The sequence below is a fragment of the Candidatus Thermodiscus eudorianus genome (genome assembly GCA_015521085.1).
Lineage (GTDB): Archaea > Thermoproteota > Thermoprotei_A > Sulfolobales > Acidilobaceae > Thermodiscus > Thermodiscus eudorianus.
The window spans coordinates 1-115,343 of record WAOW01000004.1 but is presented as its reverse complement, the minus strand read 5'-3'; the positions used below and the strand labels follow the sequence as shown (position 1 = coordinate 115,343).

Here is a 115,343-nt window from a genome sequence, read left to right as displayed (position 1 = left end):
GTGCGATGAGGTGTGCCCCGTGGAGATACCCTTGTCGAGGATAATACACTGGCTCAGGAGGAACTACGTCGCTGGCCTCCTAGCCGAGGCCCCTCCGGGGTAGCCCTAGGTTGCGTGCTATTTCACCGGTCCTCTCCAGGTCTACGATGCTATCCGTTAGGTTCCTCAGGTCTATGACCGTTACGCTCACGTAGTCGTTCATCACGGCCCAAACGTCGGTCCCCTCGGCCAGATCCCAGTACCTCTCCCTGAACCCGTGCGCCTCGGGGGCCACGAATCCGTCTACCCTCTTCAGCCTGACCCGGTAATTGTTCCACGCTAGGCGTGTCGCCATGACGCCCCGGGGGTTCTCGGGCACGTTGAGGTTCACGAACTCGCCCGGGTCGAGTACTGCTAGCATTGGGACCAGCCTGGCTGCGAGGTTCGAGGCTAGATCGTATTCACCCGGGTCTACTCCCTTGTCCGTGGCAAGGCTCACCGCAACGCCGGGCAGCCCGTTGAGCGCCGCCTCCATGACCGCTCCTATGGTGCCGCTCGTTAGTAGGTCTTCCAGCCCTATGTTCGGCCCCCTGTTGACCCCGGAGACAACGGCGTCTATCTCCTCGTCGACGAGTAGGTTTATGGCTAGGTAGACCGCCGTCGCGGGGGTTGACTCGACCCACCAGGCTCTCCGTGCGCCCTCGTACCTGGCCTCCCCATACCTGGCCCTGACCTTCAACGCCTTGCCCATACCACTGGCGGGGTCCTTTGGGGCCGCCACGTATACAGTGTGGCCTGCGTTGTTCAACGCCTTGACTAGGCTGTAGATGCCTGGAGCCTCTATGCCGTCGTCGTTGGTGACTAGTACCTTCAACGCCGTGCTCCCATGGAAGACGCCTCGCTCCAGGTTATAAGTCCCCTTGGTTGCTTGGAGGAGTCGGGTCTACCGCGCTGGGACCGTCTCTACGGCGTCTACCGGAGGAGGATGCCTTTGGCGAAAGCGGCTGTAGTCGGCGGGGGCATTGCGGGGCTCTCTGCAGCGTACTTCCTGGCCCGAGAGGGGTTTAGCGTCGACCTATACGAGATGGAGTACCCCGGCTATAGTGCCTCTGGCAAGAGCGCTGGCATATTGGTGACTATATTCGAGGAGGACCTATTGAGGCATGTCATCGAGACCTATGAGTTCTATAGGGGGCTGCCTGGATCCGAGGGGAGGATCGTCGAGAAACCCGCGCTATGGGTCGTCAAGAACAGGGAGTGCGCTGAGAGGATCATGGAGATACATGGGAAGCTAGGCCTATCACCGCCCAGAACCGGTATAGAAGATCTCGGGATTGACTTCGACCTCGGAGGAGACTATTACGCGGTTATAAAGACGTTCATAGTAGATACTGGCTGGGTCATAAACAGCCTCTACTCCACTCTAACCAGTATGGGCGTGAGGATACACGAGTCCAGGGCGGTTAGACGCGGCCCGTGGCTCTACGCCGGGGAGGAGAGGCTGGAGGGGCCGGTTATCGTAGCCGCTGGGCCCTGGACGCCCCAGCTGTTGCCCGAGGTATCCGGGGCGACAGTAATCTACCGTTGCCAATTAGCCAGTGTAGAGGGACCCACCCCGGGGATGGTTATCGAGGACGACTCCCTGGGCTACTACCTGGTCCCAGTTAGCCGGAGCCGGTTCAACATAGGCGACGGGTCCAATGCCGTGATAGATGATCCGTTCGAGGGGTTCAAGCCCGACCCAGAGGATACATACAGGGTGCTAGAACAGTATGCGAGCCGGGTCCCCGAGGCCTGGGAGTCCAGGATCGTTCAGATATGGTCGGCCCCCTGTATAACGACTGGGGATTCGCTCCCCTTGGCGGCGGAGATCCGGGACTCGGTGTATGCCTTGACCGGGTTTAATGGAGCGGGGATCAGCCTTGCCCCCTCAATAGCCAGGCTATTGGTTGAGAATATCGTTGCCGGCAAACCCCTGCCCAGCAAGTATAGTGGCTTGGATAGGGTTGCTGAGGGGGTCGTTGAACCATATAGTATAGAGTGCTAGCTCCTACACGCCTTTATCCTGGTTCCTGTACAGTTTCCTAGAGGGGTCCAGGATGGACAAGAAGATACTCGTCACCAACGACGACGGCGTATATAGCCTCGGGCTCAAGCTACTCTACGATGCCGTGAGGCCTCTGGGCAGGACCATAGTATTCGCGCCGGAGACCCCTAAGAGCTCCAGCGGACTCGGGATAACCCTGCACAAGCCGCTTAGAGTATACAGGGTGCGGTACTGGGACGTGGATATCTACCTGACTAACGGGACCCCCAGCGACATAATCTATCTGGCGCTGAACGAGGCCGTTCCACAGCTCGACCTAGTAGTCTCCGGGGTCAACATAGGAGACAACACCAGTGTTCAAGTAGTGTTGTCCAGCGGCACCGTTGGGGCGGCTGCCCAGGCGGCTCTCCTCGGCATCCCAGCGATAGCCTTCTCAGCCGCCGTGGAGGACTCGAATAGCTTCGCCGACCCGGACTACTACCAGCGGATACTGAGGATCTCAAGGAGCATATCCGAGTACGTCCTCGACCACGGCATGCCCCGCGACGTGCAGGTGCTAAACGTCAACTTCCCCCGCAGGATAAGGGATACAACGCAGGTCAAGATAGCCAGGATGGCCTCCATAAAGTTCCTACAGAGGATAAACGTGAGCTTCGATCCACGCGGAAACAAGTACTATTGGATGTACGGTACGATGGCCGAGCCAGAGCCCGGGACCGACGTGCACGTCGTGCACGTGGAGGAGAATGTGGCTATAACGCCGATAAGCTTCCAGCTACTAACGACGGACTCGATAATAGAGAGGAACGAGGGTTACTTCAACGACCTCATAGCCAGGCTTGAACGCTAGGGGAGGGGAGGCTTGGCCAGGAGGCTGAGGGATCGAGTCTACGCCCTAGCGTATGCCGAGAAATGGCTCATACTCGGGACTATAATAGGGGTCATAGCCGGCGGCGTGGTCATAGTATTCTTCAACCTCCTAACCAGAGCCGTAGCCTACAGCGCCCACTTCCTGGGAGTCAACCTCGCGACGCAGACCACCGACCTATCCATAGTATTCGCCCAGGCCAGTGACAAGGCCAAGATAGCCCTACTCGTCATAGCAGGGGTCGCCTTGAGCTCCCCCATCGTGTACAGGATAGCTCCAGAGGCCGAGGGGGGCGGGACCGAAGCCGCGATATTCGCCTATCACAAGCGGGCAGCGCTGATACCGTTAAGGGTGCCCATTGTGAAGCTGGTCGCAAGCGTGCTAACCATAGGGACGGGTACTAGCGCGGGGGTGGAGGGGCCCAGCGTCCACATGGGAGCAGGCTTCGGCTCGTGGATCGCGAGGATACTCGGATTGTCGAGGAGGGACAGGAGTATCGCGTTCACAGCGGGGATAGCGGCGGCCCTGTCAGCGGCCTTCAGGGCCCCCCTGGGCAGCACATTCTTCGCGACAGAAGTGCTCTACAAGAGGGACCTTGAGGCCCAGGCTTTCATGCCGTCCTTCGTGGCAGCCCTCGTGTCGTACGCGGTGACAGCCCCCTACTTCAGGTTCGTCGAACCCCTGCCCAGAATCATAGTCGAGCCATCACTGATCTACAGTGTAGGCGGGCTCCTAACGCTCCTAGGCCTGGGATTCTTCGTAGCCCCATTCGTCTACATATTCATAAAGATGGTCACCTCCACAGACCGGGTCTTCAAGAGGCTGGTTAGGAGGCTGGGCCTGCCTATCGAGGCTAAACCGGTGATGGGTAGCCTGATAGCCATCCCATTGATACTGGCGTTTCCAATCATAGCTGGCTCCGGCAAGAAGGCTATCGTGATAGCACTGACCGGGGATATACAACACTACCTGCCCTACAGGGAGGTCCTACCACTAGCACTCCTCCTAGTCGTAGTGGCGCTCTCCAAGATGACTGCCACCTCGCTCATGGTGGGCTCTGGTGCGAGCGGAGGGGTCTTCGCCCCCTCGCTACTCTCGGGAGCACTACTCGGGTGGGCATACTATGTACTCCTCGGGAGCCACGCCACGTTACCAGGCCATGTTTACGCGTACGTGGGGATGGCTGCTTTCTTCGGGGCCGCGGGGAAGGTCCCCTTGGCGGTGTCAATTATAATCGGGGAGATGGGTAGGAACTACTACCTGATAGCCCCCACGCTCGCTGCAGCCTATATAGCTAGGGAGATAACTGGGGAGGCCAGCGTGTACCCGCCGCAGCTTGAGACGAGGCCAGTCATCTAAACCCGGCTAGCATACTCTTTGACTATATCCAGGTGTTGCTCTAGGAGGCCAAGCACCTCCCTAGCCTCGTCCTCGGTCAACCTATGCCTAGCTAGGAGCGCCCTCCATCCCCCACCCCTCCACCGGGGGATGACGTGCACGTGGAAGTGGAAGATCTCCTGGCCAGCGTGGCGCCCCGAGTTCGTCAGTATGTTTACTCCTGGGGCCCCTAGCCTGACCCTGTAGATCCTGGCGAAGGCTGTTGCCACCGCGAATACCTTGGCCGCCGTCTCCGGTGGGGCCTCCTCCGCGGACTCATAGTGGGTGTTGGAGACTACTAGTAGGTGGCCCTTGTCGACCGGGTAGATGTCGAGGAAAACGGTGACGTCGTCGTCCTTGTATACAGTGTAGGCTGGGATCTCGCCCCTGACGATCCTGCAGAACACGCAGTGCTCCACGCCAACCCCACCGTAACGCTGGGCCAGTTACACGGGCTAGTATATAATTTAGGGTCCAGGCGTCAACACCTACCCCGATGTAGAGCGTTGGGTAGAAGGAGGAGTAGAATAAAACAAGAGATCAACAAGCTACTATACAGCGAGGGAGGTGATAACTACACCATCATGTACATAGACCGTACACCCGAGACGGGTGCACGGCTCAAAAGCCTCCCCCTAAACCGGGTGGAGAGAGTGACGGAATGGGCTGTCTACCTCGACGACGAGGAGACCGTGATCCCCCTGCATAGGATAGTGGAGATACGCGACTCCGAGGGTGTAGTCGTTTGGAGGAGATACAGGGGCCGGGATACAGGATAATCGTCGACGACAAGGCAGTCATACCCCAGTGGAACGAAGAGACGAGAACCCTATCCACGCCTAGACTCTACCTTGAGCTCGACGCCAAGTTCAGCCTGGCCGGCGAGAGGATAGCCGGGCTCCTGCTCCCACCGCTTAAAGCATACAGCGATAGCTTGGAGGAGGTAATCAACACCTATAGGAAGAGGGTTGTAGCGGAGCAGGCGGCTGACCTGGTCTCGCGCCTAGGCCCCTTAACCGCCGAGGCCCGCGTCGAGGCATCATTCTTCCCGGCCAGTAGAGCCTACATGCTTTGGAGCACCTTGGGGTGCCTGATAGGCGACGCAATCAATAGCGATGAGACTGTTAGTGCATACCTGGAGCATGCCAGTGTTGCGGGAGTCGTTGAAGGAGGCCTAGTCAAGGTCAAGCCTAGGAGGTATAGGGAATACATTGTATCCAACATTAGGAAGCTACAGCTCAAGACGCTCGGCATGGCTGGCAACGTGGCCAGGTACATGGGTAGGATCGGTAGGATGACGCTCAACTACTGTATCTCGACTCCGGAGGCCCCGGATCCTTCGAGGCACGTGAGGCTTCCAGAGGGCCGGTTCCACTACGAGTGCCCGGGGCCCAGGGAGCTAGCGCGATACTACCTCGGCGTCGTGGAGTCATGTAAGAGGTCCCAGTGGACCTCCTCGACAGTCATATGCAGGGGCGAGAAGGGCGATAGGGTGGCGGTGAAAGAGTATCTTAGGATGATTGTCAAATGGCTCCCCGCGTCGATTGCAAGCTCGCCAGCTCTAAACTACTTGATAACCCCGAAGTCCAGGCTCGCCAACGAGTATAGACACCTAAGGGTGCTCAGAAGCGTTATACCAACGCCCAGGATACTAGGCGTGTGCGGAGACCCGACCAAGGCGGTAATGGTTAGGGAGTTCGCCGAGGGCGAGCCCGTACTCGACAGTGATAAGCCCCTCTACTGGAGGATGTCGGGGGAGGCATTAGCCACTATACACGGCCATGGATACGTCCTGGGCGATCCCAACCCGGGCAACTTCGTCATAGATGGGGACACTGTGGGGCTTGTGGACGCCGAGCAGGCTAGGGGGTTCACGGCCAGGAGGGGGGCCTGGGATCTGATAGTCTATGTCTACTACTCGGTGCTTCTCGGGAAGAGGGGGGATCTCATCGTTGAGGGTCTGAGGGGGTACTTGGACGGGATCGGTGCCCTTAGAGACGAGGTGGTAAGGGAGCTAGGGGATAAGAGGCTCTGGAACTGGCTCAGGATCCTGCCGGTCCAGTATAGGAGGGCTAGGGAGGTCTTCAGCGGGGTCGGGATAGAGCTCACCTGAACGTGTTTATATATGCCAGGTGGCCGTAGCGGGCGTATGTCCTGGCTTTAACCGCTTCTGAGAGTTCTATCCCAGCTGGCTGGCCTCCTTGCGCCATAGCGTCTACTACCCCCATGGCCGATAACTCCTCTAGTATGGGGGTGGGTCCATACACCTCGGGCGGGTTTCTCCTGGCTATCCTCGCTAGCCTAGTTAGTGCCTTCTTCATACCGATCACCCCACTCGTCTATTGCAACCCGTGGTTATATACTAGACTACGACTTTCACGGAGTTACTTAAGTGGGTTGCTACACGGTGGGACCGTGTCACACGAGAGTGTAACCGGCCATCACCAGCGGTTTCAAGGCTAGATAACGTAATTACCGCGGGGAACGCCCCATAGCTAGAATGATATCACGCCATGGGTGAGGCCAGTGGACAAGAACGTGGCTGCATCAATAGCAATAATACTGCTGGTGATAGCAGTCGCCGCTGTAATGTACGCCAACGAGGCCGTTCCAGCAAATACTAGAGCCACAACCACCCCCTCTACAACCACGGGAGCCGCTAATACCCCCAAGGAAACCACTACAAGTACGACAGTAGAGAGGACTACTAGCACAACGGAGACAGGAGGCAATATGGGAGCATCCAGTGGGAACTCCACCGGTAACGCCGTCACCCTCACCGTGTACAAGTTCAGCATAACAATATACCACGACGATGGAAACCTGACATTGCAAATAGAGTTGCCGAACCCCTGCTACAAGGCCAACCTGACATACCAGGAGAAGGAGGAGACGCTTATACTGGACATAAACTCCCCGCCGCCAGGGACCGTATGCGTACAGGTCCTCCATGAGGAGACCCTAACAGTGAACCTGGGAGAACAAGTCCCAGACCAGGTATTATTGGTGGTGAGGCTAGACGGGAGAGTAGTGGGCAAGGCCACAGTCGAACTGGGCTAGACCCTACACAACCCCCTAAATTTATGCCGGAAGAGTGCAACGTTGGATACTAACCGGTGGATCACAGGATGCCCTACCTGGAGACCCTGGCGCCAGACAGGACTCTCCTGGAAGACCTAATCCTCCTACCCGGCGCTCCAGGCTACGAGGACAGGGTCCGGGACTACCTAAGGGAGATTGCCTCGAAGTACGGGAAGGTCGAGGAGGACAAGATAGGCAACCTACTCCTACACCTCGGAGGGCGCGGCCCGAGGATAGTCATAGCAGCCCACATGGATGAGATAGGATTAGTGGTTACCGGCATAGAGGATAACGGGCTCCTATCCTTCAGGAAGCTAGGGGGCATAGACGACGCGATACTACCGGCTAGGCACGTCCTGGTGCATGGAGAGAAGGGCGCTATACCAGGCGTCATAGGAGCAGAGCCTCCGCATCTACGCTTCGCTTCCCGAACCACCCGGCAGGAGAGCCAGGTGAAGCCGTGGTATGAGTTGAGGATCGATGTGGGAGCCGAGTCGGGCGATGAAGCCAGGGAACTGGGGGTCAATGTACTGGACCAGGTGACCTTCAAGAAGCATATCTCGTATCTAGCCGGTGGTAGATACGTGGCCTCCAGGGCCCTCGACGATAGGGCTGGATGCGCGGCGCTAGTGGAGCTGGCCAGGCTCATTGGCAGCGGCGTTGTAAATCCAAAGGCCGAGGTGATCCTGGCCTGGACTGTGCAGGAGGAGGTCGGCCTCATGGGCGCCAGAGCCCTCAACAGGAGGCTTGAGCCAGACCTCTTCATAGCCGTTGACACCGTCACCTGTTGCCATCCCTCGGTTACGGGTGGATTGAAGCTCGGAGGAGGGCCGGTCCTGAGGGCCATAGATAACGCCTATGTGTCCCCTGCCAGGCTTGTGAAGAGGATCCACGCTACGATAAGTGATAAAGGTATACCCGTACAGGTCTCCTCGGCTGGAGGAGGCACCGACGCGGCGGCGTTCCACGTGGCTGGCGTCCCCTCGATCGCTATTTCATCGCCTCTAAAGTATACGCATAGCCTTGTCGAGAAGATGAGCTTATCCGACTATGCCAACTGGGTTAGAAGCCTGGCTGCAATCGTCGAAGAGGGTCTAGAGCCTTGACGAGGATCCTCTTCTACACTTACTTCCTCTTGGCCATTGCGGTGTTCGAGGCGATAATCGGGTTATCCCTGCAGAGCCTCGGGGCGCTCATAGCCTATAATCTACTCTTGCTGGCGGCATCTATCGCGGCGGGCCTCGTCTATTCTACAAGGTATTCCGGGAGGGCTCGTGTGGCCGGCCTTCTATTGCTAGCCGTTTCGGCTGTCAAGGCCGCTTCCCTCGTATACGATCTACCTGTGGTGGCCGACGCTGTGGTTGACATGGTCTTGGTTATAGTGTTGGTCTCCTCGGTAGCCCTCCTGCGGGGTGGCAGGGTAGCCTTGTTGGCCGTGGTCTTCGCGGTAACGGGCTCTGTCCTGGTGTTTTTGAAGCTGGATCCCTATACCCTCGTGGGAGGCCTTATACTCGAAGCCGGAGCCGCGTTTCTGGCTGCGGGCCATCTTCGACCGGTTAACAGTGGTTGACGCTTGGGGGGACCCTCCGGGAGTGGGCAGTGAACGCGGCATCCCTTCTTTGCCTTTAAATAGTTTCATTGTATTAAGATTTAAATATGGGCTCGACGATACCACTGATAATGCTGGGCAGCCTTGGGAAACTCGTCCCTGTCCTGGAATGGGGGTGTATGGCCCATGGAGTCCCTGGGAAGCGTGTTGAGGGATATACTTTCTAGGAGGGACCCCCATGGATACTACGTCATACCCATCGACATTGAAAAGCTCGACGCCGTCCTGGACAGGAGCAGGGTAGAGGGCTTGAAGATAGTCTACTTGAATGAGCTTGCCCTTGTAAAGACTAGGAGCAGGGGGCTCGCTGAGAGGATCGCTAGGACTGCGGCCCGGCTAGGAGCCCTGGTCGTGGAATAGGCTTCTACCAGGATAGCCCCTGTCTCCTACGACTCCAAGCCTCCCCGGTATTTCCACGCCTATATAATTGAGGGCGAGGTATGTGCCCAGGTACACTAGCGGGGTGTCGCCCAGCGCTATAAGCCACTTCACTATATACTGGCCCACTATTATACTCTCCACCGCGCTCCAGGGGAGCGGGTTTCCACCCATTAGCCTCGGTAGTATGTTGAAGGCTAGCGTGATGAATATCGCCGTGTCTATTAGCTGGCTTACCATCGTCGAGGCGTTGTTCCTGAGCCAGAGCATCCTCCCCCTTGTCTTGGCCTTCCAGAAGTGGAAGGCCCACACGTCGTGGGTCTGGCTTATGAGGTATGCCGTTAGGCTGGCTATGATTATGGTAGCGCTACTGCCTACTACGGCCTCGTAGGCCTCCTTGCCGACGGGGCTGAAGGGGGCGTAGGGGAGTTCTATGGCGAAGTAGTTGTAGAGGAGTACTATTATCTGGGTCGCGAATCCTATTAGGACGGCGGTGCCCGCTGCCTTTCTACCATAGACCTCGCTGATTATATCGGTGAATAGGAAGGTCATGGCGTAGGCTAGTACAGCTGCTGGGGCCGCTACGGTGTATCCTAGTATGTTTGCTGAGAACAGTTTCGACGCCAGGTAGTTGGATGAGACCAGGCTTCCGGTGAACAGTGCGACTAGTACCGCGTAGAGGGTTGAGGCCCTGTCTAGCCGTATCTCGTTCATCGTCTCGATCCACCCTAGCGCTATATCCTGGCCCTAGACGGGATATATTTGTTAACTCGACAACCAATAATATACGCTGGCAATACTATAACGCATGCTCTAATTGTTAAGCAGGGTGATCGTACGAAAGTAATATTCGACCAACCACTCAACTAGTATATGGGGTGCGTGGCGGTGCCGATAGTGTCTTTTAAAGTGGTCCCCATAACAGGCGAGAGGAGCGTGTCCAAGTACGTGGCCGAGGCGGTCAAGGTATTGGTGGAGGAGGGATTCGACCCCATAGTCACCCCCGACACGACGGTCATATCCCTGGACGACCTCACCAGGGTGGGCGAGATACTGGGTAAGATACACGATAGGCTCACTGGCCTGGGAGTGAACCGTGTGGTCACTATAGTGATGGTCGACGATAGGAGGGATAAACCCGGCAGGCACCCGCTCGATCTAGTAAAGAGTGTCGAATCCATGATCAGGGAGGGGAGCCATTGAACATAGAAGTCGTGAATTCTGCCCTCACACTAGCCGTCTTCACGATAGCCGGGATAATGGATTACATCTACAGGGAGGTGGACCCAGAGCTATGGCTCATACCGGCTCCGATCCTAGGCGTGCTGGGGCTCGCCTCGATAATGAATAAGCCCCAGGGCCCGTGGAGCTACCTCTACCTCTATGCAATGAACGGGCTTATGGTATTGTTCGTGGGGTTGATGTACAAGATCGACCTGATAGGCGGGGCTGATCTAGCGGCTGTCTCCTTCCTCGCCATAGCACTACCGGCCGTCCCCAACAGTATCTTCCCATCAGTCCTCCTATCTATTACCTATTCTATTCCATTCGTCGTCGCCTACCTAGCAATCCAGCTATACCGGGCGTGTGGCGTGAGATGCCTTGCCAGGGGCCGGGTGAGGGTTAAGGGGTCGTACCTCGTGGAACACCTTCACTGGTGGATTCCATCGGGTTCCCGCATAGAGGGGGACCCCCACGAGATAATCGCGCGTCTCAATGCTTGGGATAAGGAAATCGAGGCTACGCCACTACTCCCACTAGTAACGCTCCTATGGCTGGGTCTATCGGCTGCCCTCTTGTTTGGAGACGGGCCGGTAGCCAGTTTGCTTGGTGGGTGAAGGGCGTGTCCCTTGACCCATTGAAGGGCTTAGAGGAGCTTGGCGTCGGGGATGTGGTGAAGCTGACACTACCCTTGAAGTCGCGCTATCCAAACCGGATGCTTAGGAGGATAAGATTCGCTAAGGGTAGTATCGGGTACTGGATCGTGTTGTGCAAGGGACTCTCCTGCAGGGCCTGTGGGTTCCCGGAGGAGCCAACCGTTACCATCGAGCACGTGGTTGAACGCGATGTCTTGAGCGACCTGAGGCATAGGGTTCCCGTGGTTACCCTGCGGTGTTGCGGCGAGGTCGTGGGTAGGGGTGCGTGGGATGGTAGCCGTATTGTCTTGGAGGATATAGCTTGTTGGGTCGAGTTGGGTGCCAGGGGCGTGGTTTGCCGGGGTAGAGTTTGTAGTGACGGGTTGGTTGAGTGTGTTAGGGGGTGTCTCGGGTCTAAGCCGGGCCACTCCGCTATTCGACGTCCCTGATGCCCCACTCTGTTATGGCGAAGACCGCCTCTCCCTCGGGGAGGTGAGGGGCGTCTACCACCCTTGCTATCCTCTTGTTGCCCCTGCTCTTCTTCAATTGCACACGTACGCCCGGCGCATGGTATAGCACGTGGCCTCCCACGGCCGTGGTCGGGTCTCCATAGAATACGTCTGGCCTGGCCATTACCTGGTTTGTTATGACGACCGCCACGTTGTATATCTCAGCTAGCCTGGCCAGCTGGTGGAGGTGCTTATTCAGGAGCTGTTGCCTCATCGCCAGGTTTTCACGTCCTGGGTATTCGGCTCGGAAGTGCCCGGTCACAGAGTCGACTATTACCAGCTTTATCGGCTCCCTCTTTAGTAGATCGAATAGTTGTTCTACTATGGCCATCTGGTGGTGGCTGTTTATTGCTCTTATCCAGTATATCTTCTCCATGACTTCGTCTGGGTCTAGGCCCACTCCTCTGGCCATCTGCTCGATCCTCTCCCACCTGAAAGTGCCCTCTGTATCTATGTAGACTGCCTTGGCGTCCAGGCCTCCCTGGTCCTCCGGCAGCTGTACATTGACGGCGAGTTGATGGCAGAGTTGGGTGTTATGTAGTATCAAGCCGTTTGGAGCTATGAAGTTGTGTATACCCGGCACGACTAGATCGTATACCCAGTCATTGTACCCCTCTATCTCGGCGGAGGCCACTCTATATACTTCGACTAGCCCGGATAAGTCGAAGCTCTCTGGGCTCTGAACCTTTACCGTGGGCTTTAGAAGCCTCCGCTTCTCTCCCGCGTCTCCAAGCCCTGTATTCGAGCGGTCGACTGGGATCTCCCTTAGGGCCACGACCCTATCGCCAGGCTTTACCTCGCGGGCAGGCCTCCATTGCGGCTTTCCTTCCCCGCCGAGGACTAGCACTGGGTGGTTTAGGGTGGTCTTTACTTCCACGCCGTTGTCGAATGTTATCTTGACTATGTTCCTAACTTTCTCCCTGTAGATGAACTTCGCCTTGGTCTTCACTAGCCTCATACTGGAGGTGTCAACGGAGTAAACCCAGAGGTTGTGGACTGGTACAGCGTATCCCTCGTCTACGCGTACCTCTCCATTATCCTTGAGGTATTTTTTATAGGCCTCTTCTATGCTCATTACATGCAGCTCGCCGTCATTCTCGAAGTAGACGGTTGTATCCTTTGAGAAGCACTTACCGCTCCCGAATTCTCCGAAGAACTCGGTGATCGTCCTAGTCTCCACGCCACCGCCTAATAGCTCGTCGAGGGCCTTGCTCCCAGTCGTTATCTTTCTGACGTTCAGCCTCTCCATCTTAAGCTCCTTAGCGGTCTTGAAACGTATATCCAGGGCCTCTCTGGCGGCCTGTATTATCTTCTGGGCCGTCGGTAACGGTATACCTGTCACCTGGCTGAGCTCGTGTGGTGTTGCGACTGCGATCGCCTCGATGCTGGTGTAGCCGTGTTCTATCAGCTTCTGGGCGGCATTGGGTCCTACACCCGGGAGATCGGTTATATCTTTTATTTCCTTTTGCTTCTTAGCCATATCTTTCCAGTCCCCCTCAACTCCTCTCCCTATGCGCCAAGGGTAATATGGTTACGGTGCACCAGGGTTCCTAGTCCCCCAGTGCACCGGACATATTCCACGTGCGCCGGGCCTGGAAACCCAAACAATTAACCATATAGCGTACAACCCAGGTAAAAGATAGATAGCCCGACGTGGGAGGTCCCCAAATACAGGATAACTCGTTCACGCGCTTTTTAGACGGGCAAAGAATCGTAAGTAAACGGTGGGGCCACTGCCTTGAGGATACTCTTGATCCACGCCGAGGAAATATGGTACAAGACCCACAAACCCGCGATCAAAAACCCACCCGATCCCCCATCAGAATACGCGAGCAGAAACGCCACCGTAGCATACCTAAGTGTTGAAAGGGGCGATTCCGAAGAGGCCGCCGCAGAGGCCGCTAGAGAGATCCTGAAATATGCCCGCGACACTGTGAAGTCCTCCTCTATAGTGCTATACCCCTACGCGCATCTAAGCAGCAACCTAGAACGGCCGGCCAAGGCGCACCGTATACTAGTGATGATAGAGAGGGAGCTCCGTGGCGCGTGGGAGGGAGAACTACATAGAGCCCCCTTCGGATGGTATAAGGAGTTCAAGCTCCACGCAAAAGGCCATCCACTAGCAGAACTCTCACGCACAATAACCCCCACGGAGGCTAGGGTATGGTATAGGTATGAAGGCAAGCGCATAGACCTGGATAAGGCCATCAACATGAAGCTAGTACCAGAATGCCTCTCCCCGGGGACGTTACGCTTCAGCGGGTTAACAAAGGAGAAAATTGAGTTATTCGGCCTGACCAGGTTCGAATCATGGATTAGCACCAACCTAGTTGCCAGGCTGAAACAGAGGATAGAGGCGCTGCAGAGACCAGTAGACCACTACAGGAACACTCCCTACGTGGATCCAAGCGACATGCATATGGTAGACAAGGTAAAACACCTCTACATTGAAGGCTCTACCGCCCCCCTGAACTCGGTTACAGGCACGCCACTAGCCTCAGCTGTAGTGAAGACCGAGGCCAGTATTAGCGAAATCTTAGAAGAGATTGACCCAGGCATGGTGAAACAGCTACATAGGATCAAGCTGTGCGGCGATGCAGACTGCCTAGATCTGGGCGTGGAGGGAAACCTAGTCCTCTACCAGGGTAAAGCGTGTCTCCCCCTAGGCGTAGAGACGGAGGGCTATACCCTGGTAGGCCCCCTAGGTAATCTAGCCAGGGCGGCGGTGGACTATGAGGCGACAGCTGCAGAGGCCACAGACCACACGCCCACGCTACCAGTATGGCTCCACCCCATAACGGTATACGTGATCCCAGTGGGGGAAACCGTAGCCGACTATACCAGGACTATTGTAAGGGAGCTAGCCAGCATAGGGGCCAGTGTTGTAGTCGATGAGACCACCAAGGGGGTTGGAGCCAGGGTTAGAAGGGCTGGCAGGCTATGGGCACCCTACATAGCGACTATAGGCGAGAGGGAGATGGAGTCTGGGACTGTAACCGTTAGGAGGCGTGCCAGGCCAGGGACCCAGGAGGTCTTACCCTTCAGCGAGCTCGTCTCCGAGGTAAAGGGCCTCCTCAGCCTCTACGGTGTCAGCGGCACCATCCGATACCTTACCTAGAACTATGTGGAAGGTGTTCCTCTTACAGTAGGGGCAGAAATGGTATATCCGGCCCATCTTATCGAGCCTGAAGCTGACTGGCAACTCCCAGGTTCGGCCGCACTCCGTGCAAGCAAGCTTCCACCGAGTCATTGCATGAAACACCCAACATAGCCTCCCAGCCGGGAGGCCTTATACTTTACCTGTCCAAGGACATGCGAGATGTCAAGTACATCTTCTCGATTACCGGCCTCAGTCTTGGCATGAACATGTTCCTCATCAGGTAAAGAGCCTTGAGGGGGACGATAATTCTCTCTCCAGACACCCTATACCCGCAGACAGGGCACTCGAATGAAACCGATATGACTACATCGTTACTGGACTCGCCCGGCCACTTCAGCTTATACTTATAGTCTCCGGGCGCCCCGCATGCCGGACAAGGCCCTACTTCGACAATCTCATGCTCCAATAGAGGGTACACCTCCAAGACATGGCCGAGACCCCACAGGCGGGCCAGTACCCTGTGACTAGTATACCCGGGCGTCTACTATAAAGCGATAGACGCCCGCCTCTACCCCAGGACACCGAGTTCCTTCAGCCTATGCAGGGCCCTTCTTAGAACCCTCCTGACATTCTTCCTCCTATGCACGCCGCCATACAACCTAGTAGCCGTCAGCCTGATGCTATTGGTCCTAGTTAGGTCAAGGAGGATCCTCCTCTCCTCGTCGTCAAGCTCGTCCTTTAGGTACCTGAGCGCTATACGAGCCAAGTCGCCTGGGGATAGCCCTCTATAGGGGTCCTCGGAGGCCTGCTCGTCTAGCCTCCTGATCGAGTCGAATGTAATGACCGACACGTAGTCGTCTAAGCTGATGTCTCTATACATCTTCTTGAGTTCCCTGAATAGCTCCTCTTTGCTTTTGAAACCGTCGAGCCTTGCGTCATCATCCGTTAGGTCTTTCACCTGTTTTACAATTATCTCCCTTATCCTGGCCTTTGCCACGGGCCTGCCTCCCGCGTGTATTATGACCTCTGGGTGCCTTACCCTGACGATGCCGAGCCTCACAGTGGCTCTCTTCTCGCCCGAGAACAGTTTCCCAGCATACTCCCCCTTGAGCATTATATGCCTTCCGAGGAAGACGACCTTCCGTTTTTTACCCTTGCCAGCCACTCCTATTACCCCGTGGCCCCGCCAGCCAGGGTCCCCGGTGATCGATGGTCCACCTCAGACGTTACCAGGAGAGGTGGACCGGGCTGAAATATATGGTGATGTGGGGCCAAAGCGGTGAGGTCGTTCCCTTGGCTGGCGGGGCTCTGCTACCGGGCTTACTTGTTATTTAACTAGCGTGCCTGGTTGTAGGCTCTTGCAGGTGATCTCGTCTGGCGTCGTATAGGGGGCGAAGACTGTTCCGAGGACTATTTTCTTGGGCTTGCCCTCAACCAGGCCCTTCATCCACTCGGGGATCCCGGCTAGTTCCCCGTCACGGGCCACAGTATAGGGTGGGAGCCTACTGTTCTCGCCGACTATGCTTGACGCTAGCACCGAGCCCGCGCCTATCCTGCTCTCCTCTAGGATGACGCTTCTCCTGACTATGGATAGGGGCCCTATTACCGAGCCCTCCTCTATCACTGTTCCAGGGCCTATCACGGAGTTAGCCTCGATCCTAGCCCTGCTGCCTATGAAGGCGGGGCCTTTGACGACAACGTTCTCCTCTATTACCGCGTTGGACTCTATGACGACGCCGTTACCGATCCTAGCCGAGGGGTCGATCTCCGCCCTGCCCCTTATAGTAGTAGAGTACTTGTCTAGCACCAGCCTATACGCCTCTAGGAGATCCCATGGATAGGCTATCTCCAGCCAGTCGCCCTCCCATATATACGCTCCCACGAGCCCCCTCCTGGCCAGAACGTTCATCCCATCCATGAACCCCTTCTCGTACAATATCCTTAGGACCGTCGACTTGCCGATCAAGACGCCTGCAAAGACGTAGCCTCTCCCGGCCCTCCACTCTTCAAGGGTCTCGGTTATCCTCTCCACATTACCCTTCAAGCCCACGCTCACGAAGCCAAAAGTCTCCAGGCCACTAGCTATAGGAGCCAACGCCATGACAACGGGGTACTGGCTCTCGCTATAGGAGTCCAGCAGCCTAGCAGCTATGTTGTTCGGCCTAGCAAGGTATCCTGTGAATGAAAGCAACACCTCTCTCTCAGGGACGTCTTCCAGGGCATGACTTATCGCGTTGTTAAGGCCGGGTTCCTTTTGTGCTACGACCTCGAAGCCCGGTGGAGCCCCCTCTAACGGTATCATTGATGGGTTAACTATAATCCTCCCACCTTCGGGTCTAACCTGTAGGACCTGGCCTATGGTATAGTCGAGTATCCTCTTGCCTCCTAGGCGGATAAGGGGTTTGGGCCTCTTACTAGTCAGTGGGCCCAGCCTCTTACCCCATCCTCCAGCTAGTATAGCCGTCCACACGACGAACACACCCCCGTCTCACTCGACGGTAACCGTCTTGGCTAGGTTACGTGGCTTGTCGGGATCATATCCCCTGCGGACTGCCATGTGGTATGCTAGTAGCTGGAAGAATGGTATTATGCTGAAGGGCTCTAGGAGTATGTGGCTTGTCGGCGGGGAGTCCTGGACCATGATATCCCTGGGCAGGTCCAACTCTAGATTCGCTGGCTTGACTACCCTGACCCACGCACCCCTAGCCCTCATCTCTATGGCGTTACCGGATACCTCTGGGGAGTCGCTGGTGCCTAGCACGAAGACGGGAAAGCCCTTGTCGACGAGGGCTATGGGCCCGTGCTTGCTCTCCCCCGCGGGGTACGCCTCCGCATGGACGTAGGCTATCTCCTTCACCTTCAATGCGGCCTCCTTAGCCAGGTACGCGCCGAGCCCGCGGCCTAGTATGTACATGCTGCTTCTCTGGATGACCCTGGAGAGTTCTCGGGCCTCGGGATCTCCGACTTCTATAGCGTCTTTAACCACAACTGGGGCGTCTCCGATCATGTTCCTTAGGAGTCTGGCCTCGTCCTCGTCTATAACGTTGTTCTCCCTAGAGGCGGCGACGGCGAGTAGTTCGAGGAGCAGTATCTGTGTCAGGTATGTCTTGGTGGCGGCGACTCCTATCTCGGGCCCGGCCCGAGTGTAGAGGCTGAGGTCTGCGTATCTTGAGAGGGCGCTGCCGATCACGTTTGTAACGCCAACCACTTTTGCTCCCCTCTCCATGTAGTGCCTCACGGCTTCCAGGGTGTCGAAGGTCTCCCCGCTCTGGCTGACCGCGACTACGAGGGTATCCTTGTCCACGACCGGGAGCAGGACCTCGTACTCCGATGCTATCAAGGGGCTCGAAATCCTCTTGGCGAGCCTGGATAGGAAGTAGTGTAGGACTAGGCCGGCGTGGTAGCTCGTGCCAGCGGCTACTATGATGACCTTATCAGACTCTACGAGTAGCCTGGCGGCCTCCCTCACAGCCGGATCCTCGATGGACCCATTGTATGTGTCGTAGAGGGCCTGGGGCTGCTCATATATCTCCTTTATCATAAAGTGTGGATACCCGGATTTCGACGCGGCTTCAGGGGTCCATTCGATGGTCTTCGTCCTAGACGCTAGCTCCCCGGCCGGGACCCTGGCTACTCCCTCCTCGTTGAGCCTGTATATCTTCACCTCCCTGGGCGTTATGTATCCGAACTCGCCGTCTTCCAGGGGCAGTATCCTCCTGGTCACGGTTAGGAGGGCTGGGATGTCGCTGGCAACAGCGTTTTCTCCCTCTCCTAGGCCTAGGAGTAGTGGGCTCCTCATCCTGGCGAAGTAGACCCTGTCGGGCTCCCGCCTGTGGACTATGGCTAGGGCATAGGTCCCCTGTAACCTCGATAGCGCCTTGGCAAACGCCACTATGAACTCATCGCCTCTTGCAAGGTATTCCTCTATTAGATGCGCTATGAGCTCGGTGTCGGTCTCGCTCTTCAGTCTATGGTTCCTCGCCGCGAGCTCCTCTCTTAGAGAGGCGAAGTTCCTTATGACGCCATTATGGACGACTGCTATCTCGTCCCTACAATCGGTGTGGGGATGGGCGTTGTAGTCGGTTGGGCTCCCATGCGTCGCCCATCTCGTATGCCCTATCCCGGCCTTGCCCTTCAGGCTGGCGAAGTCTATCTTCTTGGCGAAGTCGTCTATCTTGCCAGCGGCCTTACGTATGACTAGGCCGTTAGACCCCACAAGGGCTATGCCGACGCTGTCATACCCCCGGTACTCCAGCCTCCTCAGGCCCTCGACGAGCAGCTCGGCGATATTGCCACGTTTCTCCGTGGTTAACCCGATGATACCGCACACCAGTCACACACCACGGCTCCTCCAATCTCTGGGATGCTGTACTTTCTAAATTCAGATTAACACGGAGACAACCCTCTCTAATTAATATACATGATGCTATACATAGAATAATCCTATGGGTGGAGTAGCATGCCCTCCATGATGCACCTGCTTAGAAACGGGTTGACCGCGCCCTTCAAGGCAGTAGTATCGCCCGGCAGGGTCTTCGCGGAGATACGACGTTATACCAGGCAGTATGGAATCTACTTCACTGCATCCTTCTATATAGGGGCCTGGCTCGGCATATCCATGGCCACTTTCGTGCTCGTAATGCTCGCCGTGGCATTTCACAGCCTAATAGGCCTCAAGCTGCTGGAGTTCGCCATCGCCCCCCTGGAGGCCCTAGTATATAGCTTCCTGTTCCCGCTCGTCGCCGCGGGCATCGACTCGATCCTGATAATGATCCCCGTACTGCTAGACAGGAACCGGCCGCCCATCCACGCGGTCCTAGCGGTGAGGGCTTCCAGCATGCTACCATACAGCCTGAGGATAGTGTACCTTGCTATAACCGGTGATCTCCACTTCAAGAGCCTAGTCTCGGCCTCCACATCCCCCATAGGCCTGGCACTCCTGGTAGTGGGTTTCCTGCTAACAGCCTATGGACTCGTGAAAGTTGGAGTGGGGAAAGGCTACGCGGCCGTGGGAGCGGTGCTCCCGCTCCTCTACAAGCTGGTAGTGTAGATAGGCTAACTATCGACCGGGGGCATAGAGGTGCTGGAGGGTCCCTCCTTGGAGGGGGCCTCGGGTTAAACACGGCTCCTCACAGCCTGTGCTGAGGTCACGGCCGTTACCTCATAGGCCCCCTGGGAAGTGTTTTATCTAGTGGGCGTCTTATTGTTTAGAGGGGGTCTAGGGCTTGACCGTGGAGATCCTAAGGGTAAACCTGTCTAAGTCGACTGTGCGGGTTGAGGAGCTGGACGAGGAGACGGTCACCCTGTTCCTGGGCGGAAAATCACTGGGGACCCTGTTAGTCTACCGGGAGGTTCCACCGGCCACGGACCCCCTGTCGCCCTCCAACAAGATCGTGTTCGCCGCCGGCTTCTTCAACGCACTCGTGCCCGGTGCCAGCAAGGTAAGCGTCGTGTCCAGGAGCCCGCTCACGGGCCTAATCCACGACAGCTCTGCTGGAGACTTCTTCGGCCCCCTGCTTAGGAAGGCCGGGTTCAACGGGATAGTGGTCGAGGGGGCTTCAAAGGACCCGGTCTACCTCTGGGTGAACGACGGCGAGGCCGAGATCCGGGGCGCTGAGAAGCTGTGGAGCTTGAGGGTCCCTCAGGCCACCCGCAGGATTAGGGATGAGACCAGTGCCAAGGCTAGTGTAGCAGTCATAGGGCCGGGAGGCGAGAACCTGGTTAGATTCGCCCATATAGCCTTCGACGAGGAGAGGGCCGCTGGCCGCGGGGGCCTGGGGGCTGTCATGGGCTCCAAGAAGCTGAAGGGGATCGCCGTATATGGCTCCAAGAAGCCTAGCGTCGCCGACGAAGAATCCCTTTCCAGGCTAGGTAGGAAGTGGTATGACTACTTCGCGTCTAGCGGGAGGTACGCTGACATGCGCACGTACGGCACGACTAACGCCCTCCTATACTCCGCCCAGATGGGTATGAGCCCCAGCTACAACTTCCGGAAGCCGTGGATCCCGGTTGAGCTGGCAGAGAAGCTCGGAGGGGGCGAGGTAAAGAAGAGGGAGGCAGAGCCCCCATGGTATATACACGGGGCTAGCTGCCCGATCAAGTGCGCCCGCTATGCGAAGTCCAGGTTCAAGGGGTTCGAGTTCCTGGTCAAGCCCGAATACGAGAACCTCGCAATGCTCGGAGCCTCAACTGGCGTGTTCGACCTGGACGCCGTGCTCTACTTTAACAGGCTCGTCGACGACCTGGGAATTGACTCTATCAGCACCGGGAACGTGATAGCCTGGTTCCTCGAATTAGTCGAAGAGGGACTACTAGACCCGGCAAGCTATGGAATCACCGCCGAGGGCTTCGGCGACGCGGAGGCCGTCGAGAGGCTGATCAACGACATCGCATACAGGCGGGGAATCGGCGCCGTACTAGCCGAGGGGGTCGCCGAGGCCTCAAGGATACTTGGTGTCGGAGGCGAGCGGGCGGTGCACGTGAAGAAGCTGGAGGCACCGGCCTGGGACCCGCGTGGCAGGAGAGGACTCGCCGTCAGCTATGCCACGGCCGATGTAGGCGCCAGCCACCTAAGGGGATGGCCTAGAACCAGGGATCCCCCGAGCAGTGGGCCTGCTAGGGATGTAGTCAAGAGCATGGCTGACGCCAGGGACTTGGACGCGCTATTCGACACCCTTGGGATCTGCAGGTTCGTCCCCTACCCGAGAGAGGCTATAGTAGAGTTCTACAAGTACGTTACCGGCGAGGAGAGGAGTATAGAGGACCTGCTACTAGTGCCTAGAAGGGCCGAGGCGCTGGCCAGGATACACGCGGTGCTCAGCGGGCTCTACCCGCCCCTGCACGACGACATACCCAGGAGGTGGATGGAGCCCGAGCCCGAGGGGCCCTTAAGGGGTGAGAAGGCGTTCATCGACGAGCAGGATAAGGTGGAAGCCATAAGGGAGTACTATAGGATAAGGGGCTGGCACCCGGAGCTCGGGGTTCCACTGCCGGAGACTGTTGAGAGGCTCGGGTTAGAGTGGGCTCGGGGCGATGCCCTTAAGGCTCTTGAGAGCGCTATGAAGAGGTCCCTGGCCTAAGGGATATACTTAGGATTCTATTATTACCCTCATCTATATATCGGCCTCCAATAACCTTCCTCCCCCGGACTCGGTGCCGGGTACATGGATGGCCAGCTGAAACGCTTGATCATCGCCGGGCTAGCCTGGGGGCTCTCGTGGGGGCTGCTATGGTCGGTCCTAGCCCCGTACCTACGGGGCCTGGGCTATACTGGCAGCCAATACGGTCTAGTGGGGAGCACGGCTGTCCTTTCAAGCGCTGTATTCACTCTGCTTGGAGGGTCCCTCAGCGATAGATACGGGTCTAGGAGCGTGTTGGTGGCGAGTTCGGCGATAGGCACCCTCGCCCTGCTACTAGTATCGACCGGCAGGACCTACCTTGTAGCTGGCGGCTTCTTCCTCAACGGGATGGCTAGTGGCCTGGGCTTCGTCGCCCAGCAGGCCCTGCTGGCCCGTACCGGTAGGGACGAGGAGCTCCACTACACCTACAGCTATGTCTCGGCGGCGAGCACGCTTGGCGGTGGTATGGGTAGCTTCCTGGGATGGCTACCAGTGCTCGCACACCGGTATCACGGTGTGCCATTGCTTGAGGCATACAGGTATAGTATCGTGGCCTCGTCGCTCATACTATTGTTGACGATCCCGGTTGTACTGGGCTTGAGGGAGCGTATCACTGTAGAGGGGAAACGTGGGTATAGCTTGTTGGGGGCCGCTAGGAGGTTCACCAGGAGCTTCTACTTGATAGCGGTCATCAACATGGTTATAGGCTTTGGAGCGGCGATGAGCATCCACAACATAGACTATTACTTCACGGCGAAATACGGGGTGACTAGCGCCGAGCTGGGCAGCGTCTTCGGCCTCCAGGAGCTTGCAATGGCTTCTCTCATGATTGCAATGCCTAGGATCGCTGATAGGGCGGGCGGGGTATTGAGGGTATACCTGGCGGTCAGTTATGCTAGCATACCACTGCTCATAGCGATGACTCTAGTGGATAGCTTCCCGGTAGCTGCGGCGATCTATCTGGTTAGGAGTGTGCTTATGAATGTCGCGAACCCGCTCTTCACGGCCTTCGTTATGAGGCTTGTTCCAATGGAGCTACGGGGCACAGCCTCGGCCTTCCTAAGCCTCTCGTGGACCATACCGGCCGGTGGTGGAAGGGCTGTTGGAGGGTGGCTACTCGACATTGACCTGGAGCTCCCCCTTAGGTTGACCGCCGTGCTATATACTGTAGCGCTGACTATACTCGCCGTCGTCTTCCGGAGAGAAGTCGGGTCTGGGGGTGGGGAGTCTAGAGCTATGGTGGCTCCAGGTTCAGCCTAGACTGGTATCTCTTGTTGGGGCTCCCTTATCCTGTCGGGGATCCTCTTAACCCGGAAGAATCCTATCCTCCATAGCTCCTCCGAGAAAGGGTCCTCGGGCTCTACTATCTCTAGCAGCTCCACCTCGGCGCCCAGGTCCTCTAGGACGTATTTGAAGTCTTCCACCCAGTCGTTTATACCGCATGTGAGGCAGAAGCTCCCATCAAACCTGACGACGACCACGTCACCCTCAATCCTTTCGAGCCTCGCGACGCTCTCAGGCGCCCTATACCTGTTGTAGAGCTCTATAGCCTTGTCGACCAGCCTCTTCAGCTTCAAGCTTACAACCGTCATTCCACTCCCCCGGTGCCCCCTCTCGGCGTGGCGAGTCGAGGGGATTTATTGTACACGTATAGCCTCGCGCCTTCTAAGCCTCTTCCAAGGCCTATAGCATATAGCCTGGAAGACCCTCTCCACGGCGTCGTCGTCTAGATCCGCTATTAATCCTAGACCCGTATCGCCCGGCTTTACAGCCACCATGCTATCCTCATACCCGCACGATGCCCTGGCGATCTTCCTCGCTATGGCATGGCCGTGGGATTCCTCTATGGAGTCGTAGGTGTAGATGCGGTAGCCGATGCTCTCGAACATCCTCCTGCTGGCGATGTTGCCCTCTCCAATAGTGGCCAGGTAGGCCTTGGACCCTGCAATCTCTTCTACGCTCAATACTAGTATCCTACCTATATCATGGCCCCTTGCCCGGGGCGACACCACGACATAGTAGATTATGGTTAGATCGCCGCCTCTCTTGAAGGGGATAGAGTAGTACACTATACCGCCCCTGGGCGCCCCGTCGATATAGGCTAGAAGGTATTCTGCTATCCCGCCTCTGACCGCTTCGACTGCATAGTAGGAGTGCCATTCGCCCATCGACTCGGTGAGCAGCTCCTCTAGGACTCGGAGACTACCCCTTTCTACTACTATCTCCATGCTCTCATTCCTTCCCCGGGATCGTAGGCTACTTGTAACCGGAGGTGATATTAACTTAGCCGTCTAGCTAGGTCTAACATTAATATATAGACTGTCGACACATATAAGTGAAGTGCCGACGGTGGGATCCATGGAGAGCGACTCCTACACAATAGTCAGCATGAGCCCTCTACCCGAATCCTTCTTCAGGGCATTATTCGCGCCCTATACCAGGGAGCTGGACAAGCCACTCGACATCATAGTCCTGGAAGACCCCGGCAACCGCGAGGCGGTGAAGGAGGCCCTAGAGAAGGCCGATGTCGTCATCGGAGACTATAGCTTCAGGTTCCGCATCACGAGAGAGATATGCAGTATGATGAAGAAGGTCAAGCTAATAGCACAGCCTAGCACCGGCTACGATCACATAGACGTAAAGGCCTGCGCCGAGAAGGGGATACCCGTGGCCAACATCGGGGCCGCGAACGCCGTGTCGGTCGCAGAATACACTATAATGACGGCCCTAGCACTCCTCCGCAGGCTCATGAAGGCCCACAACGACCTCTCCAACGGCCTGTGGAGCCAGTGGGAGCTCATGGAGCTAGGCACCTATGATCTCTTCGGGAAGACCTGGGGCGTGATTGGCCTGGGGCGTATAGGCAGGGAGGTCGTCAAGAGGCTTAGGGGGTTCGATGTCAGGATACTCTACTACGATAAGTACAGGCTTTCCCGTAGCGAGGAGGAGGAACTGGGTGTGGAGTATGCGCCGTTCCCCAAGCTACTCAAGCTGAGCGACGTCATATCCATACATGTTCCACTCACCGAGGAGACTAGGCGTATGATTGGCGAGAGGGAGCTGCGGCTCATGAAGCCTACCGCCATACTGATCAACCCGTCCCGGGGCGAGATAGTGGATGAAGAGGCGCTGGCCAGAGCCTTGAAGGAGGGCTGGATTATGGGCGCCGCCGTGGATGTCTACACTGTAGAGCCGCCGGGCCCGGATCATCCCTTGATAAAGGTTAAGGGTGTTAATATAATCACGACGCCCCACATAGCCGGGGCTACAAGCGATGCGAGGACTCGTATAATACAGGTCACCGTGGAGAACGTTGTTCGCGTGTTGAAGGGAGAGAAGCCGCTGAACGTGGTGAACATGTAGCAGTTACCTCAAGGGTGGTTGGATGGCTGGGATAAACCGTGTGGCGGACTATATAGCGGAGTACCTCAAGGCGCTCGGTGTAAAGAGGATATATGGGATTATAGGGACTAGCGTGGTCGACTTCGTAGACGCGCTCTATGACAGGAGAAGCGATCTCAGATACGTCTCGGTGAGGCACGAGCAGGTAGCAGTCGCCATGGCCGACGCCGAGTACAGGTCAAGCGGGCAGCTGAGCGCGGCACTGGTACACGCGGGGCCGGGATTCCTCAACTCCCTTATAAGCCTCGGTGTAGCGTACAAGGACAAGGTCCCCCTCATACTGTTGTCTGGAGGGGTCAAGCGCCGTCTATATGGAACCGACTCATGGCTGGAGGTAGACCAGCAATCCATAGCGAAGAGCCTCACACGGGCTACGGTGAGGATAGATGATCCGGAGGACCTAGAACGCAGCCTCGGGTACCTCGTGAGGACGGCCTTCACGCCCCCCAGGGGACCCGTCCTACTTGAGGTTCCAGAGGACCTCTGGAGCAAGCCAGTTCCAGCCAGCCGCCTCCCAGGAGGCCTCTCAGACCTCATCCCAGAACCTGCGAAGCCGCCAGTCGATATAGTGAAGGAGGTGCTCGGCGACCTAGTGCGGGCTAGCAAGCCCCTGATCTACGCTACTGGCGAGTGCGTTGGAGACGGTGTGAACTCTGTGATAGACGAGCTCGCTGAGAGGCTCGGGGCATACGTCGTTACGAGCGGTAACGGGCGTGGTGCGTGCAGCGAGGTCCACCCGAGGTGTCTTGGCAGGGTCGGGTTTGGCGGAGGGTCCCTCCCAGCGGATAAGGCCTTTGAGAGCGCAGACTATATACTAGTTCTAGGCGATGAGCTAGACGATATAGCTACCTACGCCTACACAGTGTATCCCGAGGGCGATATAGACATCGTATCAGAGAACCCGGTCGTCGAGAAGAGACCAATATACTATACCCGCTTGGTTAAGGCCTCGCCGTACCACTTCGCGCTGATGCTATTGGAGGAGGCCAGGAAGAGTGGTGTAAAGGAGGACAAGAAAGAGTGGGACGGCGAGATAGCAGGATACAAGTCCGCCTGGGAGGGCATGCTGGAAGAAGCCGTTGAGAGGAGATACGAGGGCTTCGCCAACCCCTCACTATTCTTCAAGAAGCTAAACGACCGGATAGACGAGGACACAATAATAACCGGGGGACAGGGAACCCACATAGTCTACACCTACGACTTCCTAAGGATAACGAAGCCCGGCAGGTTTCTAGCGGCTACAAACCTGGGAGCGATGGGATACGCCTTCCCCGCCGCGCTGGGGGCGAAGCTCGCGAACCCAGAGAGCGAGGTCATAGCCGTGGTTGGCGATGGAGAGTTCATGATGACGCTCCAAGACCTGGAAACCGCTGTCCGGGAGGGTATCCCCGTTAAGGTGATCGTAGTCAACGACAACTCCTATAGAGTCCTCCTGCTGAGGCAGAAGATGCAGAAGAGCGGCAGGGTGTATGGAACCATCCACACCAACCCCAGCTTCGAAGCCCTAGCACGGGCCTTCGGCGCCGAAGGAACTACTGTAGGGAGCGATGAAGAAATCGACTCTGCCATAAGGGATCTCCTAGAGGCGGATAAGCCTTTCGTCCTGGACCTGCTCATCAGTCCAGAGGACCTGCCGCCGTTGAACCTTGAAGGCAGCCTTAGGATGGCAGGCGGTTAGAAGCAGGAGACAGCCTCGATCCCGAGGCCCACGGGAATTCCACTATCTTCTCCTGGAAGCGCGTATAACCCTCCAGCACTCCCATAACTTTCATACAGGGTGCAAAATAATTGGCTAGACGGGCCGGGATAGGGGCTATAATGATCCTACTCGTTCTCGCAGCAACGCTCCCCCAGCCGGTTGCGCACCCAGCCAGCGCCGGGGAATACACTAGTATACGGGAGTGCAGGGCCTACATTGTAGCCGTGGCCTCAAATGGCAAGGGCGTGGCCGGCAACCTGACCGTTAGGATAGCATACCCGGGGAGCGGTAAGGTCTACATATCCACGAGCCCTGCATCCATGGTTGACACGCAGGGGAGTGCAAGGATAGCAGCTTACGCGGCCTCCCTGCTAGCGGGGGTCGATATGACGAGGTACGACTTCTTCTATGATATCGAGTCGAACTCTATAATCGTCGGCGGTCCAAGCGCTGGCTTCGCCATGGCACTGGCGACGCTACTAGCTCTAGAGAACCAGACCTGCACTGCCTCCTACGCCGTGACCGGCATGATCCAGCCCGATACTAGTATCGGTCCAGTCGGCGGCTTGAAGGAGAAGCTGGAGGCGGCTGCTAGCGTTGGGGCGAAGCTGTTCATGATACCGGCTGGCCAGGAGGTCTACACGTACTACCAGACAAAGTATGTCCGAGTTGGCCCCTTCGTGTACGCTGAGAGAAAGCCGGTCAAGGTAGACCTCGTTAAGATGGGCGAGGAGCTCGGAGTAAGGGTGGTGTCTATATCCACGTTGAACGAGGCATTTACCCTGTTGACTAACAAGACCCTTGTCAGCCCCACTCTAAAGGCGCCCGTCCCTGGAAGTGGCGCCTCCGACATGCTAGTCGAATTCGTATACACAGCGAATGGAACCGTAGAGGACGTACTAGACAGCATACAGCATAGCGATGTAAGATTCATACAGGGGTTAGAGGCCAACGCGTCCGCCAGGATGAGGGAGGCGCTAGACCTGTTGAACCGTGGAGTCTACTATCCGGCGGCGCTCGACGCCGTCGACGCCCTCTCCTACGCCTACCAGGCAATGTACGCTGACATAGCAGTCTCCAGCAACCTAAACGTGACTTCAGCCGTCGCCGACGTGAACACCTCTATCTCCAGGGCATACGATACCCTGACAGAATACAGCCAGAGATCCGCCTTAAACCCCCAGGCGGTCGAGAGCCTAGCGAAGGCATGGGCCAAGCTAGGCATCGCCACATACTACTACCAAAAGGCGGTCGACTCTCTCGAAAAAGACAATGGCTTCTATTATCTGCCACGGACGTTCTTCGGAGGCGTGATAACATCGCCGCTGGAACTCCTCGGTAACGCTAAGTCTATGGCCGTCTGGGCCATGTTCTGGGCAAACCTATCCACGAGACTGGTAGGAGCGAGCAACTATACTGTGAGCAAACAGAGCCTAGAGGAGGTCGCACGCCTCTTGGAGGCCGAGGCTAGGAGTACAACAGCATACCTGCAGACGCTGCTAGAAGAGGCAGGAGCCGGGGCAAGTCAAGCGGAGTTGCCAGCGTTCCTCGTCGAGCTAGCATCCACTACTAATAACCAGATAGCGATAATCGGCTACTCTATAGAATCCATATCTCTCACTACCGGGGTTATACACGAGACGTTCACTCTCGACCCAGCCAGGACCTCGCAGGGGCTAGAACAACTAGCGGCGACACTCTACAACAGGACAGGTAATGCCTCGCTACAGATCCCTCTCCTGCTGGAGCTCGCTAACGCTAGCAATGACGCCAAGACCAAGGTCATGGCTAGTAGCCATGCGATACTCTACGGGTGGCTAACATGGATGCTATCAAATGAAACCAGCAAGATAACACATCCGAGGCCAGAACAGGTGCAGCAAACGATGACGACAACGACTACACAAGCCGGGAGCACTCATGGAGGAGAACAAACGAGGACCAGCGAATCAAGCGGTGGCGCACAGAGTGGTACTGGTAGAGAGGCTAGCCCAGTGTATGGCTTGGTCTTGGCTGTAACGGCGATATTCAGCGTGATGATAGGAGTGGCTATCGGTAGCATGTCTAGGCGTTCATAAAAACAATGTAAGCCCCCGGCTCTCGCTCGAAGACCCGCCCGAAGGGTCTCTATCCCCCTGGGGACGGGTCCCCCCGGCCTTCTGGCCTATTTGGATGTTAGGTACTCGTGTATCTTCTTTGCGGCGTCCATGCCGCTCTTCAGGGCCGGTCCTATTAGGCTTGGCCCGTGTCTTACGTCTCCAGCTGCGAAGACGCCTTCCCTGGTTGTCATGAAGTTGTCGTCTGTCACTATGGTTCCGTGGGGGTCTACCTTGATCCCGCAGCAGCCGTCTTTGATGGGGGGCGTCGGCAACACGCCCACAGCCTTCAATACATAGTCGAACTCCTCCTCGAACTCGCTTCCCTCGATCGGGACTGGCTTCGGCCTCGCCTCAGCACTCACCTTGACCAGCCTCATTCTAACGAACTTCACTATCTTCTTCCCATTCTCCTCCTTGAACTCCACGGGCTGCGTCAGCTCCCAGTACTTAGCCCCGGCTGCTATGAGGTTGTCTATCTCCCTCTTACCCATGGGAGCGTACTCGGCCGACCTTCTATAGCTCAGGACTACCTCGCGGACCTTGCCCTTGAACTCCTCGTAGGTCAGCGGCATTAACACTGCGTCTGCCGCGGTGAGTCCACCGCCTATAACCAGCACCCTGCCCTCTAGCTTCGGCACGCTGTCCCACGGCTTGTAGCCGTACTTGGCCATATGGACCGCTACTATCCACTCCACGGCCGGGTAGACCCATGGGAGGTCTTCTCCTGCAACGCCCATGGCCCTGGTCTTCCAGGTCCCGGTGGCTATTAGGACGGCGTCGTACTCGTTTATCAAGTCCTCTAGGTGGACTCTCTCCCCTGGAGCCACTATTTCGTCCATCAAGCCGAGGTCTCCTGTCATGTCGACTTTGGTGCGTAGTACGAACTTCACGCCAGCATCTATGAGCTCCTGGATGCCCTTCCTAACTGGTCCCTTTGGTATCCTGGTCATCGGTATCCCGAATAGGATTAGGCCTCCGGGCTCTGGGTTCTGGTCGTAGACCACGACCTCGTGGCCCCGGCATCTTAGTATGCCAGCCGCGCCTAGGCCGGCAGGGCCTGCCCCGACTATGGCTATCTTCTTGCCTGTTGGCGGGGGGACTTCCTTGCATCTGAGGAACTTCACATCCACCACCTCTAATTTGTTGTCCGTGGAGAACACTATGTTGCATAGAATTAAAACGGATCAAGATGGCCTAGTCCATACAAGGAGTCCCGGGGGCCTCACCCGGGGGCTTGTACGCGGTGGGAGCGCGCTAGCCGGGGGCTATGATCTCGTCGATAACACTACGCCATAGTCTAGCCAGCGTGTCGGGTTCGTAGTCTATTATGCCCTTTTCTGTTACTGCCTTGGAGATGAGGCTTGGCTCTGTCTTGTCGAATAGTGGGTAGCGGATGGGCCCGTAGCCCGGTGACATGTAGCTTCTCTCCTCTATGGGATGGGTGTCGCAGGTCGTCTCCGGGTGTATCTTGAGTAGGTCGAAGACTGCTAGTACTGGCTTCTTGTAGAGGCCTGCCAGCAGGGCTATCTGGCGTGTGCCAACCTTGTTCACTAGGCACGCGTCTCTCGTAACAGCGTCGGCGCCAACGACTACCACGTCCGTCTCTTCTACGGCCCTATACATCATCGAGTCCGGTAAGAGCTTGACCCTGAGGCCAGCGTCCCTAAGGGTCGATGCCAGCACCGCCCCCTCGCCTCCAGGCCTACTCTCAAGGACCGTCACATGTGGCTTCCTATCGGCTGACGCTAGAAGGACTGCCTCGACCGAAGAACTGTAGCTGATCGTGGCTATCTTAGCATCTACTGGCAGCTGGTGTCCGAACTCCCTGATCAGCTCTATGCTCCTCTGCTGGTGCTGCATGACTCTTCTAACCACTTGCAGCAGGCTAGCTCCTCTAGAGCAGGCCTCTTCCAACACATAGGCCAGGTTCGCTAGTGGGGCCATACTTCTATTGGCTGAGAGCACTAGAGCCGATACCTCGCCTATGTTGCTGCAGCTTATATTTCCCTTCTCAAGCTCTTCTATGACAGCCCTCGCTATGGTGTAGAGGCTCCACCTGGCACCTCTTATCCGCTCCCTCCTAACACTCTCTACAGCCTCTGATAACGATGCTAGAGTCATCTTCACGTGTCCCCGGGCATCCGCCCTCCTAGTGTCTTCGACCGTCTAATATACAACTTATCCCTGCCCAGCCCCCCAGGGCCCCGGTTATCGCCGTGCCCTCATCCTCCCCAGAAGAGTTTCACGATCAGGTCGACTAGCTTGGCCAAGTTCCTGTAGTAGCTTGTGCTCGGCTCATTGATCTTGCCTGCTAGGGGGTCTTGCAGGCTGGAGGGCTTCCCAGTTATCGCCTCTACTATCAGGTCCTTTGGAGCCTGCAGGACTAGGAACAATGGTATTATAATTATCAGCGATAGTATGATTATCGATGCCAGCTTTCTACCCGGCTTCTCCGAAAGCAACTGGCTACTAGGCACGGTCCTTGTCAGGGTCGAAGCTATCAGTTTGAGTGGAATCCACGATATTATCGTAGACGCGATGGCCGCTGCTACGGGCATCCAGGTCCCAGCGTGCACACCTAGCCTATCGACTATCCCCTGGATAAACGCTGTGACCAGGGAGTAGACAAGCGGGGCTGCTAGCATCGTCATTAGCAGGCTCAAGCCCCATTCGAGCGCAGGATACTGGGGGCCCTCGAACCGTGCTAGCTGTTTCTCCATCCCCGCGTATTCTATGTTGAGGAGGGCCTTGGCCGCTTCTCCCCGGGCCTTCATGGCTACTATAAGGTCCGTGGCGCTGCGAGCGATCCTGTAGAGTAGCGCCGCTAGTATGGTTACAATCATTACCCTGTATAATAGTGTCGATTTTAATAGTGTAGCGATAGCGTATGCATCCCACTTGAAGGGAGGAGTCCAGCTCATGGCTTCCCTCAGCAACCTCCCGGCCCCATAACCCGTCAATACGAAGGAGCCGTAGAGGACGACCAGTGCAAGAAGCCCTATGAAAAGCCTGGAGAGGCTAACTACCCTAGTCTCCCCTAGAAACGCGTAGAGGCTTCCCGAGAAGTAGACTAGTAACAACGCCGATACTAGATGCAGAGGGTCATAGGGAGATAATGCTAGTGCCGCTAGTATTAGAACGCCGATAAGCCAACGATCTCTAGGCCTGATGAACGCCCATAGGGCTATGGCGTAGGATAGATACCTGGCTTCTAGGGGAATCACCCCTACATAGGGGATCCTAGACGACGATAAAGCTGTCCCGGCTAGATAGGCGGCTATAGCCAGTGAGAGGAGGTAGAGCGCTCCTGATAGCACTCTGGCTATGCGCCTCGCGTCCAGGACACCTTCACCTCCCCGCCCTCTAAGCCCACACCAATAAACTTCAAATTCATCTCTTTAATTAATGGCGAGAGCTTGGAGGCGACCTCCTCTAGGTAGCTCCCCGGAGAAACCACTATTATGAGGGGCCGCTCCCTAACATACTTCTCCATGTACTCGCGCAGAATCAACGCTACATTGCCCGGCAGAGGAGACTCTGGGGGCGTATTAGATATTCCATCGACCACGCCAGCGAACCCACGCGGCCCCGCCAGAGGGGGGACCACCACGGGTTCCTCCACCAAGCCGATAAACCCGATCTGCCTGTTAAGCCGCGACAACGACTCCGCAAGGCCAGCAACGATCCTGGCTAGCCTTTCAAAGGGCGTCCTACCGGGTTCTCCCCTGTCGCCTAGCGGAGAGGGGGTGAATAGTATGATGGCGGGGCTTGAGGCCTCCTGCCGCATCTCCTTGACAACGAGGGTGGATAGCCTAGCAGTAGCCTTCCAGTCGATCAACCTCGGGTCATCGCCTTCCTGATACTCCCTCACCATGTAGAACTCGGTGCCCCTATGCCTTGCCGTCAGCCTCACGATGGCTGGCAAATCGCCTACAGCCTCCTTGCCGAGATCAGCGTACTCTATCCTGGGCGTCGCCCTCAAGTACGAGTCGCCGAGGGGCGTGAACTCTATCGCCACCCTATAGAGTCCTAGGAGATCCGTGATCCTGGCAGTGGCGCGGCCGAACCTTCTGAGCCCCGTCCTCGCCACGACCTTGTAATTGACGTAGAACCTCGTCCCCGGGAGAACTATCGCCTTGACACTGGTCGACCCGACAACCTCTACATTAGGCGGCGCCTCGTCCCTCAACTCGACTGTCAACGGGAGTACAGTGATACTGTCCATGTCGCCTTGGAACTCCACTAGGGCCAGTCTACCCTCGACCGGCACGCCTGCGACTATCCTCTGGGTCCTCCCAGTCACCTGGGAGAGGCCTGCCTCGACAATTAACAACCCCGCCAGTGGAACCATGGATATCGCCAGGCCGAGGCCGAGCAGGTATTCCGAGGAAGAGTATATGCCCCAGGCTAGCAGCACCAGGCCTACCAGGATGAGTGTATGACCCTCCCTTGTGAGCCCCCTCTCTATTATCCTAGCCACGGCTAGTCACTCCAGGGAGGGCTTGGCGTCGGCTCGCTCCCGAGGACTTGTTGAACGATCCTGGCCTGGACTCCGGGATCACTGGCGGCGCCGGGTTTGGGGAGGATTCTATGGGATAGGACTGGTATGGCTACCTCCTTTACATCGTCGGGTGTCACGTAGCTCCTCGCGGCCATCGCTGCCCAGGCCTGGGCAGTCCTCATGAGGTATATTGAGGCTCTCGGGCTGGCGCCTAGCCTGGCTAGCGGGTGTTCTCGCGTGGCTCTAACGATCCTCACGATATAGTCTATTACCGGGTCCGAGACCCTCACCCTCCTTATCGTCCTCTGGGCCTCTAGTATATCGTCTCCTGAGGCGACGGGGTTTATGTTGAACTCCTCTATAACGTCCACCCGCTTTAGTATCTCCTTCTCCTCCTCGTAGCCTGGATACCCTATGTCAATCTTCATTAGGAACCTGTCGACCTGGGCCTCGGGCAAGGGGTAGACGCCCTCGAACTCTATCGGGTTCATGGTTGCTATGACTATGAAGGGCCTCGGCAGCTTGTGGGTGACGCCCTCTATGGTCACCTGGCCCTCCTGCATGGCTTCTATGAAGGCGCTCTGGGTCCTAGGGCTGGCCCTGTTGATTTCATCCGCCAACACTATGTTCGCGAATATGGGTCCCTTCCTGAACCTGAAGTCGCCTGTAGCCTGGTTGTATACCATTGTCCCGAGTATATCGGCTGGAAGTAAATCCGGCGTGAACTGTATCCTCTTGAAGTCCAGGTTCAAGCTCATCGCAAGCGACTTGGCCAGGCTCGTCTTCGAGACGCCGGGCACGCCGACGAGGAGAACATGGCCTCCTGCGAGGAGCGATGCGAGCAGTAGCCTTAACTCGTGTTCCTTGCCCACTATAATCTTTGATACCTCGGAGATGATCCTTGAGGCTACCCTCTCAACTCTGCTAACCTCGACCACTACCTCCACCCTTTACCACGCGTTGCGCCTCCTCATAGTCATAGATTCCTGCAAGCGAGAGATACACGACTAGACTAGACTCAAGCCTCCTCTTAACAAGCCCCCATACCGGGAGGAACCTCGAAAACACCCTCATCCTCTCAACCCTACTACACTCCCTGACTATAGAGTCCTTCAACCGGTTTAGCTCGCGCTCTACATTATGGCTTACCCCGCTGACCGGTAGCTCCAGGTACCTCGAAGCTATAGAGCATAAGGGCACGACACTGTCGAGTGGGGCGAACAGGGTCTTCAAAGAAGAGAGGATGGCGCCGAACCCCGCTATTCTACTACCACGTCTTCCCTCTTTCCCGGTTCTCGGCGGGAGCGATGAGTAGAGGGCCGCTGACGCTAGTATAGAGGCTATACCGGCGATGAGTAACGGGGTCAAGCCCTTCTTCGCCATAAGAGACGTGGCCACGGACTCGGCCTTCCCGTAGAGCCGCGAGGCCGCCAGTAACAGGATCGATGGGTGCAGGCTGAGGATCAGCTGCACGTTCTCGTTGCCAGGAGCCACATAGAGTTCCTCGTCCGAAACCACCAGGGTTGTCTCCGGCGATGCTACGCGATCAGCTATGAGGTTGACTATATAGTCTAGGGATTTATTGTAGGTCCCGGTTACCAGATTGACGGCGATAGTGCTATCGGCAATGAGCACCACGCTGCCCCGTGCAGACCTGCACTCCACCCCAACAATATACCATTTACCCTGGTACGGCTCAGCCGGGTAGGGCCATGCGGCCGCTATGGCCGTGAAGGAGTTTAGCTCCTGTGGTAGCAGGGGCTTCACTGGGTATACGATGGGGTCTCCGGTGAAGGTTATGTAGCCCGTGAACCCGGTCGGGATATCATAACCCTCACCCTGTACCAGCCCGTAGAACGTTGATATTGTCGAGTTGAGTATGCCGCGTATCTGGGGAGGGATACTGCCGCAGATGAGGAGGGAGGCCTGCCTAGTCAAGTCCCTTACCGGGGGCGTCGGGGCCTCATCCAGTAACACATAGTGGATCCTGAGGCCCCGGGCTCTGGCCTTCTCAAGCAGGCTATACGCCTCTTTCAGCCCTGTCCCTTCCCGTGTCACGCCGCCGACAGCGAGGTATACTAGGTCCTTGTAACCGGCGAGATCCGGCATACCGCTCAGCCCGTAGACTATCTTGGTTTTGAACCCCCTCTTCTCCAGCGCCCTCCAGAGGATGCTCGTACCGGAGGGTCCCTCATTCAGGGGGTAGGAGGCGTCCTGGGGTATAGCGACCCTCACCAGCAGGTCTCTTGGGAGGTATTCTAGACTAGCTATAACCGCTATTAGCACGAGGAGGAATCCCAGCCACTTCCTAGACTCCATGTATCACCACCCTCCTAGCCCCAGCTATACAGGCTCCGGGGTCAACGCTGACCTCCTCCAGGCCGTACACGGCGTCCTCGTATGCAGTAGTCAGTGATTCGAGTAGGGCTGCGACATCATGTGAAACCCTCCCACGGATCCTCTCAAAGTACTCCCGCGGAGTCTCCCAGGGCTCTTTCTTCAGCCCCCTCATGGCTAGCGCCGTCACGAAGAGGCGGTAGCATGTGGATGGGCTCGGCCGCGAGGGCGGCTTGCCCAGGAGTATCCTGGCCACGTCTAGGCCCGGTCTTAGCCTGTCCCTCTCGGCGGCTAGTGCGATGGCTAGTAGCCCTATGCCCGCTATTACCACTATCGTGGGGCTAGGCTGTGATAGGTGCCACCCCCTGGCTTCCCGGCTTGGCTGTTTCTTGCTTACTTGCACCGAGGCTCTGGCTTTCTCGGCGCCTTTGACTACGTCTTCGAGTCCTGTTAGGAATGATGAGATGTTGACTTCGACCTGGTTCTTGCCCCTGTTTTCCTGGCTGGTCAAGGGGGCTATTGTCCCGAACCTGTCCCTGTAGATTTTAAGGGCTTCGAGGTACGTGTCCTCGTCTATGAGGCCCTGTTTCGCGTAGTAGTTCAGCGTTCTCAGGGCATTCAATGCCTCGGCCTCGGAGCCATTCTTTACTATACCGAGTAGTTCCTCGATGAGGGTTTCATTAACCTCAAGCCTGGACTTGGAGAGGATCTCGGCCACCTTCCAGCCCAGCCTGCCCTGGAGTATCGAGTCCACGACTTCCGGGTACGCGGTGTCCCTGGGGACGTGGACAGTGACGATTAGGTACATGCCATCTATCTTCACGGATGAATTAAACGCGAGTAAGGCTAGTATCGAGTCCAGCGCGGTTTCCAGCCTGACCTCGTCTCTAGGAACACGGCAGTCCTGTAGCTCCAGGGGCATGTACGGGTTCGATACCCTATACACTACTATGGGCTTTCCATCGATTTCGAGCTCCGACCTACAAGCTGGTATCACCACGGGCGTATCCATAGCCAGGTCTCTCAGGTCGCCAGCGGCCAGCTGGCCCATGTAGCCGCGCAGGGTTGCAAGCTTCTCTTCAACGCTTCCAGCGCCCTCGAAGACCTGTGGAGTAGACGAGTTGGCCCTAGCGGCGGCTAGGAACAATCGCGAGATATCGTCGAGCAGGTTTACTAGAGGGGCCAGGGTGGTGAACTTCTTCCCCGTGAGATTAGCCACGACGCCAGCCTGATAGCTCGCAGTGCTCGCCAGGTAGGCCAGGTCGCCAGGGTCGACCAGTAGGGCAGCCCTGGGCTCTATAGCCTTCTTGGGGACGAGTGGCGGGTGCCGAGGCAGTTCCTGTGCACTAGCCTCCAGCGGGGCTAGTAGGGTTAGTATTATCACCAGCAGGCCGATTACCGGCTTCACAGCTACATCATCCTTGCCGACTCTACTTCGGAGCCTATCCCCCTACATACACCTGTTTCCTCGGCGGTCTTAAGCACGAGCCTAGCCGCATACCTCGGGACAGCCTTCCTCCAGAGCCTGCCGAATAACCTGACTAGCAGGGGTATGTCGAGCCGGGCGCCCGCGGCCCGGGGGTGCCCGCCCCCGCCGAGAGAGAGGGCTACTATCTGCACGTTAACCCCTCTGCTTCTCAGTGAGAGGCCCCCGTTACCTCTTATGATAACCGCTATGTCTGCATTGTACCTGGAGAGTAGGCTCGCCCCGATGAAGCTATTGGCTGGGGGTCCCCTCTCTTTGAAGGCCGCCGCTACCCTGCACTCGCCTTCCGCGACTACGGTGGTGGAGATTATCTTGTTGAAGTTCTCTAGCTCCCTGTTGAGGTACTCCTGGAGTTTCTCATCTAGCTCCTCGTCCCATAGAACGCCCTGGGAGAACTTTGCTATCAGCTTCCTGCGCCATTCGTTGGAGCCCTCGTTATAGCGTGTATCCGCCACCCGGAAGAGCTTAGGCGCGAGCGGGTGATCCCACCTCCACAGGTCGGCGGCGCATACCGTGGATTCGAGCTCCTTCAGGTACTCGGTATACTCTGTTTCATTGTACTTCGTGGCGTATCTCGCTACGACGCCCGTGGCGCATGTTGAGGTGTCTATGGTCAGCCTGACACCCGCCCTACGCATTGCCTCCCGCCATTCATCGGGCCATATGTGATGGTCGTACCAGTCGACTGCTACACCCTGGCCTGTGAACTCCCCCACCAGCCTTAGGACGTTGTCTATGGAATCCCTATTGGGGCCTAGGTCTGATACAACTATTCTATCGCCGCTGTCCAGGTTACCGGATAGGCTCGACAACACCTCGTCCAGGTTGTAGGGCTCCGCGAATAGGATGGTCGACTCGTCTATCCCCCTGCCATAGGCTATTAGGGCGGCGGCGGCAGAACCGGCTCCGTCGAGGTCTGTGTGCGTTACTATGAAGAGGTGTCCCATTCCACTCCTTCCTCCTCTAGCACCTCCCTTACCTTCCCGGGGAGTATGCTTTTGAGCTTCTCGTATGTAGCCTCTAGCTCCTCCGGGACCACCTTGGTCGCCGAGAACATTACCGTGAAGTTCGTATCCCCGCACCACCTCGGTAGAACGTGTATGTGGACGTGGCCAGCAATACCGGCGCCGGCGGCTTCCCCGATGTTGACTCCTATGTTGAATCCATGGGGCTTGTAGGCCTCGCGGAGGGCTTTCAGGGTTGCCTTGACCAGGAGCGACATCTCGGCCAGCTCCGGTAGCGTGAGGTCCTCGATGCTGGAGACGTGCCTGTAGGGTACTATCATTACGTGGCCCGAGTTGTAGGGGTACTTGTTTAGTATGACGTAGGACAGCCTCCCCCTATACACTATCAGCGCCGACTTGTCGTCTAGCTCCGGGGCCTTACAGAAGACGCATCCCTCGTGCCTCTCGGAGCCCGTTATGTATTTCATGCGCCAGGGCGCGTAGAGTATCTTGTACCATGGCTTCGATTGATCCTCCAAATCCGGCACCCGAGTGGAACGACACATACCTCTACTATTTAGACTCCATCGATATATCGGTACCTGGAGTGATAGATATGGCTTGTTGGAGGGGGGAGAGGCCCGACTGCAGGGCTAGGTGGATAGTGTGTAGCTCTGACTTCACAGAGGAGGCCGGTGACTTCCTAGATGTGTATGAGACCGTCTCCGTCGGCAACATCAATGTCCGGATGATCAGAGACAATGAGCTCGTCAGGTACTTGTATGTAAACGGGGAAAACAAGGGGTTCGCCCTGGAAATAGACCCCGGGATAATGGACCCGGAGTGCCTGGGCTCCATAAAGTCTGAGCTACTCGACATGCTGACCCAAGCCCTGTACGGAGACCCGAGATGGCAGCTCATATACCATATAATTGAGAGGCAGATGCTGCCAACGCCATAGACGGGTGGTCTGATGAGACAGGTATCCTCATAGCCGTACTCCGGCTCGGGCCCGTGGAGTCTTCATCCCACTCGATACCCTTGGTGGCTAGAGGGCAGGTTATAGCTTCTCCAGGCTTCCACGGCATAAGTCTCTGGTTAGCTGGGCGTGTCAGCACTCAAGACCCTCTTCATCCCCCGGGGTAGCGGTCCGTTACGCCGAGCGCATCATCCACTTGATACCACTGTCCAGGGAAGGGTTTATTGTGTACCAGTCACCTTGTCTATTACGTATCTCACGTGCTCGGTTAGGCTGTCTATAACTGGCTTGTTGATCGAGACCCGGCCTATTAGTAGCGAGAGCTCCGTGCAGCCATAGAGGATTGCTTCGGCGCCTTTGCCGACTAGCTCTGAGACTATCGTGGCCATTGTCAGCTTCTCCGAGCTGGGTATGACTCCGGTGGTTAACTTTTCTATCAGCGTGTCTAGGCGCTCCTGTGATAGCCTGCTTGGTGTTATAACCTCTATCCCGTGGCCTTCCAGATAGTCGTGGTAGAGTCTCTTCTCCACCGTGGCCTTGGTGGCGAGGAGGCCTATCCTCTTCACTCCCAGTGACTTGATCTTGGAGAGTACGGCCTCCCTTATGTCAATGAACTCCCTACCGCCGATCGACTCTCTTATCGTTTCGTCGTCTAGGAACACGTGGGGCGTATTGGCCGCCAGTATTATGGGGTCGGCGCCGAGGCTGGATAGAGCTCTTAGGGCATCGCTCAGAAGCCTTCTAGCACCTTCTACATTGTCTGACTTGACATAGCTACACATCTCTTGGACCGGCACGCTGTAGAGGAGTATGCGGGGGTCCCTCCCCCTCTTCTCCCTGTAGGCCTCGACTAGGAACTTGTAGTATAGGATTGTCGAGTAGGGGCTTAGCCCTCCCACCACGCCGATTATCCTATCATCCATTCTACCTCTAGCACCGCCTGGAAAATATCGGGTGGGGGTGTTTTTATGTGGAGGGTAGGATTCTACTCCTCGACGGGCCCTATTACCTGCCGGCCAACCAGCTTGTTGATCCTCTCCACCTCGCTGTCGACCCACTTCTGTATGTCCTCGATTTCCTTGTCGGTGAGGTGCCTGAACCTGCCCTGCATCTTGAGGTAGTGGCGGACGTGCTTTCTCCTGGGCACTGGTACGGTGACGTCGAACTCCCCGTGGTCGAGCTCCCAGTTTATCCACATTCCCGTCTCGGTGGCGAGCCTGGCTATCTTTATGCCGTAGCGTGGGTCGAACCTCCACCCGGTGGGGCAGGGTTGTAGTACGTGTATGAAGGAGGGTCCCTCTACTTCTAGGCCCCTCTTGAACTTGTTCAGCATGTCTAGCGGGTAAGCCGGGTTCGCTGTCGCGACGTATGGTACCCTGTGGGCAGCTACTATGTCCGCTATAGGCTTCTTCGGCCTCCTCTCACCCTTCCACACTCTACCGGCCGGAGTCGTGGTCGTCCACGCGTATAGCGGTGTGGAACCGCTTCTCTGGATACCGGTGTTCATGTAGGCCTCGTTATCGTAGAGCACGTACATTACATTATGGCCTCTCTCCAGCATGCCGGATAGGGCCTGGAAGCCTATATCGTAGGTCCCGCCATCGCCTCCCAGGACCACTACATTGATCTTCTCGTCGGGGTCTATGACGCCCTTCCTCTGCAACACTTTTATAGCAGCCTCGACTCCGCTGGCCGCCGCTGAGGCGTTCTCGAAGGCGAGGTGGAGCCAGGGTATCCTCCAGCTAGTGTAGGGATATGGCGTGGTTGATACCTCGACGCAGCCAGTAGCGTTTACTAGTATCGTGTTCCTCCCGGCGACCTTCAGTAGATGCCGTACTATAGTGCCAGCAGTGCACCCGGCGCATAGACCGTGGCCCGGCGCTAGCAGCTCCTCCTTTGGTATCTGGGTTAGTAGCTTGAAGGGCCTCTTCTTGCGTGCAACCTGGCTACTCATAGCTTACACCCCTCACTCCCCAATACAGGGATTCGCCTGGGGCTCTGCCCCGTTCAAGGACCTTGAAAGAATAATCAATTATCTCCTTGATAGTGTGCTCTGTTATCCGCCTCTGCCCTATTCCGGCTATTACACTCATTATCATGGGCTTCTCCTCGTCGTGGTAGTAGCTCGACATTATCTCAAGGGCTACGGGCCCGGCTATGCGGGCTCCATAGGATATCGCCTTGTCTATAACTGTGACTAGCTTCGCATTGGATAAGGCCCTCTTCACGTCCTCCACGGGGAAGGGCCTCCACAGCCTGATCCTCGCAGCGCCGACCTTTACGCCCTTCTCGCGTAGGATGTCTATCGTCTCGGTCACCGTACCGTGTAACCCGCCGTAGGAGACTATGACCACGTCGGCGTCGTCAACCATATAGGTCTCTATGAGCCCATAGCCCCTCCCGAACATCGCCTTGAATTCCTCGTCGGCCTCCCTGGCCTTGTCGAGGGCCTTCTTCATGGCAGCAACCTGCTGGTATTTGATCTCATAATACCACTCGGGGCCCGCTAGCGTGCCCATGGTCACGGGCCGCTCCGGGTCCAGCTTTATCCTGTTGTAGTTCTTGGGCGCGTACTCTAGGATGGGCTTGTTGTCGGAGGGTACTAGTACTGGCTCGTAGGTGTGGCTCATCAGGTACCCGTCGTACCCAACCATTACCGGGAGCATCACCTCTGGATCCTCGGCTATCCTGAAGGCCTGCACGACGCTATCATACACCTCTTGCGCGGTTGAAGCCAGGATCGTCACCCAGCTAGTATCGCGTGCATTCATTATATCGCTGTAGTCGTTCCATATGCTTATGGGGGCTGATAACGCTCGCGTCGCTATGCTCATGACGACGGGTAGCCTTAGCCCGCTGGCTATATGCAGTATCTCGTGCATCAACTCCAGCCCTTGGCTTGCTGTAGCTGTGAAGGCCCTCGCGCCCGCCGCAGACGCGGCTATTGTAGCGCTTAGCGCGGAGTGCTCGCTCTCGACGTGGATCATCTCGGCGTCGAGCTCACCGTTTGCTATGAACTCTGAGATCTTCTCGACCACAGTAGTCTGGGGCGTTATAGGATACGCCGCTACCACGTCGACGTCGAGATCCTTCACGGCGTACGCCACGGCGTAGTTACTTGAGAGGGGTAGACGCTTCCACTCAACCCTAGCCCGCTGGAGCGTAACCGCCACGGCTACTTCACCTCCTCCACGAAGTCTATAGCGTCAACCGGGCACTCCTCTACGCATATACCGCATCCCTTGCAATGGTAGTAGTCTATCTTCAGGCTGAAGGTATACTTCCTGCCCTTACTGGTGGTGTAAGGCTCCTCTACGATCTCGAAGGCGGAGTCCGGGCAGTAGACCCAGCAGAGCAGACACCTAATGCACTTGTCCTGGTCTAGTACAGGCCTGAAGACACGCCAGTCACCGGTATACCTCTCGGCAGAGTTACCCGGCTCGATAACTATACCGCCGGAAGGAATCTCGTTCCATGCAGGCAACTCCTTGGACTCCATCCCCCTCACCTCGCAATCGCGCTCTCGAAAACGGACTCATAGGCGGCCCTAATGGCCGCCACGTTCCTCTCACCAATCCTTCCAGGGAAGGTGTCGAGGATCGCCCTCTCGACGCTCTCCAGGGATACTATTGGGAGTACCTTGACCAGGGCACCGACCATGGCGGTGTTGACTATCGGGAGGCCCAGCACCTCCAGGGCAATCCTCGTCGCGTCGACCGTATACACCCTATACTTGCCCCCTATCCCCATTGACTCCTCGAACTCCTCCGGCGACTTCTTAGTGTTGACTAGGAGCACTCCACCCTCCTTCAAACCCTCCAGGTAGAGCTCCTTCGGCAGGCTAGGGTCAAGCACGACTACCACGTCTGGGGTGAGGATCGGCGACCTAGTCCTTATGGGGGCATCGGCAACCCTCGTATAGGCCCTTACAGGGGCGCCCCTACGCTCTGCACCGAACTCTGGGAACGCCTGCGCATACTTCCCCTCGTAGATAGCTGCGTTGGCCAGAACCATGGCCGCGGTGACGGCTCCCTGACCGCCGCGTCCATGCCAACGTATCTCGAACCTCAATCTCCGTCACTCCCGTTAAATGGCTTCTAGATATAACATGTATAGCCTGGTTGCTATAATAATCTTCAGTGGATCATGGACGCTGCGAGAAATCTCGACGGGGAAGGGTGCTGCCACGTGCATAGTCCTGGAGGCTTGAGGGAGCGTTTGAGAGGACTGGTCTCCGTTGTCGTAGATGCCAGTAATCTCCACCTGTTGACTAGCCGTGCCCTAAGGGTTAACAAGCCCGATGCAAGCATCCTCATCGCCTTCGGAAAGGCTAGCGTGCCTATGGCCCGCGCCGCGGTCGAGCTACTGGGCGATAGGATTGAGGGGGGAGTTGTAGTTATACCCAAGTGGAGGAAAGCAGAGAAGATCGACGGGCTTGAGGTGATCCGGGCTAGCCACCCCGTACCCGACGAGGACAGCCTGAGGGCTGGCGAGGCTGTCGTAGAGTGGGCTAAGTCCTCGGCTGGCAAGGGGCTTATCGTCCTCGTATCAGGCGGTGGCAGTGCCCTGGTGGAGAAGCCGCAGCCAGGGTTAACGATAGATGATATCGTGGAGGCGACAAGGCAGCTCCTATACTCTGGGGCGAATATACACGAGATAAACACTGTCAGGAAGCATTTGAGCTTAGTTAAGGGTGGATGGCTCGCTAAACACGCTTCCCCAGGTCCCGTCTATGGCTTCTATGCGAGCGACGTACCTGGGGACAGGCTCGAATCAATTGCGTCTGGGCCCACGGTACCTGACCCCACGACTTATGGTGATGCACTTAGGGTAGTGGACAAGTACGGTCTGCGGGACAAGATGCCGGAGCGTGTAATTGAAGTCTTGGAGGAGGGTTTGAGGGGTCTCCGACCAGAGACCCCTAAGCCGGGCGACGCTGTGTTTAGTAACGTCTCTAACAGGCTTGTCGCATCTAATCTAGATGTGTTGAGGAGGCTGGCATCATTCCTGGAAGGACAGGGATACAATACCATTATACTCACGAGCCGGCTTGACGGCGAGAGCAGGGAGGCTGGCAGGGTCCTAGCCTCAATAGCGTTAGAGGCGTACGAGAGGGGCATACCCGTGGAGACGCCGGCGGCGTTAATCCTTGGAGGGGAGACTACCGTGACCGTGAGGAACCCCGGGGGCAAGGGAGGTAGGAACCAGGAGCTGGCTCTAGCCTGGCTGGCCTCCGTGGACTACTGGCTCGGTGGCGACGGAGTTATGGGTTTACTGGCCATGGATACGGACGGGATAGACGGTAATAGTGATGCGGCTGGCGCGATCGTCGTTTCTGGAGACTCTAATGAGTTGAGGCTTAGGAGGCTGGATCCCGGCGAGTATCTAAACTCGAATAACTCCTATGAAGCCCTGAAGGCTATAGACGGGTTGATTGTCACGGGCCCCCTTGACTCCAACCTTAACAGTGTGGTTGTCGTGCTAGTCGAGAAGGGCTCCGGAGACGGATCGCGAGGGTTTAGGGATTGAGTTAGTTGCCTCGTGTAACCCGGTGTTCTTCATAACCCTCCCTGGGAGCTCCTAGCCCCAGGCGGGTTCTGCGTCAGCTAGGTCTTCATCGGCTTCTTTCCCTTTTCTCCTTGTTGGTATACGGCGTATATCTTGGTGATTATGCCTTCCTCCTCGTTGCAGTTCGTCCTGGCTCCCACGTAGTCTCCCTCCCTGTACTCCCTGGTATATTCTTTTTCACCGCATTGCAACAGCGTGTATACCTTCTTTTGCCCGGCGACCTGTATCTTCTTCAGCTCCTTCGCCTGTTGCAGCGCCAGTGCTATGGCGATGCCTAGGAATAGGAGGAGTAGGAGTGACTGCATCCAGTCCGGGAATAGCGGGTTAGCCACTCCACCATACACCCCCGGCTACTTGACGCCTATAGTGTTACCAACCCCTATCACTACCACGGTCTCGCCTTCACTAGTCTCCGACTTTATGATCTCCTTCACTCTATCCACGGCGTCTTCCACAGCGTTCGCTATCTCCTTCTTCATGGCCTGGATCGCCTCCTCAAGGCCCATTTTGATGACCACAGCCCTCAAGGGTATATCGTACTTGGCGGCTATCCTCTCGAAGCTAATCTTCTCGGGGCCTGGATCGCCGATCGCAGCGCCCACCCCGTCAGCTATGGACCCCGTCTCCTCTCCCTCTAGTTTTAGGGCTGCGTCGACCGTCACGATGAGCGAGGGCTTCTCGCCTCTACTCACAAGCTCTTCTATTAGTTTAGCCGTTGCCACCCCCGGCTTCCCCACGCTTGACCCTGGCCCTTTTGCCTTGACGATATACGTCTTCCGGCCCTCGATGTCGGCCACGCTGTATACTGTTTCCTCGTCGATTTCCTTCCAGGCGGCGTCGTAGCCTGCCAGGTTTAACGCTACCATCGGCCCGGCAGAGTCTCCTATAGGGACGCCTTTGAGGAAGTCGTCCAACGCGTCCCTATACATCCTGGCTATCCTCAGTATCTGTGGCATTATGAGTTGCAGCTGCATGATGAGTATCCAGTTCTTTGTCTTCTCGCCGGTTATGAGCAGGTGCCGCACGTACTTGTAGATGAAGTTTAGGGCGGAGGCGATCTCGGAGGCGGTCTCGGCCCTGCTCCTAGTGTACTCGTCGGCCTCTGGCATCGCCTCTTTGAAGACGTCCTTGAACCTTCTCCTCCTCACGTCTAGGAGGTGTTGGAGTCTCCGTATTATGTCGGTGGGCTCCAAGTCGACGGGGCTTATGACGAAGAAGTCGCTGAGCCTGTCTAATAGCTTCTTCGGGTTCTTGGCCTTGTTGGCGTTCATGAAGTCGAGGGTCTTCCTCCTAGCCTCTTCGGCCATGGAGTTGATTATTACTAGCTTGGCCTTTATGTCCCTGCTCCATACGTATACCTGGAACCTCTGGTTGACGCCTAGGAATAGTAGTATGAATATGAGTAGGAATAGTAGTTGGCTTATGGCGCTTATCCAGTCCGCTAGGCTTGCAGCCTCCACCAACGCGTCAGCAACCCTTTCTATCCTGGGCTCGGATACGAGGGTTAAATCTTAGTATAATTAGTTTGGGGTTTACTGCGTGTTGCACTCCGGGCAGGTAGTCACTATGACTCTGTCCTTTAGTATCAGGAATGTGTGCTCGAACTGTGACACCATCCCCTTGCTGGCCTCTACCAGGATCGGGTAATTGTATAGTATGCCCTTTGCGACGAGGCTCTTTATAGCCGGCTTTATCTCCTCCGGCTTGAACTTCTGGAGGAGCCATCTCGGGGTGAAGGGTAGCGTGCGGTAGTTATCTATTATGTACTGGAGTATCTCCTCCTCTATATTAGATAGCTTGTACTTCCCCCTTCTACCAGTATAGGAGTAGATATTAGTGATTCCACCCTCCCTCACGAACCCCCTCCCGTTAGTTGCGAAGGGTTCAACAGCCACGAGGGTCCCAGGCTTGAGCCTCCTGTGGAACGTTGTCCTATCGGGGTAGTTGGGTATCTGGGTCCCGGCATGTATCCTCCACCTGTCTATGGTGTGGCCCGTCAAGTTCCTTATCGGCTTGAACCCGTAGCTCCGTATGGTCGACTCCACAGTCCTACCTATATCATATATCCTGACATTGGGCTTCATTATCGCTACAACCCTCTCCAGGGCGGCTTTGGAGGCTTCGAGGAGCCTCTCGTAGAGGCCGGATAAGTCGACTGTCACCGCCGTATCGGCAATGTACCCGTCGACCGCGACTCCTATATCTACCTTGACCACCTCCATGCCGACCAGCTTCACGTCATCATCTATACCCGGGGTGTAGTGGGCCGCCACCTCGTTTACACTGAAATTACAAGGGAAAGCTGGCACAGCACCCATATCCCTGATCAATCCCTCGACCTTCTCGCAGACCTCCCTGGCCGAGGCACCGGGTCTAACGAGCCCAGCACTACTATCCCGGACCTTGGCCGCTATCTCGCCAGCCCTAACCAGCTTCTCAACGGCCTCATCGGAGAAGCTTGACATCCCCCTTCAAGCCCTCCACACTAATCCCCTAGTTATGGAGAATCGTTTAACTTTAAGAGCTTGGAGTCCTACTGTTATCCTGGAAGTAGTCGGGGTGAAGGATAATGGCGTATCTGAAATACTATGGACACTCCGCGTTCGAGCTATACGTAGATGGTAAGAAGATACTCATAGACCCCTACCTCTCCAACCCACTATCTCCCGTGAAGGCAAGCGAGATACGGGACGTCGACCTAGTCATACTAACCCATGGACATGGAGACCACCTGGGAGACGCCGAGGTAATCCTGAGGAACAATCCCAAGGCAAAGGTTGTAGCCATATTCGAGCTGGCCAACCACGTGGGCGAGAGGATAGGCGATCCCTCAAGGGCTATCGGGGGCAACATAGGCGGCCCCATGCTGGTCGACGGGCTAAAGATAGCGCTCGTCCCAGCAACCCACAGCAGCCCGATAGGAGCCCCCACAGGAGTCGTGGTAACCTCAAGCGAGGGAACAGTATACCACGCAGGGGACACCGGGGTCACCATGGATATGGCCCTTGTAGGAGAGATATACAAGCCCGACATCGCGCTACTCCCGATCGGAGGCCATTTCACCATGGACCCCGTCGAAGCCGCTAAAGCCGTGGAGCTGATAAAGCCGAAGGTAGCGATCCCCATGCACTACAAGACATTCCCCGTCCTCTACGGCACACCCGAGGAGTTCGAGAAGCTGGTCAAGGACAAGAGCCCCGATACTAAGGTCGTTGTTCTAAAGCCAGGCGAGAAGTACGAGTTCAAATTCTAGGGGAGAGACACGAGCCTGGGAACCCCTGCCTTTTTACCTCCTCCACCTCCCATTTCTAGTCCAGTTCTAGAGGGCATACTCATCAGACATGGGGTACGATTTAACCCTCCGTACCACATGAGAGAGCCACTCGGGGAAAGGTGACAAATGACCGGTAAGATAAGGCTAGCGGTAATAGACTATGACACGTGCAAGCCCAGGAAGTGTAGCTATGAGTGCATCAACGTGTGCCCGGTCAATAAGAGCGGGAAGGGGATAGCGATACAGGCTGACAAGGAGAAGAAAGGCAAGCCCGTGATATTCGAAGATGTCTGCATAGGATGCGGCCTGTGCGTCAAGGCCTGCCCCTTCGACGCGATATACATCGTGAACCTGCCGAGCGAGCTCGAAGAAGAAGCCATACACCGGTATAGCGTGAACGGGTTCAAACTCTACAAGCTCCCCATACCCAAGGAAGGCAAAGTAGTTGGACTGATCGGGAAGAATGGGACTGGTAAGACGACGGCGGTTAGGATACTGGGCGGTGAGTTGAAGCCGAACCTGGGCGTCCCGGGCTCGGACCCCGACTGGGACGAGATCGTGAGGAGGTTCCGTGGGAGCGAGCTGCAGACGTACATGCAGAGGCTAGCCAATGGCGAGCTAAGGGTCGCCCACAAGATACAGTACGTCGACCTGGTGCCCCGGTACTTGAAGGGCTCCATAGGCGAGCTGCTTGAGAGGGCCGATGAGAGGGGGATCGCGAGGGATCTCGCGGCCGAGGTGGGTCTTGACAGGATATGGGATAGGGATGTTAGGAAGGTGAGCGGCGGCGAGCTCCAGAAGATGCTCATAGTAGCCACCCTGTCTAAGGACGCGGACGTCTACATATTCGACGAGCCCAGTAGCTATCTCGACGTGAAGGAGAGGATGAGGCTGGCCAGCCTGATCACGAGGGAGGTGAAGCCCAACAGGTATTACCTGGTTATCGAGCACGACCTGGCAGTACTCGACTATGTGACAGAGGTCACCCACATACTCTACGGAGAGCCCGGGGCCTACGGCATAGTATCCTCGCCCTACGGGACCAGGGTCGGGATCAACAACTTCCTCGAAGGCTACCTGCCGGCGGAGAACATCAGGCTTAGGAAGGAGGCCATCAGGTTCAGGAAGCTGGCGGAGGCCACGGCCGAGGAGGTAACCGGAGGGGGGAGGAAGTGGAAGTACCTCGAATGGCTGGACCTCAAGGTCAAGCGCGGGGACTTCATCCTGGAAGCTGAAGCGGGGGAGATATGGAGTGGTGAGGTCATAGGTATTGTCGGCCCTAATGGTATCGGGAAGACGACGTTCATAATGACACTCGCAGGCAAGATAGAGCCTGTTGAGGGCGTCGTAGTGCTCGGAGGAGACTATCAGGTGAGCTACAAGCCCCAGTACGTGAGCCCAGAACTGTTCCCGGAGGATGCGACTGTGGGAGAACTATTGAGGGAGGCGAACCCGGAGGCGGCGGTGCCAGGCTCCTGGCTGTACATGGAGCTGGTCCAGAAGCTCAGGCTAAACAAGCTGTGGGATAGGGAGGCCAGGAAGCTGAGTGGCGGGGAGATGCAGAAGCTCGCCGTGGCACTGAGCCTGGCCAAGGAGGCCGACATCTACCTGCTCGACGAGCCGAGTGCGTACCTGGACGTCGAGGAGAGACTAGCGGTCGCTAGAGCGATCAGGAGGGTTACAGAGACTAGGGGTGCCGCAGCCTTCGTCGTAGAGCACGACATACTGATCATCGACTTCATAAGCGATAAGCTGATACCGGTGCTGGGCGAGCCCGGGTATAGGGGCCACGTCTACAAGCCCATGAACCTCCACAAGGGGATGAACCTCTTCCTGAAGGATCTAGGGGTGACTTTCAGGAGGGACCCAACAAGCGGGAGGCCCAGGGCCAACAAGCCCGGTAGCTTCCTCGACAGAATGCAGAAGTCCAAGGGAGAATACTACTATGGGGGCGCGTAGGTAAACTATACTAATCTTTAAACCTTTACCGGCAACCAGGATACATAGGTGAAACTACTTGGCCGGAGAAAAGGTTACTGTAAGCGTTATAAAAGCCGATATAGGGAGCCTAGCCGGACACCACAAGGTACACCCCGACACCATGCTCGCCGCCTCAAGGGTCCTAGCAGAGGCTAGGAAGAAGGGCGTGATAAAGAGCTTCTACGTAACCCACGTCGGAGACGATCTACAGCTGATAATGACCCACTACAAGGGAGTCGATAGCCCAGAGATCCACGAGCTCGCCTGGAACGCCTTCAAAGAGGCCACAAAGGTCGCCAAGGAGCTAGGCCTATATGCTGCCGGGCAGGATCTCCTCAGCGACGCGTTCAGCGGCAACGTGAGGGGGCTCGGGCCGGGAGTAGCCGAGATGGAGTTCGTGGAGAGGCCCGCCGAGCCAATAGTCGTGTTCATGGCCGACAAGACCGAGCCGGGGGCCTTCAACCTCCCGCTCTTCAGGATGTTCGCGGACCCATTCTCGACTGCAGGGCTAGTGATAGACCCCAGGATGCATGACGGCTTCATATTCGAGGTCCTAGACGTATTCGAGGGCAGGGTTGTCCAGTTGAAGGCTCCCGAGGAAATGTACGATATACTAGCCCTCATCGGGACCCCTGGGAGGTACGTTATAAAGAGGATCTATAGGAAGAGCGATGGAGAGATAGCCGCAGTAGTGAGCAGCGAGAGGCTGAACCTGATAGCAGGCAAGTACGTTGGAAAGGACGACCCGGTGGCGATAGTACGTGCACAGAGCGGGTTCCCGGCCGTTGGAGAAGTGCTAGAGCCCTTCAGCTTCCCACACCTGGTAGCCGGCTGGATGAGGGGTAGCCACCACGGCCCCCTCATGCCCGTTGGCTTGAAGGACGCCAAGATGACTAGGTTCGACGGCCCGCCTAGGGTCGCGGCCCTAGGCTTCCAGGTCCATAACGGCGAGTTAATCGGGCCTGCCGACCTCTTCGACGACCCGGCCTTCGACGAGACTAGGAGGCTAGCGCAGAGAATCGCCGACTACCTGAGGAGGCATGGACCCTTCATGCCCCACAGGCTTGGCCCCGAGGAGATGGAGTACACGACACTGCCGCAGATACTGAAGAGGCTACATGACAGGTTCAAGCCCGTGGAGATGGGTTACAAGCCCATGGTCAAGCATAGCGAGGAGCTTACCGGCGAGGAGATACACGACTAGCCTCCATAAGAACCCCCAATTCCTCATTATTTATTCTGGAGGCTGTACGACGTTGGAGAGAGTAGTGATCATAAACTACAAGGCCTATCCCCAAGCCTTCGGCGAGCCGGGGCTGGAGATAGCCAGGGCCGCGAGGCTGTTGGCTGGCAGGTTATCGAATACTAGAATTATACTCTCTGTGCCATCACCGCTCGTGTATAAGATCGTTGAAGTCTATGACGACGTCTACCTACAGCATCTGGACCCCGTGGATTATGGGTCGAAGACGGGGTTCGTTCCGGCCGTGTCGCTGGAGAAGCTTCCCGTGAGGGGGACCCTCGTGAATCATAGCGAGCATAAACTAGTCTACCGTGATGTAGCCCGTGTCATAGATGCGGTCAAGGGCGTCGGTAAGGAGGTGGTTGCGTGCGCTGATACCCCTGGCGAGGCCTCCGGGCTTGCCTATCTCAGGCCTAGCGCTATAGCAGTGGAGCCGCCGGAGCTCATAGGGACCGGTATACCGGTTAGCAAGGCTAGGCCCGAGGTCGTTACGATGAGTGTGGAGGCGGTGCATAGTGTGGACCCGAGTATACCGGTTCTTGCCGGTGCTGGAATCACTTCGGGAGACGATGTTAGGCGGGCGTATGAGCTGGGGGCTCGGGGGGTGCTGGTGGCTAGTGCTGTCATGAAGGCTGAGGACCCTGCTGGTAGGCTGGAGGAGTTGGCCGTATCACTCGATACGGCATAAAATCAAAAATATTATTAATTAAAATAATAAAATAGTTATATTTTGGTTAGGGGCTGGAGCTGCTCTATACACTGGCTGGCAAGCCTGGAGATACCGTCCTTCGAAAGCTTCGCCAGCTTCCTGGCTCTCCCGCGGCCTTTGACCACCTTGACTCTATCGGTCTCCACGACGCCTAGCGACTCTAGCTCGCTGACGATCCTCAGCGCCATCGCGTAGCTGACGTTTAGCCTCTCCTTGATGTCGCTGACCGTTAGCCCCTGCGGGTTATCCATCAAGAGCATTACTATTCTAGCCGAGACCTCTGGGTTTGCAGCTTTGAAGCAGTGGAGTAGGTGCCTCAGGGCCCTCTCAAGTTCTGCCTTATCTAACCCGACTTGTTTTGCCATTATTCATAACACCCCACTCATCCTCTAACACGTTCGCTTTACGCTTTCCACGTCATATTATGAGAATTCAAAGATTTTATTTGTTATTGAGTCATTATACATACATACTTCAATTACCTATCTACAATACAAACTTTACACATACTAATTGATAATGATTCATGGAATCATTTTTAAGATAAAAACCCTTCAAGCCCAAACAACCACTACCGGGAGGGATGAAGAGCCAACACCTAGCTGAAAACCACCGCACGTAGAGATGATGAATTCTCTGCGGCTCGACCCCCATAATACCCCATGGGGAGCCACCACGGGGGAGGGTGAGGGCCGCGTGATCAAAGGACTGGTCGAGAGGGAATGCCACGGATCCAGGTACCCAAAAGAATTCTACGCTAGGAGGCCCGATATAGTGGCCCGAGACCTGCTGGGGAGCCTCATAGTGGCTGGCTCTAGGACCTGTATAATAATCGAGACGGAAGCCTACTTTGGCGACTGCGACCCCGGTTCCCGTGCCAGCAAGTACAAGGGCGGAAGGATCAGGGAGAGGTTCTACGGGGAGCCCGGCAGGTTCCTGATATACGGGATGCACGGGTGGCTACTAACCAACATCGTATCACACGAGCCTGGTCGGGGAGGAGCAGTGTTGCTTCGATCGTGCTACTCGCCAGTTGATGGAGTAGTTGAGGGGCCTGGAAAACTGTCTCGGTACCTGGGTGTAGCTATGGAATACGATGGAGCTATAGTCGGAGGAAATAGCAGTCCGGGCGTGAGGTGTGGCTATAGGGCTAGGAGCCCGGTTAGGCTGTATCGCGTCAATGTCAGGGTGGATTTCGACGAGCCGTTTAGGTATGCTGATGGGGGGTTCTTTAGGCCCAGGCGTTATAGGCCGGAGAAGACTGTTGGGTTCACTTATTGTTGAAGAACCATCCATACTTGACTCCGACGAGAAGTATGACCTCTATGTAGAGTAAGATTGATGCCAGGCGGGCTCTCAGGGGGATACTATGGGTGAGGGAAGCCAATCCTATCAGTAGGTAGGGGACGGCCGCCACCGATACCACGATGACGCCACATATCCTGGAGGCCCCGTAGAGGGATGAGGCAAAGGCTATAATGGGGAGGTAGCGTGTCACAGCCCTCGACAGCGCCTCTGTATATCTCCCACCCAAGCATAGTCACCCCCTTACCACTACTACCACTGCCATGACCGCCAGGAATATTGAGAACGCGACTGTAATTGCTCTACCAGACAAGCGCACGCCAGTCGAGCTGCCAGCAAGGCCTCCTACCAGGGACCCCGCCAGGAGGGATAACGCTAGGCACGAGTTCATGTAGCCACTGGCGTAGTATCCGAGGGCGCTAGCCGCGCCCGTTATCCCGACCATAAGCTTGCTAGTCGCCACAGCCTCCTTGACGTCTATACCCAGTAGCCTATTCAAGACGGGGACCTTCAATATACCGCCGCCTATACCGGCTAGCGCGGACACTAGGCCGGCGGCGTACATGGCTGTAAACCCTATCACAGGCCTCCTCTTAGCCCTGCTCGAAGAGGCAGCGGCTTGTTTCAGAACCGCTGTCCTAGCCATGGACATGCTTATAACTACCAGAACCGCCGCCAGCGTGAGCCTCATTATCCTCTCGAACCCGGCGGTGGCTATCATCACCCCAGTAATACTCCCAGGTATCGTGACTGCCTCGGCGTAGATAGCGAACTCATAGTTGATCAGATTCCTCTCCTCGTAAACGTAGAGGCCGCCGATGCTGGTCCCGACTATTGCGAGTAAGCTCGCTGGTACGGCCGTCAATATATCATAGCCGGCCAACAGTAGTAGTGGAGTCATTAGGGAGCCACCGCCAACGCCTAGTACAGAGCCTAGGAAGCCCCCCAGGAAGCCGAAGGACAGGAAGATCACAGCGTCGAATAGGGTAGTCAACCGGGTACACCCACATTACCCTACCCGTTACCCTCCTCTTCCATAGCGAGGCCTGGAGGCATTGTCAGGGTATCCTCGTCGACCATCTTAGCATCGCTGCTCGGGATCTTGTAGCCCTTAAGCTCTAGGTACCTCCGTATAACGCTTTCCCTGCTCCTGCGTCCAGCCCTCCTCCAAGCGGTCGGCTCGCCCAGCGCCAGGGCCGAGTATATCCTCTCCACTGTCACATCGGCTAGGGGACAGTTGTCTAGGCAGAGCTTGCAGTGAATGCATGTTGCTTCATCGACTATAGGCCTGTACCCGTCTCCCTCCCTAACCACCTTTATAGCCCCCGTGGGACAGCTCGCCTCGCACGCTTTACAGCCTGCGCACGCATACCAGCGGAACGCCAGCTTTAGGGTGTCGAGAGCCAGCTCCCTGGCCAGGACCCCCTTAGCCCCCTCGACCTCTATCCTGTCTCCGGTGAAGACTACCTTGACCCGGGAGGGTCCCTTGAGGACTATCTCATCCTCTCTACGGGACTCTACCTTGAAGGATCCCAGCACAGTGTACTGGTCCTCTATACTCTCTACCGGGAGGGGCTCGTCTAGCTCGGCCCTGGCGCCCTCGCCGTAGGCGAAGTATTTGAGGGAGGGCCTCAGCCACTTCTTATAGTAGGACTTCCAGTCGCCTATGTTGAGGCCGATCCTCCGAGCCAGCCTCCCTTTTTGGGGCGCTGGGGTGAGCCACCTCCACAGGCCCTTCCGGACCCATAGCGTCGCAGAGGGACCCTCTAGCCCTATCCTCTCAGCCCATCTCCAAAGCACGCCCTCCCACTTCCTCCAGAGGTCCGGGTGTGTCTCCTCGACGTGCCTGTACTCTGCCGTGAAGGCTGCGGGACACATGAAGCATCCTATCCTGTCGAAGCCCCTCTCGTATAGCGGGTTGTAGGGGAGCCTCCTGGACCATATGTAGAGCCAGACCAGTAGCTGCGTCCAGTACTGTATCGGCGATATGTTTAGTATCTGGGGCAGCCACCTGTTCCTCCAGACGCGTGGACTCCTGGCCCTGTCGAGGCTTTCATAGGCTCTCTGGCCGACTATGTTGAGGGCCCCGTCTGGGAACCTCTCCTGGAGTAGCCTGGAGAGTGGTGCTAGCTTTGTAACCTTGCAACACCACCTATAGTCTTTGCCAGGCGGGCCGATGGCTTCTACGGCCCTCCAGAACGCGTCCCCCGCGTCGGCTACCAGTAGTTCGAGGCCCTTCTCCTCGACTATCCTGGCAACGGATTCCCTGGTCTCCGGTAGCTCTATTCCGGTGTCGTTGAATAGGACGTAGGGCTTTATCCCGGCCTCTAGCGTCAGGTTTAGCGCCGCTAGGCTATCCTTGCCCCCACTGTAGGATACAATGACTGGTTTATTCACCTTCTCGTTCATAACATGTATGAATTTGACCGCCCTGGCCGAGTGATAGTAGAGGTAGTAGTCGTTGGCTTTGATAACGTCGCTCCACGTAGACCTCCTCTTAGAGGCGTACGGCTCAGGGCGCCTCCAGAATATGGTATGGACCTTGACCTTACCACTCTCCGGGTGGACGTAGCCGATGCCTAGAGGCTCGCCTTCAACGTCTTCGAATGCAACCTGTGCCCCAGGGGGCAGGCCCAGGGTGTTCTCATAGATCCACTTCCTCTTCAGGGTCTTCGCGGAGCCGTTTACCTTGATCCTGGGTAGCGGTTCGAGGTGCCATACGCGGGCTATGCCTGGATAGGAGAAGCGGAACCTCCAATGCTCTACTTGAGGGTCCCAGTAGAGCCTTCCTATTATCCTGCCGTCGGCCACTACCTCGTACATTAGGTCCATGAAGGGCACCTTGTTGAAGACCACTACGCTGTATCCCCTGAGCATGTCGAAGCCGTTGAGGGATCCCGTCTCGAACCTGTACCCGTCTTCAAGCCGCTTCAAGTCGTAGCTGAAAGCAGGCCTCACGTCTCCTGGATCCGTCACGTTTACAAACTGGCCTCTACCGCCATCGGGGCACTCCCGGCCTACCATGGGTATGTTCAGCTCTTGGCACCAGTAGGTCTCTCCTCTCACCGGCCACGCGTCGGGCCCTCGGCTCCTCGCCACATACCTGCACCCTTGCCAGAGTCTGTTATCAAGGGTTATTACCTGGAATCTTAAACGCGGATTCCCGACTGGAGGCTTGGGTGGATAATCTGATGGAGACGATAGTTATCAGGGCGGAGTACGGTAAAGTCGTTGAATCCAGCGTCGTCGAGGGAGACCTCTACAAGGTAGTCAAGGAGGAGGCCCGACAGGCGCTGGAGGAGTGGCAGCCCGCGGCCAGTGACTTCGTCATCGCCAGGGACTTCAGGGAGGTCGAGATCAAGCTGCCTATAAACCCGGATCTCTACGATAGGCTCAGAGACATGGGAGTCCCCCTCTCTAGGTCTGGCGGCAAGGCTTACGCGACCATACCAATAGTCCTCATCAGCTTCGACAGCGAGATGATTAGCGAGGAGGAGTACCAGGAGAAGAAGATCTATATAATAGCTCCATACATCGATGAGGGCTTCAAGCTAGAGCTTGAGAAGGAGGCGGCTACACTAACGTCGCCCCGGGAGGCTCCGGAGGGGATCAGCGAGCTCTGAAGTGGATTGTCTCTTCGTCCCAGAGGACTCCACGGGCTAGGAGAGCCCTTATCCTGCCCGGAATAATGGGCTTGCCATCCTCGCTGCATGGATAGGAGAAGGGTAGTGTTATGGTCATCTGGTAGAGGGGCGTCTCTAGGGTGAACTCTCCCTTCTCGCAGAGGTTGAGGCGGTCCACGCCTACTCCATTCCTAACCTGGAGGGCCGCCCACACCGCGGTGTGTATACTCATCTGACTGGCTCCTAGCCTCCTCTTGGCCGCCCAGTCGAACATCGTCGAGAGGAGGATTCCCCGCATACGGGGCGGGTAGTCCCCCATTATCCCTCCTACTATGAAGGCTTCCGCAGCGGCTGCCTCCCAGGGCTGCAGGTCTCTCCCGGCCCATAGGTCTAGAACGATACTCTTAGGGTTATCGTACAGCTCCCAGCTGTGCTCCCATCTCCACCTGATGCCCTCCGCGTCCAGTAGCGCTTGCACTACCGGGTCTCTTACCCCTGTCACGACCAGGTCCAGCCCGGCTTCAACGGCCTCGTCCCTGGCTACGGCATACTCGGCTATCAGCCACCTGGTCGGGTGTTCCTCCATGTGTTCTATTACTACCAGGGCCATGGTTTCATCCCTGCATTGGTCTCTGGCGCCGGAGTTACATTTTTATATGAGGCTTTTCTTCACCTTGAAACAGCCCACAGAATACTAGGGCAGAAGGACAAAGAGGTGGACACAGATGGTATGTGAGGGAGCACCTGAGGTAAGGATCGGTAGGAAGCCCGTAATGAACTACGTACTGGCCATCCTGACGACCCTCATGGAGCAGGGCGTCGACAAGGTGGTAGTCAAGGCAAGGGGCCGCAACATCAACAAGGCCGTAGACGCCGTCGAGATAGTGAGGAACAGGTTCGCCAAGAACGTCAAAGTAGAGGCCTGCGAGATCGGCAGCCACGAGATAACAGTGACCGACCCCAACACCGGCCAGCAGAGGACCAGGAGAGTCAGCAGCATCGACATCTGCATCGCCAAGGAAGCCTAACGCCCCTAAATCCCTATCCAGGAAAGACACTAGGGGAGGCAACAAAACGCGATTTTTCTAGGAAATCACTAGCCACCCCATACTAGTCCTCTCAACACGGTTACAAGCCAACAGTCCATGGTCTCACCGGTAAACGCTAAACTAGGAGTATCTAGGCCGGGAGAGGCCCGGTCACGGCAATCCCCGCGAGAAGCCACGGGGCCTCCCGGGCCCACCCATAGAGAACTGTTCTCATGGCACGGTTATATAGTGTTAACCCTGGGGGCCCTCATCGACATCCATATGGAGTCTGATATAAACAAGTCTAGGCACGGTGTGTGCGATAGGCGGGTACGCGGGGTTTGAGGGTAGCCATAGTAGATGGATATAATGATGAGCCCGGAGGGCTGGGGGTCCCTCCCTACGTAGACGTATATCCGAGGCTCATAGCCGGTAGTATATGGCTGGTGGACAAGACTGCTAGGGTCGATTACATAACTGTAGACCAGTTCAGGAGGAATGAAGACCTGCTAGCTAGGAGGATGCATGGATACGACATAGTCGTTTTCATAGCAGGCGTGGTAGTGCCGGGCAAATATATCGGAGGGACCCCGGCGAGGCCCGTGGAACTAGCTCGATGGGCTAGGTCTATAGAGGGACCCCTAAAGATCCTAGTGGGCCCGGCGGCGAGGTGGGGCATGGGCTTCGAGGGAGGTAAGCCAGCCTATCCTCCACGGTATTTCACGGATTCGGGCTTCGATATACTGGTTAGGGGTGACTTAGAGGAGTACTTCTACGACCTAGCCCGCCACGGGCCAGAGAAGGCCAACCCGTACCGCCTGCGCAGGGACTATAGACTCTACGAGGAGGCTGCTAGGCTAGGCTCCCGGATAGTGCGGCAGCACCCAAGGCTCGGATGGGGCCTCATAGCGGAGATCGAAACCTACAGGGGCTGTGCCAGGTGGGTCAGCGGAGGCTGCAGCTTCTGCGTTGAGCCGTTGAGGGGTAGGCCTATCCAGAGGGACCCTAGGGATATAGTGAACGAGGTCGAGGCCCTCTATAGATGGGGCGTACGTGCCTTCCGGCTGGGGAGGCAGGCCGACATACTCGTCTACGGCTCGGAGGAGCTGGCTGGTGCAGAGTGGCCGAAGCCTAACCCGGAAGCCCTGAGGAGGATCTTCCACGGCATAAGGACAGTGTCCCCGGGGCTTGAGGTATTACACATAGATAACGTTAACCCGGGGACTATAGCCCGCCACCCCGAGGAGAGCCTGGAGGCGTTGAAGATCATAGTAGAGTACCACACCGACGGGGACGTCGCTGCCATGGGCGTCGAGACAGCGGATCCCCGCGTCGCCGAGGCTAACAATCTGAATACGACTCCCGAGGAGGCCCTATACGCCATAGAACTGGTTAACAAGATCGGCCAACGCAGGGGTCCCTCGGGGCTACCGCACCTACTGCCCGGGATAAACTTCATACTGGGCCTGCCCGGCGAGACTAGCGAAACCTACAGGCTCAACCGCCTCTTCCTAGAGGAACTCCTCCGGAGGAACCTGCTCGTGAGGAGAGTCAACATACGGCGCCTCCTACCACTCCCGTCAACACGCGTGTCCAGGATGAAGCATGGCATACGGGGGAGACGCGAGAAACATGCCAGGAGCTTCGTACACTGGGTTAGGAGCTTCTTCGACAGGGAGATGCTTAGGAGGATTGCGCCGCGGGGCACGTTGCTCCGGGGTCTTTGGGTCGAGGAGTGTAGTGGTGCAGGTTACTGCTATGCGAGGCAGACTGGGAGCTATCCCTTGACCGTGATGATACCCTGCAGGAGCCTCTATAGACATGAGTTCCTCGACAGGGTCGTGGTTACCGGAGTTCACTCCGCCAGGAGCCTTGAGGGCCTACCAGTGCCAGTCGCCCCGGGGTCCCGAAGGAAAGTGCTGGCAAAGGCCAGGGAGCTAGGCATAGTTAGAGGTGGGCCGTGGAGCCGTCTTTGCTAGCTGGGCTGGCCCCCGCTTATGTGTGGTAGAACGGATATTGTATCTCCGTCCTGTACTTCCTCGTCGGGCTTCGCGGGCCTCCCATTCCTCAGTATCACTAGGTCCTCGATGCTGACATCTGGAGGGAGCTTGATTACATCCCTTATCCTCGACCCCTCAGCGGCGTTAACTACTTGCTCTCGGCCTCCTGCATAGTCGGAGAGGTATCCGAAGTACTTTACAATGACCCTCATAGTCCTTACCCTCTCCGTATTGGATGGTCCTGGAGACGGTTATCTATTTACGTATGCATTAAAGCTCGGAGACGAACACCCTCATATGGGATCGTGCGAGGGTTTTGGCCTTGGGTGAACCACCTAGGAAGTATATAGAGATGTATTTCCTGGAGCGCCGGCGCATCGTAGAGGCCCTATTGAAGGCTAAGGGAATGGACGAGATAGGGGATCTTATCTATAAAAACTCGCTGCTATTAGCGCCTACTGTAGCTACCTGTGGGCCCGCTGGGGTTAACGCTGCGCCGTTTATGGTCTCCTTTACAGTGAAGGACGAGTATATGGATGAGGCTATCTCGAAGATGAAGAGTATAATAGAGAGTATGTATGGTGGTGGATGGAGGGCTATGGGAGCTGCTGCAAGGTTTCTGTTGGAGTACGTCTACAATATTGAGAGGAGTAACCCACTGGTCCTAGTGTCGCATCTAATGAGTAAGGGCCACACTTACCGTAACATCATGGAGACGGGGAAGGCAACCATATCGATCCTCATCCCGCCGGACCGCGGGGCTTTCGAGTTGAGGACGAGGGCAGAGATAATAGAGGAGGGACCCCTATACGAGTACGCTAACCTCCTCCACGACCTGGTACACGTCGCCCCAGAGGGGGAGAGGCACCACCCCTGGTATCCAGCGATCGTGTTTAGAGTAGAGGAGATCTATGATAATAGCTATCAGAGGCTAGGGGAGAGGATTTACCCCTAGAGTACTTTGGGGTCCCTCTAAGCCCATATTATTTCACCCTTTAATACTCGTACAGCCACCCATTATAGATGGCGTCAGCTATTATATCGTGTACCGGAGGGGTGTCTATTGCCTAAGGGATGGTGGGGTAGGCTACTCTGGATAGACCTGTCGAGGAGGGAGGCCAAGAAGGTCGAGTACCCGGCTGAGTGGGCTATAGACTATCTCGGTGGCAGGGGCCTCGCGGCCAGGATCCTGTGGGAGCACTTGAAACCGGGCGTGGACCCGCTCTCGCCCGATAACCTGTTGATTCTAGCCGTGGGCCCGCTCACTGGCTTGCCCCTGCCGAGTAGTGGTAAGATGATCGTCGCCGCTAAGAGCCCGTTAACCGGGGGCTATGGCGATGGAAACATTGGCAGCTGGGCTGGAGTCCACATGAGGCAGGCTGGATGGGATGCGATCGTGTTTGAGGGGGCCGCGGCTAAGCCCACGGTCGTCTATATCGAGGACGACAACGTCGTGTTTGACGACGCAGAGGATCTATGGGGGTTAAACACCTGGGACACCGAGAAGAAGCTTAAGGAGCGTTACGGTAAGAACGTCGGCATGCTGGAGATCGGCCCAGCTGGCGAGAACCTCGTCAGGTATGCCACGGTCATTAGCCAGGAGGGTAGAAGCGCTGGTAGGCCCGGTATGGGGGCTGTCATGGGCTTCAAGAAGCTGAAGGCTGTCGTTGTAAAGGGTACGAAGAAGGTGGAGCTCCACGATCCTAAGAGGGTTAGGAGTGAGGGCGCCAAGGCCTATATAGACGTCAAGAAGTCCAGGGCGTACGACTTCTGGATGCGGCAGGGTACCATGATGACCGTGGACTGGGCCCAGGAGGCCAGCGTGCTACCGACCTATAACTTCAGCGAGGGTGTATTTGATGGTTACAAGGGGATAAACGGCTATACCATGGAGGAGATGAAGATAGACCAGAGGGGATGCCCGTACTGTAACATGGTATGTGGTAACGTGGTGAAGGATGCTGAAGGCTATCCGAGCGAGCTGGACTATGAAAACGTGGCTATGCTAGGTTCAAACATAGGCATAGACGATCTATCCAAGGTCGCCGTATTGAACAGGCTAGCAGACCTGGCGGGAATAGACACTATAAGCCTGGGATCAGTCCTAGCCTGGGCCACTGAGGCGAGCGAGAACAAGCTGATAGAGGAGAAGCTAGAGTGGGGTGACTATGAAGCCTACAAGGCACTCATTGACGATATAGTGCATAGGAGGGGGAGCCTGGGCGAGCTCCTCGCCAAGGGAGTCGCAGGAGCCTGTAAGGAGAAGGGTGGCTGCGACTTCGCGATACACGTGAAGGGGCTAGAAGTCAGCGCCTACGACTGCCATGCCGCGCCTGGCATGGCCCTAGCATATGGTACCAGCCCGATTGGGGCTCACCATAAGGATGCATGGGTCATAAGCTGGGAGGTGGCCACCGATAGATTCGCGTATAGCAGGGAGAAGGCGGCGAAGGTCATAGAGTTGCAGCGGATACGTGGAGGGCTATTCGAGAGCTTCGTAGCCTGTAGGCTCCCGTGGGTCGAGGTTGGCCTGAGCCTGGATTACTATCCGAGGATCCTGACAGCGGCTACCGGAGTATCCTATGGATGGGACGAGCTATATGCTGTGGCTGATAGGATCTATGCCCTGGTCAGGGCGCTGTGGATACGTGAACTGGGCTCCTGGAGCAGGGACATGGATATGCCCCCCGTGAAGTGGTTTAAGAAGCCTCTAACCAGGGGCCCGCTAGCCGGCGCTAAGCTAGACTATGACAAGTACCAGGAACTGTTGAACTACTACTACGAGCTCAGAGGATGGGACGAGAGGGGAGTGCCGAAAAAGGAGACGTTGGAGAGGTTAGGGCTCGGTTTCACTGTAGAGGTCCTCGACAAGATAGTCGGGTTGAACTAGATTACATAACCCTCCTCGCGGAGCATTTTATCAATTTCCTTATATCTATTTCTCACGGTGACCTCGGTTACACCAGCCACCTGAGCGACCTCCTTCTGAGTCTTCCTGATCCCCTGCTTCAAGGCCGCTAGATATACCGCAGCAGCCGCTAGCCCGGAGGGGTCTTTACCGGCCGTCAAGCCCTTGCTCCTGGCCATCTTGACTATCTTGATGGCCTCAGCCACCACTGGGTCCGGCAGGCCCAGAGCGGAGGCGATCCTGTAGACGAACCTCTCAGCGTCTATAACAGGGATCCTAATGTCCAGGTGCCTCACTAGGAGCCTGTAGTTCCTCGCAACCTCCCTCTTCGCATCGATCTCCCTCATACTCAGGTTCTTCGCTATATCGTCGAGTGTGCAGGGGTACCTGTGTTTACGGCACGCTGCGTATAGGGCTGCCGCAACCATGCTCTCGATGCTGCGCCCTCTTGTTAAGCCCTTGTTAGCCGCCTCCCTGTAGAGCCTCGCGGCCTCCTCCTTGATCTGTCTCGGCAGCTCTAGCCGGGCTGATATATCGTCTATGTATCTAAGTGCTTGGTTGATGTTCTTCTCTAGACTGGTTAGGGCGGCTTTACCCCTCAAGCCCCTGGTCCTAAGATAGTCGAGCCTCTTGGAGAGGCCGCGTATGCGGCCTCCCCTCGACGCCGATATGTATACGTCTACTCCTAGGTTTGGCTTTGAGAATTGTATGGGGCTTCCTACTCTAGTCCTCCTAGCCCTCTCCTCTGGCGTGTAGGCCCTCCATTCCGCCTCGTCGCCTATCATATCCTCTTCTATGACTTCGCCGGTCTCTATGCATATCTTTATTCCCCTAGCAGGGTCGTATGCTATCTTGTCGGGAGGACACTTGCTTTTTCTATGGTCGTTTTCAAATGATTCTTCCAAGCAGACCACCTCCTAGACCGGGTTTATAAGGAGTATGCCTGGGTATTACGGGGCGCAATCCTTTTATCCCCCTAGCTAATCGACTACTAGTCTTTATATACTTTTCGGCTAGGCCTCCTCGACTCTAGCCCCCTCAACCCCAATCTCAACGTCATGAACACTCCTAACATAGCCCCTGACAGCATCGACGACCCGGTCAACGTCGGACTCCCAGACCAGGGCGATAACAGAGCCGCCCCATCCAGCGCCGGTCAACTTGGCCCCAAGAGCTCCACTCTCTCTAACCCTGAAAACCACCTTCTCGATGACGCCGCTGGAGGCGCCGACCGAGTTAAGCAGCCCCTGGTTGAGGTCCATCAACAAGCCAAGCTTCACAGCATCGCCGGACTCAAGGGCCTCTAGAGCTAGATCTATGATCCCGTCAGCAGCCTCGTATATCAACCGGCTAACCGGCCAAGTCCTATCAGCGACCCTCAACACGTGCTCTACCACGCGGCGGGTATCCCTCGAAACACCAGTATCCAATACAAGGAGCCTTGACCCGCTGGGAAGCCTTATATCAACCTGCTCGAACCCCGACCCCCTCCTATATATGAGGCCTCCCCCATAGACTGCGATGGTGTTGTCTACGCCGCTAGGGTTCCCATGGGCAACCTTCTCGGCCTCATAGGAAGCCTTCAGTAAATCCCCGCGGGACAGGGGGTCCCCCAAGAAGCTCGTATAGGCCAGAGCATAGGCCGCCGCTAGGCTAGCGCTAGAGCCGAGGCCAGCGCCGACTGGAAGCCTGCTTTCAACGTAGACCTCGTGTGGGACTATCTGGAAACCCATCTCGTCGCGGAGGTAGGATAGCATCCTGGCTAGGGGGGCCAGTCTATCGTCTCCGTATTCTAGTGTGCCGGGGTTGATCCAGGAGTTAACGTTAGCCAGAGGGCTGTGAAATCGTATCTTCCCCCCAGTATGCTCTCGGACGATGGCCTTTACGCGGAGGGATATAGCCGTCGCCAGGCTCCTAGACCCCTTCACCACGAAATGCTCCCCGAATAGAATAACCTTTCCGGGGGCACTGGCGGCCGACTGCCTCAATCCTCCCACACCATCCTCATTATCTCGCTATCCTGTATGTATGTTCTACCCGTCCGGAGGGCCAACTCGGCCTTAGCCAACTCCTCTCCCAGATAAGCGGCGTGCTCCGGGGTTAGATCGATCTCCCTGGCTATCGCCCTCGCCAGGATCCTAGCTTTTCTCGAAGCAAACCTGGCTATGCGCCTACCCTGCCTGTACTCTACTAGTATCATGCCGCGCTCGTGATCTACTTCTATCCTGAAATACCCCCTGTCCATCGCCGGCTCTATCCACTCGTCCACGATCCGAGCGTCCTCTACGGGGATCGTTGGCTTCGGCGGCGGCTCCAGTTGCTTGACTACGAGGAGCCTTGACCCGAGCATGTGGGGCTGGCTCCTCCTACTCCACGCGGCATAGCTCAGTTTCAGGGCTTCACGAGCCTCCGCGACGGAGTGAATCGTCTTATACGAGTCCTCCACTACTAGGAATACAGAGGCTCTAAGCTCTACCGCCATTGCAGCCAGCAACGCGTATACCCCATGTGTATCGGCGTCGAGGACCGTTGCCACGTTGGCCGCCGAGAACAGCATTGGAGTATCCAGAGGGTAGGCTGAGTTGTACCGGCTACTTGTGGAGGAGTAGTCTATCAGCGGGAGCCCAACCACGGGATCCACTATCAGCCTCTCGAACCCCCTCCTCCTGTAGAGCTCCACCGCCTCGGCGAGGAGCCTGACGTCCCTCTCCCCTAGGATCACAACACTATCCTTCTCCACGGAGTCCAGGTAGGAGCGGCTCTTGGCTGCTGATATCGATATACCCGAGGCCCCGGCACTTACGGCTTCGCGGGCCATGCGGGGTGTGGGTGCCTCGCTTAAAACCGGCACGTCCACCCTATCCAAGACCCTCCTTATCCTTACCGCGAGATCCCTAGTCTTCGATGATGCGCCCAGGACAAGTAGACTAGCCCCCTCTTCAACATACCTCTCAGCCACCTCCACGTAGTTCCCCGTGTCTGGCGGGATCTCCGCGGCTAGGACTAGTGGGGGACCCCTGCTTGGTACCGCCACGCTCCCTATGTTGAAGGCTGTATGCTCGGGCTCTATCTCTGGCGGCTCCACGTCCAGGATCTCCTCGGCCGGCTTCAGCGTGTCCAGCTTTGATCCCGCCGCGATGTGGGATATCACTAGCGGGAGGAGTCCGGGGTCGCGCGATGCCTTGTAAACAGGCTTCCCCAGCTCGTCGGCTATGGGGCTTACGTCCCCTTCTATAGTGCCTGGTACTAGTATTATGTCGGCGTCCTTTACCGCCTTCCTGTGCCGGTCTATCAGCCTCTTCAGCTTGTTGGCGTCGAGCATTCCGATGGCTGGTATCGGCAGTACTATTATCTGGGCAGATACCTTGGGGTTCCCCTTTACACGCGAGGCTATTATCTCCTCGATCAGCGGCGCCGCCGTCCTGCTAGTTATTAATGCCACCTTCACTACTTTACCAGCCTCTTGTAAGTCTCTATAACGCGGGGCCCGCTACTGGTTCCGATGACGTGCGCCCCGCTTGCGAGCGCGAGGAATGCGTCTATGGCCGTCCTTATACCACCGGCCGCCTTCACTTGTAGGCTGTATTGTTTAGCCAGGCTTGATACCCGGAGGACTGTGAAGGGGTCTCCCCCCTTAGAGTAGACTCCGGTGCTGGTCTTCACATAGTCCGCCTTTGCGTCTGCTACGGTTCTTACCGATAGGGCTAGGGTATTATCGTCTAGTAGTGGGGCCTCTATTATCACTTTCACGTGGCCTACCCCGCTCTCCCTGGCGTGTGATACTAGCTCTGCGAGCTCCTCTTCTACCTCGGGCTTATCGCCCGCGATGATGGCTTGGATGTTGGCGACTATATCGATTCCGTCGACTATGTCTGCTACACTGTCTATCTCGTGTAGCTTTGCCTTCACGGGCTGGAACCCTGAGGGGAAGCCTATGACGGTGCAGAGCTTGACTCCTGCATTGCTAGCCTCTTTGTAAAGCCTCCTTGCATGGTATGGTGATAACATGGCGCACCTGAAGCCGTAGTCGGCTGTTTCCCCTATGACCGCGAGCCCCTTCTCTATGCCTGCGGATGGCGATAGTAGGGTGTGTTCTATCACTCTGGCCAGCTTCTCCGGGCTATCGTATCTCTTCACCATGTTCTCCAGGGCCTCTACTAGCGCTAGACTGCCCTCCTTCATGCCTGGATACCCCATCCATGCCAGTTGTCTCCTTTAAAGCCTATATCCCTAAGTTTCCGGAGTCTCCCTTCTTCAACGAGGCACTATGCGGGGATTATTTAAACCGATATCGCCCCAGATATTGTTAAGGATGAGAGACATGAGCCAGAACATACCACTCAGAAGGATAGACAAATACACCTGGAAGATCCCGGAGGACGCGAAGAATTGTATGAGGGTCCCCTCCATAATATACGCGGACGACTTCCTACTCGAAAAGATGAAGAGCGACCTCACACTAGTCCAGGCGTCAAACGTGGCCTGCCTGCAGGGAATCCAGAAATACTCGATAGTAATGCCCGATGGCCACCAGGGCTACGGGTTCCCCATCGGCGGAGTAGCCGCGATGGACCCAGAGGAGAATGGTGTGATAAGCCCTGGAGGGGTCGGGTACGATATCAACTGTGGAGTGAGGCTGCTAAGGACTAACCTGACGGAGGAAGACGTGCGTCCCCGGCTACGTGACCTGATCGACTCACTCTTCTACAACGTTCCCAGCGGGCTTGGAAGCACCGGTAAGCTGAGGCTAAGCATCCAGGAGCTTGACAAGGTGCTCAACGAGGGCGTCGAGTGGGCTATCGGCAAGGGCTATGGCTGGAGTGAGGATCCGGAGCATATCGAGGAGAGGGGGAGCTGGAGGCTAGCCGACGCTAGCAAGGTCAGCAATGCCGCTAAGAGGAGGGGGGCTAACCAGCTCGGAACGCTGGGGAGCGGAAACCATTTCCTGGAAGTCCAGGTTGTCGACAAGGTGTTCGACGAGAGGTTCGCTAAAGCGCTGGGACTCTTCGAGGGTCAAGTCACGGTTATGATACACACCGGAAGCCGTGGGCTCGGACACCAGGTTGCGAGCGACTACTTGATGATTATGGAGCGGGCTATGAGGAAATATGGCACCATACCGCCCGATAGGGAGCTCGCCAGCATACCCTTCAATTCCCCCGAGGCCCAGAACTACGTGAGGGCCATGGCTGCCGCAGCTAACTTCGCCTGGACCAATAGGCAGCTCATAACCCATTGGACTAGGGAGTCGTTCCGCCAGGTTTTCCGCAGGGATCCCGACCAGCTGGGCCTTGAGATCGTGTACGATGTAGCCCATAACATCGCTAAGATAGAGGAGCACGACGTTGATGGGAAGAGGAAGAGGCTAGTCGTGCATAGGAAGGGGGCCACAAGGGCCTTCCCGCCGGGCCACCCAGAGATACCGAAGGACTACCGCGATGTGGGACAACCAGTGCTCATACCGGGTAGCATGGGTACCGCAAGCTATGTGTTAATCGGGTCGCCGAGGGGGGCTAAGAGCTGGTATACCTCGCCTCACGGGGCTGGTAGGTGGATGAGCCGGGCAAAGGCCAAGAGGACTAGAAGGTACCATGAAGTGTTACAAGACCTCCAGTCTAAGGGCATCTACCTAAGAGCCAGTAACAGAGCCACGGTTGTAGAGGAGATGCCGGAGGCCTACAAGGACGTTGACAGGGTAGCGCGGGTCGCCCATGAAGTCGGCATCGGACTATTAGTAGCTAGGCTGAGGCCTATTGGCGTGACCAAGGGGTAGAGGCCCTTAGAGACGCCGGAGTACCAAGCGGCTAATTCGCCCCCTCTAGCCTGGCGATCATTTCTGCATATGTCTCCTTAACATATTCTCCCTTGACGCCTAGCTCCTCGACAACCTGCTTTATACCCGCTGGGTTGTCACCTTCTATCTCGACGAAGCATCCTAGCCTTTGGACTCGGTCTAGGGTTACAGTCGTGCCGTGTAGCTCTACGTATGTCCTGTCCTTGGTGACCGTTGCCATGGGTTTGAACCCGATCTCCTCAAGGAGTTTTTCTATATCGCCTCCGCTGACCTCAACTATTATCTCGACGCGCTTCTTGATATCCCCTCTATTGTCTATCCGGGGCCCCTTGTAGGTCAACGAATACTTGGTCCCGTCTATAATACGTACCCTCAGGGCTTCATCAGTCTCCACGAAGTCCCTGCAGGGGTGTTGATAGTAGATGTCAACTTCACGTCGTCTTCCAATGAGCCTGCCGCCTAGCTCCAATGCTTTCTCCAGTATAGCTTCCAGCCCGTCACAGTCCACCCGGATCTTCGCTTCGACCTCATACATGAAGATCTCCAGTGGCACTCGAAGTGGATTAGGTACCCTATCTAAGCCTTTCCAAAAATATTAGGGGATGAAGGGTTTAATATGGAGGAGATGATGTTCTTTTCCTGGGCATCCTCTCTATCCTAGGCTGAGCTTCTTGAGCTCGCGGGCCATCCTCTCGTAGCGTTTTACGTCTTCTGGGGTCAGGCTTGGCGGGACCCTCTTCAGTGCCTCCATGAAGTGCTTCATCTCGACGGGGCCTACTTCTAGTTTCTCCCTGAGTTTTATCATTACAGCCTCCCTGACCACGGCCTCTATGTCGGCGCCCGTGTATCCTTCTGTGAGCTCGGCCAGCTTATCCAGGTCCACGTCATCAGCCAACGGCACCTTCCTAGTATGGACCTTGAATATCTGCTTCCTTGCCTCCTTGTCCGGCGGTGGCACGTAGATCAGCCTGTCGAACCGGCCGGGCCTTAGTAGGGCTGGGTCTATTATGTCGGGCCTGTTGGTCGCCGCGATGACCACCACGTTCTGGAGGGGGACTATGCCGTCTAGCTCTGTCAGTAGCTGGTTGACTATCCTGTCTGTCACGCCGCTCGTGTCATGCCTGAAGCCGCGGGCTGGGGCTATTGCGTCTATTTCGTCGAAGAACACGACCGTCGGGGCGACCTGCCTGGCCCTCTCGAAGATCCTCCTAACAGCCTTCTCGCTTTCTCCTACCCATTTGCTTAGTACTTCTGGGCCCCGCACTGCTATGAAGTTAGCCCCACTCTCAGTCGCAACAGCCTTAGCGAGAAGAGTCTTACCAGTACCAGGAGGACCAAACAAAAGAATACCACGAGGAGGCTTAATACCCATTTCCTCGAAGACCTTGGGGTATTTGAGCGGCCATTCGACGGCTTCGCGTAGCTCTTGCTTTACGTTCTCTAGGCCTCCTATGTCCTCCCACTTGACCTGTGGTACCTCTACGAATACCTCTCTGATCAGGGTTGGCCTCACTAGCTTCATAGCCTCTAGGAAGTCTTTCATAGTGACTTTCAGTTCCTTGAACACGCTCGTGGGTATAGTCTCTTTTGTGAGATCTATCTTGCCAGACTTTATGAATCTCCGTAGGGCAGCCATAGCGGCCTCCTTGGCCAGCGCTGCTAGGTCTGCGCCCGTGTAGCCGTGGGTCATCTCGGCTAGCTTATCTAGGTCCACGTCATCAGCTAGTGGCATGTGCCTTGTGTGGACTTTTAGGATCTCTATCCTTGCACGTTTGTCGGGGGGTCTGATCTCGATTTCTCTGTCGAACCGGCCGGGCCTCCTCAGAGCCGGGTCTACTGCGTCGGGCCTGTTGGTCGCCGCGATAACTATCACCCGGCCTCTCTCTTTCAGGCCATCCATTAGCGTTAGGAGCTGTGCTACGACTCTCTTCTCGACTTCTCCTGTTACTTCTTCTCTCTTCGGTGCTATTGCGTCTATCTCGTCTATGAATATTATGCTTGGCGCGTTCTCCTCGGCCTCCTTGAAGATCTCCCTAAGCCTCTGCTCACTCTCACCATAAAACTTACTCATAATCTCAGGACCATTGATCGAGATGAAGTATGCTCCTATCTCGTTGGCTAGAGCTTTGGCGAGAAGAGTCTTACCAGTACCAGGAGGACCATACAAGAGGACACCCTTAGGAGGCTCGATGCCCAGGTGCTTGAAGAGTTCTGGGTATTTCATGGGGAGTTCCACGATCTCTCTTATCCTCTCCTTGGCCTCTTCTAGGTCGCCTATGTCCTCCCATGTTACCTTGGGGACTCCTCTGGCTCTAGCGACTTCCTCGGCCTTTACTGGCTTCTCTTTAATGTTGATTTCCGTCCTCTCGGTGACGTAGACCATCTGGGCTGGCTGCGTTGATACTACGGCTAGCGGTATGCCTTCTAGGAGTGGTACTACTATGATCTCTCCTCTGGCTATAGGTTTCCTCAACAGGAACTCCTTTACGTAGGCCACGAAGTCGGGGCCGAATCTTATGGGTTCCAGCGGTGCCAGCACTACTTTCTGTGCAGGCTCGACTTTGGTGGCCTTGTATACCGTGACAGTATCCCCGATTCCGACTCCTAGAGCGGCTCTCAAGTAGCCGTCTATCCTTATGATATCCTTGCCCTCGTCTTCTGGTCTAAGGGGCCATACTGACGCGACTACGTCGTGTTCCTTGCCGCTGATCTTTATGTAGTCGCCTGTTTCTACGCTGAGTGATTTCATGGCCTTCCTGTCTATCCTGGCTATCTTCCTACCGACATCTCTATGGTAGGCCTCAGCTACCCTTAGGGTTAAGCCATCTATGCTCATCGTCGACACCCTGTCTCTAATGGTGTCGTGGGGTAGATAAATCTTTGGAATAAGGGGCTCGGGCCCGCGCGGCGTCGTCATACAATAGCCTCGGCCCTGCTATGCCACCTCATAGCCCGTCTCTCTGCCTAGTATAATAATGATATATTCCTTATTAGGGGATTCTAGCGCTGGTGTGGAGAGAGTTGGCTAGAATACGCCTCGGCATAGTGGTTGCTGAGTTCAACTACGACGTCACACGGCTAATGTTAGAGAAAGCCATTAGCCATGCCAAGTTCCTTGGCGCTGAGGTCGCAATCGTCTTCAAAGTACCTGGTACCTTCGATATCCCATACGGGGTATCCTCGATCATAGGCAAGGACTATGTCGATGCCATCGTCGCCCTTGGAGCGGTTATTGAGGGGGAAACCGAGCATGACGAGGTAGTAGCCCACCAGGCCGCAAGGAAGATCGTGGACCTCGGAGTCGAGCATGGGAAGCCCGTGTCACTTGGAGTCATCGGCCCTGGAGCAACTAGGATGCAGGCCCTTGAGAGAGCCGAGGAATACGCTAGAAGGGCCGTGGAAGCTGCTGTCAAGCTGGCTAGGAGGATGAAGCTTGCAGAGGAGGCCACGTATAACGGTGAGATGATCGAGGTCGAGTAGGCCAAAGATGCCTATCTCTAGGAGACGGGTGCGTGGAAAATGGCCAGGATCAGGATGGCGGTGCTCGAACTAGTCGGCTACAGGGAGTGGACTGAGGCCATCGGAGATGACAGGGAGTGGAGACTGCAGATAGTCCAGTCAACGCTCTATTCGAGCCTGCAACAAGTGATAGCAGATTACGGGGGATTCATCCTGCCGCTGCGCTATGACTATATGGCAGTGGCGGCTTCCAATGTCTCTGATGAAGGATTGAAGAGGCTCTACGATAAGGCCCGCGAGATCTCCCCAGTGCCTGTGAGGCTCGCCGCCTCGTGCGGCTCGACCCCTGTAGAGGCTATGGAGAACGCTTGGACCCGCATAAAAGAGGGCGAGGAGTTTGTTCTCGACGAATGCGGGGATAACGAGATCGTAGTCGCCGGCCATTTCGACCTTAACGGGATAACTGTGATGACGCGCCGCTTGGGGCTACTAACCACATACAACACCGTTCTCCACGTTATCTCGGAGATAGAGACGAGGGCGCACTATCGTGGGGCTGTAGCACAGTACCTGGGCGGTGACAACATTCTAGTACTCCTCCCATTCACCGGGTTCAAGTCCATCGTCGAGGAGCTAGTCGTCGTCCACGATCTTAAAGCCGGCGTCGGGATAGCACCGACTGCTAGAGAGGCGTTGAAACACGCTGCAAAGGCGCTTCACGACATAAGGACAGGCAAGGCAGGGGATAGGATACGTGTGGAGGGGGCTCATTATGAAACATAACCCCGAGATTACACCCTGTTTCCATGGGGACGCTTGTATTGGAGGATGAGGAGAAGATAGTACTGAGAATAGAGTTGACTAAGTCCCAGTACCTAGCCCTGGAGGCTCTAGCCGAGAAGAAGGGTTACAACCTGGCTAGCGATTTCGTGAGAGCTCTCATAGCAGAGGTCTTATCGGGGGGAGAGCACGAGGTAGAAGTGCCTAGATCTCCGCTTGACATCAAAGAGCTCTCAGAGCTCATCGCCAAGAGGCTTGAGAGGAGAATCGAAGATATACTGAACCCCTACACTGGGAAGATAGACGAGATCTACCGCCGGCTCGGAGAGGTTATCGAGCTGCTTGAGGCTAGAGAGGATCAAGAGCAGAGGAGGGAAGAGTACGTGGAGAGGCCTAGATCCTATGAACGCTATGAGAGGCAACAGAGGCAGAAGAGGCCTTCTGCTATAGATAGGTTGAAGGAGCAGAAGGTCGTGTTCTATAGTGACGTTGCCTGGATGAAGGCGCCTAACAGGCTCTTCCAGAAGCTGGAGAGGGAGGGAGCTATTGTCATATCGGGTGCAGGCGAGACCGTGGGGGTCGACCCGGAATACTGGGAGGAGTTCGTCAACCTCGTCTCTAGGTTGGGTATAAGCGATCCGGACGAGGTGGAGAAGCTTCTAACAACGAAGCTGGGAGAACAGGCTAGGAGGCTTTTCCAGGTGCTTCTGAGAAGCGGGTTGGCCTATTATGATAGGGATCTAGGGTCCTGGGTCGTACGCATTCCCAGTAGGAGTCAGAGGGGGCCCGCGTCAGGATAGCCCTGTCGTAGCCCTTGGCCTGCGTACCTTACCAGAGCCTGGGGGCCCTCCCTTAGCAGGCGGACTAGGTTCAGGGCATGCTTCCTGGTTCTGTCTACAGCTATCGCTTTCAGCTTCTCCGGGTCTCCAGGTGCCTCGTCTTCATGCACGGTCACATCTATGACTATCTTTCCAGTGAGCACCTCTACTAGTATCAAGCCTATGCTAGCGGCGAGGTACGATAGCTTGTCGGCCTCCCTTGATCCTATCCATCCCAGGGTGATTACCCCCTCGCATCCCTGATCTAGGAGTCTCTTGGCGGCTCCTGGAAGGTCCTTTACCCCAGGGACTGTGTGTCTTAGAATCGTGTGGCCGGGGAGGTTCTCCTCTATCGTTCTCACTGCTATTCCTCCCATGTCGACCCTGGCGAAGGTAGTGTCAACCACGCCAACACACTTCTTCACGTCTGCACGCCTCTATTATAGTGAATCCGTCTATGATTGGCCATTTATTTTTCTCTGCGAGTCTCGTGGCGGTTTCCACGCTCATGCTCTTCCCGTAGTCTAGCATCTCGGCGAAGAATACGCTTGGTGTTAGATTAGCTAGCCTCGCTAGGGCTAGGCTTAGCTCTGTATGCCCTCTTCTCTCGCGTAACGGTCTGCCAGCTAGTAGAGGGACGTGGCCTGGGGCTTGGAACTCGCTTACGAACTTCTCCCGGGCTTCCTCCGGGCCATTCTCGATATACAATGAGACTGTCTTGTCTAGTTCTCTTATTGTCCTGGCCCTGTCCTCGTCGGATATACCTGTTTTAACTCCTATATGGTTCACCCAGATGGTGAAGGCGGGCCTGTCACCGTAGCCCAGCCTCTTCAACGTAAGCGGGCGTAGGGGGTCGTGTAACGCTATCAACGTGTCTCCCCACGTGAGCCCTAGACCCGATGCAATCCTCCAATCCGTTGCATAGCAGATTAATCCCCCGGCTTCAGTTCTTAGCTTATACACTCTATCTGGCGTTGCATGGGAGGCGTGGAATACCATGTCAACTTCTCCTTCTCTATCGTCGCTGTCGAATACTAGTACCGGGGTCCCCTCTGCTAGGGCTCTTATCGCCTTTTCTATTCCATCCATACTCCTTCACCGCGGATGCTATGGTTAGGCTCGCTGAGACCACTATGGCTATAGTCTCTACTAGGGGAGTTGACCAACTAGGCATTTTATTAATCAAGCCCTGACTGCTACTTTCATCGAGTTCCTCTGGTGTATATACTCTACGGCCGCTCGTATTCGTGCCATTCTCGGTGTGGACGACAGGTTTACTAGCTCTGGTGGCGTCCTCTGCGGCTTTAGCTGTCTTTACTGTTATCGTGCCGTGGCCCGGGAAGAGGATTGTCATGTTTTCTCCTGGTTCGAGTTTTATGAAGGATAGTTTCCTCGTTGTGAATTCTTCGGTGCAAGACTTGTTTCCCGTGGCCTCATGGATCGGTATTAGCGTTGTATTGAGGGAGCCTGGTATCGATACTGTGGCTTTCCTGGGGCATTCTCCGGTGAATTGGATTTTCAGTGTTATGTAGCCTGCCGAGCAGTTTATTGACAGCAGCGTCCCACGGGTTATGTTTTCATCGACTTCGTATATGATGTTGTTGTCCGTGCATTGAAGCGCGTGGACCCCGGCACCATTAAATATAATTAATACTATAATATATAATAATACAATAGAGGACGTTCTATGTCGATTGACTGGTCCCGTATTTGGTTGTCTCAGGGAAGGATTTGAGCTTGGGGCGAGCGTTCTACCCTTATGCATACCATACACCATATATTATATTATTTGTAGTATTAATAGTATTATTACTGCTAGCGGCGTGATAAACGCCTCAACCAAGGCCGAGAAAACCAGTATCGAGCCCGCCAGCAATAGATTCCTCCTCGCTACCCGAGAGAATTCCACTCTTCTACCCATTAACTTATCTACAAAGTAGAACGCTGTTGATGTCGCAATCGCTATAGCTGGTATCTCTATGGACCCGTGGGGTAACAGCGAGGCTATCACTAGAGGACCTGGATTGGTGGACTGCATAATTGGAGCCTCTGTCAGCGCCCTTCTGATAACAAACCCTATGATAGACCCGTTAAACACGACTATAGCGAATGGAATGATCACTGTAACGCTTAGTATCGTTGATAAGGTCACGACTAGTAGATTCCTGACGAATATATAAAGGGGGATTAACAAGTAGGTGGCGCCCCTAAACAGGTCAACGTTTTCCTCGACATCGCTATAGCTCCGCTTGACGTACTCCGCAATAGGGGTTGACGATACCTCAGGCCAGTATAGGGTCGAGAGTATCATTGTAATTGCGAAGAGTACTACTAGCGATAGCGTCCTCACCTTAATCGACGTGTCGAGCAAGTAGTCATCTATTATGTTATCTGGTCTGCGCAATAGGCCCCACCCTCTATAGTGTTAAGCTTTAGAGTCCTATACTAGCTTATATGGCGGCAGGGCACTTTCATCCTTTAATTTAAATGCCGGCGGAGCGTATGTGTGTGGTGGATAGGTACCGACAGTGGACAACAATATAAATATCATATTAAAAATAAGGTGTATGGGATGGTTGAAAAGAGTAGGGACGTGCAGAGAAGGCTCTCCGTACTAATGGATCTATGGAATAGGATCATAGACTCCTGGGAGAGTAACGAGAACCTAACCAGGGAGCGGGTAATAGACCTGTTAAAACAGGCCTACGCCGAAGAAAAGATAACCCCGCTAAAGGGGGCAAGCACCCCCGAAGACCTCTACGACAAAGAGATGACCAGCCTCTACATAGTCGGCAAATACGGTATGGGCCTGGAGGAACTATACCCCAAGCTCTTCGACGCTCTATTCCCGAACGAAATAAGATACGACAAGGCGATAAAGATACTGTTATCCGAGGAACCCGAGAAAGCCAAGGACAAGATAGTAGCCCTAATGGGCGGGAGGCTCGACGACAACACGGTAGCCAGGATGTTCAGGTTGAAATTCACCGAGATATACTTCGGGTTCAGCGATGAAAAAGCGCTGGCAGAGCTACTCAAGGCGTTCACCAAGGCGTTCCCCGAGAAGGAGAGGATAGCCGTGAAGTACGCTAGATTCTATATAGCATTCAAGGTAGCCGCTTCGATCTACCGGGGGGAGGTTAGGGATAGGATAACGAAGGAGGCGTTAAAGCAGGCATCAGCCCTCGCGTTCTCAGATCTGCAGGGCTCTATACCGGACGATTCCTATATAGAGAAGATAGCCACGGGGGTCTTCGGCGTCAGGAGGAATAACTTGAGGCATATACTCGCTGGGGGACGAAAGGCTAAGAAGAAATAACACGTGCCTCCTTGGAAATAGTTTTTTAGAGAAATATGATCCCGGGTACCGGTCGCTATTATCTTCACATTTTTATATACCACAACATATGACAATCGACTCTCCGGCGGTTAAATAATGGTTGTATTGACGGAAACACAGAAAGCCATACTGAACGTGCTAGTAGAACTCTACGAGAAGAAGGGAAGGAAGGGGATGGTTAAGAGTAAGGAGGTAGCCAAGCTACTCAACAAAGACGAGGGGACTGTCAGGAACGTGATAATGATGCTCAAAAACATGGGTCTGGTAGAGAGCAGGACCGGGCCCGCGGGCGGCTACGCGCCTACACTTAAAGCCTACGAGGTACTCGGCACCCCAGCAACTTATACGCACCTAGGCTACGGGTACATGCTTGTATATAAGGAGGATGGCGTGAAGAGACTACCGGCTATCCACATGGAGATCATAAACATCTTCCGCCCGGAGAAGCCCAGAGCGCTGGCCAGGGTGGGAGGCGATATAAGCGTAATCCGGGTGGGTGACAAGGTTAGGGTCGAGAGCGGCCCCGCGGGCAAGCTCATCGTAGAGGGGATCGTGAGTAAGGTGAACCCCCAGGGGGGCGAGGTATCTATTGATATCGACAAGCTCGTGATTATACCAGACGAGCTGGTGGGCCGCGTAGCCACGAGGAGGCTACACACTATATCGGAGTCGATGAGCGTTAGGGACGCGGCCAAGCTACTCTATGAGAAGCGGATAAGGGGGGCGCCTGTAGTTGACCGCGACAACAAGGTAGTGGGGTTCCTCACGACAACAGATATATCAATGATCGTGGGTACGGGAGGGGATCTAGACGCGCCTGTATCCAGGTATATGAGGAGGAACGTGTTCACGATAAACGAGCATGAAACCATAATTGAAGCGATGAAGCTGATGGACGTCTACGGCGTGGGACGGCTACTGGTTATAGACAATGCAGGTAACCCGGTCGGCATAGTGACTCGAACCGATATACTCCGGTTCATACTGTCACTGCAGACGAGCCACTAGCGCCATCGCCGCCTAGGTACTCTAGGATCCTCTTGTGGAGCAAGGCTAGGATCTTCTTCCTATCCTCCATCAATACAATATCACTGTACCCCCTCACCACTAGCGAGTGAGCGAATGGAGAGGGATAGCTCAGAGGCCCCTTTATCTCTACTTTGACCTCGCCTGTCTTCAGCCATTCGAGAACCCTTTCAGCGTTCTTTATATCCATGTAGTCTTCGAGTATCTCCCTATAGGTCTCCCTTACTATTGGGTGCTCTGGGAACGCGTCTAGGAGTATCTTTAGGATGTGCTGTGCACTGAGCTGTAACCTCTCCGGGGAGCGCTCCCTCCCCTTATACCTTCTAAGTATCATGAAGCTCCTCTGAGCAACATGACGGAACCGCCTCTTCATAAGCTCTGTCCTCGATATCACTTTCTTGAGGACCTCGCGCGGATCCGATGAGAGTGTGAGCTCCAGCAGCTCTCGGAGTAGCTTCTTAGACGGCTTCTTCTTCAGTGTCAGCATGAACCCGTTGTCACTAACAGTTATCCTAACGGGCAGATCCACGATGTCTGAGAGCTTGCTTGCAAACAGTCGTGAGAGAGCGTCATTGACCCTTCTACCGTAGAGTGTGTGGAATACGATACTCCAGTATCCCTTTTCCTCGTCGGGGAAGTATTCTACCAGCAAGAGTTTATCCGAGGGCACGACCCCAACGTACCGGTCCTGCAGCGATATATACTCCAATATCACGCTCGCCGCATGATCCTCTAGGAGATACTCCTCTACAAGAACCCTCTTCGCAGTATCATAGTCCCCCCTCTTCAATAACTCCCAGATCCTCCTCCTGAATTCGCCCACCCGCAACGCGCTGTCGAAGCTTAACGGGAGCATCTCGCTGAACCAGCTCGGCACTGTGGGCCTAGCGTCCTTCGCGGGCTCAACTACGATCTTCGTCCCATCGCTTTTGACGAACTTGAAGGTTCTCCCGGAGAGTACGAAGACGTCTCCAGGCACCAATACCTCTGCGAACTCCTCTTCAACATTGCCCACGTATTTTCCGTCGACCGTCACAACCTTCACATCGGCCTCGTCGGGTATAGTCCCTGTGTTCAGCTGGTATATCATCCTGGCACTCCTCTTGCGCCCGAATACGCCTTCTTCCTCGTCATACCAGAGCTTGGCGTAGACGCGCTCCTCCTCTAGCCCGTACCTTCCGGCCAGGTACTCCAGTACCGACTTGAAGTCTTCGAAGGAGAGGTTGTGGAAGGGGTAACTCCTCTTGACCAGCTTGTAGGCTTCCTCGACGCTCCATTTCCTCTCTATGCTCATCCCGACCAGGTGCTGGGCCAGTACATCTAGCGGGCAACATGGGATTCTAACCTTGTCGATAAACCTCTCCATGGCAGACTTGGCCAGAACAGTGCACTCCAGGAGGTCGTCTCTATCAACTACGATAATCCTCCCCTTGCTAACGGCCTTTATGTGGTGGCCAGCCCTGCCAATCCTCTGGAGGAGCCTGCTAACGCTCTTCGGGCTACTGAGTAGCACGACTAGGTCTATGTAGCCTATGTCTATCCCTAGTTCCAGGCTTGTGCTCGATACAACTACCTTCAACTCGCCCCTCTTAAGCTTCTCCTCGACTTCGAGCCTCACCCTCCGGGATAGGCTTGAATGGTGCGCCTCTATCATGTCTGCATCGAAGAACCCTTCGCTGCCGAGGATACTGCGTAGCTTGTAGACTACGCGCTCCGTGGCGCTCCGCGTATTAGTGAATACGAGAGTCGTGCGGTGCTGCTTCACCAGGTCTATCAGAAGCCTGTAGATAGCGTCGTTAACGACGTTGGCTGGATCGTTTATGAGGTCGACCTTCGGGGTCAATACACGTATGTCGATGGGCTTCGCGAAACGCGCGTCGACTATCTTGACCTCGCGCGGAGTCCCATCATCATTATACCCGGCTAGGAATCTAGCCACCTCGTCTAGGGGCGCTATGGTCGCCGACATCCCTATACGCTGTAGTCTCCCTCCTTTCTCCTTGACTAGGTAGTCCAGCCTTTCTATGCTGAGGGCTAGATGCGAGCCCCTCTTGCTGGAGGCCACCTCGTGTATCTCGTCTACTATAATCCATCGAGCCGTCGCTAGGCGTTCCCTGAACTTTGGAGCCACAAGGGCTATAGAGAGGCTCTCTGGGGTCGTGATGAGGATGTGCGGGGGCTTCCGGACCATCTTCTGCTTCACACTAGGTGGGGTATCGCTAGTCCTGACCATGACCCTGATCTCGCCTAGGTCATATCCGCTCTCCCTGGCTATCTCTGCGATCTCCTTGATAGGCACTATCAAGTTCCTGTACATGTCGTTGTTCAGCGCTCTCAGGGGAGAGACGTAGACCGCGTATATCTTATCCTCCAGGCTCCCTGAGAGGGATAGCTTGAAGAGTTCGTCTATTATGGCAGTGAATGCAGCGAGCGTCTTACCCGTTCCCGTGGGACTCGATATAAGTACATTGTGTCCATCCTTTATGAGGGGTATAGCAAGTCGCTGGGGGAGGGTCAGGGAGGAGTACTTGCGTTTAAACCACTCCCTCGTAAAGGGCTGCAACTTCTCCAGTGTATAGTCGTCGCTTAGCAGTGCTCGCTGCATAGTCTATTGACCCTCGCGGCGTCACTATTCCTTCTCGGTCTCCAAGTGTTTAAAGACGGGATATATGCCGATGGTAGGCATACAACCATACAGATCCTCACGGGATAACAGTTGGTCATCCCCTTGTACAACTTTATTAACCACTGTGTTGAATGTTCTTGTGAATATGTAATTATAAGTCTCCGGCAGGTGGCCGATATGGAGCAGTCAGTCGAACCGGGCTCCGTTATACTGTTCCAGTACATAGACCTGGCCGGCTTCCTTAGGAGTGTCGAGTCGGTCTACCAGGGCGGCCGCTTCGAGACGGCATTTGACGGGAGCAGCGTCCCGGGATTCAGGCCTATTAACGATAGCGACCTGTTCCTGGTAGGTGATCCCTCTACCCTGAGGAGGGTTCCATGGATCAAGGGCTACTATAGGATATTGTCCGAGATCTATAGCACCAGTGGTGAGAGATACAACAGGGACCCTAGGTACATAGCTGGCAAAGTACAGGATTACCTCAGGGAGTCACATGGATTCGAGGCATTGGTAGGCGCCGAGCTGGAATTCTTCGTTCTAGACAGTCTAGAACTCGATGTAACTCACCCATACTCCGGTATCAGCTACTCTACCACATCGGAGGAACACCCCTGGGAGGCCAATTCAGTAGGCCGCCTCAAAGCCGCATACCATACTGTCGAGCCCGTCGATAAGCTACTTGAGTACAGGAGCAGCCTCAGGGAGCTGATGGCCACCGTAGGATATTCGAGGGTCCTCGAAACACACCACGAGGTCGCACTAGGACAGATCGAGGTCGACCTGGAAGCCAGCAACCCGCTGGTTATATCCGATAACATAATCACCTTGAAGTGGGTTGCACATACACTAGCCATGTCGGAGGGGAAGATCGCTGTATTCATGCCCAAGCCTATCTACGGCGACAATGGCAGCGGGATGCACCTGCACCTAAGCCTATGGTCCAACGGTAAGAACGCATTCTACGAAGAGGGAGGCACCGGCATATCACAGGTGGCCCGATCCTTCATAGCTGGAATCCTAGAGCACGCCGAGAGCCTCGCAGCACTCGTAGCGCCAACTACAAACAGCTATCGGAGGCTTGTCCCAGGCTACGAGGCCCCCGTGTACGTGTCATGGGGCTACCGGAACAGGAGCGCCATGATAAGGGTTCCCGCGTTCAAGAGCGCTTCGGCTGCCAGGATAGAGTTCAGGACCCCTGACCCGTCAGCCAACCCCTACCTAGCCATAGCTGGCACGCTGTTGGCCGGGCTGGATGGCGTCAAGAAGAGACTGGATCCGGGGGACCCCATAGACAAGAACGTATATCACATAAGTCCAAGCGACTTTGAAAAGTACGGTATAAGGATGCTGCCCAAGTCCCTCGACGATGCCCTCGACGCTCTAGAATCCGATAACGAATACCTGAAGCCAGTCTTCGACGATGACGTCATAGAAGCCTACGTAGAGATGAAGAGGAAGGAAGCAGAGACAATAAGGACGATGCCGCACCCCTACGAATTCTACCTATACGGCGCAGTCTAAAACCCATCAGAGCCTGAATACACGGGGGGAAGACCCCCAGCTAGACACTTCACCGCGCATTGATTATTACCCGCAGACGCCTCTACTATAACGGTGTCGAACCATGGTTGAGAGGGTCAAGACCGGGATACCGGGCCTAGACGAGATACTCTACGGTGGAATCCCCAAGCGGAACGTCGTACTCCTAAGCGGGGGACCAGGAACAGGGAAGTCCATATTCTCATACCAGTATCTCTGGAACGGCTTGAAGAACGGGGAGCCAGGCGTCTTCGTCGCCCTCGAAGAGCACCCGGTACAGGTTAGGATAAACATGGCCCAGTTCGGATGGGATGTAAGGCATTACGAGAAGGAGGGAAGCTTCGCTATAGTCGACGCTTTCACAGGCGGGATCGGCGAGGCGGCTAAAAAGGAGAGGTATGTCGTGGCGGATCCAGAGGATGTGGGATTGCTAGTAGACGTTCTAAAACAGGCTATCCGGGACACGGGGGCGGTCAGGGTCGCAGTGGACTCAGTCTCGACACTGTACCTGGCTAAGCCGGTATTGGCTAGGAGGACGGTGATGCTACTGAAAAGAGTCCTCTCGGGGCTAGGCACTACCAGCATCCTGGTAAGCCAGGTATCCGTGACGGAGAGGGGATTCGGCGGTCCCGGGGTCGAACATGCAGCCGACGGGATAATCAGGCTAGACCTCGACGAGGTTGAAGGCGAGCTGGTGAGGAGTCTACTCGTCTGGAAGATGAGGGGGACAAAACACAGCATGAAGAGGCATCCCTTCGACATAACCGACAAGGGGATCAGGGTCTACCCAGATAAAGTCGTAAGGCTCGGGCGAGGTTTCAGGATCGAGACACGCTAGCAAGGGCAACGCTAAACGCAATAACCCCCATCCCAACTCTCTCCACGGTGCCTAGAATATGGGTAAAATCGTGGGCGAATACCTGACCTTCGACGATACAGTCATAGTACCCGGGCTCTCCCGCGTGGAGCCTTCCCAAGTCGATATAACGGGGTACGCCTCGAAGAGCATCATGCTATCCATACCCCTCGTCTCAAGCCCCATGGACACGGTTACAGAGAGTAGACTAGCGATACTACTAGCGCGGTTCGGCGCGCTAGGCGTTATACATAGGAACAACAGTATAGAGGAGCAAGTAGAGCATGTGAAGGTTGTGAAGAAGTCGAACCCCAGCTTATGGGCTGAGGTACCGCGCGTCGACTCCCCCGAGGCGTTGGAGGACATGCTACTGAGGCTTGAGGAGACCAACAGCGAGGCCGCCATAGTCTACCACGGAGGCGTTCCCATCGGGGTTTTCATAGCCCGAGAAGCTGACCATGCCTACTGGTCGGGTAAGGCGCATGCACTGATAACGTTGCTCGATCTGGTTAACCCTGCGCCACTCACAGACGAGATGGGTAGGTTGATGGTAGGCGCTGCCATAAGTCCCTTCGACGAGAAAAGAGCTGTGGAGCTCGTGAAGGCGGGGGCCGACGTCTTGTTCACAGACGTAGCCCACCTACATAATGAAGGGGCTCTCAGCGCCCTGAAGAAGCTGTCCAAGATAGTCGACGTCGATATCGTGGCCGGCAACATAGGTACCAGGGAGGCCGCGGTCGATATAATCTCACGGATAGACAACATAGCCGGGCTCAGGGTAGGCATCTCCAGCGGGAGTATATGCAGCACGGGCGAGGTAGCAGGCACAGCCGTGCCAACGCTCCAGGCAGTAATCAACGTAGCAGATGCACTCAAGGAGATGGGGCTCCTTGGAAAGATCCCGATAGTAGCTGACGGGGGCATAAAGAACCCTGGCGACGCAGCCAAGGCGATCATCGCCGGGGCGAGCAGCGTGATGACCGGTAGATTCTTGGCTGGGAGCGAGGAAGCTGCTAGCCAGAAGATCAGGGTTGGAGGCAGGCTCTACAAGGTCTACCGTGGAATGGCCAGCAGAGGGGCTATGGAGAGGAGATTCGCAGCAGACAGGTACTCCAAGCCCAGCAAGGCGATAGAAGAGGGGGTAGAGGGCCTAGTACCCTACACTGGCAGCGCGCTGGTCAAGGTAATGGAGATGGCGACAGGCCTACAGGCTGCACTAGGATATGCTGGGGCCCGCGATATAAAGGAGGCGTGGTCCAAGTCCAGGCTAGCTAGGATCACGCCTATAGGCTCTAGGGAAGTTAAACCCCACGACCTAGTAGTATAACCTGCTGTCAGGGTGTGAACCGGTATGGCGAGCGGCAAGGCCCTCTTATCACGCGGCCGTGTCCTCTTCCTCAGGCTAGACGACGGATTCCGGCTTCCACAGGCCATCGACTCCGAGCTCGAAAAGCAGGGGATAAAGTTCGCGTCGATAAAGGGAATCGGCGGTATTAGATGGGCTAGAATCGCGGTGTTCAGCCCCGCCGAGAAAAAATACTATCCAGTCGACCTGGAGGCAGAGCCGGGAATGACGATGGAGATGACGAGTTTACTGGGTAACAGCGTGTTAGGCCCCGACAACACATACTACACGCACCTCCACATAGTGCTAGCTAGGAAGCCAGGCGAAGTATACTCGGGGCATCTTATCGAAGCGGAGATACATCCCCTGGCGGAGATCTTCATAGAAGAGAATATAGGCTCCCTAGGAGACGTGCAACGCCTCCTGTCCAATAGATGGAGCCAGTGGTGACGGGTGGCTCTAGGATGACTAAACCCTACCGTGTAAGGATGCTAACACTCCACCTAGACTGTAAGCGCGTCGAGGATCCCCTAGGCGAGCTAGAAGATGCATCCTACCGGCTATCGGAGGCCAGCGACGTTATAGTAGGAGAGTACGGCTATGAGGTCTGGACTAGGAGGATAGTCCTGGACAACTGTAGCATAGATGAAGCCTCAGAAGTAATCGAATCCAACATGTCAGGCGAAGAACTTGTCTCCCTCGGCAACTACAGGGCTGATAGCGTAACCACAGGGTTCCTGGAGAGGCTGACCGAGGAAGGATACTATGCATCGCTTCAACTGGGAGAGGGATGGCAAGAGGCTAGACACGCGAGTAAACTAATCCATGAACTATCGGAGAAGGAGCCCAGTAGAGCCACCCATATCGGGATAAACACTCTTGGAGAACCCATCGAGACACCCTACTTCCCACTGGCTGGTACAAAGACCCACAGGGGGCTCACGCTGGGACTCCTCTACCCGAATTACCTCCTCGAAGCCTATAGGAAGGGCGGCTTCGACGGCCTCGTCTCAGCGATAAACTCAGCGGCTAGAGGAGCCCATGAGATGCTGCAGAGAGCCTCGGAGATAGCCAAGGCGACTCCAGTCGGGGTGGACTTGAGCCCCTCTCCTTGGATGGCCGAGTCCACCCTAGGCCTCGTGGAATATGTAGCCGGGGTCAGGCTACCCGAGCCGGGCATAGCCTACGGTATCTCACTGGTTAACAAGGCTATCCAGCAAGTCAATAGCGTACCGCTAACCGGGTTCAACGAGGTCCAATTGCCTATAGCAGAGGACTTGAAGATGAAAGCCCGGGTCTCCGAGCTGAATACAAGTGCACGAGATATAGCAAGGCTAAGCGGCGTCTGTCTAGCCGGGCTAGACCTAGCCGTGGTTCCCGCTGACATCGACAAGGTCGCCGGGTTGCTGCTAGAGGTGAAGGGCTATTCCATCTCCAAGGGTAAGCCCTTAGGCGTCAGAATCATACCGGTCGACGAGGTGGAGCCGGGGGATAAAGTCTTCCTTGAGAAGTTCGGCGAAACACCAGTGATACCTATCTGAACTACGTACAGGTTAAGCTGCGCAGGCAGTCGATCAGCGTCTTCAACCTAGCCTTATACCTCCTTAACACGTTGCAGACCTCCTCCAGAGCATGCCTCTCCGCTGGTAGTATGATGTGGAGCTTGTCATGGGCTGCTATTTCAACGTGGTAGCCAAGGGGCTTCATCCTCCTATAGCAAGTCCGGGTAAAGCCAGCTCTTACCCCGCATCTAACCACCGACTCGGCGTCTTCCAGGGTCTTGGCCGCTATGTGCAGTATCGGTGGTTGCAGGCTAATCCAGGTGATGAGATCGTTTCCACCTGGGTTGTCCCCTTCGATGTTGTCGAGTACTTCGAGGCATCTCTCCGCGCTGTGCGACGAGTAGACTATCTCGGCGCCGCGTTTATCGAAGAGGCTTCTTCCCCTCAAAACAACTATTCTTCCACTACAGCTACTTGTGGTAAACATACACTCCCTGTCTCTATTGAACTCCGCCAGGAACTCTACTATGTCTTGGTCAACTTTGCCCGCCCGCATGTGCTCTTCGAGCCTGGATAGAGCGTAAGCCCTGGACGAGGCCCACTGATCTTCATCCATGGAGGCTGACCATGTCAGATATCCATGGAGTCACTACCTATATTTTAGTTGGGACCGAGCTTCAACACTACACCCAGGAGGGCTAATGGTGTAAGAGATGAACTCCAACAGAGCCGATCCCTATACAGAGCTACACACCAAGTTGACCGAGATCGTATCCAGGAGAACTGGCGAGGATCCCAGGAGGGTTTCGTGGCTGATAACCCCTCCGCGGAAGGGGTATGGAGACCTCTCTATACCCCTCGTCAGGTTCTCCCGAAGACACGGGATAAGCCCGGACACGCTCTTCTCCGATATTCTAAGCGATATAAAGGATCTCGGGCTTCCCATCGAAAAAGCCTCTCTTGAGAAGGGATACATGAACCTGGCCCTGGACGTGCCCGAGCTCGTGAAGAGACTCTCAGCCATGCTAAGCGGGGGGTGGACAGTCAGGATACCGCCCATCGATAACCCTCTCAGGATAGTAGTCGAGCACACCAGCGCTAACCCGATTCATCCACTTCATATAGGACACGCGAGGAATACTAGTATAGGCGATACACTGGCCCGGATGCTGGAGGCCCGGGGCCACATAGTAAATACCAGGTTTTACATAGATGACGTCGGCAAGCAAGTCGCCATCGTAGCCTACGGGTTCAAAGTGCTAGGCGTAGACCCGCTGGAGGAGGCCAGGAAGCTTAATATGAAGCCCGACCACCTAGTCGGCTGGGTCTACGCCACGACGTTCACATTACTCGATATAGCCAGGCTAAAAAGAGAGATAGACGGGCTAACAGACGACCAAGATAAGAAGACTCTACTCGGCAAGCTAGACGAGCTAATCGCTATAGCGGCCGGTTTAAAAGAGCGAGATCCCGGATCCTACTTCGATAAGCTACTAGCAGGGCTTGAACCTGGAGTCGACCATGAAGCCGAGATACAGAAGCTTATGCAGCGCTATGAGAGGGGGCTTGAACCCGAGAGGAGCCTGGTTCGGCGTGTCACGGGCACAGTCCTCGAAGGATTCAAGGAGACGCTCTCGCGCCTTGAAGTGGAATTCGATGACTGGGACTGGGAGAGCGATATTGTGTGGAGTAGCCGGGTTGCAAAGATAATAGAGGAGGCGAAGAAGAGTCCCTACTATATCAAATACAAGGGAACAGACGCCATAGACATACCTAGGATAATAGAAGAGGTTCTGGAGAGGGACCTGGAAGCTAGGAATGCCATAAGGATCCCGAAGGGATGGGAGATCCCTCCCCTAATACTAGTGCGGGCCGACGGGACGACCCTCTACACGACGAGAGACCTAGCGTATACGCTCTACAAGTTCGAGGAATTCTCGTCGGACAAGGTAGTCAACGTTATAGGAGCGGACCAGAGACTGGCTCAGCTACAGTTGAGACTGGCACTTCTAGGACTGGGTTATAAGAAGGAGGCGCTAAACCTCATACACTATGACTATGAGATAGTGAGTCTCCCGGGGCAGAGGATGAGTAGTAGAAGAGGTAAACTAGTGGATCTAGACGGCATCCTGGACTCCCTCCATGCACGGGCGTCCTTGGAGGTCAGGAAGCGGAACCCTGAGGCCAGTGAAGAGTGGGTCGATGATGTGGCGTGGAAGATAGCTGTTGGAGCCTTAAGGTTCGCTCTTGTAAGAACCAATGCCAGGAGGCCTATAGTGTTTGACCCCGAGCGGGCCCTGAATCTAGAGGAGAACTCGGGTCCCTACCTCCAGTACACCCATGCGAGGGCCGTCGGGATCCTGAGGAAGCATGGCCCGGTGAACTACGACTCTATAGACTATAGCCAGTGCAACCTAGATAAGAGAAGGACTCTCATACTGAAAGCCCTCCGCTACCCCCTCACAGCCGCTAAAGCAATAGATGACATGGCTCCAGAAGACCTAGCCAGCTACCTCTTGAAGCTAGCCGACGAGTTCAACAGCTGGTACCAGGTCGACCCCGTTATCAGGGAGACTAACGAGGGAGCCCGCGAGTGCAAGGCCCTAATCGTCGAGCTTCTCCGACAGACCCTCCGAGACGGCCTCAGCCTACTAGGTGTCCCCACGCCCGATAGAATGTAGCTTCCGGGGCGAGCCGCTCTGTCCCCCAGGTTTCCATCGCGGAGATGGCTACTTGGCGAGTTCAGTCTAAAGGGAGCCTTGCAGGTAGCCGCTGGCCTACACATAGCTAACATCGGCGATTTTTTTAATATCGTGCTCATGGCGTTCTTCGCCAAGACACTGCTGAGGCATCCCGAGGCTTTAGCCCTGGTCCCTAGCCTAGCCGCCATGAGGGGGGCTATAGTCACGAGCATGGCCTCCCGCGTATCTACGGCTCTACACCTGGGAACACTGAAACCCTCAAATACAATAATATTAAAGAGGGAATTCCCGGTTCTATTATCGCTGGCCCTCCTAACGAGCACATACGCGGCGATCATCGTGGGCGTAACGACTGGATACGACATCTACCGCGAGATAGGGATAGGAGCACTCTCAGGGCTCCTATCCATAATATTCCTAGCCCCTACTAGTGTAGCGATAGCGACCTTCGGATACCGTAGGGGTTTGGACCCGGACCGGTATATGGCCCCCATATTGACGGTTATAGGCGATATATCGACGTCGCCGACGATAGTCGCTGTTGTCCTGCTCCTCGATAGAGTGAGCGGGGATGGGTCGATTCTTATAGCCTTGACACTGGCGTACGCCTCGCTGTCATCGATTATAGTCCTAGCTAGGGGGCTGCCCGGCAGGGCGAGGGTTCTAGCCGAGTCGATAACCGCGTTAGCAATCGTCGGACTCTTCGAGGCCTACGCGGGTGGATCCCTGGTGAAGTACTCTCAGTTGTTCGTCGCCGTCGGAATATTACATGCTATACCGAGTATAATGGAGGATGTAGGTGCTGCAGCTAGCGTTGTTGCATCGAGGCTGTCGACCTTGTCACACCTCTACGGGCTAACTGGCTCTATCAAGAAGGTCCCAGCGGTCATCCTTGAGGTGATTGTGGGAAGCATAAGTCCGCTCCTCGCATTATCTCTTATCGCGTTTATGACAGGGTCCATCGCTGGGTTCACGCCCGAGATAGGAGTCCTCGCTACGGTGATATGCATCGGGGGATTGGTCAGCATCCTAGCCTTCTCGCTTGTATCCCTGGCTCTTGTACACGCAAGCATCATAACGGGAGCGGATCCCGATAACGTTGTAATACCGGTGCTGACTTCTATAGTAGACGCCCTCTCCATACCACTACTGGCCTTGATCGCCACGGCGATCTACATGTAGAGAGGCTCTAGGGGGATCCGCGATGGCTACACTTAGGCTATTCATGGTTATGCAGAGGATATGGCTCCTGATGATTATGATGTCGGGAGGTATAGCTTTCGTTGTGGCGTTGGAGTTGCTCCCAGGCCGCTCCGGATTGTACATTGGCATTTTCATGGTTATATTAAGTATTATAGTGGCTCTGGCTTACTGGTTCTACTCGGCCCAACCCAAGATCCGTGGGGTCGAAAAGCTAACGGACATATGCGGCGGTAACGTGACATACTGGCCCAGAAAGCACTCCTTCCTATGCAAGAAGGACGGCGAGCTCTACTGCTACAACTACGCCACATCAATGTACTATAGGATAGCCCTGCAAGACCATGATCCGCAGGGTAAGAAGATCGGGGTTCTGACTCCCCTCGACTATTATTGTTTCAAGATGCTTGGGGGGAAACTCATAAGTAAAGACGGGGTCAACGAGTACACGGGAAGGCTCGAAACCTTGACCGCTGACCCGGGTAGAGTGGTTCGTGGGAGCGGGAGGGTGGTGTACTCCAGGAACCCGGAGAACCTGGAAAAGGGCTGAAGAGAGATGGGTATCCCTAGAGCCAGGCTCTACGCCATCATAGTGCTATACGCCTTGTTAATGATAATGGCGACCTCGATCTTCTCGATACCTCGTCAACCGAGCTACGAGCTATCGTTAATCGGGCCCCTGCCAGAGGGCTACTCGGGTATAATGAGAGTCCTGGAGTATAATTCCTCAAGTGGTGTTTTGGTGGCTAGAATCAGCACTAGTAGAGGAGTAGGCGTGTTAGTAGAGTCTGCTGGTCGGACCGTGTTTATCTCGTTGAAGGGGTTTGGTGAACCTAGAGACGCGTGTACGCGTGGCAACTATGTTTATATATTGACTAGTCAGAATAAAGTAATAAAATATGACGTTGTTTCGCGTGGAGCCTGGATGCTCCAGCTAGAGCCGGCCGGGTCGACTGGGTCGCGTATAATATGTGGAGACGTACTAGCTGTTATATTATCATCAAATGATTATACTACTATAGCCGGTATAACCATGGGGGATAAACCTAGTGTAAGGTATGTGTTCCGCCTTGAGGGGAGCTTGATTAGTGAAACAGCCTCCGGCGATAAACTCTATATTGCATTAAATAAGGATAATATACAGGAAATATCCTTGGTGAGGCTCAGCGATGGACGAATCATCAAATCTATAATAATACCACAATACATGAATATAAGCATAAATAAGATAATATACACGGACAGACTATACATCCTAGGGTCGAACGGCAACATCGGAGCAATATACATCCCAGAGACACTGGATCTCTACAGGATCAAATACAACTCCACGGGCGAGACCCTAATAGAAGTGGTCATACAAGACAAGGACAGGGTTGTCGCCCTCGTCAGACCCCCTGCATCATGGATGCAAATCGTAGAGATAGAACCCAGCGATAAAGCGACTAATATAGAGCTCTTCTCCTCATACATGTACTCATTCCTCTACGCAACATCAGACGAAACCCGTGGAATCGACATAGTGGGGATAACATACAACGGCTCCCAGAGATACATCTCAATACTGAAAGCCCTCTCAGACAATACTGGCATAATAAGCGAGTGGAATACTGTCTTCGTCGCCAAACACACTGGCAACGATCCAAGCATCATACACGTAAAAATGAAGTATCTCCCAGGCGATACAACTCGCGGGAAAGCAAGACTCCATGTCAGCGAGCCGGAAAAACTAGATATACCTGTAGAAGAGCTAAACACGCCCAAACGGATCCTCCACGAGGAGAAACCATACCTACGCCGCATACTAACACTGACAGCCCTAACCGTTCCACTAGCCTACATAACATACTCTAGCATAATAGAATCCAGCGGAGAGACAGGATTTAACCGTCCACCTAAACAATGGGATACGTGACGGGGACCTCCTCCCCGCCGACGCCCGCGTGGAGCGGTTGGAATGAGGCGGGGCTCCGTCATACGTATCAAGAAACGAGGTCCTAACTCCAGGATAGATTTCGGATACCGGAGGGCTTGTAGACGTGTCTGTTGAGGAGTGTAATGCCCGGTCCCGGCTTGGGGGCCCTGCGGGGCCTCTCGGACCCCACTGGATCCCCCAACGCGGCCGGCTTAACTGCCGGGTTCGATATGAGTCCGGGTGTTTCCCGACCGCTATGGCCGGGCCGGGCATTTGAATCTGCTAGTGGATTCCAGGTTTTAAGTTTTACTGGGCCCGGATGCCGGGTAGTCTCCCAGTGATACCGGGTTCTATCTCTGATACAATCCCCCGGGCAATAGTTATAGTGTTGGAGCTGGTGCAACGGGGTGCTATAGTTGGTGTTCGGCATCATAAAGAGGTTACGGGCGAGGGCTACCTGGACTGCCGAGGAGAGCGTCGATCCCGTAGCTGGTGTTCCCGGTGAAGAGTTCGACTATGACTTCGACGACGTCCTAGCCCAGCTCTCGATCGCGAGGGATAAGGCAAAGGAAGTCTACTATAGGATCACCGACGAGATAAACAATCTCCATGGCAAACTCTACGAGTCCATAAAGAAGAATGACAAGGACACCGCTGAGATCATCGCAGCCGAGCTCGTAGTTAAGAAGAGGCATCTAAAGATACTCATAGCCTATATAAAGTTGCTAGAAGCAGCCATATCAAGGATAAGGACGACAAGAGACTTCACAGAGACAGCGAAGATATTTGCAACAGTAAACCTAGTGTTGAAGAACATGGAGTCATACATGTATGACTCCCCAGAGCTGACAGCCGTGTTCGCCCAGTTCGCCAATGCAGCGCAATCAGTGATATCACAGTCAACTATACTCTCTGAGAGCATGCCTGTTCCAAACAGCATAGCCGAGCTGGACCCAGAGGTTAAGAGGCTACTGGCAAGCGCCTTCGAGGAGGCTGAGAGGGAGGCTAAGAACCTGGCCCCATCCATACCAGAGTCGATAGTCGTCGACTACGAGGTGCTAGAGGAGAAGCTGCTAGCGTATCTTAGGAGGAATGGCGGCGTCCTCAATGTGAGGAAGGCCGCCGCTGAGCTCGGCGTGTCAACGCGAGTGGTCAAGGAAGTGCTCTACAGGCTGGAACAGAAGGGCGTCATAAGGATCACCTCGAAGAGCCCCGCCGGCGGGGAGAGCCTGCCGGCGTAACACCCGGGCCCCATCCTCACCCGAGGGGTGTGTGGCGGTGATCAGCAGAGGGGTGCAGGTTCTAGAGAAGGCTGTGAGGAACCATGTGCTGGCGGCTATGAAGGCCGAGAAGAGGGGAGACTATGAGGTAGCTCTCTATAACATGAAGAAGGCTGTGGAGATACTTGAGAACCTTATACGCAACTATCCAGACCACCCGTTGATAAGCCTCTACATGAAGAGCCTGAAGCAGTACAAGGCCAAGATAAAGCATCTTGAGGGGAAGCTGCTCCCCGCTAATGGGCCCGACGAGGAGTACAGGGTTGAAATACAGGGCGAGGGTAAAAGCGATGTTCCACCAGAGTTCGTCCTCAAGGAGAAGCCCAATATAACCTTCGACGACATAGCCGGGCTCGACGATGCGAAGGAGGCTATAAGGGAGGCCATAATCTACCCGATAAAGAGGCCCGACCTGTTCCCCATAGAGTGGCCCCGGGGAATACTGCTCTACGGGCCTCCCGGAACCGGGAAGACTATGTTGGGAGCCGCTGTGGCTAATGAAGTGAACGGCGAGTTCCTCTACGTTAGTGCAGCCAATATAATGAGTAAGTGGCTTGGGGAGGGAGAGAAGAATGTGAAGAGGTTATTCGACTATGCTAGGAGGCGCGCGGAGCAGGGGATCCCGGTCATAATATTCATAGACGAGATCGACGATCTCTTCGGCGTTCACTCCAGCGAGGTCGGAGGCGAGGTCAGGGTTAGGAACCACTTCCTCAAAGAGATGGACGGGCTCCTGGATAAGGGCAAGAAACTGCACATCTATGTGATCGGCGCCACTAACAAGCCCTGGAAGCTGGATGAAGCCTTCATAAGGAGGTTCCAGAAGAGGATATACGTGCCCCTACCGGACAGGAGGGCCAGGAAGAGACTCCTGGAGATGTTGACCTCGAAGATAAAGCTTGCCCCGGACGTTGATCTAGACGAGCTGGCCGATATGCTCGAAGGCTATAATGGAAGCGACATCAAAGACATAGTATTCGATGCCTACATGAGGACCGTGAAAGAGTTCTTCAAGAACGGAAGCGACAGCGACAGTCCAAGGCCCGTAACGATGGACGACTTCAGGGATGTTATCAGGAAGAGGAAGCCTAGCGTCGACCCCGAGAACCTAAAGGCCCTAGAGAACTGGCGCAAGAGGTTTAACGCGGTCTAACCGCCACCACCCCTCTAGCCCTCCCATCATAATATTTCACTATAAACCCTGTCTCCTTGAGCCTCGACGCAACTCTGCCCGGTAGATTGATCCTCCTCAGCTTGCCAGGCTCTCCCGTGTAATGGAAGAGGATACCCCCGGGCTTCATAACCCTGTAGAGCTCCCCGTAGAATCTCCTCGAATAGAGGTCTCCTGTGGAGGACGTTAGGCGAGGAGGGTCATGGATAACCCTGTCGAAGTACCCTTCGGGGAGGTAGTGTATGGCCTCGGTTACATCATTATGTAGTATAGTTATCCTGGCATCGGACAGCCTCCAGCTCCACGGGTTGTACTCGGCTAGAAGGAGTACCTCCTCACTCACCTCGAACGACACCACTAGGCTTGCCCCAGAGTCTAACGAGTATATCGCCGTGTAGCCGAGACCCATGCAGGTATCTAGGACCCTGGACCCGCGCCGTATCCTAGCGGCGTTGATCTTCGCTAGAGTGTCTCTGTGGGGGTCCGAGCCAGTTATCCTGTGCATGTGTATCCCGTCTATTTCAAGTGTTGGCGGTGTCGATGGAGACGTCGGGTATAGTTTATAGTAACTGCTACCTCTGACCTCCAACGGCACTAGCTTCCCGTCTCCGAGTACCGCGTAGAGCTTGTCTCCCCCGCGGATCCCCTTTAGCACGTCTACCGAAAGCTCGTAGACCTTACCCATAACCTGGAACTGTAGTATCTCGCGGTCTATCCTGGCTACGGATACTTCGGCGTAACCCATCTTATAGGTTATGTTACGACTGGATGCGTTCATTATCTTTTCCGCTAGCTGTTTATCTAGTACCGGGACGTGTATAGGCGCGTACTCGTATAACTCTAGGTACAAGTTGCCCCCGACCCCAACGATTATCCCATTATAGTCGTTCATCGCTTGAACCTTTAATACCCTCCCAGACAAACGTAGATGAGGGGAAATCGACGGGGTGCCTCAACCATGATAACGCCGATATGGGAGGAGGAAGAAGAGGAGTTCTGGGAAGAAGAGGAAGAATGGGAAGAGGAAGAAGATATAGACGAGGAGTGGGAAGAAGAGTTCGAGGACGAAGAGGAGTGGGAGGAGGAAGAGGAAGAGTTCTGGGAAGAAGAGGAAGAATAACCAGGCCACTCCACGCAAATTAAACCCCGGGTGTTTCCTACTCCACGACGACTCCTCTGAGGTCAAAGTAGGTTGCATCCCTAATCTCGACGATAACCCTCTCACCCAACACTGCGTGCCCGCCTATCAGGACCACTGGGAAGTAGTTGTCTAATCGCGCGGTTAACGCGTTCCTCCTCCACCCGATCTCTGTGATTAACGCGTTGTGCCTTGATCCTATGTACCTCCTGTGGATATCCAGCGTTATCTCTTCTACTATCTTTGAGAGGATTTTCGACCGTTGTTTCTTCACGCCATCTGACACCTGTCTCATGGAGGCGGCTCTGGTATGTGGCCTTATGCTGTACTGCGCCAGGTGTACTCGCTCGAATCTTAGCTCTTCAACGAGCCTAACAGTGTTTAGGAAAGCTTCATCGTCCTCGCCCGGGTGGCCGACTATGATGTCGGTCGCGAACATGGAGTCCGGGTAGTTGTGTTTTATGAAGGCGTGGAGCCCCTTGAACTCGTCTACAGTATACCTTCTCCCCATAATGCCCAGAACCCTGTCATCGCCGGACTGGACGGGTATGTGGAAGAACTTGTATACCCTAGCGCTCCTATAGGCCTCAATCAGGTCACGAGAGAGCTCCATCGCCATCTCCGGCGTCATCATACCTATCCTCAACATGTATTCGCCCTCGACCTTCTCCAAGATACTCCAGACCAGGTCGGCTAACGTAGGCCTGCCCGGGAGGTCAACTCCGTAAGCAGCTGTATCGGTTCCCGTCAGGCGTATCTCCACCGCTCCCTGTTCCACGGCCCTCTTAACCGCGTCAACTACAACCCTTGGAGGATAACTCTTCGGACCGCCCCTAGCTAGCTTAGTTATACAATAACTGCAATTGTTCAGGCATCCCTCCTGGATCATTATAGACGCGACGAGGCCTCTATCCCTGTCGACTAGGCTAGCGGGCATCCACCGGGTATTCCTGCTACCGTCCAAGAACAAGCGGGGGACTCCCGACCGGGCTGCCTCGACGACCCTATCTACTGCCTGGGGCGAGAGTAGGCTCGCCTTCGGGATTATCCTCCTGATGAGGCCTGGCCTAGCCTTAGCCAGGCACCCGGCTACAACGTACCTCTTACTGGGTAGCTTCCTGTAGAGTTTCTCAAGCCTCTCAGCTATGCGCTGCTCGGTGTCGAGCCTGACAGCACATGTATTCACAACTATGACGTCTGCCTCCTCGGGGCGTGGAACACGTCTATAGCCGTCCTTCTCTAACAACTCCATCATAGCCCTGGCCTCGAATTGGGCAAGGGCGCATCCATACGTTTCGATATAGTATCTTCCAGTCACTCCCTTTCCCATAGCCAGGTCACTAGCCGAGACAATATATCTACTAGTACAGTCGAGCCGCCACCTTAATAGCCTCCACTCGCAACAGGACCCATGAGGGATGCTACGGTGGAGAAGGCAGAGGCGGAGAAGTTAAAGGACTACGAGTGGCTACTGGAGAGGCTCTACCAGAAGGTGCCACCGAAGAGCGGCTCAGCAGAGTATAGGCTTCCAGAGCTACAGGTGCTCAGGATAGGCTCCCAGACCATAATACAGAATTTCCGCGAGATCTCGATGAGGCTAAAACGCGACCCGCAAATAGTGGCTAGATACCTCCAGAAGGAGCTAGCCGCGGCTGGATCCTACGACCCCAACAGCGGCCAGCTCGTGCTCAACGTCAAGGTCTCCAGGAAAGTGCTGGCGAAATTCCTCGACCTCTTCCTAAAGAACTATGTGAAATGCCCGACCTGCGGGAGCGTCGATACCAGGCTTGAGAAGAGGGGCAGGACCTGGGTGCTTGTCTGCGAGGCTTGCGGAGCCGAGCAGCCGGTTAAGCCCATATAACCCGGGATGACCCAGGTGCCGGTTTTTGCCGCTCCTCGTGCTAGAGGAGGATGGCAGGGTTAGGAGGGCCCGGCTGGAGGACTATATTGAGGCGGCCAAAGCCCTGTTGTCGCTAATACCACCGGGACGTGTGACCACCTACGCCTCAATAGCGCGTCTGCTCGGGATAAGTCCGCGACTGGCCGGGAGGCTGATGGCGTTGAATGACGAGCCGATAGTTGTCCCATGCCATCGTGTTATAGCGAGCGATAAGAGCCTGGGCGGCTATAGCCTGGGGGGTGTAGGCGTTAAGAGACGACTCCTTGAGCTTGAAGGGGTGGCGTTCGACTCGACGGGACGAGTTAAGGAAGAGTACATAGTTGATATAGAGGAGTTGCTCGAAGGGGAGGGCTTAGATTCTTAAGGGAACATGCCAGGTACACTCCAAGGGTGCGACAGCGTGGCACAGCTAAACCCGGTAAAATACCTCAGAAACCAGATAAACAAGGAGATCTACGTCCGGCTTAAGGATGGCAGCGAGTACATAGGCAAGCTGATAGCCACTGATACCACGATGAACCTGGTACTGGACGATGCTAAGAGGCTCCAGGGCGGGGGACGTGAGGTAAAGGCTGTGCTCGGAAAGGTCTTTATACGCGGGAGCATGATCCAGTACATCAGCTTCGAGCCCGAGAAGGCGGCATTCGAGGCCCTGGCAGGGAGCCAATCCTAGAGGAAGTCTGCTAGGCTGCCGGGCTTCTTCCTCTCCCTGGACTTTACGAGTTCGTAGATACTCTTCAAGTCTATCCTCTTGAGCTCGACGCCAGACCTGCTCGCGAGCAGTCTCGCGGAGTCCGTGAAGTCGGGGGCCACCAGGATAGGCCTCACATCTACACCGCGCTTCCTAAACGCCTCAACGTACTTCAGGAGCTGGTGGACGGCCTCCTCGCCCGCCTTAACCCTCTTCAACTCTATCACAACGAGCCTCCCGAGCGAGTCCCTGCCGTAGAGGTCCACGAACCCGGGCTCCACGGGCTTCTCGACGCTTGTAATCCTCAGTCCATCCTCTATCAGGCTGGGCTTGCTTGCGAGGACGTCCCGTATCTCGTACTCGTTTATGTACATCCAAAACGCGCTGTCTAGGGCTTCGTATCCCTCCATTATATGGTAGACCCTGTTGCATCTCACGACCAGTATCTCGTAGGGCCTCCTCCTATAGGCCTTTAGGACTAGCTCCTCGTTCTCCAGCGAGACTGTTATCGTATAGGTATCAGGCTGCCAGTTCTGGGGCTTGAACCCTTTGGGCCCATGCACTATAACGCTCCCGCTAGGCTTGATTATGACCAGCTTGTCGCCGGGCGTGCTTCTGCTCGCGGCCCTGCCCTCATACTCGACGCGGCACTGGCCGAAGAAGGCTATCCACGGCTTCCTGGGTATGACGCCTTTGAGGTGCTCGACCGCCTCCTCCACGTCCTTCGGGCTCGTGTAGACGACCCTCAATAGAACTCCCCTACTATTCTCCTACCCGGCGCGGGGGCTGGGAGCGCTCCTGCCTATAGAACTCTTCGAGGGCTTTAGCCAGCTTGTAGGCTATCACACGGTAGCCGGGCGAGGGGGAGCCCTCTATACCCGTGTCGGGCGGCAGCTGGCCTGTGAGACGATACGGTGGTATCGAGGCCGTGTGCTCGCATGAGCAGTCAGGGTCTAGATATAGTAGGCTTGAGAGTAGATCCCTCTCGATATCGTCGCAGTGGCCCAGCTTCAACCCAGACACCCTCCAATAGTCGAAGACCCCCAGGAGGACGCCGTACTTTTTGGATAGCTCGCGGGAGACGGCCTCCAGCAAGCCACTATTACCGCCGTGGGCGTTGACTATAGCTAGCTTGTCCACCCCATGGCGCGCCAGAGAAGACACTATATCATCGATCACGCTAGCCAGCGAGCTGAGGGAGAGCGTGACAGTGCCGGGCGCCTTCACCCACTCGGGGGAGAAACCATAGTAGAGGGTGGGGAGTATTATGCAGCTAACCCCTTTAGACTCCAGTACCAGGCAGGAACGGAAGGCCAGCGCCTCCGCTATGAGGGCGTCAGCCCCCAGAGGCCCCCCGCAGTGTTGCTCCAGGCTCCCCACCGGCAGTACTATGAGGGACCCTCTAACACCCTCCTCGAACTCCCTATAGCTCATATAGGGTAGGTAGCGGGGCACCCTATAGACACCCTGGCCTCAAGCTCCTAACAGCGTCGAGCGCTGCTTGCCGGGGGTTCTCAGCCCTGGTTATCGCGGAGCCTATAATTATAATATCAGCTCCCGCCCTGGCCAGGTTCCCCGCGTCGCCAGGCCTTATACCCCCGGCAACCGCCACAGGGCCCTTGAAAGCCTCCTTCACCTTGGAGACGAGCTCGGGCAACTGGCCCGCTGTTATCCCCAGACTCCTCTGGACGTCTATCCCTATGTGGAGGAGGGCTATATGGACGCCCAGCCGCCTCAGCCTCTCCGCAGCCTTAACCGGGTCCCCCTGGCCTATCAGGTCTCCATAGAGGGCTACCCCCCGCTCCCCAGCCGCTTCCGCGGCCTCCGAAATAGTCTGCTCGGGAGCCACCGAGAGGACTGTTGAGGCGTGGAATCCATGGTCCGCGGCTAGGTTGACCTCCAGCCTACCCGTATCCATGGTTTTCAGGTCAGCCACCACTATAGGCTCCTGCGGAAGTGCCCTAAGCAACGAGGCCTCTGCCAGCCCAACGCTTTTTACGAGTGGCGTGCCAGCCTCCAGTATCACAGCCGGCGATACCAGGGAGTAGTACCCTATGCGTAGCGCCTCCCTGACAGACACGACGTCGAGAGCAACCTGTAGCAGAGAACCGCAATCCCTAAGCCTCTCACCCAGGGGACCGGGAACCTTTGAAGCACTCAACACACGCCACCAGGTGTTATACCGGCCGTGGGGGTTAATTGTATGGATAGCGTCCTCGGCTAGACGCCGCCCGAGAACCTTATGGAGAGCCACTGGAGCGGTGAAGGTATGTACCTGAGCCACTGGAGGGCGCTGTAGTCGTCGCCCCAGGAATCCCTGAACCTTTCCGAGGCCTCGTCGAGCATCCCGACCTCGCTTTCCGCTAGCTCGATCTCGGAGGCCCTAGCGTACTCAGCGACCCTCCGCTCGCTCCTAGTACCCGGTATGGGTAGTGCACCCTTTGAGATTAGCCATGCAAGCGCTACTTGGGCCTTAGAGGAGCCGTGTGACCTAGCGACTACTTCCAGGACCTCCTGGAGGCGCTGGTCCGTCGAGGCCTTGAAGACCCTATCGCCCCTCTGGGCCATGGAGGCCGGCTTCCGCAGGCCCGCTAGCCCGCCCTTGGCCAGGGGGCTCCACGCGATAATGCCGATTCCACGATTCCGGGCGAAGGGGATCAATTTTCTCTCGGCGACGCGGTATGCAAGGTTATACTGTATTTGGAGGCTTATTGGCTCATGCCTGTGGAAGCAGTGGAGCATCTCTTCGAGTAGTCTCTTGTTGAAGTTGGAGAGGCCTATATAGTGGGCGAGTCCCCTGTCAATTACCTCCTCTAACCCCCGAGCGACGCGGCATAGGCTGGCGTGTATTGGCGGTGGCCAGTGGTACTGGATTATGTCGGGGGGCCTGCCTATACGCTTGAGGGACCCTCTGGCCGCCTTCAGTATCGTATATGGAAGGGTGCGGAATCCCGCTATCTTGGAGGCTACAACCACCTCGCCGCTGATACCGAGTCGAGTCAGGGCGCGGCCCAGTAGTTCCTCGCTCCTACCCCACCCGTAGATCTCGGCCGTGTCGAAGAAGTTTATGCCGGAATCGACGGCCGCCCTTATTATATCCGTTGCATCTCTGAGGCCTCGGGTGCCCCAGCTCCTTGAACCCAGCTGCCATAGGCCTAGCCCTACCCTACTCACTTTCAGCGGGCCGAGGCGGGTGTACTTCACTTCTCCTCTCCACCGCAGCCCCTCCAAGGCTCTGGTCCCGACAGGACCTTGCCTAGGGGGACCCTCCAGAATACGTTCAGCGTGTAGTTGATTCCGCCCTCAACGTTATCCACCAGTATGAAGCCGTTCTCTACTAGGAGGGAGTAGGCCCACCGTGTAGCCTCGCGCCACTTGACGGCTGCGGCAATACTAGCATCTCTCACGTCGCCTATACTCCTCGGTATAGGGACCAATACTATCTCCGACTTCAGCAAGTCCTCTTCCCTAGTCCTCTTCCCGGGTAGGGGGACCCCGTTGCCCGACTCCACGCCATAAGCAGCTATAGGATTGTACTGCTTCATCACGCTGAGACACGGCCTCTGTTTCACTGTGAGCCTGTGTATCACGCGGGGACTAGTCAGCCACCACTCGGCCTTCACCCTGTCACTCCCCAGACCCCTGTTAATGCTATCATCTATCTCGCCGTAATAGTCGACCATGTACTGTTTACTGACTACGCCTAGTCGAGCCAGGTTGAACCTGGAGTTGAGACTCTGCAGCGGGTCGAATGTCCATTTAGCGAGGCTAAACCCATAGTATGAGAGGACCTCCGATCTCTGCGCCGTCTTCAGCTTGAAACCCACGCCTTTATACTTAGCCTCCTCCACGACGCCAGTCGCATGACTATAGAAGTAGTGTGAGGCTGGCCATCCATACGATACGCCCACAAGCCTGTCGCCTTCAAAGGCCCCTAGGACCAGGCCGCCGTTGTCGGACAACCCCTTTAGGAGGTGGGCTGGAGCGGCTTCCCTGTAGTCGTCCATCCGCCAGGCCTTCCTCTGGACCTCGACCGCCTCCATAAACTCCCGGGGGTCCCTCAGCCTTCTAACGGTGATCAACGCTCCCAGACGCCTCCCCAGGGAGAGGCTATAGCACGGCAATACTATATACTCTAATATCCTGTTTGTCTCCTCATTGCTTAGCCGGATCCCATATCGGGGGTGGTTGCCCGTGGCTGCTGCGGTAGATAATGAGGCGAAGATTAGGATGGCTATGAGTATACTGGCTAGCATAGTCAACGATACGGGCGTGCCCAGGAACATTAGGAGGGCCGCCGCCAACGCGTTACAATACCTCCGCGACTTGAAACTATCGCCAGCGGTCAGGGCCGCTAACGCCATAAGCGCCTTGGACGAGGTCAGCCAGGACCCCAACATGCCTTTCCACGCGAGGACAAGAATATGGCAGGCCATAAGCATACTAGAGACCGTGAGGGACTAGCCCCCCAGTCCAGACGGGGCTCGGGAGTTGCTATACGCGGTTAGAGTTAGAGGAATCTATGCAACCGCCCTGAGCGTGCTCCTGCACAGGAAGGGGTTCCTCTTATCCGACGCCAGCAGGATCATCCAGCAGAGGCTCAACATACTATACGCCTCCCGGGCGCCAGAGGTCACTGTGAAGAGCCTTGAAGACAAGCCCGACTACATCCTAGTGATTGGGTATCCCTGGGATGCCGGCGAGGCCGTATACAAGGCGCTCCTAGAAGAGCTCCCATATGCTGTGACTAGGAGGGGGTCCCTCGGCCTCTACACCATAGTCGATGCAAAGTCTCTGGGCGACTGTAGGGTCGAGCTCCCCGGCAGGATAGAGGGCAGACTGGACTCTAGCGAGTGCCCCGGGCCCGGCGAGGCTGTTAGGGTTACCGTCGTGAGGGAGGCCCTAGAGCCTGGGAGATCCATCGTCGTTAGAAGCGAATTGAGGGTCGTCGGTCGCCACGTGATCTTATCGAGGCCGGGCAGCGGTGTGAGCTTCAGTGAGCACATACGCGATCCCGAGCTGAAGGCCTCCCTAATAGCACTGGCCGGCAAGATATTGGACTTAGACGAGTACCATGTCCACTTTAGGAGTGGATCTCGACTGGCTAGCGAAAGCGTCATCGCCGGCGAGGTTGAGTCTCTTCTAAGCGAGCTCGATAAGTACCACGGAGAGAAGCCCTCGGAGGAGCCCAGGATTGTTAGGAGGGGCGAGTTCATAGCGCTACTCGGCCTTCCCTCCCCCTCCAAGTCTTACCTGGATGAGCTTAGGAGGGAGATCACACCGACCATTGACAGGCACCACTCGATCAAATCCTTTAGCGATGAATCGTCGTCGCTGGTAGATTGTGCAGAGGCACAGCTTGGGATTGGAGGGACCCTCAAGGGGATAGGCATAGAGTACTACCTAATGAGCCGGCAGTTGGGTAAGAAGGTTGTAGTCGAGCACCACAAGCCCGGTGGCGATTTGATTAGGCTGGGCCCTTATACTGTTAAGGCTGTTCGACTAGGCGAGGATGTAGTCGAGGTTGACCTGGAGAGGCGGTTGAAGGGTGGGGGGACCCTCGACGGCCTGGGTGTCGAGAAGCGGCCTGGCGACTGGGTGAAGACCAGGATAAGGTCGGGGGACTGGTTTATAGTACACGAGTACTATAGTAGTTCCGGGAGCCTGCTCGGAGTGTATGCGAATATCAATACGCCTGTCGAGTTCGGGCCCGGGAGGATAAAGTACTTCGACCTTTACATCGACGTCGTGAAGAGGCCTGGCGGCGAGGCTCGGATAATCGATAGGGAGGAACTAGACCATGCCTACTCCTCCGGCCTAATAACCAGGAGCCTCTACGAAAAAGCACTAGAGACGGCCGAATATATGGCCCGTAGGCTCGCCTCGACGTATCCCTAGGCATTTAAGCTCTGGATCAGGTCTGGATACCCAATTATAGAAGGGTGTTGGAGGATGAGGGTCCCCTGCCCCCGATGCGGTAGGATGGTTGACAGGCTAGTGCGGGGTGTATGCCCCAGGTGCTTCGCTGAGAAATACGGTGTGGCTAGTCTACCTAGCACGGTTAGAGTTGAGGCTTGCAGGTATTGTGGAGCCGTTAGACTCGGGGGCAGGTGGATCCATGCCTCAAGCTTCCACGAGGCCGTTGAGGCAATAGCCCGCTATGTCGTCGAACGCACTAAGCCCGTAGAGCCCCTGGAGGATGTTGAGCTGGCCGGAATAGAGTACGAGAGCTCGCCCAACTGGACCACTAGACTGACCCTACACCTCGCCAGCCATTATAGGGGCGTGACCATAACTGGCAGGGCAGGGATCCTCGTCCAGATAAAGTCCAGTATATGCCCCGTGTGTAAGATACGCGTTAGCGGAGAGTATGACACGGTCCTACAGATACGCGGCGCTCGGGGAGAAGCTCTGAGGCGCGGGGTAGAGGAGGGTCTGGCCAACGCCGGCCTCCAGGAGCAGCTGGTGGATATCATAGAGTCTAGGGATGGTATAGATGTTTACTTCACCAACAAGGGGGCTGCTAGGAAGCTTGCCAGGGAACTCTCCAGGCGCTTCAAGGCCAGGCTCTACGAGGTTGTCCACGAGACGGTTGGAGTTGACTCGTCGGGCAGGCGTAGGAGCAGGAAGACCCTGGTACTGAGGATTAGAGGGAGCTACAAGATTTAACCGCACTCGGTACAATGTTACTATCGGCCAGGGCGCCCCGCTGTTAAGGCCTCCGCGACCCCTCCCGAAGGGTCTCGGGAGTGTATGGGCGAGGGGTGTCAGGGGCGGGGTACACCCTCTAGCTTTCCAGCGATCTTGCACGCCAGGAGCAACCGTGCCATCAGCCTGACGAGGCGGTAGTTGCCCCTCGGGAGCAACCCCCTCCTGTGGAGGGTTCCTATCCTCCTGGCTAGGTCCTCTACACTGGTGTCCACGGCCTCTGCCGCCTCCCGGATAGTGTCGGTGGTGGCTATCGCTTCTAGGACGCGTAGATCGTCGTCGTCCACCTCGTGGCATTTTGTGAAGGCTTCCAGGATCCTGTCTATGGCGTCGTAGACCGCCTCTTGTACGATCATGCGCACCTCGTCGACGCTCGTGTATATGACGTCGGAGAGTATTATCGTGTCGACGCCCAGCCTATCGGCTAGCTTCCCGGCTTTCTCATCCATGCCACGTGCTATGACCAGGGGCTTGTAGCCAAGGAGTAGTGCATTTGTGTAGGCCTGCCTCACCCCGGTGACGTCTAGTACGCCAGCCTTTATCTCGACCGCATACCTGGCTCCCTCCTTCTCGGCTATAGCATCTACCTCGCCTATCTCCACGCCATCCACGACTATCCTCTTATGGACCTCCAGGACCCTGTATCCCAGCTCCTCCAGTAGCTGGCGGGCTATGGCCTCGCTAGCCCTCCAAGCTCTCTTCCCGCTCGTCACCCTCACTCAAACCCCATATCTCGGCCTCCAGAGATAATGGCGCCAGCCGTATAGCATAGTTGTCGACGAGGACTATATCGGCTCTCCTAGCCTCGGCGCTAACATCCACCTCCACGAGTCCGTTGGATCCCTCGATTATAGGGTCTTCAAGCAGGGTCACTATGTAACCGCGGAGGTCGACGTGCAGTAGAAGGCCCCGGACAATCCTTAGATCTCTCGGACCCTCAATGCTCCTACCGCCTATCCTTAGAGCCTGGGCTAGAATCCGCGAGTATGAATGTGGGGTTAGGAGGACATATCGAGGCTGGGGTGTTCCCCTCGAAATGCCCCGGAGCCAGTGGTTTAACGGGCCGGAGAGGAGGAACTCGGCTCCCACGGCCCACGCCCTACCAGCTAATAGGCTTAGGCCCCAGAGCGCATCGACGAGTCCCATCAGCCAGCCATCCCACGTCGAGGGGGTTGAGGAGGGATGGTATTGTGTCTAACCCGAGAAGACCCTAGGGGTTGGAGGGCTAGAGTTCCAGGCCCTTCGGCTTCCTCTGCTCCTCGGGTCTTATCTTTATTATACCATAGTGTATAGCGCATGAGACGCAGTAGCATTTGGTCACAGGGTATCTCATTATTATTGCGCCCTTCTTCTCAAGCTCCCTCGCCAGCTGTGGGTCTACGGGGCTGTACATCCTGGTCACGCAGATTGCCTTGTCGGCGGGAACGATCCTACCGCAGTTATCGCATTGCACGGTCCCGGTCTTTCCCTTGGCGCCCTTTCTCCTTCCCCTGCTCTCCCTCTTCTTCGGCATCCCTATCTTCCACCCAGGCCATAACCTGGAGTATGGGATTATTATTTGTAAGGCCCTCCGATATGGTTATCCTAATACGTCTTCGAGTACCTCATGTATGTTATAGCCTTCCTTCCACACACCGGGCAAGCCTCGCCCTCCCCGGCTTCCTCAAGTGGCCATGGCGTGCCGAGGGCCTTGCCCTCAAGCTCGTCCTGGAGGTGGACTGCGCACTCTTCCCTACCGCACCAGGGTATCTCTACTACACCCTTGCGCTCTGCTATCCACTTCCTAGCTTCCTCTATGTTTGATGTCCTCAGCACTCTCGACTTTAGGTACTCCCATGCCCTCTCTCGGAGGCTGTTGAATATCTCGTTGAAGAGTCTCTCTATAGCGTCTGCCAGCTCCTCTATGTCCACCTGTAGTTTCTCAAGGGTGTCCCTCCTGACCAGGGTGACTTTGCCTGCTTTGGCCTCCCTGGCCCCTATCTCGATCCTCACAGGTACTCCTCTCGCGTCCCAGTAGTAGAACTTGGCTCCAGGCCTCAGCTCCTCGCGATCATCGATCCGATACCTCACACGGTTCTCCTCCAGTAGCTCGGCTACCTTCTCAATGGTCTTCTTCACCAGTATGCGGTCCTCTTCTTCCCGGGCTGGTATCGGGATTACTACTACCTGGATGGGGGCTATCTCGGGGGGTAGGACCATGCCGTTGTCGTCTCCGTGTAGCGATATGACTGTGGCTACGACCCTGTCGCTTATACCGTAGCTCGTCTGCCATGGGTGGTCCAGGCTCTCGTCGGCCAGCTGGATCTTGAAGTCGAACGCCCTGGTGAAGCTCTGCCCTAGGTTGTGGGCCGTCCCTATCTGGAGGGCTCTTCCATCGGGCATTACTGTGTCGAAAGCTATCGTGTATAGTGCTCCCGCGAACTTGTCCCACTCTGGCCTCCTGGAGACTAAGTATGGTATCGCTAGGGAGTCGAAGAACTCCTTGTAGGATTCTATGGCCTCTAGCACCTGTCTCTCCGCGTCTTCGAAGGTGTCGTGGAGCGTGTGTGCTTCTTTGAATGTAGTGACCTCCCTCAGCCTTATCATGGGCCTCGTGGCCTTTGTCTCGTAGCGGAATATACTGACTATCTGGTAGTATTTCTTCGGGAGCTGTTTGTAGCTCTTCACCCAGTACTTCTCCATGAATGTTATGCTGGTCTCGCTGGTGGGCCTGAGGGCTAGTTTCACGTCCAGCGGCTCTAGGCCCCCATGGGTCACCCAGTATACCTCGTCCTCGAACCCCTTGACGTGCTCGGATTCTTTCCTGAGTAGGTGCTCCGGGATTAGGAGTGGGAAGAGTACTTCCTCATGCCCCTTAGAGTCTAGGATCCTCCTGATGAGTTCTATTATCTTGCTTCTTATCTTGAAGCCGTAGGGCCTCCAGACGCCCATTCCCTTGACTGGGTATCTTCCGTAGTCGTAGACTTCTGCCTCTTCTATTACCCAGTCGAACCATCGAGGATAGTCTGATTGCCACTTCTCTCTCTTGCCCTGGGGCATTCCTGGTCGTACCCTGCAATTGGTTGTGTGGTACCCCGTATATAACGCCGATTGAAATACTAATAAAAATTATTTTTGATATTTTTATATTACGAAGAGTATCAGCAACGCCACCAGCAAGCCGTAGATAGCGATTCCCTCTCCAAGGGCGACGTAGAGAAGCGCGGTACCCATCAACTCCCTATTCTCGGCCACAGCACTAACCGCAGCGGCGCCAGCAACACCTACAGCGTATCCTCCGCCTATGCCGGCCAGGCCAACGGCTAGAGCGGCTCCCAATCCCTTGGCAAAGGTCGTATTAGCAGCTAAACCGCCCTGATCGCCTCCAGCCTCCTGGGCTGAAGCGAGGTACCCGACAGTCATGAATGCGGCGAAGAACGCGAAGACCGCGACCACTAGTGTTAGAAGCCTGAACCTCCTGTCCTTCAACAGCACCATGAGCGCCTTCACGTCTACCACACCCTCATGCAACCGACTAACGTAGGAGCTATTAGAGGGTATTTGAGGGTTTTCCAACCAAGAGTCATTATAATCCCGCCCAACGTAACAGTAGGCACCTAGGGCTACCCTGGGTGACACGCCTTGATCCTAGGAGACTACGATATAATGCTGCTCCTACGGGCAGGAGACCTGGTAATCGAGCCCTTCGACGAGGAAATCGTTAGAGAGAACGGCCTGGACCTCAGGCTCGGCAGGGAGTACTGCGAGTTCAAAGACACCGACACTATACTCGACCCCAGGCATCCCGGGGACCCGGAAGAGTTCTACGAGTGCCACGCTGGAGACGAGATAATCATCCCACCCAGGAAGCATGTACTCCTACACACGCTCGAATACATAAAGCTACCATCATATGTGGCGGGCCTAGTAAACCTGCGGAGCACCTGGGCTAGGAGCGGGATCTATGTTCCCGCCACGGTCGTCGACGCGGGGTTCGAGGGCCAGCTAACCATCGAGGTCGTAGGGTCGAGCTTCCCAGTGAAGCTATATCCGGGCGATCGCTTCCTCCACCTGGTGATGGTCAAGCTAAACACTCCAGCATTAAAACCCTATGAGGGCCAGTATAAGGGTCAGAGGGGAGTGAGACTGCCAAAATTCTTCCCTCCACGCTAGAAGAGACGGGTGGATAGGGTGGATTCTCCGGGACTCCTAGAGATTAGCCACGACTCGTGTCCGGCCATCTCCGAGATCCTTGACGTGGTCGAGAGGAAGAGGATGGTTAGTGTAAGTAGAGAAACCCTGCGCCTGGCCGATGACGTGAGGAGGCGCTACGAGGAGCTCGTAGAGCGGGGAGAGAAGGTCTATGGATACTGCACTGGCCTCGGCCAACTATATACAAGGAATCCCGGTAGATGCGGTCCGGCATGGGAGAAGCACGTGCTCGAAGAACACGCTATGGGGGTTGGGGAATACGCGGCCCTAGACATCGTTAGGGCCTTCCTAACAGTTAGGCTGATACAGCTCTCAAGGGCAAGAGCCCCTGTTAGGGGTGTAGTTATAGAGAGGCTTGTAGACGCGTTAAACAACGACATCACGCCACTGGTACACCTCCATGGGAGTGTGGGGGCCAGTGGAGACCTAGCCCCGTCGGCGGAGGCCTTCCTCTGCCTCTACTACGGAGAGGGGACCGCGTACTCCAACGGGAGTGTATCCAGCTGTAGAGAGGCTCTCAAGAAGCACGGGTTAGAGCCGCTTGAGCTTGAAGGGGGCGAGGCTCTAGCACTTATAAATAACACTGCCTGGAGCACCGGCATCCTCATCTTATCTACACGGTCTCTCCGAGAACTGTGGTTTACGGCGCTGGACTCCTTCGCGCAGTCGGCCAGAGTTGCTGGCTGCAACCATCAACACTACAATGCTGACGTGCTGGGATCCTCCGCTCACGAGGGCGTGCGGAAGGTAGGCTCCTTGATCAGAGCCCTAGCAGGGGAGTGTAGTGGGAGGAGGCTCCAAGACCCTTACAGCTTGAGGTGCACGCCCCAGGTCATGGGAGCCGTCCACGATATACTAGAGTTCGCCGAGAGGATAGCCGTTGAGGAGGCTTGCTCTTCCACTGAGAACCCAGTCGTAATAGATGGCGGGCTATACCACTGGTGCGGGTTCCACAGCATCTACGCTGGTATCGCCGCCGATCTGCTACGCCTCGGCATAGCCCACCTTGCAAACCTCGTCGAGAGGAGGATAGCGCAACTGCTCCGCTCGGAGATAACAGGGCTACCCGATTTCCTGGCCAGGGAAGATGATAGTGTGGGTGCGATGATACTACAGTATACCTCGGCTAGCCTCGCCTCAAGGATCCGGTGGCTAGCCAATCCCGTGACCGTGCATAACATACCAACGAGCGGTCTCCAGGAGGACGTTGTGCCCCAATCGCCCGAGGCCGGGTATAGTCTAGCCGAGTCGCTCGTGCACCTAGCCCATCTCATCTCCCTTGAGAAGGCTCTGGCAAGCTATGCCTCAACCGGCATGGAGGGTGGAGTGAAGGAGTTGCGCTCTAAGATAGATGAATACGTGGGGGAAGTGGCTAGGAGGGCCTCGCTGGAGTGGGCTATCTACTCTCGACTAGTGAGATGATCCTGGCTTTGAGCTCCGAGGAGAGGAGGCTCCGAGGGACCCTCTTTCCAATATACCTCTTGTCTATGGGATCGGACGAGTACATTGCCTCGCTGACTACACCAGAGAACTCCACGGGAGGCAGTATAGCGGCGGCCCGTACATCGCTGACCCTTATATCGTCCAGGTTGGTTACTATCGTGAAGACGGCGGTCCCCGCCGATGCCCTTGTGAGTTTCAACTTGTCGGAGCGTGGGAGCGGTTCTACCCTGGTGACCTCTACCCCGACGACGTCTACAGCATACTCCGGGTGGTTAGCTTCTCCGAGGGAGATCCTGGATGGAAGCCCTATTAGTATAAGTAGTGCATAGCGGATTTCGGCAAAGGCTAGAGCCTTACTCCCCTCTAACTTATAACTCGTCTTAGGCATTACTGTATCAGCGATCTCTCTAGCCGACTCGACAATCGTCTTCAGCTCTTGGGATTCGAGCACCATATCCACGGGGAGATAGGAGTATTTCAGCTTCAAGAGAGTCTTCCTAGCTCTTTCGAGGCTCTCCAAAGCCTTGCCCCTGTTAAAGGGCCACGGCAACCCCCACTGCCTTAGCCTCCTTTCGAGTCGATTAACCGCATCCTCGGCGACCAGAATCCTATAGTCCCTGGCAGTATCCAAGCTCGACACCCTTTCCCGGGAGAAGAGGCTATATGGCCTGGGGTTTAATTACTAGGCCAGGTGACGAATTGCCGGAACTCGAACTGAAAATCCCACGAAATGGCATGGTTAGGATTAGCGGGCCAGCCGAGATAGTCATTAGAGAAGGCTCGCTGGTGGTCTTGGGGGCCGAACTGGCCGAGGGGGACAGGCTCTCGATAAGCGAGTACCGCAGCTACGCGCTGAAGGCCCTGGAGGATACTAGGATACTAGTTGGCTTGGGCGGGCAGGGTAGGATCGAGTGGGTAGGCTCCGATACGGAGCCCCTAGAGGAGTGGGTGTCTATCGCCGAAGCGGTTATTGACAGCTGTACCCTGCCTTGCAGGGTTGCCATCATAGGACCCGTTGACTCTGGGAAGACTAGCTTCACGGCGTTGCTCGCTAATAGGGCCCTAGCTAGAGGAGTGCCTGTCGCAGTGATCGATAGCGACGTGGGGCAGGCTGATATCGGGCCGCCCGGGTTCATTAGCTTATCTATTCCATCCGATTGGATCCTATGGTTGAGGGAGCTTGAGCCTGGCTTGATGCGGTTCATTGGCTCGATAGAGCCTGCCCCCGTTGTGGGTAGGATCGTGTCCCAGACGAGTATACTAGTGGAACGTGCTGAACGCGAGGGTGTTGGTCTGTCTGTCGTGGACACCGACGGGTGGGTGGAGGGGTGGAATGCTCTAGAGTACAAGGGCGACCTGGTTAGGGCGGCGGACATAGACAGGATTGTAGTGTTGGGTGATCCTGGCCTCTACGAGTTCTTCCAGAAGCTGAGGCCTGGTGGAGTGTACTATGCTAGGAGCCCGGTTGTCAGAGTATCAAGAGACGCGTCGGATAGGAGGAACCTGCGGAGCATGAATTACCGGAGGTTCTTGGAGGGAGGGTTTACCCGTGAGATCGACTTGAGAGGGGTCTCTGTCTTTGGTAGTTGTCTCTTTTCGTCCCAACCCTTCGGCGGTGATGGCATCAAGAGTAGACTGGAGTCGACGCTAGGGAAGACGGTGGAGTATATTGGGAGGTATCCCGGTGGGTATTGTCTTGTTGTCGATACTGGAGAGGAGAGCTTAGGCGCTATATCAAAGGCGGTGCAGAGAGAGTTGTCAGGAGATGTTATTATCCTAGACAAGTTCGGCTTCAAGGGCGTGCTCGTAGGGTTAAGTGACGGGACCGGCGATTACCCAGCAGTGGTTGAAGATGTCGATCTAGACAGGCGCGTTATCCGAGTCAAGACTAGGTATCGTGGAGACGTTGAGGCAGTGTTCTTTGGCAGGATAAGGCTTGAGGGTTACAGGGAGGTTCCTAAGCGTCGCATCTGGATATAGCTTTAATTTAATCATTGTATTTCGGAGTGTAGATCCTAACTGGACACGGTGAATTAACCGGCAGTTTCCCCTCCTTTAGCTTGAAGATCAAGCCCCTAGTCGAGTCTGTGAGTTGAAGCCCCAGGGCCTCGTCGAGACCGAAGAACCTGGCTTCCTCGGCGTCACTGGCCGGCTTGACCGTGCCCCCCTTCATTTTCAGGAGCACAGTCACCAACACATACCTGTATTTTATCCTGCCATTTTCATCATATATTATAGCGTCGTCAACGTTGACCACGCCCAACGGTTCCCCGACGACGCCAGTCTCCTCCTCAAGCTCCCTCTTGGCGGCCTCTAAGACGCCCTCGTCTAGCTTCAGGTGGCCGCCCGGCAGGCTCCACCTACCCCTCCCAGGCGGGTACCTCCTCTTGACCAGGAGGATTCTATCGCCCTCTAACACAAGGGCTCCCACGCCGACCAAGGGTTCTCTCGGGTATACGTGGCTCATCCCGGGCTTCCACCGTCTAGATATCCTATGGGTACAAGGCTATAATGAAACACCCTGCTAATATTTTCTAAGGGTGTGGGCTGGTGCTGGTCGAGATACGTTTCCACGGCCGCGGCGGGCAGGGTGCGGTTACGGCTGCCAACCTTCTGGCCAACGCCGCGGTTCGCGAGGGGAAGTATGCGCAGGCATTTCCTTATTTTGGGGCCGAGCGTAGAGGGGCCCCGGTAGTTGCCTTTGCAAGGATAAGCGATAAGCCCATAGAGACCCACTCTAGGATTGAGAATCCCGACGTTGTAGTGGTTTTGGACCCCAAGTTGTTCGAGCTGGCCGATGTTACCGTTGGCTTGAAGGATGGTGGAGTCATTGTTGCGAATGCGAGGGAGAGGCCTCAAATCACGGGTAACTATAGGGTTTACTGTGTTGATGCCACCTCTATAGCTCTACGGCTTGGCTTGGTCGTCAGCGGTTGGCCTGTTGTGAACACGGTCATGCTTGGCGCGCTGGCTAAGGCGCTAGGTCTTGTAAAGCTTGAATCGGTTATCGACGCTGTCATGGAGCAGTTCCCGGGGAAGATCGGCGAGTTGAACGCTGAGGCGATTAGGGAGGCGGCCCGGCAGGTTAGGGAGTGCTAGCACGGAGGTATTGGCTCCTAAATAATAACCCCCTGGATGGAGTGATTAATGTATGGTGTGGGCGGTTCAGATGGCGTCTAGTAGTGGCCCTATATTAGAGGAGCCTAGAGTGGTCTTCATAGCTCCTATCAGCAAGCCCGCGCCCGGTAGCGCTGGGAAGACGGGAACGTGGAGGACGCAGAAGCCGGTTGTCAATCTCGACAAGTGCACTGGTTGCTTAATCTGCTGGCTGTACTGCCCCGAAGACACTATAATTAGGCTGGAGAACGATAAGGTGGCTATCGACTATGATTACTGTAAGGGGTGCGGTATATGCGCCCACCAGTGCCCATTCGACGCGATCGAGATGGTCCCCGAGGGGTGATACAGGGTTGGTCGTGAAAACCCTGACCGGGAACTATGCGGTGGCCCACGCGGTCAAGTCAGCGAGGGTCCAGGTCGTTAGCGCGTATCCCATCACGCCCCAGACAACGATAGTAGAGAAGATATCGGAGATGGTAGAGAAGGGGGAACTCGATGCCAAGATGATACGAGTAGAGAGCGAGCACTCCGCACTAGCAGCGGTCTTCGGAGCAGCTAGCGCTGGTGCGAGGGCCTTCACGGCTACAGCAAGCCACGGTCTACTCTACATGCACGAGGTTGTATGGTGGGTTGCCGGGGCCAGGATCCCGGTAGTGATGGCTGTCGTCACTAGAGCCATAGGCCCTCCCTGGAACATCCACGTAGACCACCAGGATATAATGGACCAGCGGGATAGCGGTTGGATAATAGCGATAGCTCAAGAGAACCAGGAGGTCTACGACCTGACTCTCCAAGCCTTCAAGATAAGCGAGGACCCCAGAGTGTACCTGCCAGTCATGGTGGGTCTAGACGGCTTCATACTATCCCACACGACAGCACCTGTCGACATACCAGACCAGGACCTGGTGGATCAGTGGCTCCCGCCGAGGAGGCAGCCCTACGTGGTAGCCCCTGAGACCGAGGTTGTAATGGGTAACATCGCGCCCGACGAGGATCACTATATGATGAGGTACTCGATGGCCGCCGCAATGGAGGCGGCGAAGCAGGTGATAGAGGAGGTAGACAAGGAGTACGGGGAGATCTTTGGAAGGAGCTATGGTGGGCTCGTGGAATGCTATAGATGTGATGACGCGGACTACTTCGTACTACTAGCTGGGAGCTGGGCTGGCGACGCGAAGAGGGCAGTCGACTTCCTACGAGACGAGAAAAGCCTACCCGTCGGGGTTGTACGCATCAGGTTCCTAAGGCCATGGCCGCAGGAGAGGCTAGCCGAGATACTGAGCGGAGCAGAGGGCGTGCTAGTATTCGATAGAGCCATATCAATGGGTAGCACCGGGGTGCTCTTCGCAGAGACCGCGCAGACCCTCTACCCCTACAAGGTCAACATGAAGGGCTTGATCGCTGGCCTCGCCGGAGTAGACGTGGGCCCGAAGAGGATTGCAGAGGAGATAGAGAAGTTTATCTCGCAGACGGAAGAGGGGGCGGTCTATAGGCCCGTAGAATGGCTCCTGCCCGACAAGTACGCGGGCAAGTATCCCCCCTATCCACGGGAGGTGGTCGCAAGGTGACCGTGAACATAAAGAGAATCCCCAAGAAGAAATTCCTCATGCCCGGGAACGCCGCGTGCCCAGGATGCCCCGAGACCATGGGTATGCGGTACCTGAAGATGGCCCTAGGCGACAACTTCGTCATGGTCATACCGGCTGGCTGTAGCAGTGTCATCCAAGGCATATCTCCCAGGTCAGGGATATACGCGCCCGTACTCAACACAGTGTTCGCCGCTGCAGCGGCG

At 55.8% G+C, this 115,343-nt stretch carries 122 protein-coding genes, 1 rRNA gene and 3 pseudogenes (1 of these 126 running past the window's edge); 63 read left to right on the top strand and 63 right to left on the bottom strand.

The genetic code is table 11. From position 1 onward, the window contains the following. Positions 1 to 103 carry the end of a lactate utilization protein gene (locus tag F7C38_02290; GenBank protein ID MCE4600381.1) on the top strand. The gene continues 1,112 nt to the left of window position 1, outside the view, so the window shows 103 of its 1,215 coding nt (coding positions 1,113-1,215); its start codon lies off the left edge, out of view; its stop codon occupies positions 101 to 103. Here F7C38_02290 and surE (F7C38_02285) read toward each other — a convergent pair. Then, positions 80 to 853: a 5'/3'-nucleotidase SurE gene (surE, locus tag F7C38_02285; GenBank protein ID MCE4600380.1), complete on the bottom strand. Its 774-nt coding sequence runs from the start codon at positions 851 to 853 to the stop codon at positions 80 to 82. The genes F7C38_02290 and surE (F7C38_02285) overlap by 24 nt on opposite strands. A 117-nt stretch (positions 854 to 970) precedes the next feature. On the opposite strand from surE (F7C38_02285), the gene F7C38_02280 reads away from it, so the two are divergent. Genes F7C38_02280 through F7C38_02270 form a run of 3 tightly spaced genes read left to right on the top strand, consistent with a single transcriptional unit; the run spans position 971 to position 4,253 of the window. Continuing rightward, entirely contained in the window at positions 971 to 2,026 is a 1,056-nt protein-coding gene (locus F7C38_02280; protein ID MCE4600379.1) for an FAD-binding oxidoreductase, read from the top strand. Between the two features lie 52 nt (positions 2,027 to 2,078). Next, complete coding sequence (gene surE, locus F7C38_02275; protein ID MCE4600378.1) at positions 2,079 to 2,876, top strand: 5'/3'-nucleotidase SurE; 798 nt, start codon at positions 2,079 to 2,081, stop codon at positions 2,874 to 2,876. Between the two features lie 12 nt (positions 2,877 to 2,888). Then, on the top strand, positions 2,889 to 4,253 hold the full coding sequence (locus F7C38_02270) for a chloride channel protein (GenBank protein ID MCE4600377.1): 1,365 nt from the start codon (positions 2,889 to 2,891) through the stop codon (positions 4,251 to 4,253). On the opposite strand, the gene F7C38_02265 is transcribed toward F7C38_02270, so the two are convergent. After that, positions 4,250 to 4,690, bottom strand: a complete 441-nt coding sequence (locus F7C38_02265) for an HIT family protein (GenBank protein ID MCE4600376.1) — start codon at positions 4,688 to 4,690, stop codon at positions 4,250 to 4,252. The genes F7C38_02270 and F7C38_02265 overlap by 4 nt on opposite strands. A gap of 87 nt (positions 4,691 to 4,777) precedes the next feature. Here F7C38_02265 and F7C38_02260 point away from each other — a divergent pair, with 87 nt between their 5' ends. Both F7C38_02260 and F7C38_02255 read left to right on the top strand, forming a co-directional pair. Continuing rightward, positions 4,778 to 5,050 (top strand): RNA repair domain-containing protein, encoded by a 273-nt coding sequence (locus F7C38_02260; GenBank protein ID MCE4600375.1) that lies wholly within the window; start codon positions 4,778 to 4,780, stop codon positions 5,048 to 5,050. Further along, positions 5,017 to 6,384: a hypothetical protein gene (locus tag F7C38_02255; GenBank protein ID MCE4600374.1), complete on the top strand. Its 1,368-nt coding sequence runs from the start codon at positions 5,017 to 5,019 to the stop codon at positions 6,382 to 6,384. The genes F7C38_02260 and F7C38_02255 overlap by 34 nt, the downstream gene beginning before the upstream one ends. On the opposite strand, the gene F7C38_02250 is transcribed toward F7C38_02255, so the two are convergent. Then, positions 6,377 to 6,592 (bottom strand): hypothetical protein, encoded by a 216-nt coding sequence (locus F7C38_02250; GenBank protein MCE4600373.1) that lies wholly within the window; start codon positions 6,590 to 6,592, stop codon positions 6,377 to 6,379. The genes F7C38_02255 and F7C38_02250 overlap by 8 nt on opposite strands. A 205-nt stretch (positions 6,593 to 6,797) precedes the next feature. Between F7C38_02250 and F7C38_02245 the strand changes: the two genes are divergently transcribed. The 4 genes from F7C38_02245 (at position 6,798) to F7C38_02230 (ending at position 9,321) form a co-directional block, all read left to right on the top strand. After that, positions 6,798 to 7,331, top strand: a complete 534-nt coding sequence (locus tag F7C38_02245) for a hypothetical protein (GenBank protein MCE4600372.1) — start codon at positions 6,798 to 6,800, stop codon at positions 7,329 to 7,331. Positions 7,332 to 7,399: 68 nt separating this feature from the next. After that, positions 7,400 to 8,458 carry a M42 family metallopeptidase gene (locus tag F7C38_02240; protein ID MCE4600371.1) on the top strand — a complete coding sequence of 353 codons (1,059 nt, stop codon included), beginning with the start codon at positions 7,400 to 7,402 and terminating at the stop codon, positions 8,456 to 8,458. Then, a complete protein-coding gene (locus F7C38_02235) occupies positions 8,455 to 8,922 on the top strand; it encodes a hypothetical protein (protein ID MCE4600370.1) in 468 nt (155 codons plus the stop codon). Before F7C38_02240 ends, F7C38_02235 begins: the two co-directional genes overlap by 4 nt. A 165-nt stretch (positions 8,923 to 9,087) precedes the next feature. Continuing rightward, positions 9,088 to 9,321: a hypothetical protein gene (locus tag F7C38_02230; protein MCE4600369.1), complete on the top strand. Its 234-nt coding sequence runs from the start codon at positions 9,088 to 9,090 to the stop codon at positions 9,319 to 9,321. Here the strand turns inward: F7C38_02230 and F7C38_02225 are convergent. Continuing rightward, positions 9,298 to 10,053: a queuosine precursor transporter gene (locus tag F7C38_02225; GenBank protein MCE4600368.1), complete on the bottom strand. Its 756-nt coding sequence runs from the start codon at positions 10,051 to 10,053 to the stop codon at positions 9,298 to 9,300. The two genes, F7C38_02230 and F7C38_02225, sit on opposite strands and share 24 nt — an antisense overlap. A 174-nt stretch (positions 10,054 to 10,227) precedes the next feature. Here F7C38_02225 and F7C38_02220 point away from each other — a divergent pair, with 174 nt between their 5' ends. Genes F7C38_02220 through F7C38_02210 form a run of 3 tightly spaced genes read left to right on the top strand, consistent with a single transcriptional unit; the run spans position 10,228 to position 11,644 of the window. Beyond that, positions 10,228 to 10,542, top strand: coding sequence for a thiamine-binding protein (locus F7C38_02220; protein MCE4600367.1), 315 nt, complete (start codon positions 10,228 to 10,230; stop codon positions 10,540 to 10,542). Continuing rightward, complete coding sequence (locus F7C38_02215) at positions 10,539 to 11,177, top strand: hypothetical protein (protein MCE4600366.1); 639 nt, start codon at positions 10,539 to 10,541, stop codon at positions 11,175 to 11,177. The genes F7C38_02220 and F7C38_02215 overlap by 4 nt, the downstream gene beginning before the upstream one ends. A 5-nt stretch (positions 11,178 to 11,182) precedes the next feature. After that, on the top strand, positions 11,183 to 11,644 hold the full coding sequence (locus F7C38_02210; GenBank protein MCE4600365.1) for a hypothetical protein: 462 nt from the start codon (positions 11,183 to 11,185) through the stop codon (positions 11,642 to 11,644). Here F7C38_02210 and radA read toward each other — a convergent pair. The 3 pseudogenes from radA to F7C38_02195 form a co-directional block, all read right to left on the bottom strand. After that, positions 11,628 to 12,236 (bottom strand): annotated as a pseudogene (gene radA / locus F7C38_02205) (DNA repair and recombination protein RadA). The gene F7C38_02210 and the pseudogene radA sit on opposite strands and share 17 nt — an antisense overlap. A 30-nt stretch (positions 12,237 to 12,266) precedes the next feature. Beyond that, positions 12,267 to 12,779: pseudogene (locus F7C38_02200) on the bottom strand (Hint domain-containing protein). 54 nt (positions 12,780 to 12,833) lie between these two features. After that, positions 12,834 to 13,184, bottom strand: a pseudogene (locus F7C38_02195) (helix-hairpin-helix domain-containing protein). A 258-nt stretch (positions 13,185 to 13,442) separates the two neighbouring features. Here F7C38_02195 and F7C38_02190 point away from each other — a divergent pair. Beyond that, positions 13,443 to 14,822 (top strand): hypothetical protein, encoded by a 1,380-nt coding sequence (locus F7C38_02190; GenBank protein MCE4600364.1) that lies wholly within the window; start codon positions 13,443 to 13,445, stop codon positions 14,820 to 14,822. Between the two features lie 178 nt (positions 14,823 to 15,000). Here F7C38_02190 and F7C38_02185 read toward each other — a convergent pair whose 3' ends face one another. From F7C38_02185 to glmS, 4 genes are all read right to left on the bottom strand, one after another. Continuing rightward, positions 15,001 to 15,270, bottom strand: a complete 270-nt coding sequence (locus tag F7C38_02185) for a ZPR1-type zinc finger protein (GenBank protein MCE4600363.1) — start codon at positions 15,268 to 15,270, stop codon at positions 15,001 to 15,003. Between the two features lie 102 nt (positions 15,271 to 15,372). Continuing rightward, complete coding sequence (locus tag F7C38_02180; protein ID MCE4600362.1) at positions 15,373 to 15,969, bottom strand: ASCH domain-containing protein; 597 nt, start codon at positions 15,967 to 15,969, stop codon at positions 15,373 to 15,375. 162 nt (positions 15,970 to 16,131) lie between these two features. After that, positions 16,132 to 17,283: an NDP-sugar synthase gene (locus F7C38_02175; protein ID MCE4600361.1), complete on the bottom strand. Its 1,152-nt coding sequence runs from the start codon at positions 17,281 to 17,283 to the stop codon at positions 16,132 to 16,134. A gap of 9 nt (positions 17,284 to 17,292) precedes the next feature. Next, positions 17,293 to 19,134, bottom strand: a complete 1,842-nt coding sequence (glmS, locus tag F7C38_02170) for a glutamine--fructose-6-phosphate transaminase (isomerizing) (protein ID MCE4600360.1) — start codon at positions 19,132 to 19,134, stop codon at positions 17,293 to 17,295. Positions 19,135 to 19,263: 129 nt separating this feature from the next. Between glmS and F7C38_02165 the strand changes: the two genes are divergently transcribed. The 3 genes from F7C38_02165 to F7C38_02155 all read left to right on the top strand — a co-directional run bounded on the left by F7C38_02165 (position 19,264) and on the right by F7C38_02155 (position 23,182). Next, positions 19,264 to 19,854 carry a hypothetical protein gene (locus F7C38_02165; GenBank protein MCE4600359.1) on the top strand — a complete coding sequence of 197 codons (591 nt, stop codon included), beginning with the start codon at positions 19,264 to 19,266 and terminating at the stop codon, positions 19,852 to 19,854. Between the two features lie 181 nt (positions 19,855 to 20,035). Beyond that, positions 20,036 to 21,883: an aldehyde ferredoxin oxidoreductase family protein gene (locus F7C38_02160; GenBank protein ID MCE4600358.1), complete on the top strand. Its 1,848-nt coding sequence runs from the start codon at positions 20,036 to 20,038 to the stop codon at positions 21,881 to 21,883. Positions 21,884 to 21,967: 84 nt separating this feature from the next. After that, on the top strand, positions 21,968 to 23,182 hold the full coding sequence (locus tag F7C38_02155; protein MCE4600357.1) for an MFS transporter: 1,215 nt from the start codon (positions 21,968 to 21,970) through the stop codon (positions 23,180 to 23,182). Here the strand turns inward: F7C38_02155 and F7C38_02150 are convergent. Both F7C38_02150 and F7C38_02145 read right to left on the bottom strand, forming a co-directional pair. Beyond that, the gene (locus tag F7C38_02150) at positions 23,179 to 23,514 is read right to left on the bottom strand and encodes a hypothetical protein (GenBank protein MCE4600356.1); all 336 of its coding nucleotides are present in this window, start codon (positions 23,512 to 23,514) and stop codon (positions 23,179 to 23,181) included. The genes F7C38_02155 and F7C38_02150 overlap by 4 nt on opposite strands. A gap of 45 nt (positions 23,515 to 23,559) precedes the next feature. Further along, entirely contained in the window at positions 23,560 to 24,150 is a 591-nt protein-coding gene (locus F7C38_02145) for a GNAT family N-acetyltransferase (protein MCE4600355.1), read from the bottom strand. A gap of 130 nt (positions 24,151 to 24,280) precedes the next feature. Here F7C38_02145 and F7C38_02140 point away from each other — a divergent pair, with 130 nt between their 5' ends. The 3 genes from F7C38_02140 (at position 24,281) to F7C38_02130 (ending at position 29,101) form a co-directional block, all read left to right on the top strand. Then, on the top strand, positions 24,281 to 25,285 hold the full coding sequence (locus tag F7C38_02140) for a 2-hydroxyacid dehydrogenase (GenBank protein MCE4600354.1): 1,005 nt from the start codon (positions 24,281 to 24,283) through the stop codon (positions 25,283 to 25,285). A 22-nt stretch (positions 25,286 to 25,307) separates the two neighbouring features. Then, positions 25,308 to 27,002, top strand: coding sequence for a thiamine pyrophosphate-binding protein (locus tag F7C38_02135; protein ID MCE4600353.1), 1,695 nt, complete (start codon positions 25,308 to 25,310; stop codon positions 27,000 to 27,002). Between the two features lie 110 nt (positions 27,003 to 27,112). Next, on the top strand, positions 27,113 to 29,101 hold the full coding sequence (locus F7C38_02130) for a hypothetical protein (protein ID MCE4600352.1): 1,989 nt from the start codon (positions 27,113 to 27,115) through the stop codon (positions 29,099 to 29,101). 86 nt (positions 29,102 to 29,187) lie between these two features. Here F7C38_02130 and F7C38_02125 read toward each other — a convergent pair whose 3' ends face one another. The 9 genes from F7C38_02125 to F7C38_02085 form a co-directional block, all read right to left on the bottom strand. Then, entirely contained in the window at positions 29,188 to 30,246 is a 1,059-nt protein-coding gene (locus F7C38_02125) for an FAD-dependent oxidoreductase (GenBank protein MCE4600351.1), read from the bottom strand. 130 nt (positions 30,247 to 30,376) lie between these two features. Beyond that, on the bottom strand, positions 30,377 to 31,243 hold the full coding sequence (locus F7C38_02120; protein ID MCE4600350.1) for a hypothetical protein: 867 nt from the start codon (positions 31,241 to 31,243) through the stop codon (positions 30,377 to 30,379). Positions 31,244 to 31,344: 101 nt separating this feature from the next. Further along, entirely contained in the window at positions 31,345 to 32,439 is a 1,095-nt protein-coding gene (locus F7C38_02115) for a hypothetical protein (protein MCE4600349.1), read from the bottom strand. A 5-nt stretch (positions 32,440 to 32,444) separates the two neighbouring features. After that, positions 32,445 to 33,602, bottom strand: a complete 1,158-nt coding sequence (locus F7C38_02110) for a DUF58 domain-containing protein (protein MCE4600348.1) — start codon at positions 33,600 to 33,602, stop codon at positions 32,445 to 32,447. Between the two features lie 2 nt (positions 33,603 to 33,604). Beyond that, positions 33,605 to 34,561 (bottom strand): MoxR family ATPase, encoded by a 957-nt coding sequence (locus tag F7C38_02105; GenBank protein ID MCE4600347.1) that lies wholly within the window; start codon positions 34,559 to 34,561, stop codon positions 33,605 to 33,607. Continuing rightward, positions 34,548 to 35,942, bottom strand: a complete 1,395-nt coding sequence (locus tag F7C38_02100) for a hypothetical protein (GenBank protein MCE4600346.1) — start codon at positions 35,940 to 35,942, stop codon at positions 34,548 to 34,550. The genes F7C38_02105 and F7C38_02100 overlap by 14 nt, the downstream gene beginning before the upstream one ends. Then, positions 35,932 to 37,368, bottom strand: a complete 1,437-nt coding sequence (locus F7C38_02095; protein ID MCE4600345.1) for a DUF4129 domain-containing protein — start codon at positions 37,366 to 37,368, stop codon at positions 35,932 to 35,934. The genes F7C38_02100 and F7C38_02095 overlap by 11 nt, the downstream gene beginning before the upstream one ends. Positions 37,369 to 37,370: 2 nt before the next feature. Continuing rightward, on the bottom strand, positions 37,371 to 38,393 hold the full coding sequence (locus tag F7C38_02090; GenBank protein MCE4600344.1) for a DHHA1 domain-containing protein: 1,023 nt from the start codon (positions 38,391 to 38,393) through the stop codon (positions 37,371 to 37,373). After that, positions 38,375 to 38,929, bottom strand: a complete 555-nt coding sequence (locus F7C38_02085) for an HIT domain-containing protein (GenBank protein ID MCE4600343.1) — start codon at positions 38,927 to 38,929, stop codon at positions 38,375 to 38,377. The genes F7C38_02090 and F7C38_02085 overlap by 19 nt, the downstream gene beginning before the upstream one ends. Positions 38,930 to 39,006: 77 nt before the next feature. Between F7C38_02085 and F7C38_02080 the strand changes: the two genes are divergently transcribed. Further along, positions 39,007 to 39,351: a hypothetical protein gene (locus F7C38_02080; protein MCE4600342.1), complete on the top strand. Its 345-nt coding sequence runs from the start codon at positions 39,007 to 39,009 to the stop codon at positions 39,349 to 39,351. Positions 39,352 to 39,590: 239 nt separating this feature from the next. On the opposite strand, the gene F7C38_02075 is transcribed toward F7C38_02080, so the two are convergent. The 5 genes from F7C38_02075 to F7C38_02055 form a co-directional block, all read right to left on the bottom strand. Next, positions 39,591 to 40,292, bottom strand: coding sequence for an amino acid racemase (locus F7C38_02075; protein ID MCE4600341.1), 702 nt, complete (start codon positions 40,290 to 40,292; stop codon positions 39,591 to 39,593). Positions 40,293 to 40,354: 62 nt separating this feature from the next. Then, positions 40,355 to 41,323, bottom strand: a complete 969-nt coding sequence (locus F7C38_02070) for a pyruvate synthase subunit beta (GenBank protein ID MCE4600340.1) — start codon at positions 41,321 to 41,323, stop codon at positions 40,355 to 40,357. Beyond that, the gene (locus tag F7C38_02065; protein MCE4600339.1) at positions 41,316 to 42,542 is read right to left on the bottom strand and encodes a ferredoxin oxidoreductase; all 1,227 of its coding nucleotides are present in this window, start codon (positions 42,540 to 42,542) and stop codon (positions 41,316 to 41,318) included. Before F7C38_02065 ends, F7C38_02070 begins: the two co-directional genes overlap by 8 nt. Positions 42,543 to 42,544: 2 nt before the next feature. Next, positions 42,545 to 42,868: a 4Fe-4S binding protein gene (locus F7C38_02060; GenBank protein MCE4600338.1), complete on the bottom strand. Its 324-nt coding sequence runs from the start codon at positions 42,866 to 42,868 to the stop codon at positions 42,545 to 42,547. 5 nt (positions 42,869 to 42,873) lie between these two features. Next, positions 42,874 to 43,440, bottom strand: coding sequence for a pyruvate ferredoxin oxidoreductase subunit gamma (locus tag F7C38_02055; GenBank protein MCE4600337.1), 567 nt, complete (start codon positions 43,438 to 43,440; stop codon positions 42,874 to 42,876). A gap of 117 nt (positions 43,441 to 43,557) precedes the next feature. Here F7C38_02055 and F7C38_02050 point away from each other — a divergent pair, with 117 nt between their 5' ends. Further along, the gene (locus tag F7C38_02050) at positions 43,558 to 44,898 is read left to right on the top strand and encodes a glycerate kinase (protein ID MCE4600336.1); all 1,341 of its coding nucleotides are present in this window, start codon (positions 43,558 to 43,560) and stop codon (positions 44,896 to 44,898) included. A 77-nt stretch (positions 44,899 to 44,975) separates the two neighbouring features. On the opposite strand, the gene F7C38_02045 is transcribed toward F7C38_02050, so the two are convergent. From F7C38_02045 to map, 3 genes are all read right to left on the bottom strand, one after another. Continuing rightward, positions 44,976 to 45,269 (bottom strand): hypothetical protein, encoded by a 294-nt coding sequence (locus F7C38_02045; protein MCE4600335.1) that lies wholly within the window; start codon positions 45,267 to 45,269, stop codon positions 44,976 to 44,978. Positions 45,270 to 45,287: 18 nt separating this feature from the next. Next, on the bottom strand, positions 45,288 to 46,397 hold the full coding sequence (locus F7C38_02040) for a DUF1512 domain-containing protein (protein ID MCE4600334.1): 1,110 nt from the start codon (positions 46,395 to 46,397) through the stop codon (positions 45,288 to 45,290). Positions 46,398 to 46,469: 72 nt separating this feature from the next. After that, positions 46,470 to 47,402 (bottom strand): type II methionyl aminopeptidase, encoded by a 933-nt coding sequence (gene map, locus F7C38_02035; GenBank protein MCE4600333.1) that lies wholly within the window; start codon positions 47,400 to 47,402, stop codon positions 46,470 to 46,472. 104 nt (positions 47,403 to 47,506) lie between these two features. Here map and F7C38_02030 point away from each other — a divergent pair, with 104 nt between their 5' ends. The 4 genes from F7C38_02030 (at position 47,507) to F7C38_02015 (ending at position 52,122) form a co-directional block, all read left to right on the top strand. Then, a complete protein-coding gene (locus F7C38_02030) occupies positions 47,507 to 48,190 on the top strand; it encodes a metal-dependent hydrolase (protein MCE4600332.1) in 684 nt (227 codons plus the stop codon). A 147-nt stretch (positions 48,191 to 48,337) separates the two neighbouring features. Next, on the top strand, positions 48,338 to 50,170 hold the full coding sequence (locus tag F7C38_02025; protein MCE4600331.1) for a ribosome biogenesis/translation initiation ATPase RLI: 1,833 nt from the start codon (positions 48,338 to 48,340) through the stop codon (positions 50,168 to 50,170). A 58-nt stretch (positions 50,171 to 50,228) separates the two neighbouring features. Continuing rightward, on the top strand, positions 50,229 to 51,395 hold the full coding sequence (locus F7C38_02020; protein ID MCE4600330.1) for a fructose-1,6-bisphosphatase: 1,167 nt from the start codon (positions 50,229 to 50,231) through the stop codon (positions 51,393 to 51,395). Between the two features lie 52 nt (positions 51,396 to 51,447). After that, entirely contained in the window at positions 51,448 to 52,122 is a 675-nt protein-coding gene (locus F7C38_02015) for a triose-phosphate isomerase (GenBank protein MCE4600329.1), read from the top strand. Between the two features lie 35 nt (positions 52,123 to 52,157). Here F7C38_02015 and F7C38_02010 read toward each other — a convergent pair whose 3' ends face one another. Continuing rightward, on the bottom strand, positions 52,158 to 52,508 hold the full coding sequence (locus F7C38_02010; protein MCE4600328.1) for a winged helix-turn-helix domain-containing protein: 351 nt from the start codon (positions 52,506 to 52,508) through the stop codon (positions 52,158 to 52,160). Positions 52,509 to 52,839: 331 nt separating this feature from the next. On the opposite strand from F7C38_02010, the gene F7C38_02005 reads away from it, so the two are divergent. Continuing rightward, positions 52,840 to 53,427, top strand: a complete 588-nt coding sequence (locus tag F7C38_02005; GenBank protein ID MCE4600327.1) for a DNA-3-methyladenine glycosylase — start codon at positions 52,840 to 52,842, stop codon at positions 53,425 to 53,427. Here F7C38_02005 and F7C38_02000 read toward each other — a convergent pair. From F7C38_02000 to F7C38_01990, 3 genes are read right to left on the bottom strand one after another with little or no spacing between them, the layout of a single operon-like run. Continuing rightward, positions 53,414 to 53,677, bottom strand: a complete 264-nt coding sequence (locus F7C38_02000) for a hypothetical protein (protein ID MCE4600326.1) — start codon at positions 53,675 to 53,677, stop codon at positions 53,414 to 53,416. The genes F7C38_02005 and F7C38_02000 overlap by 14 nt on opposite strands. A 6-nt stretch (positions 53,678 to 53,683) precedes the next feature. Beyond that, positions 53,684 to 54,442 (bottom strand): sulfite exporter TauE/SafE family protein, encoded by a 759-nt coding sequence (locus F7C38_01995; protein MCE4600325.1) that lies wholly within the window; start codon positions 54,440 to 54,442, stop codon positions 53,684 to 53,686. A 20-nt stretch (positions 54,443 to 54,462) separates the two neighbouring features. Continuing rightward, a complete protein-coding gene (locus F7C38_01990) occupies positions 54,463 to 56,547 on the bottom strand; it encodes a phosphoadenosine phosphosulfate reductase family protein (GenBank protein MCE4600324.1) in 2,085 nt (694 codons plus the stop codon). A 92-nt stretch (positions 56,548 to 56,639) separates the two neighbouring features. On the opposite strand from F7C38_01990, the gene F7C38_01985 reads away from it, so the two are divergent. Beyond that, a complete protein-coding gene (locus F7C38_01985) occupies positions 56,640 to 57,071 on the top strand; it encodes a DUF2286 domain-containing protein (GenBank protein MCE4600323.1) in 432 nt (143 codons plus the stop codon). Here F7C38_01985 and F7C38_01980 read toward each other — a convergent pair. Then, positions 57,058 to 57,681 (bottom strand): hypothetical protein, encoded by a 624-nt coding sequence (locus tag F7C38_01980; protein ID MCE4600322.1) that lies wholly within the window; start codon positions 57,679 to 57,681, stop codon positions 57,058 to 57,060. The two genes, F7C38_01985 and F7C38_01980, sit on opposite strands and share 14 nt — an antisense overlap. Before the next feature lie 115 nt (positions 57,682 to 57,796). Here F7C38_01980 and albA point away from each other — a divergent pair, with 115 nt between their 5' ends. After that, the gene (gene albA, locus F7C38_01975; protein MCE4600321.1) at positions 57,797 to 58,099 is read left to right on the top strand and encodes a DNA-binding protein Alba; all 303 of its coding nucleotides are present in this window, start codon (positions 57,797 to 57,799) and stop codon (positions 58,097 to 58,099) included. Between the two features lie 341 nt (positions 58,100 to 58,440). Then, the gene (locus F7C38_01970; GenBank protein MCE4600320.1) at positions 58,441 to 60,078 is read left to right on the top strand and encodes a radical SAM protein; all 1,638 of its coding nucleotides are present in this window, start codon (positions 58,441 to 58,443) and stop codon (positions 60,076 to 60,078) included. Here the strand turns inward: F7C38_01970 and F7C38_01965 are convergent. Beyond that, entirely contained in the window at positions 60,075 to 60,311 is a 237-nt protein-coding gene (locus F7C38_01965; protein ID MCE4600319.1) for a MoaD/ThiS family protein, read from the bottom strand. The two genes, F7C38_01970 and F7C38_01965, sit on opposite strands and share 4 nt — an antisense overlap. Positions 60,312 to 60,421: 110 nt before the next feature. Between F7C38_01965 and F7C38_01960 the strand changes: the two genes are divergently transcribed. Together F7C38_01960 and F7C38_01955 are read left to right on the top strand one after the other, a co-directional pair. Further along, complete coding sequence (locus tag F7C38_01960; protein ID MCE4600318.1) at positions 60,422 to 61,054, top strand: hypothetical protein; 633 nt, start codon at positions 60,422 to 60,424, stop codon at positions 61,052 to 61,054. Positions 61,055 to 61,162: 108 nt separating this feature from the next. Beyond that, entirely contained in the window at positions 61,163 to 62,989 is a 1,827-nt protein-coding gene (locus F7C38_01955) for an aldehyde ferredoxin oxidoreductase family protein (GenBank protein MCE4600317.1), read from the top strand. Here F7C38_01955 and tfb read toward each other — a convergent pair. The 4 genes from tfb to deoC form a co-directional block, all read right to left on the bottom strand. Next, complete coding sequence (gene tfb / locus F7C38_01950; protein ID MCE4600316.1) at positions 62,986 to 63,912, bottom strand: transcription initiation factor IIB; 927 nt, start codon at positions 63,910 to 63,912, stop codon at positions 62,986 to 62,988. The two genes, F7C38_01955 and tfb, sit on opposite strands and share 4 nt — an antisense overlap. Positions 63,913 to 64,020: 108 nt before the next feature. Next, the gene (gene mvk / locus F7C38_01945; GenBank protein ID MCE4600315.1) at positions 64,021 to 64,995 is read right to left on the bottom strand and encodes a mevalonate kinase; all 975 of its coding nucleotides are present in this window, start codon (positions 64,993 to 64,995) and stop codon (positions 64,021 to 64,023) included. After that, positions 64,992 to 66,455 carry a dihydropteroate synthase-like protein gene (locus tag F7C38_01940; GenBank protein ID MCE4600314.1) on the bottom strand — a complete coding sequence of 488 codons (1,464 nt, stop codon included), beginning with the start codon at positions 66,453 to 66,455 and terminating at the stop codon, positions 64,992 to 64,994. Before F7C38_01940 ends, mvk begins: the two co-directional genes overlap by 4 nt. Further along, positions 66,455 to 67,189 (bottom strand): deoxyribose-phosphate aldolase, encoded by a 735-nt coding sequence (deoC, locus tag F7C38_01935; GenBank protein MCE4600313.1) that lies wholly within the window; start codon positions 67,187 to 67,189, stop codon positions 66,455 to 66,457. Before deoC ends, F7C38_01940 begins: the two co-directional genes overlap by 1 nt. 151 nt (positions 67,190 to 67,340) lie before the next feature. On the opposite strand from deoC, the gene F7C38_01930 reads away from it, so the two are divergent. Then, entirely contained in the window at positions 67,341 to 68,780 is a 1,440-nt protein-coding gene (locus F7C38_01930; protein MCE4600312.1) for an RtcB family protein, read from the top strand. 31 nt (positions 68,781 to 68,811) lie between these two features. Here F7C38_01930 and cyaB read toward each other — a convergent pair whose 3' ends face one another. Both cyaB and F7C38_01920 read right to left on the bottom strand, forming a co-directional pair. Beyond that, positions 68,812 to 69,336: a class IV adenylate cyclase gene (gene cyaB, locus F7C38_01925; GenBank protein ID MCE4600311.1), complete on the bottom strand. Its 525-nt coding sequence runs from the start codon at positions 69,334 to 69,336 to the stop codon at positions 68,812 to 68,814. A gap of 117 nt (positions 69,337 to 69,453) precedes the next feature. Next, positions 69,454 to 71,637, bottom strand: coding sequence for a CDC48 family AAA ATPase (locus F7C38_01920; GenBank protein ID MCE4600310.1), 2,184 nt, complete (start codon positions 71,635 to 71,637; stop codon positions 69,454 to 69,456). 185 nt (positions 71,638 to 71,822) lie between these two features. Here F7C38_01920 and ribH point away from each other — a divergent pair, with 185 nt between their 5' ends. From ribH to F7C38_01905, 3 genes are read left to right on the top strand one after another with little or no spacing between them, the layout of a single operon-like run. Then, positions 71,823 to 72,281 (top strand): 6,7-dimethyl-8-ribityllumazine synthase, encoded by a 459-nt coding sequence (gene ribH, locus F7C38_01915; protein MCE4600309.1) that lies wholly within the window; start codon positions 71,823 to 71,825, stop codon positions 72,279 to 72,281. Positions 72,282 to 72,320: 39 nt separating this feature from the next. Further along, positions 72,321 to 73,043 (top strand): GTP cyclohydrolase IIa, encoded by a 723-nt coding sequence (locus tag F7C38_01910; protein ID MCE4600308.1) that lies wholly within the window; start codon positions 72,321 to 72,323, stop codon positions 73,041 to 73,043. Between the two features lie 38 nt (positions 73,044 to 73,081). After that, positions 73,082 to 73,840 (top strand): hypothetical protein, encoded by a 759-nt coding sequence (locus tag F7C38_01905; GenBank protein MCE4600307.1) that lies wholly within the window; start codon positions 73,082 to 73,084, stop codon positions 73,838 to 73,840. On the opposite strand, the gene ribC is transcribed toward F7C38_01905, so the two are convergent. Genes ribC through F7C38_01885 form a run of 4 tightly spaced genes read right to left on the bottom strand, consistent with a single transcriptional unit; the run spans position 73,816 to position 76,262 of the window. Continuing rightward, the gene (gene ribC / locus F7C38_01900) at positions 73,816 to 74,283 is read right to left on the bottom strand and encodes a riboflavin synthase (protein MCE4600306.1); all 468 of its coding nucleotides are present in this window, start codon (positions 74,281 to 74,283) and stop codon (positions 73,816 to 73,818) included. The genes F7C38_01905 and ribC overlap by 25 nt on opposite strands. Next, positions 74,258 to 74,947 (bottom strand): 3,4-dihydroxy-2-butanone-4-phosphate synthase, encoded by a 690-nt coding sequence (locus F7C38_01895; protein MCE4600305.1) that lies wholly within the window; start codon positions 74,945 to 74,947, stop codon positions 74,258 to 74,260. Before F7C38_01895 ends, ribC begins: the two co-directional genes overlap by 26 nt. Then, positions 74,874 to 75,623, bottom strand: a complete 750-nt coding sequence (locus tag F7C38_01890) for a hypothetical protein (GenBank protein MCE4600304.1) — start codon at positions 75,621 to 75,623, stop codon at positions 74,874 to 74,876. The genes F7C38_01895 and F7C38_01890 overlap by 74 nt, the downstream gene beginning before the upstream one ends. A gap of 15 nt (positions 75,624 to 75,638) precedes the next feature. Continuing rightward, positions 75,639 to 76,262: a stage II sporulation protein M gene (locus F7C38_01885; protein ID MCE4600303.1), complete on the bottom strand. Its 624-nt coding sequence runs from the start codon at positions 76,260 to 76,262 to the stop codon at positions 75,639 to 75,641. 168 nt (positions 76,263 to 76,430) lie between these two features. On the opposite strand from F7C38_01885, the gene F7C38_01880 reads away from it, so the two are divergent. Both F7C38_01880 and F7C38_01875 read left to right on the top strand, forming a co-directional pair. After that, positions 76,431 to 77,177, top strand: coding sequence for a DUF2192 domain-containing protein (locus F7C38_01880; GenBank protein ID MCE4600302.1), 747 nt, complete (start codon positions 76,431 to 76,433; stop codon positions 77,175 to 77,177). Positions 77,178 to 77,294: 117 nt separating this feature from the next. After that, positions 77,295 to 78,206, top strand: a complete 912-nt coding sequence (locus F7C38_01875; protein MCE4600301.1) for a CBS domain-containing protein — start codon at positions 77,295 to 77,297, stop codon at positions 78,204 to 78,206. On the opposite strand, the gene F7C38_01870 is transcribed toward F7C38_01875, so the two are convergent. Then, the gene (locus F7C38_01870; protein MCE4600300.1) at positions 78,178 to 80,829 is read right to left on the bottom strand and encodes an ATP-dependent helicase; all 2,652 of its coding nucleotides are present in this window, start codon (positions 80,827 to 80,829) and stop codon (positions 78,178 to 78,180) included. The genes F7C38_01875 and F7C38_01870 overlap by 29 nt on opposite strands. 198 nt (positions 80,830 to 81,027) lie before the next feature. Here F7C38_01870 and glnA point away from each other — a divergent pair, with 198 nt between their 5' ends. From glnA to F7C38_01845, 5 genes are all read left to right on the top strand, one after another. After that, a complete protein-coding gene (glnA, locus tag F7C38_01865) occupies positions 81,028 to 82,371 on the top strand; it encodes a type I glutamate--ammonia ligase (protein ID MCE4600299.1) in 1,344 nt (447 codons plus the stop codon). Between the two features lie 103 nt (positions 82,372 to 82,474). Further along, the gene (locus tag F7C38_01860; protein ID MCE4600298.1) at positions 82,475 to 83,227 is read left to right on the top strand and encodes a KaiC domain-containing protein; all 753 of its coding nucleotides are present in this window, start codon (positions 82,475 to 82,477) and stop codon (positions 83,225 to 83,227) included. A gap of 58 nt (positions 83,228 to 83,285) precedes the next feature. Next, a complete protein-coding gene (locus tag F7C38_01855; protein ID MCE4600297.1) occupies positions 83,286 to 84,572 on the top strand; it encodes an IMP dehydrogenase in 1,287 nt (428 codons plus the stop codon). A gap of 24 nt (positions 84,573 to 84,596) precedes the next feature. After that, positions 84,597 to 85,040 carry a DUF296 domain-containing protein gene (locus F7C38_01850; GenBank protein MCE4600296.1) on the top strand — a complete coding sequence of 148 codons (444 nt, stop codon included), beginning with the start codon at positions 84,597 to 84,599 and terminating at the stop codon, positions 85,038 to 85,040. A gap of 14 nt (positions 85,041 to 85,054) precedes the next feature. Continuing rightward, positions 85,055 to 86,131, top strand: a complete 1,077-nt coding sequence (locus F7C38_01845; protein MCE4600295.1) for a DUF711 family protein — start codon at positions 85,055 to 85,057, stop codon at positions 86,129 to 86,131. A gap of 1 nt (position 86,132) precedes the next feature. On the opposite strand, the gene F7C38_01840 is transcribed toward F7C38_01845, so the two are convergent. Continuing rightward, on the bottom strand, positions 86,133 to 86,708 hold the full coding sequence (locus F7C38_01840; GenBank protein MCE4600294.1) for a hypothetical protein: 576 nt from the start codon (positions 86,706 to 86,708) through the stop codon (positions 86,133 to 86,135). Positions 86,709 to 86,805: 97 nt separating this feature from the next. Here F7C38_01840 and F7C38_01835 point away from each other — a divergent pair, with 97 nt between their 5' ends. From F7C38_01835 to F7C38_01820, 4 genes are all read left to right on the top strand, one after another. After that, positions 86,806 to 88,773 (top strand): arginine--tRNA ligase, encoded by a 1,968-nt coding sequence (locus F7C38_01835; GenBank protein MCE4600293.1) that lies wholly within the window; start codon positions 86,806 to 86,808, stop codon positions 88,771 to 88,773. Between the two features lie 78 nt (positions 88,774 to 88,851). After that, complete coding sequence (locus F7C38_01830) at positions 88,852 to 89,976, top strand: magnesium transporter (protein MCE4600292.1); 1,125 nt, start codon at positions 88,852 to 88,854, stop codon at positions 89,974 to 89,976. 22 nt (positions 89,977 to 89,998) lie between these two features. Next, positions 89,999 to 90,544: a hypothetical protein gene (locus F7C38_01825; protein ID MCE4600291.1), complete on the top strand. Its 546-nt coding sequence runs from the start codon at positions 89,999 to 90,001 to the stop codon at positions 90,542 to 90,544. A gap of 6 nt (positions 90,545 to 90,550) precedes the next feature. Continuing rightward, on the top strand, positions 90,551 to 91,909 hold the full coding sequence (locus F7C38_01820; GenBank protein MCE4600290.1) for a hypothetical protein: 1,359 nt from the start codon (positions 90,551 to 90,553) through the stop codon (positions 91,907 to 91,909). 148 nt (positions 91,910 to 92,057) lie between these two features. Here the strand turns inward: F7C38_01820 and rrf are convergent. Continuing rightward, a 5S ribosomal RNA gene (rrf, locus tag F7C38_01815) occupies positions 92,058 to 92,177 on the bottom strand. 151 nt (positions 92,178 to 92,328) lie between these two features. Here rrf and F7C38_01810 point away from each other — a divergent pair. Together F7C38_01810 and F7C38_01805 are read left to right on the top strand one after the other, a co-directional pair. After that, positions 92,329 to 93,150 (top strand): GntR family transcriptional regulator, encoded by an 822-nt coding sequence (locus tag F7C38_01810; protein MCE4600289.1) that lies wholly within the window; start codon positions 92,329 to 92,331, stop codon positions 93,148 to 93,150. A 37-nt stretch (positions 93,151 to 93,187) separates the two neighbouring features. Continuing rightward, complete coding sequence (locus F7C38_01805) at positions 93,188 to 94,342, top strand: ATP-binding protein (protein MCE4600288.1); 1,155 nt, start codon at positions 93,188 to 93,190, stop codon at positions 94,340 to 94,342. Here F7C38_01805 and F7C38_01800 read toward each other — a convergent pair. Continuing rightward, the gene (locus F7C38_01800) at positions 94,329 to 95,252 is read right to left on the bottom strand and encodes a methyltransferase (GenBank protein MCE4600287.1); all 924 of its coding nucleotides are present in this window, start codon (positions 95,250 to 95,252) and stop codon (positions 94,329 to 94,331) included. The two genes, F7C38_01805 and F7C38_01800, sit on opposite strands and share 14 nt — an antisense overlap. A 66-nt stretch (positions 95,253 to 95,318) precedes the next feature. Between F7C38_01800 and F7C38_01795 the strand changes: the two genes are divergently transcribed. After that, positions 95,319 to 95,480 (top strand): hypothetical protein, encoded by a 162-nt coding sequence (locus F7C38_01795; protein MCE4600286.1) that lies wholly within the window; start codon positions 95,319 to 95,321, stop codon positions 95,478 to 95,480. Positions 95,481 to 95,517: 37 nt separating this feature from the next. Here F7C38_01795 and F7C38_01790 read toward each other — a convergent pair whose 3' ends face one another. Then, complete coding sequence (locus F7C38_01790; GenBank protein MCE4600285.1) at positions 95,518 to 96,828, bottom strand: tRNA (N(6)-L-threonylcarbamoyladenosine(37)-C(2))-methylthiotransferase; 1,311 nt, start codon at positions 96,826 to 96,828, stop codon at positions 95,518 to 95,520. Positions 96,829 to 96,924: 96 nt separating this feature from the next. Here F7C38_01790 and F7C38_01785 point away from each other — a divergent pair, with 96 nt between their 5' ends. The 3 genes from F7C38_01785 (at position 96,925) to F7C38_01775 (ending at position 98,071) form a co-directional block, all read left to right on the top strand. Continuing rightward, positions 96,925 to 97,359: a translation initiation factor IF-2 subunit beta gene (locus tag F7C38_01785; protein ID MCE4600284.1), complete on the top strand. Its 435-nt coding sequence runs from the start codon at positions 96,925 to 96,927 to the stop codon at positions 97,357 to 97,359. A gap of 157 nt (positions 97,360 to 97,516) precedes the next feature. Then, positions 97,517 to 97,762 (top strand): MGMT family protein, encoded by a 246-nt coding sequence (locus F7C38_01780; GenBank protein MCE4600283.1) that lies wholly within the window; start codon positions 97,517 to 97,519, stop codon positions 97,760 to 97,762. A gap of 36 nt (positions 97,763 to 97,798) precedes the next feature. Further along, positions 97,799 to 98,071 (top strand): U6 snRNA-associated Sm-like protein LSm6, encoded by a 273-nt coding sequence (locus F7C38_01775; protein ID MCE4600282.1) that lies wholly within the window; start codon positions 97,799 to 97,801, stop codon positions 98,069 to 98,071. On the opposite strand, the gene nucS is transcribed toward F7C38_01775, so the two are convergent. Genes nucS through F7C38_01750 form a run of 5 tightly spaced genes read right to left on the bottom strand, consistent with a single transcriptional unit; the run spans position 98,068 to position 102,213 of the window. Further along, on the bottom strand, positions 98,068 to 98,838 hold the full coding sequence (nucS, locus tag F7C38_01770; GenBank protein ID MCE4600281.1) for an endonuclease NucS: 771 nt from the start codon (positions 98,836 to 98,838) through the stop codon (positions 98,068 to 98,070). The genes F7C38_01775 and nucS overlap by 4 nt on opposite strands. Before the next feature lie 13 nt (positions 98,839 to 98,851). Continuing rightward, entirely contained in the window at positions 98,852 to 99,544 is a 693-nt protein-coding gene (locus tag F7C38_01765) for a creatininase family protein (protein MCE4600280.1), read from the bottom strand. A 1-nt stretch (position 99,545) separates the two neighbouring features. Beyond that, positions 99,546 to 100,250 (bottom strand): orotidine 5'-phosphate decarboxylase, encoded by a 705-nt coding sequence (locus F7C38_01760; protein MCE4600279.1) that lies wholly within the window; start codon positions 100,248 to 100,250, stop codon positions 99,546 to 99,548. A gap of 59 nt (positions 100,251 to 100,309) precedes the next feature. After that, complete coding sequence (locus F7C38_01755; GenBank protein MCE4600278.1) at positions 100,310 to 101,293, bottom strand: aldo/keto reductase; 984 nt, start codon at positions 101,291 to 101,293, stop codon at positions 100,310 to 100,312. Further along, positions 101,290 to 102,213, bottom strand: coding sequence for a hypothetical protein (locus F7C38_01750; GenBank protein ID MCE4600277.1), 924 nt, complete (start codon positions 102,211 to 102,213; stop codon positions 101,290 to 101,292). Before F7C38_01750 ends, F7C38_01755 begins: the two co-directional genes overlap by 4 nt. A gap of 106 nt (positions 102,214 to 102,319) precedes the next feature. Here F7C38_01750 and F7C38_01745 point away from each other — a divergent pair, with 106 nt between their 5' ends. From F7C38_01745 to F7C38_01735, 3 genes are read left to right on the top strand one after another with little or no spacing between them, the layout of a single operon-like run. Continuing rightward, positions 102,320 to 102,553, top strand: coding sequence for a UPF0147 family protein (locus F7C38_01745; protein MCE4600276.1), 234 nt, complete (start codon positions 102,320 to 102,322; stop codon positions 102,551 to 102,553). A 27-nt stretch (positions 102,554 to 102,580) separates the two neighbouring features. After that, on the top strand, positions 102,581 to 103,987 hold the full coding sequence (locus F7C38_01740; protein ID MCE4600275.1) for a DUF402 domain-containing protein: 1,407 nt from the start codon (positions 102,581 to 102,583) through the stop codon (positions 103,985 to 103,987). Positions 103,988 to 104,041: 54 nt separating this feature from the next. Next, positions 104,042 to 104,758 (top strand): 60S ribosomal export protein NMD3, encoded by a 717-nt coding sequence (locus F7C38_01735; GenBank protein MCE4600274.1) that lies wholly within the window; start codon positions 104,042 to 104,044, stop codon positions 104,756 to 104,758. Positions 104,759 to 104,856: 98 nt separating this feature from the next. Here the strand turns inward: F7C38_01735 and F7C38_01730 are convergent, their stop codons facing one another. The 5 genes from F7C38_01730 to F7C38_01710 all read right to left on the bottom strand — a co-directional run bounded on the left by F7C38_01730 (position 104,857) and on the right by F7C38_01710 (position 108,286). Beyond that, positions 104,857 to 105,510, bottom strand: coding sequence for a recombinase RecB (locus F7C38_01730; GenBank protein ID MCE4600273.1), 654 nt, complete (start codon positions 105,508 to 105,510; stop codon positions 104,857 to 104,859). Further along, positions 105,479 to 105,943 carry a hypothetical protein gene (locus F7C38_01725; GenBank protein ID MCE4600272.1) on the bottom strand — a complete coding sequence of 155 codons (465 nt, stop codon included), beginning with the start codon at positions 105,941 to 105,943 and terminating at the stop codon, positions 105,479 to 105,481. Before F7C38_01725 ends, F7C38_01730 begins: the two co-directional genes overlap by 32 nt. Positions 105,944 to 106,022: 79 nt before the next feature. Beyond that, positions 106,023 to 106,310 carry a 30S ribosomal protein S26e gene (locus tag F7C38_01720; GenBank protein MCE4600271.1) on the bottom strand — a complete coding sequence of 96 codons (288 nt, stop codon included), beginning with the start codon at positions 106,308 to 106,310 and terminating at the stop codon, positions 106,023 to 106,025. A 71-nt stretch (positions 106,311 to 106,381) separates the two neighbouring features. After that, complete coding sequence (proS, locus tag F7C38_01715; protein MCE4600270.1) at positions 106,382 to 107,836, bottom strand: proline--tRNA ligase; 1,455 nt, start codon at positions 107,834 to 107,836, stop codon at positions 106,382 to 106,384. Positions 107,837 to 107,920: 84 nt separating this feature from the next. Then, positions 107,921 to 108,286 (bottom strand): ATPase, encoded by a 366-nt coding sequence (locus F7C38_01710; protein MCE4600269.1) that lies wholly within the window; start codon positions 108,284 to 108,286, stop codon positions 107,921 to 107,923. Between the two features lie 132 nt (positions 108,287 to 108,418). On the opposite strand from F7C38_01710, the gene dcd reads away from it, so the two are divergent. Both dcd and F7C38_01700 read left to right on the top strand, forming a co-directional pair. Beyond that, on the top strand, positions 108,419 to 108,949 hold the full coding sequence (gene dcd / locus F7C38_01705; protein MCE4600268.1) for a dCTP deaminase: 531 nt from the start codon (positions 108,419 to 108,421) through the stop codon (positions 108,947 to 108,949). 18 nt (positions 108,950 to 108,967) lie between these two features. After that, entirely contained in the window at positions 108,968 to 110,410 is a 1,443-nt protein-coding gene (locus tag F7C38_01700; protein MCE4600267.1) for an aromatic amino acid ammonia-lyase, read from the top strand. On the opposite strand, the gene F7C38_01695 is transcribed toward F7C38_01700, so the two are convergent. After that, positions 110,385 to 111,062, bottom strand: a complete 678-nt coding sequence (locus tag F7C38_01695; protein MCE4600266.1) for a tRNA-binding protein — start codon at positions 111,060 to 111,062, stop codon at positions 110,385 to 110,387. The genes F7C38_01700 and F7C38_01695 overlap by 26 nt on opposite strands. A 68-nt stretch (positions 111,063 to 111,130) precedes the next feature. Between F7C38_01695 and F7C38_01690 the strand changes: the two genes are divergently transcribed. Continuing rightward, positions 111,131 to 112,411 (top strand): hypothetical protein, encoded by a 1,281-nt coding sequence (locus tag F7C38_01690; protein MCE4600265.1) that lies wholly within the window; start codon positions 111,131 to 111,133, stop codon positions 112,409 to 112,411. 7 nt (positions 112,412 to 112,418) lie between these two features. Here F7C38_01690 and F7C38_01685 read toward each other — a convergent pair whose 3' ends face one another. Then, positions 112,419 to 112,898 carry an NUDIX hydrolase gene (locus F7C38_01685; protein MCE4600264.1) on the bottom strand — a complete coding sequence of 160 codons (480 nt, stop codon included), beginning with the start codon at positions 112,896 to 112,898 and terminating at the stop codon, positions 112,419 to 112,421. A gap of 83 nt (positions 112,899 to 112,981) precedes the next feature. On the opposite strand from F7C38_01685, the gene F7C38_01680 reads away from it, so the two are divergent. The 4 genes from F7C38_01680 to F7C38_01665 all read left to right on the top strand — a co-directional run. Further along, positions 112,982 to 113,530 carry a 2-oxoacid:acceptor oxidoreductase family protein gene (locus F7C38_01680; protein MCE4600263.1) on the top strand — a complete coding sequence of 183 codons (549 nt, stop codon included), beginning with the start codon at positions 112,982 to 112,984 and terminating at the stop codon, positions 113,528 to 113,530. Positions 113,531 to 113,582: 52 nt separating this feature from the next. After that, positions 113,583 to 113,894 carry a 4Fe-4S binding protein gene (locus F7C38_01675; protein MCE4600262.1) on the top strand — a complete coding sequence of 104 codons (312 nt, stop codon included), beginning with the start codon at positions 113,583 to 113,585 and terminating at the stop codon, positions 113,892 to 113,894. 13 nt (positions 113,895 to 113,907) lie between these two features. After that, positions 113,908 to 115,119 carry a pyruvate ferredoxin oxidoreductase gene (locus F7C38_01670; protein MCE4600261.1) on the top strand — a complete coding sequence of 404 codons (1,212 nt, stop codon included), beginning with the start codon at positions 113,908 to 113,910 and terminating at the stop codon, positions 115,117 to 115,119. Then, positions 115,116 to 115,343, top strand: a 228-nt coding sequence (locus F7C38_01665; GenBank protein ID MCE4600260.1) for a pyruvate synthase subunit beta, incomplete at its 3' end; no start/stop codon positions are given. The genes F7C38_01670 and F7C38_01665, both read left to right, overlap by 4 nt.

Coding starts and splice junctions, on each gene's coding strand:
- cyaB (MCE4600311.1), bottom strand. CDS start 69,336: ATGTATGAGGTCGAAGCGAAGATCCGGGTGGACTGTGACGGGCTGGAA.
- F7C38_01985 (MCE4600323.1), top strand. CDS start 56,640: ATGGAGACGATAGTTATCAGGGCGGAGTACGGTAAAGTCGTTGAATCC.
- deoC (MCE4600313.1), bottom strand. CDS start 67,189: ATGAAGGAGGGCAGTCTAGCGCTAGTAGAGGCCCTGGAGAACATGGTG.
- F7C38_02010 (MCE4600328.1), bottom strand. CDS start 52,508: ATGGCAAAACAAGTCGGGTTAGATAAGGCAGAACTTGAGAGGGCCCTG.
- albA (MCE4600321.1), top strand. CDS start 57,797: ATGGTATGTGAGGGAGCACCTGAGGTAAGGATCGGTAGGAAGCCCGTA.
- F7C38_02090 (MCE4600344.1), bottom strand. CDS start 38,393: ATGGGACACCTCTTCATAGTAACGCACACAGACCTCGACGGAGCCGGT.
- F7C38_01910 (MCE4600308.1), top strand. CDS start 72,321: ATGGCCAGGATCAGGATGGCGGTGCTCGAACTAGTCGGCTACAGGGAG.
- F7C38_02135 (MCE4600353.1), top strand. CDS start 25,308: ATGGCTGGGATAAACCGTGTGGCGGACTATATAGCGGAGTACCTCAAG.
- F7C38_01725 (MCE4600272.1), bottom strand. CDS start 105,943: ATGGGACTCGTCGATGCGCTCTGGGGCCTAAGCCTATTAGCTGGTAGG.
- F7C38_02025 (MCE4600331.1), top strand. CDS start 48,338: ATGACCGGTAAGATAAGGCTAGCGGTAATAGACTATGACACGTGCAAG.
- F7C38_01825 (MCE4600291.1), top strand. CDS start 89,999: ATGGCTACACTTAGGCTATTCATGGTTATGCAGAGGATATGGCTCCTG.
- F7C38_01845 (MCE4600295.1), top strand. CDS start 85,055: ATGACTAAACCCTACCGTGTAAGGATGCTAACACTCCACCTAGACTGT.
- F7C38_01920 (MCE4600310.1), bottom strand. CDS start 71,637: ATGAGCATAGATGGCTTAACCCTAAGGGTAGCTGAGGCCTACCATAGA.
- glnA (MCE4600299.1), top strand. CDS start 81,028: ATGGAGCAGTCAGTCGAACCGGGCTCCGTTATACTGTTCCAGTACATA.
- F7C38_01855 (MCE4600297.1), top strand. CDS start 83,286: ATGGGTAAAATCGTGGGCGAATACCTGACCTTCGACGATACAGTCATA.
- F7C38_01720 (MCE4600271.1), bottom strand. CDS start 106,310: ATGCCGAAGAAGAGGGAGAGCAGGGGAAGGAGAAAGGGCGCCAAGGGA.
- F7C38_02100 (MCE4600346.1), bottom strand. CDS start 35,942: ATGGAGTCTAGGAAGTGGCTGGGATTCCTCCTCGTGCTAATAGCGGTT.
- F7C38_01850 (MCE4600296.1), top strand. CDS start 84,597: ATGGCGAGCGGCAAGGCCCTCTTATCACGCGGCCGTGTCCTCTTCCTC.
- F7C38_01875 (MCE4600301.1), top strand. CDS start 77,295: ATGGTTGTATTGACGGAAACACAGAAAGCCATACTGAACGTGCTAGTA.
- F7C38_01675 (MCE4600262.1), top strand. CDS start 113,583: ATGGTGTGGGCGGTTCAGATGGCGTCTAGTAGTGGCCCTATATTAGAG.
- F7C38_02080 (MCE4600342.1), top strand. CDS start 39,007: ATGGCTTGTTGGAGGGGGGAGAGGCCCGACTGCAGGGCTAGGTGGATA.
- map (MCE4600333.1), bottom strand. CDS start 47,402: ATGTCAAGCTTCTCCGATGAGGCCGTTGAGAAGCTGGTTAGGGCTGGC.
- F7C38_01800 (MCE4600287.1), bottom strand. CDS start 95,252: ATGAACGACTATAATGGGATAATCGTTGGGGTCGGGGGCAACTTGTAC.
- F7C38_01870 (MCE4600300.1), bottom strand. CDS start 80,829: ATGCAGCGAGCACTGCTAAGCGACGACTATACACTGGAGAAGTTGCAG.
- F7C38_02075 (MCE4600341.1), bottom strand. CDS start 40,292: ATGGATGATAGGATAATCGGCGTGGTGGGAGGGCTAAGCCCCTACTCG.
- F7C38_01890 (MCE4600304.1), bottom strand. CDS start 75,623: ATGCATAAGGGTAGAACGCTCGCCCCAAGCTCAAATCCTTCCCTGAGA.
- F7C38_02030 (MCE4600332.1), top strand. CDS start 47,507: ATGGCGTATCTGAAATACTATGGACACTCCGCGTTCGAGCTATACGTA.
- F7C38_01895 (MCE4600305.1), bottom strand. CDS start 74,947: ATGGATGGAATAGAAAAGGCGATAAGAGCCCTAGCAGAGGGGACCCCG.
- F7C38_02155 (MCE4600357.1), top strand. CDS start 21,968: ATGGATGGCCAGCTGAAACGCTTGATCATCGCCGGGCTAGCCTGGGGG.
- F7C38_01795 (MCE4600286.1), top strand. CDS start 95,319: ATGATAACGCCGATATGGGAGGAGGAAGAAGAGGAGTTCTGGGAAGAA.
- F7C38_02060 (MCE4600338.1), bottom strand. CDS start 42,868: ATGGAGTCCAAGGAGTTGCCTGCATGGAACGAGATTCCTTCCGGCGGT.
- surE (MCE4600378.1), top strand. CDS start 2,079: ATGGACAAGAAGATACTCGTCACCAACGACGACGGCGTATATAGCCTC.
- F7C38_02250 (MCE4600373.1), bottom strand. CDS start 6,592: ATGAAGAAGGCACTAACTAGGCTAGCGAGGATAGCCAGGAGAAACCCG.
- F7C38_02225 (MCE4600368.1), bottom strand. CDS start 10,053: ATGAACGAGATACGGCTAGACAGGGCCTCAACCCTCTACGCGGTACTA.
- F7C38_02165 (MCE4600359.1), top strand. CDS start 19,264: ATGCCCTCCATGATGCACCTGCTTAGAAACGGGTTGACCGCGCCCTTC.
- F7C38_02140 (MCE4600354.1), top strand. CDS start 24,281: ATGGAGAGCGACTCCTACACAATAGTCAGCATGAGCCCTCTACCCGAA.
- F7C38_01980 (MCE4600322.1), bottom strand. CDS start 57,681: ATGGCCCTGGTAGTAATAGAACACATGGAGGAACACCCGACCAGGTGG.
- F7C38_02240 (MCE4600371.1), top strand. CDS start 7,400: ATGCCCTACCTGGAGACCCTGGCGCCAGACAGGACTCTCCTGGAAGAC.
- F7C38_02230 (MCE4600369.1), top strand. CDS start 9,088: ATGGAGTCCCTGGGAAGCGTGTTGAGGGATATACTTTCTAGGAGGGAC.
- F7C38_01685 (MCE4600264.1), bottom strand. CDS start 112,898: ATGAGCCACGTATACCCGAGAGAACCCTTGGTCGGCGTGGGAGCCCTT.
- F7C38_02070 (MCE4600340.1), bottom strand. CDS start 41,323: ATGAGTAGCCAGGTTGCACGCAAGAAGAGGCCCTTCAAGCTACTAACC.
- F7C38_01880 (MCE4600302.1), top strand. CDS start 76,431: ATGGTTGAAAAGAGTAGGGACGTGCAGAGAAGGCTCTCCGTACTAATG.
- F7C38_01965 (MCE4600319.1), bottom strand. CDS start 60,311: ATGAGGGTCATTGTAAAGTACTTCGGATACCTCTCCGACTATGCAGGA.
- F7C38_01840 (MCE4600294.1), bottom strand. CDS start 86,708: ATGGATGAAGATCAGTGGGCCTCGTCCAGGGCTTACGCTCTATCCAGG.
- F7C38_02120 (MCE4600350.1), bottom strand. CDS start 31,243: ATGACTCTAGCATCGTTATCAGAGGCTGTAGAGAGTGTTAGGAGGGAG.
- F7C38_01745 (MCE4600276.1), top strand. CDS start 102,320: ATGGCTATGAGTATACTGGCTAGCATAGTCAACGATACGGGCGTGCCC.
- F7C38_01790 (MCE4600285.1), bottom strand. CDS start 96,828: ATGGGAAAGGGAGTGACTGGAAGATACTATATCGAAACGTATGGATGC.
- proS (MCE4600270.1), bottom strand. CDS start 107,836: ATGCCCCAGGGCAAGAGAGAGAAGTGGCAATCAGACTATCCTCGATGG.
- F7C38_01835 (MCE4600293.1), top strand. CDS start 86,806: ATGAACTCCAACAGAGCCGATCCCTATACAGAGCTACACACCAAGTTG.
- F7C38_02150 (MCE4600356.1), bottom strand. CDS start 23,514: ATGACGGTTGTAAGCTTGAAGCTGAAGAGGCTGGTCGACAAGGCTATA.
- F7C38_01860 (MCE4600298.1), top strand. CDS start 82,475: ATGGTTGAGAGGGTCAAGACCGGGATACCGGGCCTAGACGAGATACTC.
- F7C38_01735 (MCE4600274.1), top strand. CDS start 104,042: ATGAGGGTCCCCTGCCCCCGATGCGGTAGGATGGTTGACAGGCTAGTG.
- F7C38_02145 (MCE4600355.1), bottom strand. CDS start 24,150: ATGGAGATAGTAGTAGAAAGGGGTAGTCTCCGAGTCCTAGAGGAGCTG.
- F7C38_01820 (MCE4600290.1), top strand. CDS start 90,551: ATGGGTATCCCTAGAGCCAGGCTCTACGCCATCATAGTGCTATACGCC.